The sequence below is a fragment of the Pseudomonas sp. AC242 genome, from assembly GCF_979258655.1.
In genome coordinates this window covers 3096735-3209003 of sequence record NZ_OZ409873.1, presented here as the reverse complement: position 1 = coordinate 3209003, position 112269 = coordinate 3096735, and the positions used below count along the sequence as shown (strand labels likewise).

Annotated in this window: 110 protein-coding genes (2 of these 110 running past the window's edge); 59 read left to right on the top strand and 51 right to left on the bottom strand. The window is 59.6% G+C overall.

Annotated features, from left to right (window positions below; translation table 11 throughout):
- Both ACZZ0A_RS14345 and ACZZ0A_RS14340 read right to left on the bottom strand, forming a co-directional pair.
- Positions 1-492: the 5' portion of a DmpA family aminopeptidase gene (locus ACZZ0A_RS14345; protein ID WP_463543358.1), read on the bottom strand. Its footprint begins 627 nt before the window's first position; 492 of the gene's 1119 nt are visible here — the first part of the coding sequence; it begins with the start codon at positions 490-492; its stop codon lies beyond the left edge, outside the window.
- A gap of 158 nt (positions 493-650) precedes the next feature.
- The gene (locus tag ACZZ0A_RS14340; protein ID WP_463543357.1) at positions 651-1766 is read right to left on the bottom strand and encodes an extracellular solute-binding protein; all 1116 of its coding nucleotides are present in this window, start codon (positions 1764-1766) and stop codon (positions 651-653) included.
- Positions 1767-1876: 110 nt separating this feature from the next.
- On the opposite strand from ACZZ0A_RS14340, the gene ACZZ0A_RS14335 reads away from it, so the two are divergent.
- The gene (locus tag ACZZ0A_RS14335) at positions 1877-2656 is read left to right on the top strand and encodes a helix-turn-helix transcriptional regulator (protein ID WP_463543356.1); all 780 of its coding nucleotides are present in this window, start codon (positions 1877-1879) and stop codon (positions 2654-2656) included.
- A gap of 136 nt (positions 2657-2792) precedes the next feature.
- Here the strand turns inward: ACZZ0A_RS14335 and ACZZ0A_RS14330 are convergent, their stop codons facing one another.
- Positions 2793-3734, bottom strand: coding sequence for a class I SAM-dependent methyltransferase (locus ACZZ0A_RS14330; protein WP_463543355.1), 942 nt, complete (start codon positions 3732-3734; stop codon positions 2793-2795).
- 199 nt (positions 3735-3933) lie between these two features.
- Between ACZZ0A_RS14330 and ACZZ0A_RS14325 the strand changes: the two genes are divergently transcribed.
- Both ACZZ0A_RS14325 and ACZZ0A_RS14320 read left to right on the top strand, forming a co-directional pair.
- The gene (locus tag ACZZ0A_RS14325) at positions 3934-4347 is read left to right on the top strand and encodes a response regulator (protein ID WP_007914984.1); all 414 of its coding nucleotides are present in this window, start codon (positions 3934-3936) and stop codon (positions 4345-4347) included.
- A 69-nt stretch (positions 4348-4416) separates the two neighbouring features.
- Positions 4417-5085 carry an HAD family hydrolase gene (locus tag ACZZ0A_RS14320; RefSeq protein ID WP_007914986.1) on the top strand — a complete coding sequence of 223 codons (669 nt, stop codon included), beginning with the start codon at positions 4417-4419 and terminating at the stop codon, positions 5083-5085.
- Between the two features lie 122 nt (positions 5086-5207).
- Here ACZZ0A_RS14320 and ACZZ0A_RS14315 read toward each other — a convergent pair whose 3' ends face one another.
- On the bottom strand, positions 5208-5867 hold the full coding sequence (locus tag ACZZ0A_RS14315) for a methyltransferase family protein (RefSeq protein WP_123376647.1): 660 nt from the start codon (positions 5865-5867) through the stop codon (positions 5208-5210).
- 68 nt (positions 5868-5935) lie between these two features.
- Complete coding sequence (locus ACZZ0A_RS14310; protein WP_007914988.1) at positions 5936-6832, bottom strand: LysR substrate-binding domain-containing protein; 897 nt, start codon at positions 6830-6832, stop codon at positions 5936-5938.
- A gap of 113 nt (positions 6833-6945) precedes the next feature.
- On the opposite strand from ACZZ0A_RS14310, the gene ACZZ0A_RS14305 reads away from it, so the two are divergent.
- Genes ACZZ0A_RS14305 through ACZZ0A_RS14295 form a run of 3 tightly spaced genes read left to right on the top strand, consistent with a single transcriptional unit; the run spans position 6946 to position 9194 of the window.
- Positions 6946-7968, top strand: a complete 1023-nt coding sequence (locus tag ACZZ0A_RS14305) for an aldo/keto reductase (RefSeq protein ID WP_463543354.1) — start codon at positions 6946-6948, stop codon at positions 7966-7968.
- Positions 7965-8762: an SDR family NAD(P)-dependent oxidoreductase gene (locus ACZZ0A_RS14300; protein ID WP_463543353.1), complete on the top strand. Its 798-nt coding sequence runs from the start codon at positions 7965-7967 to the stop codon at positions 8760-8762. Before ACZZ0A_RS14305 ends, ACZZ0A_RS14300 begins: the two co-directional genes overlap by 4 nt.
- A 21-nt stretch (positions 8763-8783) precedes the next feature.
- Positions 8784-9194 carry an SRPBCC family protein gene (locus tag ACZZ0A_RS14295; protein ID WP_095113643.1) on the top strand — a complete coding sequence of 137 codons (411 nt, stop codon included), beginning with the start codon at positions 8784-8786 and terminating at the stop codon, positions 9192-9194.
- A gap of 47 nt (positions 9195-9241) precedes the next feature.
- On the opposite strand, the gene ACZZ0A_RS14290 is transcribed toward ACZZ0A_RS14295, so the two are convergent.
- The gene (locus ACZZ0A_RS14290) at positions 9242-10636 is read right to left on the bottom strand and encodes a sensor histidine kinase (RefSeq protein WP_007914995.1); all 1395 of its coding nucleotides are present in this window, start codon (positions 10634-10636) and stop codon (positions 9242-9244) included.
- Positions 10614-11297, bottom strand: a complete 684-nt coding sequence (locus tag ACZZ0A_RS14285; RefSeq protein ID WP_007914996.1) for a response regulator transcription factor — start codon at positions 11295-11297, stop codon at positions 10614-10616. The genes ACZZ0A_RS14290 and ACZZ0A_RS14285 overlap by 23 nt, the downstream gene beginning before the upstream one ends.
- Positions 11298-11490: 193 nt before the next feature.
- Between ACZZ0A_RS14285 and ACZZ0A_RS14280 the strand changes: the two genes are divergently transcribed.
- On the top strand, positions 11491-11799 hold the full coding sequence (locus ACZZ0A_RS14280; protein ID WP_042704902.1) for a YdcA family protein: 309 nt from the start codon (positions 11491-11493) through the stop codon (positions 11797-11799).
- A 192-nt stretch (positions 11800-11991) separates the two neighbouring features.
- Positions 11992-12921 (top strand): hypothetical protein, encoded by a 930-nt coding sequence (locus ACZZ0A_RS14275; protein ID WP_463543352.1) that lies wholly within the window; start codon positions 11992-11994, stop codon positions 12919-12921.
- 24 nt (positions 12922-12945) lie between these two features.
- Here ACZZ0A_RS14275 and ACZZ0A_RS14270 read toward each other — a convergent pair whose 3' ends face one another.
- Complete coding sequence (locus ACZZ0A_RS14270) at positions 12946-13155, bottom strand: hypothetical protein (RefSeq protein ID WP_141231768.1); 210 nt, start codon at positions 13153-13155, stop codon at positions 12946-12948.
- On the opposite strand from ACZZ0A_RS14270, the gene ACZZ0A_RS14265 reads away from it, so the two are divergent.
- The 4 genes from ACZZ0A_RS14265 to hcnC all read left to right on the top strand — a co-directional run bounded on the left by ACZZ0A_RS14265 (position 13148) and on the right by hcnC (position 16902).
- Complete coding sequence (locus ACZZ0A_RS14265; protein ID WP_007915001.1) at positions 13148-13687, top strand: hypothetical protein; 540 nt, start codon at positions 13148-13150, stop codon at positions 13685-13687. The genes ACZZ0A_RS14270 and ACZZ0A_RS14265 overlap by 8 nt on opposite strands.
- A 242-nt stretch (positions 13688-13929) precedes the next feature.
- Complete coding sequence (gene hcnA, locus ACZZ0A_RS14260) at positions 13930-14244, top strand: cyanide-forming glycine dehydrogenase subunit HcnA (RefSeq protein ID WP_042704901.1); 315 nt, start codon at positions 13930-13932, stop codon at positions 14242-14244.
- Entirely contained in the window at positions 14241-15650 is a 1410-nt protein-coding gene (hcnB, locus tag ACZZ0A_RS14255; protein WP_463543351.1) for a cyanide-forming glycine dehydrogenase subunit HcnB, read from the top strand. Before hcnA ends, hcnB begins: the two co-directional genes overlap by 4 nt.
- Complete coding sequence (hcnC, locus tag ACZZ0A_RS14250) at positions 15643-16902, top strand: cyanide-forming glycine dehydrogenase subunit HcnC (RefSeq protein ID WP_123376651.1); 1260 nt, start codon at positions 15643-15645, stop codon at positions 16900-16902. The genes hcnB and hcnC overlap by 8 nt, the downstream gene beginning before the upstream one ends.
- A gap of 52 nt (positions 16903-16954) precedes the next feature.
- Here the strand turns inward: hcnC and ACZZ0A_RS14245 are convergent, their stop codons facing one another.
- A complete protein-coding gene (locus tag ACZZ0A_RS14245; protein ID WP_123376652.1) occupies positions 16955-18763 on the bottom strand; it encodes a monovalent cation:proton antiporter-2 (CPA2) family protein in 1809 nt (602 codons plus the stop codon).
- A gap of 1110 nt (positions 18764-19873) precedes the next feature.
- On the opposite strand from ACZZ0A_RS14245, the gene ACZZ0A_RS14240 reads away from it, so the two are divergent.
- From ACZZ0A_RS14240 to ACZZ0A_RS14190, 11 genes are all read left to right on the top strand, one after another.
- Positions 19874-23518, top strand: coding sequence for an indolepyruvate ferredoxin oxidoreductase family protein (locus tag ACZZ0A_RS14240; protein ID WP_463543350.1), 3645 nt, complete (start codon positions 19874-19876; stop codon positions 23516-23518).
- A 63-nt stretch (positions 23519-23581) separates the two neighbouring features.
- A complete protein-coding gene (locus ACZZ0A_RS14235) occupies positions 23582-24655 on the top strand; it encodes an AfsA-related hotdog domain-containing protein (RefSeq protein ID WP_463543349.1) in 1074 nt (357 codons plus the stop codon).
- On the top strand, positions 24652-25833 hold the full coding sequence (locus ACZZ0A_RS14230) for an oxidoreductase (protein WP_463543348.1): 1182 nt from the start codon (positions 24652-24654) through the stop codon (positions 25831-25833). The genes ACZZ0A_RS14235 and ACZZ0A_RS14230 overlap by 4 nt, the downstream gene beginning before the upstream one ends.
- Entirely contained in the window at positions 25830-26603 is a 774-nt protein-coding gene (locus ACZZ0A_RS14225) for an SDR family NAD(P)-dependent oxidoreductase (protein WP_007915024.1), read from the top strand. Before ACZZ0A_RS14230 ends, ACZZ0A_RS14225 begins: the two co-directional genes overlap by 4 nt.
- The gene (locus ACZZ0A_RS14220) at positions 26603-27421 is read left to right on the top strand and encodes an SDR family oxidoreductase (RefSeq protein WP_463543347.1); all 819 of its coding nucleotides are present in this window, start codon (positions 26603-26605) and stop codon (positions 27419-27421) included. Before ACZZ0A_RS14225 ends, ACZZ0A_RS14220 begins: the two co-directional genes overlap by 1 nt.
- 41 nt (positions 27422-27462) lie before the next feature.
- Positions 27463-27777, top strand: a complete 315-nt coding sequence (locus ACZZ0A_RS14215; RefSeq protein ID WP_007915028.1) for a hypothetical protein — start codon at positions 27463-27465, stop codon at positions 27775-27777.
- A 19-nt stretch (positions 27778-27796) separates the two neighbouring features.
- Entirely contained in the window at positions 27797-29152 is a 1356-nt protein-coding gene (locus ACZZ0A_RS14210) for an ANL family adenylate-forming protein (protein ID WP_463543346.1), read from the top strand.
- Between the two features lie 36 nt (positions 29153-29188).
- Positions 29189-29431, top strand: coding sequence for an acyl carrier protein (locus tag ACZZ0A_RS14205; RefSeq protein WP_123376659.1), 243 nt, complete (start codon positions 29189-29191; stop codon positions 29429-29431).
- Positions 29428-30501, top strand: coding sequence for a ketoacyl-ACP synthase III (locus ACZZ0A_RS14200; protein WP_123376660.1), 1074 nt, complete (start codon positions 29428-29430; stop codon positions 30499-30501). The genes ACZZ0A_RS14205 and ACZZ0A_RS14200 overlap by 4 nt, the downstream gene beginning before the upstream one ends.
- 105 nt (positions 30502-30606) lie before the next feature.
- Positions 30607-31230, top strand: a complete 624-nt coding sequence (locus ACZZ0A_RS14195; protein WP_007915036.1) for a hypothetical protein — start codon at positions 30607-30609, stop codon at positions 31228-31230.
- Positions 31231-31289: 59 nt separating this feature from the next.
- A complete protein-coding gene (locus tag ACZZ0A_RS14190) occupies positions 31290-32204 on the top strand; it encodes a LysR family transcriptional regulator (RefSeq protein ID WP_007915038.1) in 915 nt (304 codons plus the stop codon).
- On the opposite strand, the gene ACZZ0A_RS14185 is transcribed toward ACZZ0A_RS14190, so the two are convergent.
- Positions 32194-32964 (bottom strand): substrate-binding domain-containing protein, encoded by a 771-nt coding sequence (locus ACZZ0A_RS14185; protein WP_463543345.1) that lies wholly within the window; start codon positions 32962-32964, stop codon positions 32194-32196. The genes ACZZ0A_RS14190 and ACZZ0A_RS14185 overlap by 11 nt on opposite strands.
- A 12-nt stretch (positions 32965-32976) precedes the next feature.
- Entirely contained in the window at positions 32977-34269 is a 1293-nt protein-coding gene (gene tcuC / locus ACZZ0A_RS14180) for an MFS transporter (protein ID WP_007915042.1), read from the bottom strand.
- 426 nt (positions 34270-34695) lie between these two features.
- On the opposite strand from tcuC, the gene ACZZ0A_RS14175 reads away from it, so the two are divergent.
- Together ACZZ0A_RS14175 and ACZZ0A_RS14170 are read left to right on the top strand one after the other, a co-directional pair.
- Entirely contained in the window at positions 34696-35001 is a 306-nt protein-coding gene (locus ACZZ0A_RS14175; protein WP_122598649.1) for an RcnB family protein, read from the top strand.
- Between the two features lie 233 nt (positions 35002-35234).
- The gene (locus tag ACZZ0A_RS14170; protein ID WP_463543344.1) at positions 35235-36932 is read left to right on the top strand and encodes an ATP-dependent nuclease; all 1698 of its coding nucleotides are present in this window, start codon (positions 35235-35237) and stop codon (positions 36930-36932) included.
- A gap of 117 nt (positions 36933-37049) precedes the next feature.
- Here ACZZ0A_RS14170 and ACZZ0A_RS14165 read toward each other — a convergent pair whose 3' ends face one another.
- Complete coding sequence (locus tag ACZZ0A_RS14165; RefSeq protein WP_463543343.1) at positions 37050-38117, bottom strand: diguanylate cyclase domain-containing protein; 1068 nt, start codon at positions 38115-38117, stop codon at positions 37050-37052.
- Between the two features lie 162 nt (positions 38118-38279).
- Between ACZZ0A_RS14165 and ACZZ0A_RS14160 the strand changes: the two genes are divergently transcribed.
- On the top strand, positions 38280-38618 hold the full coding sequence (locus ACZZ0A_RS14160) for an FKBP-type peptidyl-prolyl cis-trans isomerase (RefSeq protein WP_053121462.1): 339 nt from the start codon (positions 38280-38282) through the stop codon (positions 38616-38618).
- 35 nt (positions 38619-38653) lie between these two features.
- A complete protein-coding gene (locus tag ACZZ0A_RS14155) occupies positions 38654-39064 on the top strand; it encodes a hypothetical protein (protein WP_007915052.1) in 411 nt (136 codons plus the stop codon).
- Positions 39065-39206: 142 nt separating this feature from the next.
- On the opposite strand, the gene ACZZ0A_RS14150 is transcribed toward ACZZ0A_RS14155, so the two are convergent.
- The 3 genes from ACZZ0A_RS14150 to ftrA all read right to left on the bottom strand — a co-directional run bounded on the left by ACZZ0A_RS14150 (position 39207) and on the right by ftrA (position 41274).
- A complete protein-coding gene (locus ACZZ0A_RS14150) occupies positions 39207-39476 on the bottom strand; it encodes a hypothetical protein (RefSeq protein ID WP_463543342.1) in 270 nt (89 codons plus the stop codon).
- 2 nt (positions 39477-39478) lie between these two features.
- Positions 39479-39859 (bottom strand): DUF6124 family protein, encoded by a 381-nt coding sequence (locus ACZZ0A_RS14145; RefSeq protein ID WP_320337627.1) that lies wholly within the window; start codon positions 39857-39859, stop codon positions 39479-39481.
- Between the two features lie 440 nt (positions 39860-40299).
- Entirely contained in the window at positions 40300-41274 is a 975-nt protein-coding gene (ftrA, locus tag ACZZ0A_RS14140; RefSeq protein WP_463543341.1) for a transcriptional regulator FtrA, read from the bottom strand.
- A gap of 101 nt (positions 41275-41375) precedes the next feature.
- Between ftrA and ACZZ0A_RS14135 the strand changes: the two genes are divergently transcribed.
- The 4 genes from ACZZ0A_RS14135 to ACZZ0A_RS14120 all read left to right on the top strand — a co-directional run bounded on the left by ACZZ0A_RS14135 (position 41376) and on the right by ACZZ0A_RS14120 (position 45170).
- The gene (locus ACZZ0A_RS14135) at positions 41376-41804 is read left to right on the top strand and encodes a rhodanese-like domain-containing protein (protein WP_463543340.1); all 429 of its coding nucleotides are present in this window, start codon (positions 41376-41378) and stop codon (positions 41802-41804) included.
- A gap of 247 nt (positions 41805-42051) precedes the next feature.
- Positions 42052-42831 (top strand): ABC transporter substrate-binding protein, encoded by a 780-nt coding sequence (locus tag ACZZ0A_RS14130; protein WP_016984244.1) that lies wholly within the window; start codon positions 42052-42054, stop codon positions 42829-42831.
- 187 nt (positions 42832-43018) lie between these two features.
- Positions 43019-44131 carry a succinylglutamate desuccinylase/aspartoacylase family protein gene (locus ACZZ0A_RS14125; protein WP_463543339.1) on the top strand — a complete coding sequence of 371 codons (1113 nt, stop codon included), beginning with the start codon at positions 43019-43021 and terminating at the stop codon, positions 44129-44131.
- 322 nt (positions 44132-44453) lie between these two features.
- Positions 44454-45170, top strand: a complete 717-nt coding sequence (locus tag ACZZ0A_RS14120) for an alpha/beta hydrolase (protein ID WP_463543338.1) — start codon at positions 44454-44456, stop codon at positions 45168-45170.
- Here the strand turns inward: ACZZ0A_RS14120 and ACZZ0A_RS14115 are convergent.
- Together ACZZ0A_RS14115 and ACZZ0A_RS14110 are read right to left on the bottom strand one after the other, a co-directional pair.
- Positions 45160-45717 (bottom strand): DcrB/PsbP domain-containing protein, encoded by a 558-nt coding sequence (locus tag ACZZ0A_RS14115; RefSeq protein WP_034156140.1) that lies wholly within the window; start codon positions 45715-45717, stop codon positions 45160-45162. The two genes, ACZZ0A_RS14120 and ACZZ0A_RS14115, sit on opposite strands and share 11 nt — an antisense overlap.
- Before the next feature lie 84 nt (positions 45718-45801).
- Positions 45802-46575: a hypothetical protein gene (locus ACZZ0A_RS14110; RefSeq protein WP_463543337.1), complete on the bottom strand. Its 774-nt coding sequence runs from the start codon at positions 46573-46575 to the stop codon at positions 45802-45804.
- 147 nt (positions 46576-46722) lie between these two features.
- Between ACZZ0A_RS14110 and ACZZ0A_RS14105 the strand changes: the two genes are divergently transcribed.
- Together ACZZ0A_RS14105 and ACZZ0A_RS14100 are read left to right on the top strand one after the other, a co-directional pair.
- Entirely contained in the window at positions 46723-47259 is a 537-nt protein-coding gene (locus ACZZ0A_RS14105) for a chalcone isomerase family protein (RefSeq protein ID WP_007915066.1), read from the top strand.
- A 71-nt stretch (positions 47260-47330) separates the two neighbouring features.
- Positions 47331-48650, top strand: a complete 1320-nt coding sequence (locus ACZZ0A_RS14100) for an Nramp family divalent metal transporter (protein WP_095113623.1) — start codon at positions 47331-47333, stop codon at positions 48648-48650.
- 130 nt (positions 48651-48780) lie between these two features.
- Here ACZZ0A_RS14100 and ACZZ0A_RS14095 read toward each other — a convergent pair whose 3' ends face one another.
- A complete protein-coding gene (locus tag ACZZ0A_RS14095) occupies positions 48781-49884 on the bottom strand; it encodes a cytochrome P450 (RefSeq protein ID WP_463543336.1) in 1104 nt (367 codons plus the stop codon).
- Between the two features lie 79 nt (positions 49885-49963).
- Here ACZZ0A_RS14095 and ACZZ0A_RS14090 point away from each other — a divergent pair, with 79 nt between their 5' ends.
- The 3 genes from ACZZ0A_RS14090 to ACZZ0A_RS14080 all read left to right on the top strand — a co-directional run bounded on the left by ACZZ0A_RS14090 (position 49964) and on the right by ACZZ0A_RS14080 (position 52914).
- The gene (locus ACZZ0A_RS14090) at positions 49964-50716 is read left to right on the top strand and encodes an ArsR/SmtB family transcription factor (protein WP_095113621.1); all 753 of its coding nucleotides are present in this window, start codon (positions 49964-49966) and stop codon (positions 50714-50716) included.
- Positions 50717-50872: 156 nt separating this feature from the next.
- Complete coding sequence (locus ACZZ0A_RS14085; RefSeq protein ID WP_463543335.1) at positions 50873-52093, top strand: putative DNA modification/repair radical SAM protein; 1221 nt, start codon at positions 50873-50875, stop codon at positions 52091-52093.
- A complete protein-coding gene (locus ACZZ0A_RS14080) occupies positions 52090-52914 on the top strand; it encodes a TIGR03915 family putative DNA repair protein (RefSeq protein WP_007915072.1) in 825 nt (274 codons plus the stop codon). Before ACZZ0A_RS14085 ends, ACZZ0A_RS14080 begins: the two co-directional genes overlap by 4 nt.
- 298 nt (positions 52915-53212) lie before the next feature.
- Here ACZZ0A_RS14080 and ACZZ0A_RS14075 read toward each other — a convergent pair whose 3' ends face one another.
- The 5 genes from ACZZ0A_RS14075 to ACZZ0A_RS14055 form a co-directional block, all read right to left on the bottom strand.
- Positions 53213-54232: a branched-chain amino acid aminotransferase gene (locus ACZZ0A_RS14075; RefSeq protein WP_007915073.1), complete on the bottom strand. Its 1020-nt coding sequence runs from the start codon at positions 54230-54232 to the stop codon at positions 53213-53215.
- 245 nt (positions 54233-54477) lie between these two features.
- Positions 54478-55851 (bottom strand): dihydrolipoyl dehydrogenase, encoded by a 1374-nt coding sequence (lpdA, locus tag ACZZ0A_RS14070; protein ID WP_463543334.1) that lies wholly within the window; start codon positions 55849-55851, stop codon positions 54478-54480.
- A 7-nt stretch (positions 55852-55858) separates the two neighbouring features.
- Positions 55859-57130 carry a dihydrolipoamide acetyltransferase family protein gene (locus ACZZ0A_RS14065; RefSeq protein WP_007915075.1) on the bottom strand — a complete coding sequence of 424 codons (1272 nt, stop codon included), beginning with the start codon at positions 57128-57130 and terminating at the stop codon, positions 55859-55861.
- The gene (locus ACZZ0A_RS14060) at positions 57131-58189 is read right to left on the bottom strand and encodes an alpha-ketoacid dehydrogenase subunit beta (RefSeq protein WP_003224000.1); all 1059 of its coding nucleotides are present in this window, start codon (positions 58187-58189) and stop codon (positions 57131-57133) included. It lies immediately after the preceding gene.
- Position 58190: 1 nt separating this feature from the next.
- Positions 58191-59426 (bottom strand): 3-methyl-2-oxobutanoate dehydrogenase (2-methylpropanoyl-transferring) subunit alpha, encoded by a 1236-nt coding sequence (locus ACZZ0A_RS14055; protein WP_007915086.1) that lies wholly within the window; start codon positions 59424-59426, stop codon positions 58191-58193.
- A 185-nt stretch (positions 59427-59611) separates the two neighbouring features.
- Here ACZZ0A_RS14055 and bkdR point away from each other — a divergent pair, with 185 nt between their 5' ends.
- Positions 59612-60100, top strand: a complete 489-nt coding sequence (bkdR, locus tag ACZZ0A_RS14050) for a Bkd operon transcriptional regulator BkdR (RefSeq protein WP_007915088.1) — start codon at positions 59612-59614, stop codon at positions 60098-60100.
- A gap of 2 nt (positions 60101-60102) precedes the next feature.
- Here the strand turns inward: bkdR and ACZZ0A_RS14045 are convergent, their stop codons facing one another.
- Positions 60103-60957, bottom strand: a complete 855-nt coding sequence (locus ACZZ0A_RS14045; RefSeq protein WP_007915089.1) for a tyrosinase family protein — start codon at positions 60955-60957, stop codon at positions 60103-60105.
- A 125-nt stretch (positions 60958-61082) separates the two neighbouring features.
- Complete coding sequence (locus ACZZ0A_RS14040) at positions 61083-61946, bottom strand: MBL fold metallo-hydrolase (RefSeq protein WP_095113618.1); 864 nt, start codon at positions 61944-61946, stop codon at positions 61083-61085.
- Positions 61947-62037: 91 nt separating this feature from the next.
- On the opposite strand from ACZZ0A_RS14040, the gene ACZZ0A_RS14035 reads away from it, so the two are divergent.
- The 3 genes from ACZZ0A_RS14035 (at position 62038) to ACZZ0A_RS14025 (ending at position 64513) form a co-directional block, all read left to right on the top strand.
- Positions 62038-62379 carry an ArsR/SmtB family transcription factor gene (locus tag ACZZ0A_RS14035; protein ID WP_007915092.1) on the top strand — a complete coding sequence of 114 codons (342 nt, stop codon included), beginning with the start codon at positions 62038-62040 and terminating at the stop codon, positions 62377-62379.
- Positions 62380-62458: 79 nt separating this feature from the next.
- A complete protein-coding gene (locus ACZZ0A_RS14030) occupies positions 62459-63703 on the top strand; it encodes an NAD(P)/FAD-dependent oxidoreductase (protein ID WP_463543333.1) in 1245 nt (414 codons plus the stop codon).
- A 9-nt stretch (positions 63704-63712) separates the two neighbouring features.
- Positions 63713-64513: a sulfite exporter TauE/SafE family protein gene (locus ACZZ0A_RS14025; RefSeq protein WP_463543332.1), complete on the top strand. Its 801-nt coding sequence runs from the start codon at positions 63713-63715 to the stop codon at positions 64511-64513.
- 116 nt (positions 64514-64629) lie between these two features.
- Here ACZZ0A_RS14025 and ACZZ0A_RS14020 read toward each other — a convergent pair whose 3' ends face one another.
- The 6 genes from ACZZ0A_RS14020 to ACZZ0A_RS13995 form a co-directional block, all read right to left on the bottom strand.
- Positions 64630-65910, bottom strand: coding sequence for a TRAP transporter large permease (locus ACZZ0A_RS14020; RefSeq protein WP_095113615.1), 1281 nt, complete (start codon positions 65908-65910; stop codon positions 64630-64632).
- On the bottom strand, positions 65910-66437 hold the full coding sequence (locus tag ACZZ0A_RS14015; RefSeq protein ID WP_007915101.1) for a TRAP transporter small permease: 528 nt from the start codon (positions 66435-66437) through the stop codon (positions 65910-65912). Before ACZZ0A_RS14015 ends, ACZZ0A_RS14020 begins: the two co-directional genes overlap by 1 nt.
- A gap of 76 nt (positions 66438-66513) precedes the next feature.
- The gene (locus ACZZ0A_RS14010) at positions 66514-67485 is read right to left on the bottom strand and encodes a TRAP transporter substrate-binding protein (RefSeq protein ID WP_007915104.1); all 972 of its coding nucleotides are present in this window, start codon (positions 67483-67485) and stop codon (positions 66514-66516) included.
- 64 nt (positions 67486-67549) lie between these two features.
- The gene (locus ACZZ0A_RS14005) at positions 67550-68443 is read right to left on the bottom strand and encodes an SMP-30/gluconolactonase/LRE family protein (protein WP_463544098.1); all 894 of its coding nucleotides are present in this window, start codon (positions 68441-68443) and stop codon (positions 67550-67552) included.
- 30 nt (positions 68444-68473) lie between these two features.
- Complete coding sequence (locus ACZZ0A_RS14000; RefSeq protein WP_095113613.1) at positions 68474-69298, bottom strand: NAD-dependent epimerase/dehydratase family protein; 825 nt, start codon at positions 69296-69298, stop codon at positions 68474-68476.
- Positions 69299-69711: 413 nt separating this feature from the next.
- Positions 69712-71007, bottom strand: coding sequence for an OprD family porin (locus ACZZ0A_RS13995; protein ID WP_007915112.1), 1296 nt, complete (start codon positions 71005-71007; stop codon positions 69712-69714).
- Between the two features lie 317 nt (positions 71008-71324).
- On the opposite strand from ACZZ0A_RS13995, the gene ACZZ0A_RS13990 reads away from it, so the two are divergent.
- Complete coding sequence (locus ACZZ0A_RS13990) at positions 71325-72980, top strand: MFS transporter (protein ID WP_463543331.1); 1656 nt, start codon at positions 71325-71327, stop codon at positions 72978-72980.
- Positions 72977-74119, top strand: a complete 1143-nt coding sequence (locus tag ACZZ0A_RS13985; protein WP_007915117.1) for an HlyD family secretion protein — start codon at positions 72977-72979, stop codon at positions 74117-74119. Before ACZZ0A_RS13990 ends, ACZZ0A_RS13985 begins: the two co-directional genes overlap by 4 nt.
- 116 nt (positions 74120-74235) lie before the next feature.
- Here the strand turns inward: ACZZ0A_RS13985 and copD are convergent, their stop codons facing one another.
- The gene (gene copD / locus ACZZ0A_RS13980) at positions 74236-75093 is read right to left on the bottom strand and encodes a copper homeostasis membrane protein CopD (RefSeq protein WP_463543330.1); all 858 of its coding nucleotides are present in this window, start codon (positions 75091-75093) and stop codon (positions 74236-74238) included.
- Between the two features lie 3 nt (positions 75094-75096).
- Complete coding sequence (gene copC, locus ACZZ0A_RS13975) at positions 75097-75459, bottom strand: copper homeostasis periplasmic binding protein CopC (RefSeq protein ID WP_463543329.1); 363 nt, start codon at positions 75457-75459, stop codon at positions 75097-75099.
- Positions 75460-75598: 139 nt separating this feature from the next.
- Between copC and ACZZ0A_RS13970 the strand changes: the two genes are divergently transcribed.
- Positions 75599-76219 carry a TetR/AcrR family transcriptional regulator gene (locus ACZZ0A_RS13970; RefSeq protein WP_007919317.1) on the top strand — a complete coding sequence of 207 codons (621 nt, stop codon included), beginning with the start codon at positions 75599-75601 and terminating at the stop codon, positions 76217-76219.
- A gap of 228 nt (positions 76220-76447) precedes the next feature.
- On the opposite strand, the gene preA is transcribed toward ACZZ0A_RS13970, so the two are convergent.
- The 3 genes from preA to hydA form a co-directional block, all read right to left on the bottom strand.
- On the bottom strand, positions 76448-77722 hold the full coding sequence (gene preA, locus ACZZ0A_RS13965) for an NAD-dependent dihydropyrimidine dehydrogenase subunit PreA (RefSeq protein WP_007918798.1): 1275 nt from the start codon (positions 77720-77722) through the stop codon (positions 76448-76450).
- Positions 77723-79090 (bottom strand): NAD(P)-dependent oxidoreductase, encoded by a 1368-nt coding sequence (locus ACZZ0A_RS13960; RefSeq protein WP_463543328.1) that lies wholly within the window; start codon positions 79088-79090, stop codon positions 77723-77725.
- 167 nt (positions 79091-79257) lie between these two features.
- Complete coding sequence (gene hydA, locus ACZZ0A_RS13955) at positions 79258-80697, bottom strand: dihydropyrimidinase (RefSeq protein ID WP_463543327.1); 1440 nt, start codon at positions 80695-80697, stop codon at positions 79258-79260.
- Positions 80698-81323: 626 nt separating this feature from the next.
- Between hydA and ACZZ0A_RS13950 the strand changes: the two genes are divergently transcribed.
- From ACZZ0A_RS13950 to ACZZ0A_RS13940, 3 genes are all read left to right on the top strand, one after another.
- Complete coding sequence (locus ACZZ0A_RS13950; protein WP_007918787.1) at positions 81324-82808, top strand: NCS1 family nucleobase:cation symporter-1; 1485 nt, start codon at positions 81324-81326, stop codon at positions 82806-82808.
- Between the two features lie 158 nt (positions 82809-82966).
- Positions 82967-84250, top strand: a complete 1284-nt coding sequence (locus ACZZ0A_RS13945) for a Zn-dependent hydrolase (protein ID WP_463543326.1) — start codon at positions 82967-82969, stop codon at positions 84248-84250.
- Positions 84251-84377: 127 nt separating this feature from the next.
- A complete protein-coding gene (locus tag ACZZ0A_RS13940) occupies positions 84378-85319 on the top strand; it encodes a DHH family phosphoesterase (RefSeq protein WP_463543325.1) in 942 nt (313 codons plus the stop codon).
- Here ACZZ0A_RS13940 and ACZZ0A_RS13935 read toward each other — a convergent pair.
- Positions 85289-86155, bottom strand: coding sequence for a CAP domain-containing protein (locus tag ACZZ0A_RS13935; protein WP_463543324.1), 867 nt, complete (start codon positions 86153-86155; stop codon positions 85289-85291). The two genes, ACZZ0A_RS13940 and ACZZ0A_RS13935, sit on opposite strands and share 31 nt — an antisense overlap.
- Before the next feature lie 280 nt (positions 86156-86435).
- Entirely contained in the window at positions 86436-87206 is a 771-nt protein-coding gene (locus ACZZ0A_RS13930) for an alpha/beta hydrolase (protein WP_463543323.1), read from the bottom strand.
- Positions 87207-87318: 112 nt separating this feature from the next.
- On the opposite strand from ACZZ0A_RS13930, the gene ACZZ0A_RS13925 reads away from it, so the two are divergent.
- Together ACZZ0A_RS13925 and ACZZ0A_RS13920 are read left to right on the top strand one after the other, a co-directional pair.
- Positions 87319-88263, top strand: coding sequence for an aldo/keto reductase (locus ACZZ0A_RS13925; RefSeq protein WP_463543322.1), 945 nt, complete (start codon positions 87319-87321; stop codon positions 88261-88263).
- Between the two features lie 140 nt (positions 88264-88403).
- Positions 88404-88607, top strand: coding sequence for a hypothetical protein (locus ACZZ0A_RS13920; RefSeq protein ID WP_463543321.1), 204 nt, complete (start codon positions 88404-88406; stop codon positions 88605-88607).
- A gap of 7 nt (positions 88608-88614) precedes the next feature.
- Here the strand turns inward: ACZZ0A_RS13920 and ACZZ0A_RS13915 are convergent, their stop codons facing one another.
- Positions 88615-89508 (bottom strand): LysR family transcriptional regulator, encoded by an 894-nt coding sequence (locus ACZZ0A_RS13915; RefSeq protein ID WP_123376691.1) that lies wholly within the window; start codon positions 89506-89508, stop codon positions 88615-88617.
- Positions 89509-89605: 97 nt separating this feature from the next.
- Here ACZZ0A_RS13915 and ACZZ0A_RS13910 point away from each other — a divergent pair, with 97 nt between their 5' ends.
- A complete protein-coding gene (locus ACZZ0A_RS13910) occupies positions 89606-90082 on the top strand; it encodes a (R)-mandelonitrile lyase (RefSeq protein ID WP_007918765.1) in 477 nt (158 codons plus the stop codon).
- Between the two features lie 198 nt (positions 90083-90280).
- On the opposite strand, the gene paoC is transcribed toward ACZZ0A_RS13910, so the two are convergent.
- From paoC to ACZZ0A_RS13890, 4 genes are all read right to left on the bottom strand, one after another.
- Positions 90281-92479 carry an aldehyde oxidoreductase molybdenum-binding subunit PaoC gene (gene paoC, locus ACZZ0A_RS13905; RefSeq protein WP_123376692.1) on the bottom strand — a complete coding sequence of 733 codons (2199 nt, stop codon included), beginning with the start codon at positions 92477-92479 and terminating at the stop codon, positions 90281-90283.
- Positions 92476-93432 (bottom strand): FAD binding domain-containing protein, encoded by a 957-nt coding sequence (locus tag ACZZ0A_RS13900; protein ID WP_463543320.1) that lies wholly within the window; start codon positions 93430-93432, stop codon positions 92476-92478. Before ACZZ0A_RS13900 ends, paoC begins: the two co-directional genes overlap by 4 nt.
- Positions 93429-94052 carry an aldehyde dehydrogenase iron-sulfur subunit PaoA gene (paoA, locus tag ACZZ0A_RS13895; RefSeq protein WP_007918834.1) on the bottom strand — a complete coding sequence of 208 codons (624 nt, stop codon included), beginning with the start codon at positions 94050-94052 and terminating at the stop codon, positions 93429-93431. Before paoA ends, ACZZ0A_RS13900 begins: the two co-directional genes overlap by 4 nt.
- Positions 94053-94408: 356 nt before the next feature.
- Complete coding sequence (locus ACZZ0A_RS13890; protein WP_463543319.1) at positions 94409-96163, bottom strand: L-lactate permease; 1755 nt, start codon at positions 96161-96163, stop codon at positions 94409-94411.
- Positions 96164-96406: 243 nt separating this feature from the next.
- Between ACZZ0A_RS13890 and ACZZ0A_RS13885 the strand changes: the two genes are divergently transcribed.
- Positions 96407-96610 carry a hypothetical protein gene (locus ACZZ0A_RS13885; RefSeq protein ID WP_064120858.1) on the top strand — a complete coding sequence of 68 codons (204 nt, stop codon included), beginning with the start codon at positions 96407-96409 and terminating at the stop codon, positions 96608-96610.
- Between the two features lie 56 nt (positions 96611-96666).
- On the opposite strand, the gene ACZZ0A_RS13880 is transcribed toward ACZZ0A_RS13885, so the two are convergent.
- Positions 96667-96945 carry a hypothetical protein gene (locus tag ACZZ0A_RS13880; protein WP_007918828.1) on the bottom strand — a complete coding sequence of 93 codons (279 nt, stop codon included), beginning with the start codon at positions 96943-96945 and terminating at the stop codon, positions 96667-96669.
- A gap of 70 nt (positions 96946-97015) precedes the next feature.
- Here ACZZ0A_RS13880 and ACZZ0A_RS13875 point away from each other — a divergent pair, with 70 nt between their 5' ends.
- The 3 genes from ACZZ0A_RS13875 to ACZZ0A_RS13865 are packed head-to-tail and all read left to right on the top strand — an operon-like array spanning position 97016 to position 98690.
- A complete protein-coding gene (locus ACZZ0A_RS13875) occupies positions 97016-97201 on the top strand; it encodes a hypothetical protein (protein ID WP_141232675.1) in 186 nt (61 codons plus the stop codon).
- Between the two features lie 50 nt (positions 97202-97251).
- Positions 97252-98334, top strand: coding sequence for a hypothetical protein (locus ACZZ0A_RS13870; protein WP_463543318.1), 1083 nt, complete (start codon positions 97252-97254; stop codon positions 98332-98334).
- A gap of 2 nt (positions 98335-98336) precedes the next feature.
- Complete coding sequence (locus ACZZ0A_RS13865; RefSeq protein WP_463543317.1) at positions 98337-98690, top strand: DUF1428 domain-containing protein; 354 nt, start codon at positions 98337-98339, stop codon at positions 98688-98690.
- 215 nt (positions 98691-98905) lie between these two features.
- Here ACZZ0A_RS13865 and ACZZ0A_RS13860 read toward each other — a convergent pair whose 3' ends face one another.
- Positions 98906-99100 (bottom strand): hypothetical protein, encoded by a 195-nt coding sequence (locus tag ACZZ0A_RS13860; protein WP_007918825.1) that lies wholly within the window; start codon positions 99098-99100, stop codon positions 98906-98908.
- 106 nt (positions 99101-99206) lie between these two features.
- Here ACZZ0A_RS13860 and thpR point away from each other — a divergent pair, with 106 nt between their 5' ends.
- The gene (thpR, locus tag ACZZ0A_RS13855; protein ID WP_463543316.1) at positions 99207-99728 is read left to right on the top strand and encodes an RNA 2',3'-cyclic phosphodiesterase; all 522 of its coding nucleotides are present in this window, start codon (positions 99207-99209) and stop codon (positions 99726-99728) included.
- Positions 99729-99963: 235 nt separating this feature from the next.
- Here the strand turns inward: thpR and ACZZ0A_RS13850 are convergent, their stop codons facing one another.
- From ACZZ0A_RS13850 to ACZZ0A_RS13830, 5 genes are all read right to left on the bottom strand, one after another.
- The gene (locus ACZZ0A_RS13850; RefSeq protein ID WP_034155530.1) at positions 99964-101061 is read right to left on the bottom strand and encodes a polyamine ABC transporter substrate-binding protein; all 1098 of its coding nucleotides are present in this window, start codon (positions 101059-101061) and stop codon (positions 99964-99966) included.
- A gap of 155 nt (positions 101062-101216) precedes the next feature.
- On the bottom strand, positions 101217-102092 hold the full coding sequence (locus ACZZ0A_RS13845) for an ABC transporter permease subunit (protein ID WP_007919252.1): 876 nt from the start codon (positions 102090-102092) through the stop codon (positions 101217-101219).
- Positions 102089-102970, bottom strand: a complete 882-nt coding sequence (locus ACZZ0A_RS13840; protein WP_371042493.1) for an ABC transporter permease subunit — start codon at positions 102968-102970, stop codon at positions 102089-102091. The genes ACZZ0A_RS13845 and ACZZ0A_RS13840 overlap by 4 nt, the downstream gene beginning before the upstream one ends.
- A gap of 29 nt (positions 102971-102999) precedes the next feature.
- Positions 103000-104142 (bottom strand): ABC transporter ATP-binding protein, encoded by a 1143-nt coding sequence (locus ACZZ0A_RS13835; protein ID WP_007919249.1) that lies wholly within the window; start codon positions 104140-104142, stop codon positions 103000-103002.
- 371 nt (positions 104143-104513) lie between these two features.
- A complete protein-coding gene (locus tag ACZZ0A_RS13830) occupies positions 104514-105275 on the bottom strand; it encodes a gamma-glutamyl-gamma-aminobutyrate hydrolase family protein (RefSeq protein ID WP_463543315.1) in 762 nt (253 codons plus the stop codon).
- Between the two features lie 282 nt (positions 105276-105557).
- Here ACZZ0A_RS13830 and ACZZ0A_RS13825 point away from each other — a divergent pair, with 282 nt between their 5' ends.
- The 4 genes from ACZZ0A_RS13825 to ACZZ0A_RS13810 all read left to right on the top strand — a co-directional run bounded on the left by ACZZ0A_RS13825 (position 105558) and on the right by ACZZ0A_RS13810 (position 111218).
- On the top strand, positions 105558-106934 hold the full coding sequence (locus ACZZ0A_RS13825) for a glutamine synthetase family protein (protein WP_007918694.1): 1377 nt from the start codon (positions 105558-105560) through the stop codon (positions 106932-106934).
- A 267-nt stretch (positions 106935-107201) separates the two neighbouring features.
- Positions 107202-108692 (top strand): aldehyde dehydrogenase, encoded by a 1491-nt coding sequence (locus tag ACZZ0A_RS13820; RefSeq protein ID WP_463543314.1) that lies wholly within the window; start codon positions 107202-107204, stop codon positions 108690-108692.
- A gap of 51 nt (positions 108693-108743) precedes the next feature.
- Positions 108744-110027 (top strand): NAD(P)/FAD-dependent oxidoreductase, encoded by a 1284-nt coding sequence (locus ACZZ0A_RS13815; RefSeq protein ID WP_095113594.1) that lies wholly within the window; start codon positions 108744-108746, stop codon positions 110025-110027.
- A 642-nt stretch (positions 110028-110669) separates the two neighbouring features.
- Entirely contained in the window at positions 110670-111218 is a 549-nt protein-coding gene (locus ACZZ0A_RS13810; protein WP_007950154.1) for a cupin domain-containing protein, read from the top strand.
- 96 nt (positions 111219-111314) lie between these two features.
- On the opposite strand, the gene ACZZ0A_RS13805 is transcribed toward ACZZ0A_RS13810, so the two are convergent.
- A complete protein-coding gene (locus ACZZ0A_RS13805; protein WP_007919293.1) occupies positions 111315-111488 on the bottom strand; it encodes a hypothetical protein in 174 nt (57 codons plus the stop codon).
- Positions 111489-112043: 555 nt separating this feature from the next.
- Here ACZZ0A_RS13805 and ACZZ0A_RS13800 point away from each other — a divergent pair.
- Positions 112044-112269, top strand: partial view of a hypothetical protein gene (locus ACZZ0A_RS13800; RefSeq protein ID WP_007919295.1) — the 5' portion only. Its footprint extends 200 nt past the window's final position; only the first 226 of its 426 coding nucleotides appear in the window; the start codon lies at positions 112044-112046; the stop codon falls past the right edge of the window.

Here is a 112269-nt window from a genome sequence, read left to right as displayed (position 1 = left end):
CGTGACGGGACCATCCACGGCGGCGAAGAGCGCTTCGGCGACGTGTTCAGGCTGGACGTGAAAACCGTTGATGTCATTGAGCAAGCCGTCAAAGGTTTCCAGCACCACCGGCATGTTCCAGTAGAGGCGACCGTCGTCCGGTTGTTGCTGGCGATCCAGTGCAATCAATGCATCGCGCACCACACCGAGGCTGTGGGTGTTGGTGAACGCAATCGGGCTGGTCAGCAGACCCGCCTCGCGAATCCACTCAAGTCCGGTGGCGTCACCATTGCCGTTGAGCACATGCACGCCGGCAAAACACGGTTGCTGATTGGTCGAACCCGGACGCGGTTCGATCAGCGTGACGCCGGTGCAGATGTCGCGTCCGGCACTGCTGCGTCCGCGCACGTTGCTGTGGCCGACGCGCACGCCGGGGACATCGGTGATGGCGTTGAGCGGGCCGGGAGGTAGTTGGCCAATGCGGATGTTGAGGTCACGGGCACGAGGTTTCATTGATTTCTGTCTCTCTAAAAAATGTCTGGTGAATCACAAAACCTGTAGGAGTGAGCCTGCTCGCGATAGCGATTTGTCCGGCAAAACAGTGTTATCAGGCAGACCGCTATCGCGAGCAGGCTCGCTCCCACAGGGTTTTGTGAAATGTTCAAAAGGTCTTACTGGCCGTTCTTGACCTTGCTCCACACCCGCGTGCGCACTCGTTCGCTGGCTTTCGGCAGGGGTTCAAGGGTGTACAGCGTGGCCATCGCCGTGGCGGAGGGATACACCGCCGGATTGTCCCGAGTCGCGGCGGCCACCAGCGCTGTCGCCGCGCGATTGCCATTGGGGTACGACAGATGATCACTGACCGGCGCGATCACTTCGGGGCGCAGCAGATAGTCGATAAAGGCCAGACCCTGAGGACGATTCGGCGCGTCCTTGAGCAGCACCAGCGTGTCGAACCACACTGGAGCGCCTTCCTTGGGCAGGCTGTAGGCGATCTTCACGCCGTTGTTGGCTTGCTCGGCATTGGTCTTGGCTTCCAGCATCGCGCCCGACCAACCGACCGCCACACAAATGTTGCCGTTGGACAGGTCGCTGATGAATTTCGACGAGTTGAAGTAGGCAATGTGCGGGCGCAGTTTCAGCAGCAACGCTTCGGCTTTTTTATAGTCTTCAGGATCGGTGCTGTTCGGTGGCAGACCGAGATAGTGCAGGGCGACCGGCAGCATTTCCGACGGTGAATCGAGCATCGCCACGCCGCATTGGCCGAGTTTGGTGAGGTTGTCTTCGTTGAACACCAGATCCCACGAATCCACCGGCGCTTTGTCGCCGAGCGCCGCGCGCACTTTGTCGACGTTGTAGCCGATGCCGTTGGTGCCCCACAGGTACGGCACGGCGTATTGATTGCCAGGATCGTTGTTGGCCAGTTTCGCCAGCAAGTCGCTGTCGAGATTCTTCCAGCCCGGCAGTTGCTCGCGCGGCAGCGGGGCGAGGGCGCCGGCCTTGATCAGCGTCGGCAGGCTGAAGTTGCTCGCCACCACCACGTCGTAGCCGCTGCGGCTGGTCATCAGTTTGCCTTCAAGGACTTCGGCACTGTCGAAGGTGTCGTAGACCGGCTGGATACCGCTGTCGCGCTGGAAATCGTGCAGGGTGTTCGGGCCGATGTAGTCGTACCAGTTGTAGACATGCACGCTTGGTGCGTCGGCGGCCATGGCAATTGAGCTGGCGCTGAGACCGGCCAGCAGGCCCAGTTTTATGCTGAGGTTGATACAGCCACGGTGACGACGCATGATGCGGCACTCCTGGCCTGTGCAGGCCGGTGATGAACAGGAGTGCTCAGCCTATCGGGCCGGTCACGCCTGACCCATTCCCATCATGGGTTACTCAAAAGGGGTAGTGCGTGGACGCGTTGTTGCAGGAACTGCCGGTGCATCAAAGCCTGGCGCGGGTATTTGCTGGTGTTGGCCAAGAGGTTTTTTGGCGCGCGCTGGTCGATACGTTGCGGCTGCTGGTGCCACTGGACAACGCGCTGGTGGCGCTGATGAAAGCCGGGCAGGCGCCGCAGTTGCTGATCGACTTCGACAGCCAGGGCCGCGCCGACGAGCAGGAAGAACTGGCCAGTTACAGCGCCGGCATGTACCTGCTCGATCCGTTTTACCAGGTCGCATCGACCGGCATTGCCGACGGCTTGCACAGCCTCGCCTCGGTGGCGCCGGACCAGTTTCTGCACAGCGAGTACTACCAGAGCTATTTTCGTTCAGTGGTGGGCGAGGACGAGTTGCAGTTCATGATCAATGTCGAGGGCGGCGTGCTCGGTTTGTCCTTGGGCCGTTCGACGCCGTTCGGCATGGCCGAGCAGGGTCGACTGCTGTGCGTGCGCGATTGGGTGTTGGCGGCGATGCGTCGGCATGTGCAGTTGCTGCTGCCTCAGGGCGCGCTGGCGGAAACGCCGGTCGGTGATCTGGCAACGTTGCTTGATCGTTTCGATGCGCGGCTGACGGTGCGCGAGGTCGATACGGCGCGGCTGATCTTGCAGGGCTTCTCCAGCAAAGCGATGGCCCAGCAGATGGGCATCTCGCCGGAGACGGTGAAGGTGCATCGCCGCAATCTGTATCACAAGCTCAATGTCACCGGGCATGGTGAGTTGTTTGCGCTGGTGTTGCGCCCGCCAACTCCCTGATTCACCGCAAAACCTGTGGGAGCTGGCTTGCCAGCGATGGCGGTATGTCGGGCGATGAAGATGTCGACTGCGCCGTCCTCATCGCTGGCAAGCCAGCTCCCACAGGGGGCCGTGGTGTTTGCGCGATGGCGGGGTGTCAGGGGGTACGCTGGAAGACCAAAGCCTTGAGTCCGCTTTCAGGATCAATGTCCGGAAACTCCGGCGGATTCTGCAGCCGCTCTACAAAACGCAGACTCGGCGCTTCCTGCGTCACGCCATCAATCAGAAAGTCCGAACCGAACGCCGGGTCATTCATGCACGCCAGTACCGTGCCCTGCGCGGTGAGCAATTCCGGCAAACGGCGCAGCACGCGCTGGTAATCCTTGGTCAGCAGGAAACTGCCTTTCTGGAACGACGGCGGATCGATGATCACCAGGTCATAAGGGCCGCTGTTGATCACCTTGCCCCAGGACTTGAACAGGTCGTGGCCGAGGAAACTGACTTTGCTCAGGTCATGGCCGTTCAAGCGATGGTTGTCGCGGCCACGGCTCAGCGCGGCGCGGGACATGTCCAGGTTGACCACATGGCTCGCGCCACCCTCGATGGCGGCCACGGAAAAACCGCAGGTGTAGGCAAACAGGTTGAGCACGCGTTTGCCGCTGGCCTGTTCGCGCACCCAGTTGCGCCCGTAACGCATGTCGAGAAACAGCCCGGTGTTTTGCTTGCGGCCCAGGTCGACGCGGTATTGCAAGCCGCCCTCGACGATGCTCATTTCGTCGATCTCATCACCCAGCAGCCATTCGGCAGTGCTCTGCGGCAAGTAGCGATGCTGGATCAACAGCGTGTGTGCGCCAGACTGTTTCCATTCGGCGGACCCCGTGAGTTCCAGCAGCAACGCCTTGAGATTGTCCAGTTGCTCAGGTGCCGGCTCCTTGAACAGCGACACCAGCACCACGCCTTGCAGCCAGTCCACGGTCAACTGCTCCAGCCCGGCCCAGCAGCGTCCGCGCCCGTGGAACAGGCGACGGGTTTCGCTCGGTGCTGCAGCGAGGGCCGGCAGCAGATGGGCGTGGAGAATGGCGAGGGCTTCAGGGTTCATCAGTCAGGATCGGCAAGCAAAAGGGCCGGCATTTTAACCACAAATACGCCGTCGCGAACGATTGCCTGCGACGGGCAAAAATGGCCTTTCGCAAAAGACCTGTATCAAAAATGAATTTCTGCAGAGCCCGCTGCTCATACCAGTTAAGCAGCGGATTCAAGCCGCTAAATCGTTAATGCAATTCAGGGAGTGCAGTTCCATGTGCCCAACACCGACGGCGAGCGCGCACCTTCCTGACGGATTGATTCTGGTGGTTGAGGACGATCCGTTGATTCTGGAGTTTCTCTGCGAAATTCTTCAGGAGGAAGGTTTCAAGGTCGAGCCGCAGACCAGTGCCGACGCCGCATCACTTTACCTTGAGCAAAACGCCCCGAACGTGGCGTTGCTGCTGACTGACATCACCATGCCCGGCACCCTTAATGGCGCGGATCTGGCCAACCTGGTCGGCGACCGCTGGCCGGACAAACCGGTGATGGTCATGTCCGGTTATGAAACGCCCGAGACCTCCGGGGTCAAGTATCCGGTGGCGTTCATCAAAAAGCCGTGGGCCATTGGGCAGTTGCTCGACTGCGTCGACAGCGCCTTCAAATCCAAGGCACCGCGCCTGCACTGACACGCTGGGTGAATCGGCCGGGCAAGTGCTACATTGCCCGCCCGGTCTTTTGCCAGAGGATGTGAACCTTTGTCTGCTCACGATGCTGTATTCGATCGCGCGTTCGGCGCGTTTCTGTTCGACATGGACGGCACTGTCCTCAACTCCATTGCCGCCGCCGAGCGGATCTGGTCAGCCTGGGCCGTGCGCCATGGCGTCGATGTGGAGACCTTTTTGCCGACCATTCATGGCGTGCGCGCCATCGATACCATCACCCGTCTGAACCTGCCGGGGGTGGATGCTGATGCCCAAGCGGCGTTCATTACCGAGGCGGAAATCGGAGACGTTGAAGGCATTGTCGAGATTCCCGGCGCGGCGAAGTTTCTCAACAGCCTGCCCAAAGATCGCTGGGCGATGGTGACCTCGGCGCCACGGGATCTGGCGTTGCGGCGCATGGCGGCGGCGGGGATTCCAGAGCCTGCGGTGATGATCACCGCTGAAGATGTGAAGGCGGGTAAGCCCGACCCGGCCGGCTATTTACTGGCGGCCAAACGACTGGGCCTGGAGCCGCATGATTGCCTGATCTTTGAAGACGCCACCGTCGGTATTCAGGCTGCCGAAGCGGCCGGTGCACCGCTGATGATCATCACCACGACGCATCAGCATCCGCTGGAAACGGCCCATGCGACGTTGGCCAGTTATGCTGCGGTGCAGGTCAAGGTCGACAACGACGGCAAACTTCACCTGCAAAAAAACTGACACAACACAGTCCCTTGTAGGAGTGAGCCTGCTCGCGATAGCGGTGTGTCAGACACACAGATTTGACTGACACACCGCTATCGCGAGCAGGCTCACTCCTACAGGGGGACTGTGTTCGCAAATCAATAAACGCCGGGCAGCAACCGCCAGCTGCGCGCACAGTAAGCGTCGTACTCCGCCCCAAACTGCGCACGCAGCAGCGCCTCCTCCGAATGAATCCGGGCAATCAGCGGAATCAACGTCAGCGCCGCCAGCATCAAGCCGACCACCGAGCGAAATGCCAGCGCCCAGCCCACGGCATTGATCACCAACCCCAGATAACTCGGATTGCGCAGCCGTTGGTAAATGCCATCGGTGACCAACCGGTGCCCCGGCTGTATCGCCACCAATCCACTAAACCGCCGCCCCAGCACAAACACCGGCCACAATCGCAGCGCGCCGCCGATGATGAACAGCAAAGTGCCGAGCCAGCGCACGCCTTCGCCGCCCACCGTCCAGAAGTTCACCCGGTCGCAGTAGGCCGGCAAGAAACCACTGACCAGTCCGATCACCCCAAACGCCGGAATCACCCAGCGATTGGCGCGATCTTCACGCTCACCGGAGCTGAGGTTGACCTCGCTGAACAGTGAGGCGATCACCATGGCCACCGTCGCCAGTGCGACGATCACCAGCGAGCCATGGGAAAAGAACATCGCCACACCGCCAATGCCCCACACGGCCAGACCCAGATAAGCGAGGGTGGCGAGTACCGCGACGACGGTCATTTGTGCGGACATTTTCATGGTCAACTCACGGCTGGGGCGTATCCGTTGAGTGTAGATCCACCGCAAAACCTGTGGGAGCGAGCCTGTCAGTCAGCGGATATCTTGTCGTCAGTCAGGACTTTCCTGAAAGTCTCGACCAGCGGCCGCAAATTGATCCGGTGCCACGCCGCCCACAATGGCGTGGTCAAGGTCAGCCACGGCAGCTCGCGCAACACCACGCCCGGCGGCGCGTTATGGCTCAAACCCTTCTGAATCATCGCAATCCCCAACCCCGACGCCACCAACCCCAGCGCGGTAAACGGTTCGGTCGCCTGCATGCGCACATCCGGGGTGAAGCCGGCGCGGATGCAGGCGCTGACGAACTCATCATTGGCATCCTGACGCGGCTGCACGCCGATCCATTCCTGATCAGCCAGATCATCGGGACTCAACGCCGCTTGTTGCGCCAATGGATGGTGTTCCGGCAACGCCAGCAGCATCGGATCATCCAGCACCTGAAAGCCCAACAGATCAGGGTCGTCATCGGTCGGCGGCTCACTCACCAAGGCGATATCGAGACTACGCTGTCGCAAGCCTTCCAATTGCTCGGCGGAGCTGAGGTTGTACAGCGCGACATGGACGTTGGGACGATCCGCACGCAACACGCGCAAGGCATTGGGCAGGACGCCGGCGTGCATGGCGTTCTCGATATAGCCGATGCACAAACCGCCTTCTTCACCGCGACCGAGGCGTTTGCCGAGGGACTCGAGGCGATTGGCGTGGGTGAGCAGGGCGCGGGTTTCGGCAAGAAAAGTCTGGCCGTCGCGAGTCAGGCGAATACGTTGCTGGCTGCGCTCGAACAGCGTCAGACCCAGGCGTTCTTCGAGCTGGGCGATCTGCCGGCTCAGTGGCGACTGGGAAATATGCAGCCGTTCGGCGGCGCGACCGACGTGTTCTTCCTCGGCGACGACAACGAAGTAGCGCAATTGGCGGATGTCGATCATGTCAGACCTTTAGGGACTCAAGTGCTGCGCATTATGTCTTGGACGGTCTCGGTGTCGCAATCTAGGATCTGCTCAACGGTCGCACAGACCCAGAACCTATTGAGGAAAAACCCATGAGCTTGAAAGACAAACTGCCCGGCCAACTCGGCTTCGGCACCGCGCCACTGGGCAACATGTTCCGCGCCATCCCCGAAGACGAAGCGCAAGCCACCGTGCATGCCGCGTGGGATGCCGGTGTGCGTTACTTCGACACCGCGCCGTTCTACGGCTCCGGGCTGTCGGAGATCCGCCTCGGCGAAGCGCTGAAGCAATACAAGCGCGACGACTACGTGCTGAGCAGCAAGGTCGGCCGGGTGATTCTCGATGAAGTCGAAGACGCCGCCGCCCGCGATCTCGGCGAAAAAAGCGGGGTTTTCGAACACGGTCGCCCGAACAAGATCGTCAATGACTACAGCGCCGACGCGACTATGCGTTCGATCGAAGACAGCCTCAAGCGTCTGCAAACCGATCGCCTCGACATCGTCTGGGTGCACGACATCGCTCAGGACTTCTATGGCGATCAATGGCTGGAGTACTTCAATCAGGCCCGCACTGGCGCATTCAAAGTGCTGACCCGCTTGCGCGAAGAAGGCGTGATCAAAGGCTGGGGCCTGGGCGTGAACAAAGTCGAGCCGTGTGAACTGACCCTCGACCTCAGCGAAGCGCAGCCGGATGGCTTCCTGTTGGCCGGCCGCTACACGCTGCTGGATCACGAACGCCCGTTGCAACGCTTGATGGATGCAGCGCTGGCACAGAACGTTGAAATCGTCGTCGGTGGCCCTTACAGCTCAGGAATTCTGGCGGGAGGCTCGCACTTCGAATACCAGCAGGCCAGCCCTGAGGTCATCGCCAAAGTTGAGCAGATCAAGCGCATCGCCGCCGCTTACAACGTCGATATCAAAGCGGCTGCGTTGCAGTTCTCGCTGGCCAATCCCGCTGTTGCGGCGGTGATTCCCGGCGCGAGCAAACCCGGTCGAATCGCTGAAGATGTCGCGGCGTTATCGGCGATCATTCCTGCCGGTTTCTGGCAGGCGATGCGCGACGCCAAACTGGTTTCCGAACGTGCACCATTGCCAATCGATGAGGTGAAAGCATGAAGATTGATCTGAATGGAAAACTGGCCATCGTCAGCGGCAGCACCGCCGGCATTGGTCTGGGCATCAGCCAGTCGCTGGCCGAAGCGGGCGCCACAGTGGTGGTGATCGGTCGCGATGCCGCCAAGGTCGAGCAGGCGCTGGCGAGCATTCGCGAGAAGGTGCCGGGCGCGCAATTGCGTGGCTTGACGGCCGATCTGGGCACCGCCGAAGGCGCGCAGAAACTGTTCGCCGCCGAACCGCGCGCGGACATTCTGGTGAACAATCTCGGCATCTTCGACGCCGTGGATTTCTTCGAAGCGCCGGACAGCGAGTGGACGCGCTTCTATGAGGTCAACGTGATTTCCGGCGTGCGCCTGTCTCGGCATTACGTGCCGGCGATGGTCGAGCAGGGCTGGGGCCGGGTGATTTTCCTGTCCTCGGAATCCGGCGTCGCCACACCGGCCGACATGATCAATTACGGCGTGACCAAAAGCGCCAATCTGGCGGTGTCGCACGGTCTGGCCAAACGTCTGGCTGGCACCGGGGTGACGGTCAATGCGATCCTGCCGGGGCCGACCTTCACCGATGGCCTCGAAGACATGCTCAAGGATGCCGCTGCCGAATCCGGGCGTAACGTGCGCGATGAAGCCGACGCCTTTGTACGCAAGGCCCGCCCGACCTCGATCATCCAGCGCGTAGCGGATGTCGAAGAGGTCGCGCATCTGGTGACCTACATTGCTTCGCCGCTGTCGTCGGCCACCACTGGCGCCGCTTTGCGCGTCGATGGCGGCGTGGTCGACAGCCTGACTATCTGAATTCTGGAGAGACGTTTATTTATGCCAACAGCATCTGCAACCATCGATATTCCGGCTTCGGCCGATCAGGTCTGGCAATTGATCGGCGGCTTTAACACGCTGCCCGATTGGCTGCCCTTTATACCCAACAGTGAACTGAGCGACGGCGGCCGCGTGCGCACCTTGCAAACCGCTGACGGCGCTGTGGTGGTCGAGCGTCTGCAAGCGTTCGATAACGCGGCGAAGACTTACAGCTATTCGATTGAACAGGCACCGTTCCCGGCGACTGACTATCTGGCGACGATCAAGGTTGAAGCACAGGGGCAGGGCGCACGGGTGACGTGGTCGGGGCGCTTCAATGCCAAAGGCGTGAGTGATGAGGAGGTGGTGGCGCTGTTCAGCGGTATCTATCAGGGTGGCCTCGAGGCACTCCGAGCCAATTACCCAGCCTGAGTTGATGATCGTTCCCACGCAGAGCGTGGGAACGCTCATGTCAGGGATCAGGAGTTTTCGATCAGGCTCTGCCGGCAATCGAGCAGCAGTTTCGCCCCACCCAGATCACTGCTGCCGACTTCAAGACTGAAGCCATGCAAGCTGACAATCGCCGCCACAATCGACAGCCCCAAGCCAAAGCCACCCTGCGGTTGCCCACCCTCGGCGCGATAGAAACGCTGGAACACCGCTTCACGCTCAGCCTCGGGAATTCCCGGTCCTGAGTCATGCACTTCAATGCGCGTCTGCCCACCTGCGTTCACCCCGCGCAGCATCACCGTACCGCCCGGCGGGGTGAACTTGATCGAGTTGCTCAGCAGATTGGCCAGCGCCTCGAACAGCAACGCCCGATCGCCATTGAGCGGCGGCAACGTCTCCGGCATGTTCAGCTCGAAACGCAGTTCGCCTTCTTCGGCCAGCGGGAGGTAAAACTCATGCAGCTCTTCCAGCAATTGCACCGGGTCGAGTTCGACAAAACCTGAGCGGCGCTGGCGATCTTCCAGTTCGGAAATCCGCAGCAAACCGCGAAACCGCGCCATCAGCGTGTCGGCTTCGGCCAGCACCAGATCCAGTTGCGCTGCTTCCTGCGAGCCTTCGCCGGCCTGCTGCTGCATGCGATACAACTGCGCGCGCAGGCGCGTCAGCGGGGTGCGCAAATCATGGGCGATGTTGTCGCAGACGCCTTTGACTTCATTCATCAAACGCTCGATGCGCTCCAGCATGGCGTTGACGATGGCCGCGAGCATGTCCAGTTCATCGCGGCGATTGGACAGTGGCAGGCGATGGGTCAGGTCGCCGGCCACGATCGCCTGGGCGCTGTCCTGAATGGCTCTGATCCGCCGCAGTGGCCGACGCCGGAGCAAATGCCAACCGGCGATTCCAGGCAGAATCGTCAGCGATACGCCCCAGAACAACGCATGCAAAATGATCCGCGTGACGGCGAACAGCGAGCCGTTGTCGCGCAGCAGCACCAGCCAGCGGCCGTCGCGGGTTTGCGTGGCCACCGCGTCGCAGCTGTCATTGGGCAGGGTCGGGTCGTCGGAGTCGGCGCATTCGGCAAGCATGTGGATCTTGCCGTCCAGCGGCAGGCCTTCGGGGATCTGCTGCAACGCACCGCCGAGGTAAACGCCGTTGGCATCGAACAGGCCATAAGCGTCGATGCCACGAATGTCGAAGGTCATGCTGGCGGCGAGGGCGTCTTCCAGCTGTTCGCCGCGAAAGTGCGAAAACAGGTGCTGGCGTTGCATCAGCGAGTGTTTGGCGAGGTTGTCGAGGTAGCCGGAGACCTCGTAATACATGACCCCCATAAGGATCGCGCTCCAGGCCACGAACAGCGAACTGTACAGCGCCAGCAAACGGCTGCTGGAGGAGCGCCAGCCGTCAGACGGGTTCGGCAATGACATAACCCGAGCCCCGTACGGTGCGGATCAGCGGCACATGGCCGGCGGCGTCGATCTTCTTGCGCAGACGGCCGATGTGCACGTCGATCAGGTTGGTGCCGGGGTCGAAGTGATAGCCCCAGACCTCTTCGAAAATCATCATGCGCGAGAGGATCTGGCCACTGTTGCGCATGAGGAATTCGAGCAATTTGTATTCGGTCGGCAGCAGCGTCAGCACCTGTTCGGCACGTCGCGCTTCGTGGCTGATCAAGTCGAGTTCGAGGTCGGCGACCTGCAGCGTCGTGGCCTGAGTGGCGCCGCTGTTCTGCCGACGCAGCAACACTTCAACCCGCGCGGCCATTTCATCGGTGGCGAACGGTTTGGTCAGGTAGTCATCGCCGCCGGCGCGCAAGCCGCGTACGCGCTCGTCGACATCGGAGAGCGCGCTGATCATCAGAATCGGCGTGGCCACGCCCATGGTGCGCAGGGTAGTGACGATGGCCAGGCCATCGAGTTCGGGCAACATGCGGTCGAGGGTGATCAGGTCGTAGTTGCCGCTCACGGCGCGGTCGAGGCCTTCGCGGCCATTGTCGACCCAGTCGACTTCCAGCCCGTGGCTGCTCAGTTCGGCGACGATTTCCCGGGCGGTCACGGCGTCGTCTTCGATGGTCAAGATACGAGTCATAGGCAGGCCTGCTGATCGGTTCAAACGGAATGGCAGCATTTTGCCAAGAAATTCCGGCGACGCTTTAAATTAACTTTCATGTTGTAGCTGTCATTTGCGCGCTTTGGGGATTAATTTGCCGGAACGTTGATATCATCTGGCCATAATTCTCTACAGGAGTTGTCCCGTGCGTATTTCCATTCGCCGTGGCTGGATGCCAATTACCGGTCTGTTGCTGGTGCTGTTCAGCGCTTCGGCATGGGCGGCCAATACGCCGTGTTCCGGCAAAAAAGGCGGGATCGCTCGCTGCGATGGCGACCTGTTCCTGTGCAATGACGGTTCCATCAGCGGCTCGAAGAAAAGCTGCGCGGCGATGTTTGGCGAGCCCCAGCAGGCCCGTCCACAAAACCTCCTGCAAAGTGATGATGGTTGCGCCTGCGGCACGGGTTCGTTTTGTACTGGCCCACGTGGCGGGGTGTATTGCCTGACGCCTAGCGGCAACAAAAGCTACAAACGTAAATAACTGGCATTTGTGCCAATGCATAAAACCCGCTGTTATTCGGCCCTTGTTGCAATTTGCATGGTCCGAGGAAGTTCATTCTTTCTAACTGATTGAAAATAAAAGATTTATTTATTTCTCGCGACTGGCACGGTCACTGCAATTCATCTGCTGACGAGTTGTAACACCATTTTTCATGCCTGGAGCAGAACAACAATGAATAGATCCCCTGATGGGTTTTATCCCGCCGTTGAAGAGTCGAGCAGCGTTTCGGGCGTGTCCTGGGGCGCGATTTTCGCCGGTGCTGCGGCTGCCGCTGCACTGTCGATGATTTTAGTCCTGCTCGGGTTTGGTTTGGGTTTATCTGCCGTTTCACCGTGGGCCGGAGAGGGCGTGAGCGCCAAGGGCCTGGGCATTTCGACAATCGTCTGGCTGGCGGCGACGCAAATCATCGCTTCCGGCATGGGTGGCTACATCGCCGGTCGTCTGCGGGTGAAGTGGGCGAACATGCACGGTGACGAAGTGTATTTCCGTGACACCGCGCACGGCTTCCTTGCCTGGTGTGTGGCGACGTTGGTCACCGCGGTGCTGGTGGTCGGCTCGGTCAGCAGTGTGATCAGTGGTGGTGTGCAGGCCGGTGCCAGTGTCGCTGGCGGTGCTGCCAGCGCCATGACCCAAGCGGCCGGTTCTGCGGCGGCCAACACCGACAGCAACCAGTACGGTTACTACATCGACAGCCTGTTCCGCGATGACCGTCCAGCCTCGGTCAGCGATGACGCAGCGCATGGCGCCGTGGCGCGGATCTTTGCACAAAGCCTGGCCAACGGTCAGCTGAGTGCCGAAGACCGTACCTACCTGGCGCAACTGGTCGCCCAGCGGACCAACCTGACTCAGGCCGATGCCGAGCGCCGCGTCGATGAAATCTACGCCCGCACTCAGAAAGCCCTGGCCGACGCCAAACTGAAAGCTCAACAAGCCGCCGACACCGCTGCGAAAGTCGCTGCCTGGACCTCGCTGTGGATGTTCATCTCGCTGTTGGCCGGTGCGTTCTTCGCCAGCCTCGCGGCCACCTACGGCGGTCGTCGTCGGGATGCCGTTGAGTACGTAGAAGTCGACACCTACACCACGACCACTCCAGTCCGTTAAACAAGGAGCATGACCATGCGCTCATTACTGCTGTTTTTCCTCGGCGTACCGATCCCGATCATCATCCTGATCGCCCTGTTCGTGCACTGATTGCTCCATTGAGGCCCATGCCTCGGCCGTTTCCACCTTCGGGTGGAAGCGGCTTTTTGCTTTCTGACGGGCAACAAGGGGAAAATCCGCGTCGGCAACGGGGCGGCCGTTGCGCGCACGTTTAAGGATGAATACGTTGAACAAGCAAGCAATCAAACGAAAAGTCGTCGAAATGCTCGATAGCGGGCATTCCAGGGCCGAAACCTTCAAGGCGTTTTCGGGTGGCAAGGTCAAGGATCGAGTGCTGGCGGGCTGGATCGGGGCGCATCCGGATCCCGCCCTGAGAAAACGACACGCCGTTAAAGTCAACATTCTGGTCGCACTGATGGGTATCTGGGGACTTCTCGGGGCGATAGCCGGGCTGCTTCAAATCAATGACGGTGGCATCGCTATGGCATTGACCATGGTCTTGATTATTGGCGTGATTCCGCTCTTGTTTGCGTGGGGCTTTTACAAGGGCATCGCGGTGATTTACACAATCTATGTCACCTTCACGATCAGCCAGATTCCTCGTGAATTCTACGGCTTCAGTGAAGAACCCGTGTCGACTCTGCTCGGCGTGGCGTTCATTCTGGCCATGGTGTTCTACGCCGCCTGGGTCAAATCGCTGCTGTTTCCGGACCTCGCTTTGGTCGGTACAAGGAAGATCAAAGGGCAGTACGTCTTCTCCAATTGATCGTTGGACAATCCAGCCGCTTTCACTGGCCTGGATCAATATTTCGCCGGGCGAGATCGCCTAACGTAAATGATCCAGGCCTTTGCTGAGGTATGAACTACAGTGCTTCACGCGCACCTTGTTGCGCTGACGGAGTACCCGTGTCGACGCCCCAATCACAGCAACAATAAACGCGTCGACCCGGTGTAGTGCAGCAAGGAGCTGACACCACCTCAACCGAACTTTCACGGATGAACATCGCAATGCACTGCCAAGAAAGAACTTTCGATATCCAGCCGTTGGCGCAGGCGGATATGACCGTCCATATCAACGGCCAAGCGGTCACCGCCGCCATTGGTGAAACCGTCCTCAGCGTTATCCAGTCCCTCGGCGTTCGCCAGATTGCCCGTAATGATCACGACCAGATCACCGGCGCCTACTGCGGCATGGGCGTGTGCCAGTGCTGCCTGGTGAAAATCAATGGCCGGCACAAACGCCGTGCCTGTCAGACCGTCGTGCGCGACGGCATGCAGATTGAAACCCAGGTCAACCGCATCACTGCGCAGGAGGTCGTATGAACCTGCAACCGGTAATCGTCGGCGGTGGCCCGGCGGGGATGGCAGCGGCCATCGAACTGGCGCGCCACGGTGTGCGCTGCACCTTGCTTGAAGAAGCATCGCGGCTTGGCGGCGTGGTTTATCGCGGGCCGCTGCGTGATGGCGTGCAACTGGATTATCTCGGCCCGCGTTATTCCGAAGCATTGGGCAAACTGCACGGTGATTTTCAGGAGCAGGCCGGGCTGATCGACGTGCGCCTCAACCATCGCGTGGTCGGCGCCGAAGGCACCCGCGCGCTAGTGGTGCTGGATGGTGACGAGCAATTGCACGAAATCGAGTATCCACAATTGCTCCTGGCCGCCGGTTGCCACGAACGCAGCGTGCCGTTTCCCGGCTGGACATTGCCGGGGGTGATCATGCTTGGCGGCCTGCAACTGCAAATCAAAAGCGGCGTGGTCAAGCCGCAAGGGCCGGTGATCATCGCCGGCACCGGGCCGTTGCTGCCGCTGGTGGCGACGCAGTTGCACGCTTCGGGCGTCAGCGTCGCGGGCGTGTATGAAGCCTGCGCGTTCGGCAAGATTGCCCGTGAAAGTCTGGCGCTGCTGAACAAGCCACAACTGTTCCTCGATGGCTTGAGCATGCTCGCCTACCTGAAACTGCACGGTATCCCGATGAACTACGGCTGGGGCGTGGTCGAAGCCCACGGCGAAGACGAACTGAAAAGCGTCAGCGTCGCGCCGTACTCGGCGACTTGGGAGCCGGACATGAGCCGCGTCGAGCGTTTCGAGGCCAAGACCCTCGCGGTCGGTTACGGCTTTATTCCGCGCACCCAACTGAGTCAGCAGATGGGCCTGGATCACGGCTTCAGTGACGATGGCTATCTGCGCGCCAACGCCAACGTCTGGCAGCAAAGCAACGAACCCCACGTGCATCTGGCCGGCGACATGGGCGGGATTCGCGGTGGTGAAGCGGCGATGCTCGCTGGCAAGATCGCGGCGACCTCGATTCTGCTGCAGCGCGGAGTGCTCGAAGAGGAATTGGCGCGGGTGCGTCGCGACCGCTACTTGAGCAAACTCAAAGCCATCGTGCGCTTCCGCGCCGCTGTGGATCGCTACACCGAACGCGGCGTTGGCCAGACTGCATTGCCTGCTGCCGATACGGTGATTTGCCGTTGCGAACACGCCACCCGCGCCGACATCGACCTGGCGCTGGAGCAGGGCGTGCAAGACATCGCCAGCCTGAAAATGCGTACCCGCGTGAGCATGGGCGATTGCCAGGGACGGATGTGCGTCGGCTACTGCAGCGACCGCCTGCGCCAGGCCACCGGACGCAAGGACGTTGGTTGGCTGCGCCCGCGTTTCCCGATCGATCCGATTCCCTTTTCCGCGTTCCAGTCCATCGGCACGGAGGCCGCTGCCCATGAGTAAGTTCTACGACGTGGTCATCGCCGGTGGTGGCGTGATCGGGGCGTCCTGCGCCTATCAACTGTCCAAGCGCAAAAACCTCAAGGTCGCACTGATCGACGCCAAGCGCCCGGGCAACGCGACCCGTGCCTCGGCCGGCGGTTTGTGGGCGATCGGTGAGTCGGTCGGCCTCGGTTGCGGGGTGATTTTCTTCCGCATGATGTCGGCCAACCGCAAACGCGAAACCCAGGGCGCGGCGGTCGCCGTGGACGCGAGCACGCCGCACATTCTGCCGGAGTCGTTTTTCGATTTTGCCTTGCAGTCCAACGCGTTGTACCCGGCGCTGCACCGTGAGCTGAAAGACAATCACGGGATGGATTTCAAGTTCGAAAAGACCGGGCTGAAATTCGTCATCTACGACGACGAAGACCGGCTCTACGCCGAGCACATCGTCGGCTGCATTCCGCACCTGGCCGACCAGGTGCGCTGGCTTGATCAGGCGGCGCTGCGCGAGGCTGAACCGAGCGTCAGCCATGAAGCACGCGGGGCACTGGAATTTCTCTGCGATCACCAGGTCAGCCCGTTCCGCCTCGCCGATGCCTACATGGAAGGCGCGCGGCAGAACGGCGTCGACATTTTCGTCAACACCAACGTCACCGGCGTGTTGCACCACGGTAGCCGCGTCACCGGTGTGCAGACGGCTGAGGAGGGCGTATTCCACTGCAAGACGCTGATCAACGCCGGCGGTGCCTGGGCGGCGGATCTGAGCGAATGGGCGACGGGGATTCGCATCCCGGTGAAACCGGTGAAAGGCCAGATTCTGCTCACCGAGCGCATGCCGAAAATCCTCAACGGCTGCCTGACCACCAGCGACTGCTACGTGGCGCAAAAGGACAACGGCGAGATCCTGATCGGCAGCACCACTGAAGACAAAGGCTTCGACGTCACCACCACCTACCCGGAAATCGCCGGGCTGGTGCAGGGCGCAGTGCGGTGTCTGCCGGAGCTGAAAGACGTCAACCTCAAGCGTACGTGGGCGGGGTTGCGCCCGGGTTCGCCGGATGAGTTGCCGATTCTCGGGCCGATGCGCGGGGTGGAGGGTTATCTGAATGCCTGCGGGCATTTCCGCACCGGGATTCTGACGTCGGCGATTACCGGCGTGCTGCTGGACAAACTGGTCAACGATGAACCGCTGCCGCTGGATATCACACCGTTTCTGGCGGATCGGTTTGAAGTCGCGCCGGTCAAACAGGAGCTGGAACTGGAACTGGTCTGACCTTGGCAAGATGATCATTCCCACGCTCCGCGTGGGAACAATCGGGTGTGGCTCAGGTTTGGCGTGATTCTTCTTCGAGCTGATCCGATTCGAACAACCGCGCCAGTTCCGCCCGGGCTTCCTGGGCGGTTTGCAGGACTTTGGCGGCATCGTCGTAGATCGCGTGTTGCGCCTCCAGCACCTGTTCGTCGTGATGCTTGAAGCGCTTGATCCGTGCATCGGCCTGGGCCTGGGTCAAACCGAGGCCGACCAAGGTGCGTCGACTCATTTCCAGACTCGAGTAATAGGTTTCACGAATCGCTTCCGCGCCGACATCGACCAAGCGGTGCACATGCTGACGGTTACGTGCCCGAGCGATGATCTTCATGTGCGGATACAGCTTGCGCACCACCTCGGCGGTCTTGATGTTGGTGTCCGGGTCGTCCGTGGCAATCACGAAATATTCCGCCTCGCCGACCTTGGCCGCATTGAGGATTTCCGGGCGCATCGGGTCGCCGTAGAACACCGGCACACCGCCAAAGCTGCGCGACAGTTCAATGGTTTCCACCGAGGTGTCCAGCGCGACGAACTTGATGTTCTGCGCACGCAGAATCCGCGCCACGATCTGACCCATCCGGCCCATGCCGGCGATCACTACACGCGGGGTGTCAGTGTCGATTTCACGGTATTTTTCCGGCACTTCCACCGGCTGCACTTTCGGGCTGACCAGCCGCGCGCAAATCAACAGCAACAACGGTGTTACCGCCATCGACAGGGTGATGGTCAGCACCAGCAAGTCATACAGGCGTGGTTCGAACAGACCCTGATCACGACCGATCTTGAACACCACAAAGGCGAATTCACCACCCGCCGCCAACACGATACCAAGGCGAATCGCACTGACCTTGTTCAAGCCACCGGCCAGGCGCCCGACGACGAACAGCAGCGGTAACTTCAAACCGATCAACAGCAGCGTCAGCCCCAACACGGTGATCGGCGCGCTGAGCAGCAAACTCAAGTTGGCGCCCATGCCGACACTGATGAAAAACAGCCCGAGCAGCAACCCTTTGAACGGCTCGATCTGCGCTTCCAGTTCATGGCGATATTCCGAATCCGCCAACAGCAAACCGGCAAGAAACGCCCCCAGCGCCATCGACACACCGACCAGATCCATCAACCACGCCGTACCGATCACCACCAGCAACGCCGTAGCCGTCGACACTTCCGGCAAACCGGTTTTCGCCACCACGCGGAACACCGGACGCAGCAGATAACGCCCACCGACCACGACCACCGCGATACCGCCGAGCACTTGCAGTGCGTGATTCAGACTCTCGGCGTTGCTGGTGTCGTGGGCACCCCCGGCCAGCATCGGCACCAGCGCAATCAACGGGATCGCGGCGATGTCCTGGAACAGCAGAATCGCAAACGCCAGCCGCCCGTGGGGGCTGGTCAGTTCCTTGCGTTCGGCCAGACTTTGCAGACCGAATGCCGTGGATGAGAGCGCCAGACCGAGGCCAAGCACAATCGCACTGTTCAGCGGTTGGCCAAACACCGACAACGCCAGCACGCCGATCACCGAAGCGGTCAACAGCACTTGCGCCAGGCCGACGCCGAACACTGATTTGCGCATCACCCACAAGCGTCGCGGCGACAGCTCAAGGCCAATGATGAACAGCAGCAACACCACACCGAGTTCGGAAATATGCGCGACGCTTTGCGGATTGCCGATCAGGCCGAGCACCGACGGGCCGATGATCACCCCGGCAAACAGATAACCGAGCACGGCACCCAATTGCAGACGTTTGGCCAAAGGCACGGTGAGCACGGCCGCGAACAGAAAGACGACGGCGGCTTGCAACAGATTGCCTTCATGGGGCATGGGGGGTTACTCCTGACAACGGTACGGCGGGGGTGACAAGGATAAGGGTTGAGTTCCTGTCACACCACTGGCACTTTCGGGGGGGCGATTTGCGGTTAATGTCTTTTGATGGGCGCGCGAGGTCTTGCGTTGAAGAGTGTCAGGCGCCGTGGAATTGTTTTCCGGCCAAAGACGCTTCGCCAATTATCTGGTTATGAAAAGCAATACTTTGGACTTGATGTAATGCGCGTGATATTGCCGAGCAATTGCGCGATAACTCGATAATCGCTGGCGATGGGCGAAGTTTTTAATTGGAAGATCCATTCAGTCTTGATCGGCGAGTGCACGGGGGGTCGATAATGCGAAGCTCGCAATGCCAGTATTACGCCAAGCAGTTACGTGAACTGGATAGTTCGTAATGGTCAGTTTCTGATTAAATGTTTGTTACAGCGATTGACAAGCTGAAGGCTCCGAATCTACTATTTTTCACCCGAGATGCTGGCTGTATATAACGGCTGTAATAAAGCGACCAGGATGGTCGCGAGAAGTTTTCACAAGGAATTGAAACTTTGTATCTGGACTCCATTGGATCGGAATCTCTGCGATTTCACCTCATTCCCCATATCGGTCGCAGCGTGGCGCAAGATCATGCGTCGACTGAAATCCTGGCGTCATTATGGCGTCGCCAAATTCATGGCAGTCACTCGATGGAGCCCCGGGAAGCCGCGGGTTCAGACGAGTTCATCTTCCTGAAAAATCGAAAACCCCTTTGCGGTCTGTTGGCTTCCCAAGCCGCAGGTGACGCGTTTTTGAACGGCTCTTGACGACGACTTCAGTGCAGTCTGAAGTTGTACTCGCTATCGAGATAAATACAACTTTCAAAGTAAAGATTTCATAATGATTTGAAGTTTTGTACTTGGATTTCGTGCCGCGTTTATAACGAAAGTACAAAAAAAATCGATCGGTTCTCTATAAATCGCGGAGCCGTGCGAGTGCGTTTTTTTGCGCGCGCTATTCAAGTGCTTATACCTCGTGAATTCGTCGAGTAGTGATCAAGTGTTTTGATGCAACCTCTGCTGTAGTGCGCAATTAAGCACATTAAATGTGAAGTTTTCATAAGGATTTGAAACTGTGTACTTGGATTCCATTGATTCAGAACGCCAACGGCTGCAACCGGACAAACTCGCGACTGATGAGACTCAGGCGCCATTGTCGCGTATCGAGCGGTATGACAGTCGCTCGATCTACTGCCGGGAACACGCACTGCCCAACGAACGGGTCTTTTTGAGTGGCCAGCAGGCGTTGGTGAGGTTGCTGCTGTCCCAGGCTGAACTGGATCGATCCAACGGCATTCGCACGGCGGGGTTCGTTAGTGGCTACCGGGGGTCACCGCTGGGTGGTGTCGACCGCGAGCTGGTCAAGGCCAAGGCTGTTCTGGAGAGTGCGAACATCCGTTTTCTGCCCGCGATCAATGAAGATCTGGCAGCCACGGCCCTGATCGGCACGCAGCGCGTCGAAACTGATCCGCAGCGTCTGTATGACGGCGTGTTCGGCATGTGGTACGGCAAGGGGCCCGGGGTCGACCGCTCCGGTGACGCGATCAAGCACGGCAGTTCCTATGGCTCGTCGCCCAACGGTGGGGTTCTGGTGGTCACTGGTGACGATCACGGTTGCGTGTCGTCATCGATGTCGCATCAATCCGACCGCACGCTGATCGCCTGGGGTTTGCCGGTGATTCATCCGGCAGGCCTTGATGATTACGAACGCTGCGGTCTGTGGGGGTGGGCGCTGTCACGCACTTCAGGATTGTGGGTGGGCTTCAAGGCCATCACCGAAACCGTCGAGGCAACTGCCTCCGTTGAATCGATCCCGCTACCCGAATTCGTCACCCCCGAGATCAATCCGGGACCAGACGGGCTGCATTGGCGCTGGCCGGACCTGCCGGGCATGCAGATCGAGCGCCGGACCGCGTTCAAGTTCGACGCCGCCCGGGCCTTTGCCTTGGCGAACCCGATCGATACCGCGGTCACCGCGCCCGCCCGGCCGACGCTGGTCATCGGTGCGGTGGGCAAGGCGTATGGCGACGTGCGCCAGGCCTTGCAGCAATGTGGTATCTCCCTTGAGCAACTGGAAAACGCCGGCGTCGCGCTGCTCAAGATCAACCTGGTCTATCCGCTGTCGCCTGTGCTGGACGCCTGGACCCGACGCGCCGGCAATGTGCTGATCATCGAAGAGAAGCAAGCGATTGTCGAAGAGCAGCTCAAACAGAAGTACTACAACGCTGCGCATGACCAGCGTGCGGTGATCATCGGCAAGACCGACGAACACGGCCAACCACTGATCTCGGATCACGAAGAGCTGCGTCCGTCGCGCATCGCCGTACTGCTCAAGCAGCGTCTGCAAGGCATGGGCATTGACCTGAGTCTCCCGGATTTCTGGTGCCTGCCCAGCGTCTCGCGAGTTGAAGAGTGGATCCGGCGCACGCCTTATCTGTGTTCCGGATGCCCGCACAACACCTCCACTCAGGTGCCCAAGGGCAGTGAAGCGCGGCTCGGCATCGGTTGCCATGCCATGGCCGCGCGCATGCCTGAACGCTCGACCACCGGCAGCGTGCAGATGGGTGGAGAAGGGGTCGACTGGCTGGGCCAGGCACCGTTCGTACAGACCCCGCACATCTTCCAGAACATCGGCGACGGGACCTTTTTTCACTCCGGATTCCTCGCGGTGCGACAGGCCATCGCGGCCGGCGCGACCATCACCTACAAGCTGCTCTACAACGACGCGGTGGCCATGACCGGCGGCCAGCCGATCGACGGCAAGCTCACGGTGAAGAAAGCCGTTGAACTGCTCAAGGCCGAAGGCGCGCAGCGAATCGTGGTGGTGGCGGACGACCTGCAGCGATACCTGGCGCATGACAGTCTGCCTCAGGGCATCGAAGTCTTTCACCGTGAAAAGCTCGAAGAAGTGCAGTTGCAACTGCGCGACACCCGTGGCGTCAGCGTGCTGATTTTCGATCAGGTCTGCGCCGTCGAAGGTCGTCGACGCAAGAAGCAATTGCCGGCCTCGCTGGTGAAGACTGAAGTGGTCATCAACGAAGCGGTCTGTGAAGGTTGCGGCGACTGCCAGGTCAAATCCAACTGCCTGTCGGTGATCCCGGTGCAAACCTCGTTCGGTGCCAAGCGCCGCATCGATCCGCACTCGTGCAACACCGATCTGTCGTGCATCAAGGGCTTCTGTCCAAGCTTTGTGACAGTGACCGGCAAGCTGCGGCAACGACCGCGCAAACTCGCCGACAGCGCCCAGGTGCTGGCGCGGGCCGAAGCGCTGGCGCTGCCGCCAGTCGCGCGTGCGCTCGACCTGCCGTATGAAATGCTCCTGGCGGGTGTTGGCGGCACCGGTGTGGTGACCGTGGCGCGGGCGATTGCCATGGCCGCCCACCTCGACGGACGTGCGGTCAGCGTGCTCGACTTTACCGGTTTTGCGCAAAAGGGCGGCGCCGTGTTGAGCCACATACGTCTGGCCGGCGACGCCGATGCGTTGCACCAGCACCGCATCGACATCGGCGGTGCCGACCTGCTGCTTGCGGCCGATCTGGTGGTGGCCAGTGAAGACGATGCGCTGGCAACGCTGCGACCGGACAAAACCGTGGTCATCGCCAACAGTGCCCTGACCCAGACTGGCGCAATGTTGCGCAATACCGGACTGGGTATAGAAACCGACGCGATTCAAACGTTTCTGCAGCAAAAGGTTGGTGCCGAACACTTCCACAGCCTGGATGCCGGTGAGTTGGCGAACAGCTTGGTCAGCCCGATGCAAGCCAACATGCTGTTGCTCGGTTACGCGTGGCAGAAGGGCACGATACCGGTGTCGCTGCCGGCGCTGAAAAAAGCCATTGATCTGGCCGGCAGCGCCGCGACCAACCATTTGGCTTTCGCCTGGGGCCGGTTGTGGGCGCAGGATTCAGCTTTTGTCGCGCCTTACCTGGAGCAACCCATGGATGCCGTGTCGACGATTGCGATCCGCGACATCAGCGACATGCGCGGCCGCCACGAAAGCCTCGAACAACTGATCAACCATCGCAGCGAATTCCTCACCAGCTACCAGAATGCAGCGTATGCGGCGCGTTACCGCAAGGTCATCGAGCAACTGCGAGCGCTACCGGCGGCCGGTAATGACAGCGCGCTGACCCAGGCAGTGGCACGCAACCTCTTCAAGCTGATGGCTTACAAGGACGAGTACGAGGTTGCACGGCTGCTCACCACGCGCAGTTTCACCGACTCGCTGAAGGCCCGCTTCGACGGTGGCGTTCGCCTGAAATTTCACTTTGCCTTGCCGCTGCTGCGCAAGAACCAGGAGAGCACCGGCGAGCCGAAAAAGATCGCGTTTTCCGGCTGGATCCTGCCGTTGCTGAAGGTCCTGGCCAAGGGCCGGGTGTTGCGCAACACCCGGTTCGATCCGCTGGGCTTCTCTGCCGAACGCCGCGAAGAGCGTCGCTTGCTCAATGACTACGAGCAAACCCTGCAACGCCTGTTACCGAAATTGAACTCGGAGAATCTGTCGGCGTTCGTCGCCTGGGCAAATCTGCCGGATTCGATTCGCGGCTACGGCCACGTCAAGCAGCGCTCGATTGCGGCGGCGCGACTGCGCGAGAAAGAACTCATCGAACAGATTCTGGCGGACAAGCCGGTCATTCACGGTGTCGAGTCATGGCAGCCATCCACCGTCATCGCCAGGCAACTGAGCGAAGAAGAGCGCGACGTGATGGAAGCCTCTTGACCGAAGGCTACGCCAGCCCCGCAGAACAACAAATACAACAACTACCGAGATGAGCTGATAACGATGAATAACGACAGCATTGCGCCCGACCTCCTGCACAAAGGTTCGGCTGACGACGTTTTGATTGGCGCCCCCAGAGACGCGCTGCCGCTGTATATGAACGACACACTGGTCGAGGCCAACGGGCATAACCCGTTGGTACGCAATTACGCTGCAGGCGCCAACCTGCCACGCCGCTTCGAGATTGCGCCAGCGCTGCAGAAAAAGAACCGGATGGAAGAAGTTCGTGCCGATGATGAATGGAATCGGCTGAGGGCGCTGCCTTATCAGATCGTCGCCGCACAGCTGGAGGCAGCTGGAATCCGCAGCGACAGCCTGGAAACCAGCGTGGCCGCGCTGTGCGAATCGATCCCGGCGATTCGCCGCGCCAGTTCGTTCCGCTTCATCAATAACGCCGACAATTATTTCTTCTATCGCAAGGCGCACGAACATGTGCCGGGGACGATGTTCATCGAGGCGGCGCGGCAAGCGGTTTATCACCATCTGTATCACCACACCGATCATGCGCGCGGTGCCGTCACCGTCAGCGTCAATGAGCTGAACGCGAGTTTTTTCGCTTACGCAGAGCTGATGTATCCGATCGAACTGGTGGTCGACAACATGACCCCGAGCGATGCCACATCGCCGAAGAAAATCCATCTGCGCGTCGCGTTCTATCAACGTCAGACCCTGTTCGCCACCGTCGACACCAAAGCCACCGTGATCGACATGCCGCTGTTCGAAAAGACCCGCAATATCTTCATCTACTGCAACGACTGGTTTGCACCGCTGCAACCGTTGAAGCTGGCCTGCACGATCAGCGACGCGCAGGGGCGCAAAGTTGAAGTGCAGCTATTGGGCCTGGGCAAGAGCGGTTGCGTGACGACAACGGCAGATATGTCCGAGCCGGTCACTCTGCACATCGTCTATGAAGGCAAATTGAGTTTTACCGCCGGCATCCGCCGCGTCGGGCAGGGCGAGCATTCTTCGTGGGAATTCGCCGAGGTAGATTTCAACGGCTTGCAAGTGATCAGCGACATGATCAAGCGCGGCTTTGTCCACCTCGATGAGCCGGCCCTTGCAGCCTTGCAGCAATGATCGTGGCAACCCCGACTTTCCAGGCGGCCACCCAAACGCTGCATTTCGGCACGCAGGCAGTGGCGAAAAATCGACTGTATTTTTCCTCGCTCGGCATGGATCTGTGTGACGAACACGGCTTCCCGCAACCGGCGTTTTTCTCGGTCTATCAAGCTTTGATGGACGGCGGTGCCGGTTTTGGCTTTCTCGGCAATGCCAGCGTCGACGCCGATGCACGCTACAACAGCCGTGGTCTGCGTCTGACTTCGGCGGCCCACGCGCAGGCCCTGCGGCCGCTGTTTGAAGCGGCGCGGGCGCGTGGTTTCCCGTTGGGCGTGCAACTACAGCATTACGGGCCGCAGTCACTGCCGTCGAAGCAGGGAATCATTCTGACCCCCAGCGCCATCGCGTCGCCGAGCATCCTCAGTGCGTACCCCGAGGCACGGGCGGTGGCGATGACCGAGGCACAGATCCAGCGCTGCATCGAACAGTTCTGCGTCGCCGCCCGCTATGCGCAACAGGCCGGTGCCACGTTGATCCAGCTACAGGCATCCAACGGCTATTTGATCAGCAGCTTCCTTTCGCCAAAGACCAACCGGCGCGTGGATGACTGGGGCGGCACGCCGCTCAAGCGCGCCAGGCTGTTGCTTTCGATTGTCGACGGGATCCGCCAGGCCACCGATCACAAGGTCGCGGTCACTGTGCGCCTGGGCATGGATGACGGCCTCGGTGCAGAAGGGCAGCACGCCGCGCTGTTGGGTGATGTCGTCGCCGCGCTGGAGGCCAGAGGGGTCGCAGCGATTACCTGTTCGCTGGGCATCAGCGAGACCTTCCGTTTCTTTTTCAAAAATACCGGACAGGCCTTGGCCATGTCGCGGGAAGGTTGCCGCTATCTGAAGCGTTTCGTGCGGATTCCGCTGGGCTTTACCGGTTCGGTCGCGGATGTGGCGCAAGCCGATGAAATCATCGCCAGTGGCGATGCCGATTTCGTCGGGTTCGGCCGCTCCATGCTCGCCGACAACGACTTCGTCGCCAAGCAACTGGCGGGGCGAGCCGATCAGCTCAACCGCTGCCGAGGCGATGCGTTTTGTTTCCGCGACAAAAAAGAGCCCATGGCCGAGCGCGTGTATTGCTGCGTCAATCCTGCCTACCGCCGGCCAGAACAACTCCAACAGCACTATGAGGAAAACCTGCAATGAACTTCACCGCCAAGATCGCTCTCGTTGTCGGGGGCACACGTGGGATCGGCTTTGATGTCAGCCAGAAGCTGATCGAAGCCGGCTGCATCTGTTACATCACCGGCCGCAACGAAGACGATGGCCTGACCGCGCAAAGTCGTCTCGGCGAAAACTGCACGTTCATCCGCAGCGACGTCACCGACGAAGCCTCGGTGATCGAGCTGTTCCGCCTCATCAACGACAGGCACGGTCGACTCGATCTGGCCGTCAACAATGCCGGCGTCACTTCAAAACACGCGCCGATCCGCGACATGGATTTCGCTGACTGGAAGCGCGTACTGGAAATCAATCTGCTGGGCCCGCTGCTGTTGCTCAAGCACGAAACCAACCTGATCTCGAAGCATGCGGGTGGCTCGATCGTGAACGTCTCGTCTTGCGCCGGTTTGCTGGGGGTTGCCAAACAAAGCGCCTATTCCACCAGCAAGGCTGCGCTGAACATGCTGACCCAGGTCTGCGCGATTGAATGCGCTGAAGAAGCCCTGCCTGAGCGGCATTCGATTCGCGTCAACGCCGTATGCCCCGGGCCGACATTGGGCGGCATGAACTCGGAAGAGCGACTGAAAGCCAACCCGGAGTCCACCCGGCACAAGCTGCAAGTGACGGCGATGAAGCGCTTCGCCAACCCCGGCGAGATTTCCGCCGCAATCCTCTGGCTGCTGAGTGACGCATCGTCGTTTGTCACCGGTACGGTGATGCCGGTCGATGGCGGTTTTTCGGCCGGTAAATTCTGATGCACACCGTAACGCGTAACCCGACTGCAGAATCTCGCGAGAAGGCCAGCCAGCGGGTGTTTATCACGGGCGTGAGCAGCGGCATCGGCGAGGCGCTGGCGCTGCTTCATTTGCAAAACGGGCATACGGTTTTCGGCACTTCGCGTCGTCAGCCCTATGGCCTGATGGACTATCCGGACTTCCATTTTCGGTCGTTCGATCTGTCCCGGCCGAGCGCGATGGACGAGCTGTTCGAGGACAACTTTGCCAGCGTTCTGGAACAGGGCGTCGACAGGGTTTTCCTGAATGCCGGGGTCAGCGGCAACGTCCCCGGGCGTGGTGCGGAATTCTCGCTGGATGAGCTGCAGCATGTGCTCAACGTCAACGTGCTGGCCAATAAAGCCATGCTTGACCTCGTGCTGTCGTCTTCCCGGCGCCCGACGACATGCGTGCTGTCAGCCTCGATGGCGGGCGTGCGCTTTCGCGCGGGCACGCTGCCATACAGCCTGTCGAAAGCCGCGCTGGCGGCATTGGGCGGTGTTTACGCCGAGGAAAATCCGCAGGTCTTCTTCGCGGTGCTCGGTCTGTGCAACGTTGATACCGGTCTGTCCCGGCAGGTGAGCTTCAGCCAGCGCACCGCCGACTTCGCCGACCTCAAGTCGCTGCAGCAACGAGCCCTGGCGCCCGGTTACATGGTGTCACCTGCGCAACGCGCGAAGGACATGCTGGCGGTGATTGACGCGCCCGATGCCTATGGGATCAAGAGCGGGATATTCGTTGATATGCGCACGGCGTTGGCCGATCACCAGAAAGCGCACTCGCCATTGTCTCAAGCGTAGTGAATGCAGGGACCTGCATCAGCCAATAAAGGAATGTTGGAATGTTCAATCAAGTCAAAGCGCTGACCGAGTCAGCCGTTCGGCAACAGGATCTGTTGCTGGGCACCCCGATCGATTTGTCCCGCGGCGAAGACAGCCGCCTTTACGGCGTGGACGGCAGCATCGATTCCCTGACCCTGGTCTCGATCATTGTCGATGTTGAGGAAAAACTGCGCAGCCAGCTTGGCGTTGAGGTGCGTCTGGCCGATACCACCGACCTGCCCGAAACCGCCACGCCGTTTGCCACACTGGGCACGCTGATCGCCTACATCATGGACCGGTTGTCTGCGGCGCAAGCTTCAGTTCAGGCCGTTTGATCGAGCGGGAGGGTTGGGTATGCAAGTAGCAGCATTTTTGGCTCATCTGAAAAGCGCCGGCAGCCAACCGGCAATCGTCAGCGATGAGGGCCGCTTTACCTATGACCAGTTGCACGCGCAGATAAGCGTGTACAGCGCGGAGCTGGCGGCAAAATCCGTCAGTGATTCCTGCGTACTGCTGGTCGACAACTACAGCTTCAACAGCGTCTGCATGCTGTTCGCGTTGTGGCTGCACAACAACGTGGTGGCGCTGTCTGTGCCCAAGGGCGAGGAACAGCTCGCGCAGTTGGCGGGCGCGGCGGGCGCGAGGTTTTCCGTTATCGGCGGGACGCCGGAGTTGGCGGTTGTCCAGCACGCCAACCCTGTCGTGCCACCGACTGTAGGCGGACTGCTGTCGCGGCGTCAGGCCGGTTTCATTGTGTTTTCTTCAGGCTCGACAGGCCCGGCAAAAGGCGTGGTGCACAGCATCGCGCCGTTCTTCGAGCGCTACCTGAATGCCGAACACTGCGGTGCGATTCTGGCGTTTCTGCTGTTCGATCACATCGGCGGCCTGGTGACCGTGCTGCAGGCGCTGGCGACCCATGGCACGTTGATTCTGCCCAATGAGCGCTCGCCGCAAGAGGTCGGTCACTGCATCGAATCGTTCAACGTGCAAACCCTGCACGTCTCGCCGACGCTGCTGAACCTGGCGACGATCACCGGGGTCTTCCAGAAGTGGGACACGAGCAGTCTGCAGCGCATCTATTTCGGCTCCGAACCGAGTTCACCGGAATCCATCCAGCGCATTGCCAACGTCATGCCGCACGTGCAATTGCAGCAGTTGTACGGGATGTCGGAGATCGGCGTGCTGCCGTGCCGCAGCAAGGCCGGCGACAGCGCGTGGATGAAGATCGAAGACCCGAACTACAGCCTGCGGGTGGTCGACGGCATTCTGCACGTGCGCGGCGCAACCAACATGCTTGGCTACCTTGCCAGCGCCGGTGACCTGTCGAGTGATGGCTACCTGATCACCCATGACCTGGCCGAGGAGCACGAGGGCTATTTCCGGGTCACGGGGCGGGCGGTCGATCTGATCAACGTCGGCGGCAAAAAGGTCTTTCCGTCACACGTGGAAAGTGTGCTGATGGGCCTGGAAAACGTCTCGGATGTGGTCGTTTACGCGCAGCCCAACCCACTGCTCGGGCAGATCGTCGCCGCGCGTTTCACGCTGTTCGAGCCGGAAAGCCTGGAAGCGTTCAAGGTCCGCTTGTATCAACACGTTCGCGGCGTACTGGCGCAGGAACAACTGCCGCGGGTGGTCTCCATCGCCGAGACGCCGCTGTACACCAGCCGCTTCAAGAAAATGCGTCACCCCGGCGTTCTCGCCCAGTCGTGAGACCGGTTTACTCATCACGTTATAAGGAAATGACCCATGGTTGATCTGGTAAAAATGCGCGCAAGCATCGCTGAAATCCTGTTCATCCCGGTGGACGAACTGCACGGTGAGACGCGGCTGGAAAACAGCGACAACTGGGACTCGATGGCGCGAATCGGGATTATCGCGCTGGTGTTCGAACAAGTCGGCGTGAGCGTGTCGGGCGAGGAGATCGAGCGTGTGGTCACGGTGCAGGATCTGTTCGATCTGATCGACCGCAAAATCAAGGACGCCGCATGAGCCTGCTGACCATTGAGGGCGTCGCCATTCGGGCGGTCACGGCGGCGCTGCCCGAGCGTCGTGTGACGGAAGAGGACTTCGCCGAACTGTTCGGCGCCAAGGAAGTTGCGCGCATCGCCAAGAGCACCGGCATCCAGTCGATCCGCGAAACCAAAACCCTGCACACCTCCGATCTGATCATCGCCGCGTGCCGCAACCTGCTCGATCAAGGGCATGCTGCGGCACAGGACATCGACGGTCTGATCGTGGTGACCCAGACGCCTGACTCGTGGGTGCCGGGTGTCGGCTTCATGGTGCAGCAGGCCCTCGGCCTGCCGCAGCATTGCCTGGTACTGAATGTGGCCGCAGGTTGCTCCGGCTATATCAGTGCGCTGGTTCAGGCGGGCGCGCTGATTTCATCCGGTGCCTGCAAGAAAATCCTCCTGTGCACCGGGGACGTGACCACGCGAATCCTCGACGAACGCGACCGCCATGTGAAGATGCTGTTTGGTGACGCTGCGTCGGCAACGTTGCTGGAGCCGGGTGCAGGCAAGTTCGAGTTCCTCTGCGGCGCCGATGGCAGCGGCGGTGCGGCGCTGCAGTCCGACATCGCCTACGCCCGGGAGGCGGGCAGCCACGTTTGCGCGACCATCCAGCGTTTGCAGATGGATGGCACGGCGGTGATGAATTTTGCCCTGAGCCGGGTCCCGCAGACCGTCAAGGCTTTGCTTGAGGCAACGGGGTCAAGTCCTGCTGCGCTGGACTTGCTGGTACTGCATCAGGCGAACGCGTTCATGCTCAATTACCTGCGACGGATGATCGGCGTGGCGGCGGAAAAGATGCCGGTCGACATCGATGGCGTTGGCAATACCAGCTCCACCTCGATTCCGATCGTGTTGTCGCGTCATGCCGCGATCGGCACGCCGCAGGCCGAGCACGTTGTGCTGTGCGGTTTCGGTGCCGGGCTGTCGTGGGGCGCGTTGAAGGTCGATCTGCGTCGCACGACCGCTGTGGCACCTTGCGAAGTGCCGGAGAAAACCGCTCTGGCGGACGAACCGGCTCTGGCTCCGAGTGAGCGTTTGCAGGCCTGACCGCTCCTCAATGGCATGACATGGCACCTTTGGCGGCGATCCTCGGATCGCCTTCAAAGGTGCCACGCCTTGGTTCAAATCCTCTGATCACGGGACAGCTGTTTCATGAAGCGAAAACTCTGCAGCGCACTGGGCATCATCGGCCGCAAAGACAATCTGACGTGGCAATATCCTTCGCCTTTTCTGCCGCTGTTTCAGTTTCACGAGCGGCATGAGTCGGGTGCGATCCGTGCGCAACCCGAGGACATCATCGCCGCCGTTTGCGCGTTGGACATGCGTGAAGACCGCGTCGTCGATGCGCTGTTATCCCTGCGCGAGTTGCCGGGAAAAATACTACGAAGATTGGCGGGCGGAGCTTCGCAGGCGCAAACCGCCCCGTTCGGTTTTGACGCTTTCACGCTACTGGAACGCACCCCGACAGAAGTGTCTCTGGGCCTGGCAGGACGCTTCTGGCGCCCGGATCTGAAGACTGGCCATATCGCTGATGCTCAAGCCTTCAAGGCGCTGGATGATCCACGCGCGGCGAAACTGCTGCTGCGTTTTCAGGTCATCGAACATCCACAAGGCATGCGCACGCTGCGCACCGAAACCTTTGTGTATTGCGCTTCCACGCGCAGCAAAATGCTCTTCACCCCTTACTGGCTGCTGATTCGTCTGGCCAGTGGCTGGATTCGCCAGCGCAATCTTGCTGCCATCCAGCGGCAATTCTCGACAGAACGGGCAGTGTAAAAAATCGCATCAATTGGTTACATTGATAGCCTCAGCGAATCAATCTCCCGAGTCCTGCCATGGCCATCAACTTCGACCTCAACGACCTGCAAGCCTTCCGCGCCGTGGTCGAGCAGGGCAGTTTTCGCAAGGCTGCCGACACCGTGCGCCTGTCGCAACCGGCGTTGAGCCGGCGCATCGAAAAGCTCGAAGACGCTCTCGGCGTGAAACTCTTCGAACGCACCACGCGCAAGGTCAGCCTGACCCAGGCCGGGCGTGGATTCATGCCCAGTGTCGAGCGTTTGCTCGATGATCTCGATGTCGCGTTGCTGGGCATCAGCGAAGTCGCTTCGACCCGTTTAGGCCACGTCACCGTCGCCTGCGTGCCTTCGGCGGCGTACTACTTCATGCCCCGTGTGGTTGCGCGCTATCACCAGCAATTTCCACGGATCAAAGTCAAAGTGCTCGACTCCAGTGCGCACGATGTCTTGAGTGCGGTGGTCAATGGCGAGGCGGATTTCGGCTTGAGTTTTCTCGGTACGCAGGATGCCAAAGTCGAGTTCGAACCGCTTGTGCAGGAGTGCTACGTCGTCGCCTGTCGCCGCGATCACCCGTTGGCCGGGCGCAGCAGCGTGAGCTGGGACGAGTTCTATCAGCAGGATTACATCTCGCTCGACAAGACCTCCGGCAACCGCTTTCTGCTCGATCAGGCGTTGAGCACGGTGGTGCCGCAGCGCTCGAGCATCTGCGAAACCCGCCATGTCACGACGATGATCGGTCTGGTGGAAGCGGGGTTGGGCGTGGCGGCGGTGCCGCTGATGGCGATGCCCGGGCCGGATCATCCGATCCTGACGCGAGTGCCGCTGACCGATCCGCAAGTGATGCGCAGTGTCGGCATCATCAAGCGCCGGGGTCGCACGTTGACCCCGGCGGCACTGGAACTGGAGCGGCTGGTGGTGGAAATGAAGGTCCAGCCGCCGATTGTCAGCGCTTGACCGAGTCCAGTCCGGTGGCCTGCACGTCAGCTTGCGCGGCCGGCGCGGCGAGGTAAGCGAGCAAGGCTTTGGCCTCTTCTGGATGCTGCGCGCCGACTGGAATACCGGCGGCAAACCGCGTCACCGATTGCACCGATTCCGGAATCTTCGCGACGAAACTCACGCCCGGCACTGGCAGCAATTCACTGACCTGCTGGAAGCCCAATTGATAGTCTCCGGTGGCAACCACCGAGCCGACCGGGATTTTCGGGATCATTTTTGCCTTCGGTTTTAGCTGCTCTTCGATGCCCAGTTTCTTGAACAACTGCTGCTCGATGTACACGCCGCTGGCGCTGTCGGAGTAGGCCACGGACTGCGCGTCAAGCAAGGTTTTCTTCAGGCTGTCGACACTGCTGATGTCCGGTTTTGGCGCACCTTCGCGCACCACCAGGCCGATCCGCGAGTCCGCCAGCTCAACGCGCGAGGCCGGGTCGACCTTGCCTTGTTTGATCAAGTCGTCGAGGGCATAGCCGACCATGATCACCACGTCGGCGTGTTCACCGCGGGCGAGGCGATTGGGGATCGCCTCGGGTGCTTTGCCCATCGACGGACCGAGGCTGGTGGTCAATGTGTTGCCGCTGGTGGCAGCGAATTTCGGCCCGAGAATCTTGTAGGCGGCAGTGAAGCCCCCGGAGGTCATCACGCTCAACTCTTCGGCCTGGGCCGCGAGGTTGAACGCGAGACCGGCGAGCAGGGCGGTGACAGTAAACAGTTTTTTCATGGCGAGTTTTCCTCAGGCCGCGACAGGTTGCAGACGACCACCGGCACGGCGGTACAGATAAAGAGTGGCGCACAAGGCACACAGCGCACCGATGCTCATCCAGTAACCCGGCGCGGCTTTGTCGCCGGTGTACTGAATCAGGAAGGTCGACATCGCCGGGGTGAAGCCACCGAAAATCGCTGTGGCCAGGCTGTAGGCGAGGGAAAAACCGGCAACCCGCACTTCAACCGGCATGATCTCGGTGAGCGCCGGAATCATTGCGCCGTTGTACAAGCCGTAGATAAACGACAGCCACAACAGCGACAGCAACATGTGGCTGAAGCTCGGCGCCTGCACCAGATACGACAGCGCCGGATAGGTGGTGGCCAGGGCTAGCAGCGACATGGCGATCAACACCGGACGACGGCCGATACGGTCGGACAACATGCCACCAATCGGCAACCAGAAGAAGTTCGACACGCCGACCAACAAGGTCACCAGCAACGCGTCGGAGGTGCTCAGGTGCAGCACGGTTTTGCCGAAGGTCGGCGCGTACACGGTGATCAGGTAAAACGCGGTGGTGGTCAGCGCGACCATCAACATGCCGCCGAGTACCACGCCCCAATTCTGGCCGAGAGTGCGGAACACTTCGCCCATGCTCGGGCGGTGTTTGCGTGCGGCGAACTCTTCGGTTTCCGCCAGGTTACGGCGCAGAAAAAAGATGAACGGCACGATCATGCAACCGACGAAAAACGGAATCCGCCAGCCCCAATCGGCCACCACATCCGGCGCCATCCACGCGTTCAGGGCGTAGCCCAAAGCAGCGGCGACAATGATCGCCACTTGCTGACTGGCCGACTGCCAAGCGGTGAAGAAACCTTTGCGACCCGGCGTGGCGATCTCGGCGAGATACACCGACACACCGCCCAGTTCCGCCCCGGCCGAGAAGCCTTGCAGCAAGCGCCCGATCAACACCAGTGCGGGGGCAAACAGGCCGATGCTTTCGTAACCGGGCACCAGCACAATCAATATCGTGCCGCTGGCCATGATCGACAGGGTGACGATCAAACCTTTGCGCCGGCCGACATCATCGATGTACGCACCGAGCACGATGGCGCCCAGTGGACGCATCAAGAAGCCTGCACCGAACACCGCAAAGGTCATCATCAGGGAGGCGAACTCACTGCTCGCCGGAAAGAACACTGCCGCGATCTGCGTGGCGTAGAAGCCGAACAGGAAGAAGTCGAACTGTTCGAGGAAGTTGCCCGAGGTCACCCGGAAAATGGCACCGGCCCGCGAGCCGTTGTGTGGGATTGAGGCTGTCATAGAAAAGTACTCCACCGCTTTTATGACGTGCGCGACGGGAGGGCGGCGCACGGTTTTTATTGAGGTGGATGGTGGCGCAGGTGTAACTGGATGTTAATTGCATTGTTGGCATGGATTGATGTGCAAAGTGGATCAATCCTTTCAGGTTATTGATAAACCTGGGGAGCCAGCCTGCTGGCGATAGCGGTTTGTCAGTCAATGAAGATGTTGAATGTGCCGACGCCATCGCTGGCAAGCCAGCTCCCACAGTTTTTGCGGTGTACCTACTGTTTCTGCAACACCAAGAAACCCTGTGGGAGCTGGCTTGCCAGCGATGGCGGCCTCACAGACAACTACAATCCCCAGCCTGCTCACGGAAAAAACAAGGAATGTTTCCCGAACCCGGCAGTCCGAGTTCAGGTAGCACACATCACAGGAGGTTCACCGATGAACAGCAAAACCCTAATCGCCAGCCTGGCCCTCGTCGCCGGCATTGCCGGGATCAGCCCACTTGTTCAAGCGGCGCAAACCTCAAATGAACAGGCCGTGCAATCCCCGGTCAGCGACCGCGAACTGAAGGTCAACGACCGTGCTCCGGATATTTATCAGCGCAGTGAAAAAGCCATCGACTGGAAAGCCAAGGGCCTGAAAAAACCTGTTGATCAGGCGCAATGGGTACAGATCAATGACCAGTACGTCATGGTGATGATCACCAACGGGACGATTGTCGAGATGAAACCGGTCCCGCGTTAAATCTCCGGCAATAATCAGCCATGGACGGTTGATTGCAATCGAGCGCCGTTCGGGTAAAACCCTTGGGGCATTTAGATGAAGGGAGGCCAGGACAGATTGAAAAAGTGACCACCGTATCGCGAAAGCGATCGTCTTCAACGCGAGGCTAATGTTCATCAATCTACTACATTGAATTGACATCGGTGTATGAGGTAGTGGCAAAATGACTATTTGTCGCGATTACATGGACTGTCATGACTATCAATTTCGGTTTTTCCGTCAAAAATTACAAGTGTTTCAAGTCTCGCGGAGTAAGCCTTCATCGTATCGAAAACATTAATTTGTTAATCGGTAGAAATAATGTTGGCAAGTCAAGTTTTATAGATATATTGGACACTTTGTGTGCTTTAGATACTTGGGGTGGAAGTGATTTTCCGGAGCTTGAGCTTTTCCAGACGCTGACTGACGATATAATTGCGAAAATTGATTTTGATGAGACCATCGACCTAGGTGAACCCGAGTCAGAGCTTGTGGGTCATGAACATCTCAAGGGAGCAGTTGTTACTTATAGTGAATCTGAAGATTCGATTGATTTTCTCGGCGTAAGTTGTGAGGTTTCGGAGTTTGAGGAGTATGCGCTGGTTGAGCGCTATTCATCTAGACTTTTTCGCGATGAGACTGATAGTGCTAGGGTCGCGCCTCAGAGTATTCTCAATAAAAAACATGTGAGATTACATGCGGATCGCGATATTGCTCCGGAAGTTGATAAGAAAAATATTGTTTTCACGGGCAATGGTGTAGGTGCGACGCAAATAGTTCATGCACTTTCCCATCATTCAGAACGGGATAGGGAACTAATTACAAAGATATTTTTAAGTGCGTTGAATGAGGTGTTCAGTCCAGACACTCGCTTTATTGAAATGACAACCAAATATCACAAGGCTAGAGACGTCTGGGAAATTTATCTTTCTGAGGAAGGGGCCAAGCTTTACCCGCTGTCTCAGTCTGGAAGCGGGCTGAAAACGATTATTTTGGTGTTGCTGAATCTGTTGGTTCGACCAGTGTTTGAAGATGCCCTGGTTTCCGAGTATATATTTTCTTTTGAAGAACTAGAGAATAATCTGCATCCTAGTCTGCAGCGCAGACTATTTAAGTACCTTGAAAATTTTGCGGTAAGTAATGATTGCCATATATTTATAACGACTCACTCCAGTGTGGCCATTGATGCGTACAGTGAATCGAATAACGCGCAAATAAATCATATTCAAAAAGTAAATGACGAAGTGGTTGGGTTCGTTGTTAGCGATAGTTCTCACGGATATCGTGTGTTGTCTGATCTCGGAAATAAAGCCAGCGATCTATTACAGGCGAATGGTTTGCTCTGGGTGGAAGGGCCATCGGATCGTATTTTTATTAATAAATTTATCGAAATATTTGGTAAGGGAGAGATTCAGGAAGGAGTGCATTTTCAGTTTGCTTACTTTGGCGGAAGTCTCTTGAAACATTTCGATATGTCTGTTCCCGAGCATGAGGGCAGCGAGGCTTTAAATGTCTTGAGGATTAACAAAAATGCGGTGCTCATTTGTGATGGCGATAGGCGCAGCAAAAATGATCCTCTTAAGGCTAGAGTAATAAAGGCTATGGGTGCTCTAGAAGAGTCAGGCGGGTATTCGTGGGTCACAGAGTGCAGAGAAATTGAAAATTGCATTCCTGCGGAGTCGTTTAAGTCAGTGAATGCGCTAGAGGGGGTTGGGGATATCGGAATGTATGAGTCGATACTGGAATTTTTGACACGGCATGAAGCCACACAAGCTACTGAGTACACTAATAAGTTTGAAAAGGCAAAAGAGTATGTGAGGTCATTTAGTCGTAGTAATTTGAAGTTTCGTCCCGAGATTGAGAGCAATATGATTGAAATATGTTCCCGTATTCGAAGCTGGAATTTTATATAGGTGATCGCTACAGGTTTCAAAAAGTATAGATAACCTGCCTTCGGTAGACGGCGCGCGCAACGCTCGAGGCTTTTTCGCGAGTAACACAATGGTGTTTGGTGTGACTGGCATCTGAATTTATACGTGACTGAACACCTGCCCACCCCCCAGCCGATACTGATTATTGCCACTGCGCTTGGCCTCATACATCGCCAGATCTGCGACGTGCAGCAAGCGATCCATGGCTGTCGCATGGTCCGGAAACACCGCCACGCCAAGGCTGGTGCCGATGTGGCGCTGGTCGTTGCCGATGCTGATCGGGGGCGACAGTTCGATGAAGATTTTCTGGCAGATGCTGCGAGCTTCGTCCTGCAAGCTCAGGCTCGGCGCCAGGCCTTGCAGGATCACCACAAACTCATCGCCGCCAATGCGCGCGACGGTGTCGGTGACACGCAGGATGCGTTTCAGCCGCGTGGCCATGGTGATCAGCACCCGGTCGCCGGCGGCATGGCCGTAGCGGTCGTTGATGGTTTTGAAACCGTTGAGGTCGACGAACACCAGTGCGACACGAGTCTCGGTCTCGCGAGCTTGATCCAGCGCTTCGGACAAGCGTTGTTCCAGCACTAGGCGATTGGGCAGGCCGGTCAGCGGATCGAAGTGAGCGAGGTGTTGCAGGTAGCTGGCCGAGGCTTTTTCTTCGGTGATGTCGCGCACCACACCCATCATTTTCACCACCGCGTCGTGGTCGTTGCGCACCACGTTGCCGGTTTCCCGCAGCCAGCGAATCGTGCCGTCGGGCCACACCACGCGGTATTCCTCGTCGTGATTTTCGCCGGTCTCCAGGCAGCGCAGTTCGCCCTCGCGCACCTTGGTGCGATCGTCCGGATGCACGCAGGAACAAAACAGCGCATAGGACGGTGTGATTTCGCCGATCTTGAACCCGAACATGCCGTAAATCGCATCCGACCAGTACAGCCGATCCGTGTCGACTTCCCAGTCCCAAGTGCCGATGCGCGCAAAGTACTGGCTGCGTTTGAAGCGCTCGACGTCGCCGTCCTGCTGAATGTGTTGGCCATCGGCGGCCCGTCTCAGCAGATCCCGATACTGCGCGAGCTGCCTGCGCAAATCGCGTTCGCGCCACAGCAGCAATGCGATGACGGTCAGCATGATCACGCCCACGGCGAGGCTGATCCAGAACAGAGTCATTCGGGTGCTGCCAGCATGGCGAATCGATCCGTAGAGTAGTGGCGGTTGGCTATGTTAATGCTTCAATACTCGGTTCGGATACATGTTGATCTGCGCTGGCAGGTTGCCAATCCCCGGCATTTCTGGGAAAACGGCGGCCGGCTGAACAATAGAGTGAATGTTATGAATGATGAACTGCAGGTAATCGATCTTCAGGTCGGCGAAGGCAAAGCCGCCGTCAAAGGCGCGCTGATCACCACCCAATACACCGGATGGCTGGAAGACGGCAGCGAGTTCGATTCTTCCTACAGCCGTGGCAAACCTTTTCAGTGTGTGATTGGCACCGGGCGGGTGATCAAGGGTTGGGATCAGGGCTTGATGGGCATGCAGGTGGGGGGCAAGCGAAAATTGCTGGTGCCGGCGCATTTGGGCTATGGCGAGCGGACGATGGGCAAGATCCCGCCGAATTCGAATCTGGTGTTTGAGATTGAGTTGTTGGAAGTGTTGACGCGGGAGGATTGAAACCGGGTCGTTTTTTACGCTTGGGAATAAATGCGATGGATGTGTGGCAGTGGGTTTCACAAGTTGCCGATTGGCTGGTGGAGAGGCATGCCTCGCGCAGAGGATCGACTTACAACTACATGTATTTCGTTTCCGCTGCCACTGCAGTTGGCAGTTGGGTAGTCGCGAAAGAACTGCTCGCCAAACGCAAGGCCCTAAAAGCAAGCGTGTCTGAAGCTCTGCAAAATGAAACGTTACGTGCGATGTCCTTTGCTCAGGAGGATGGGCGACCAGTCAAACGCACTGCGACGTTGGTCCGACAGGAAGAAACCTTTTTCGTCACGGTCATTCGTCATGACGATGAAGAACGCGTGGAGTCATCCAGTGAAGCGTTGCACTCGCTGGACGATGTCGACGTTTACTTGCGTGACCACACACCCTTTATCCTCGCGGATTTTCGAGCTTAGTGACTCACGCGCCCGATGCAGAAAGAACGCTTTCGCGAGCAGGCTCGCTCCCACATTGGAACGGCGGTGTACTCGAATGCCGCGAGTAACCGTGAACACCTGTGGGAGCGAGCCTGCTCGCGAAGAACGATCACGCGGTCAATCAGGCTGCGTGTGCCATTTCGGCCAGTGTGTCGGCCACGGTTTTTTGCAGTGAGGGGAACCGGCGTGTCACGCGGCGCAGTGCGGGCAGCACGGCGTCGATTTCCAGTTCATCGAGTTGGGGAAGGGCGGTGACGGCGGAGGCGACGATGGATTCGCGTTCGCTTTCGAACAGCACCAGGCAGGCGTTCTGTGCCCAGCGTCCGTCCCGTTCGTTGAAGCCCATGGCCACCAGTGCCGCGACGACTTGTGCATCTGTTTTGATGGACATGTTTATTGCCTCAGTGCGGGTTCGATTTTGTCGAGGGCGCGGTTGACCGCGAGTTCGCCGAGCATGACCACTTGCTGGATGCCGAGCACGGTGTTGCGGTAGGGCGAGTCGAGCAGGGCGGCGAAGTCGCTGAGCATGATGCTGGCCGAGGCCATGGATTCGCAGGCGTGGGCCATGAGGTCTTCGGCGCCGGTGTTGGGGTCGACGAGGAACATGGTGCTGGGTCTGCGCGGTGGTGACGGCGGTGTGGGTTTCAGATAGTGATCGAGGGCGCGTTCGGCGGCTTCGTGGAGTTTTCTGGAGCCCGGTTCGGAGTAGGGGGACGTTGGATTTGGATCTATTTCCGCTTCTGTTTCGGGCGGATTCGGCGTTATTTTGAACATTTCTTAGAACCTTTTAATGAGGCCGACACGTTCATTGCGACTAAACAAATGGGTGGCAGCTATGCGCAGGTTAGTCGACCGGTGGTTCTAAGCAGTCCCGGCGCACCCGAAGGCGCCCTGCGCACAGCTACCATTAAGCTCAGGCGCGAGAATGCCTGACTGAACGGACTGTATGCTGCCAATAAACCACCGAGCGACTAAACCCGATCACTGAACATTCAGTGACGCGAACCAAGTTACCGGCAGCCCCCAAGCCGCACAAGCCGGCGGATTCTGGCGTAGTTGTAGGCAAAGGCGCAAGGCGCTGTAGCCTCATGGCTGATGTCTAAATGATGCTGCGTTTGACTGGGCGCCTTCGCGAGCAGGCTCGCTCCCACAGGGGGAATGCATTCCCAAACTGTGGGAGCGAGCCTGCTCGCGAAGGCGCCTTTAAAATCACCTCAGGACTCAACCCTCACGCCGCGCCCAAACCGCTCCCGATACACCGACGGCGGCACGCCTACCACGCCGCGAAACGCCACACGAAAACTCTCCACTGACCGATAACCGCAACGCTCGGCAATCTGCTCGGTGTTATGCGGCGTGCTCTCCAGCAACTCCCGCGCCCGCGCCAACCGTTCATGCTGCAACCACGCCTTTGGCGACTGCCCACTGGCCTCGGTAAAACGCCGCAGAAACGTACGCTCACTCATCGCCGCTTCACTGGCCAGATCACGCACTTCCAGCGGTTCATGCAAACGCTCGCGCGCCCATTGCATCACCCGCGACAGATCGTTGCGCGGCGTCGGGCTGACCGGGGTTGGAATGAATTGCGCCTGACCGCCGGTGCGTTGCGGCGACATTACCAGTCGCCGCGCCACCGAGTTGGCGACCTGCGTGCCGAAGTCCCGCGCCACCAGATGCAGGCAGGCATCGATCCCGGCGGCGCTACCGGCCGAGGTGATCAACTGACCGGAATCGACGTAAAGCACATCCGGATCGACGGCAATCGCCGGGAAGCGCTGCGCCAGTTCCGCCGTGTAACGCCAGTGAGTGGTGGCGCCGTGGCCGTCGAGCAGACCGGTGGCCGCCAGCACAAATACACCGGAGCAGATCGACAGCAATCGCGCACCTCGGGCATGGGCCTGGCACAGCGCGTCGATCAATGCTGGAGGCACCGCCGCGTTGCGATCGCGCCAGCCGGGAATGATGATGGTGCGCGCCTCGGCCAACAATTCCAGGCCGCCATCGGCCAGCACCTGAATCCCGCCCAAGGCGCGCATCGGGCCTTGATCGACCGCCGCTATGGCGTGGGAGTACCACGGGAAATCGAACTCCGGCCGGGTCAGGCCAAAGACCTCCACGGCGATGCCAAATTCGAATGTGCAGAGGCCGTCGTAGGCCAGAATCGCAACCAGACCTGGTGATATCGGCATTTGGCGGAAAATTCCCGGTGAGTGTCTTGTGCGCCACTGTAGCCGCAAGCGACCGCTCGATAAAGTCTGTTCACACCCGTTCAGATAAAGGAGCAACACCCATGGTCAGTCTGGTTCGCGACATCCCTGCGGCACCGTCGGCGATCGCCCTGATGCACTTCAGTAATCGTCTGACTTTCGAGACCGATTGTTCCGATGTCTTCAGTAGCCAGGAGGCTGGCGAGATCGATTTTGTCTTGGTCGACGTCCGTGGCCCGCTGGCCTTTGAGCGCGGGCATGTGCCGGGGGCGATCAATATTCCGAACCGGTTGCTGACGGCGGCAGAACTGGCCAGCTACCCGAAAACCACGCTGTTCGTGGTCTATTGCGCCGGCCCTCACTGCAACGGCGCGAACAAGGCAGCGGTGAAACTGGCGGCGCTGGGTTATCCGGTTAAGGAGATGATCGGCGGGGTTACCGGATGGCTCGATGAAGGCTTTCAACTGAGCGTTGAGCACGCCGCCAAAACCGCAATCGGCTGCGAATGCTGACGTTCTTTTAAGAGAATTCCTGAGCAAAAAAAGCGCTTGTCCTACAGCCTTTGCACCACGACGGCGCACCCGTTGACCCCGGTCAATCGGTGCGCCGATCTTTCATAAGTATTTGTCGCTTAAACACAATTTACCCTGTGCGCGCCGCCATAGACTGCCGGCCACTTCGGTTTTTGTAGCCAATTGGCCATGACCGAACGCTGAATCGAAAGCTGCCAATAAAAGCCTCCGCACACAGGAGTTATAAATGAAGAAGCTAGTGATGTTCGGTGCCCTGGCACTGTCGATGTTGTCCCTGACCGCCGTGGCCGAAGACGCCAAGCCGATCCGCATCGGTATCGAAGCCGGTTACCCGCCATTCTCGATGAAAACCCCTGACGGCAAACTCGCCGGTTTCGACGTCGACATCGGCGATGCGCTGTGCGCGCAGATGAAAGTCAAATGCACTTGGGTCGAGCAGGAATTCGATGGCCTGATCCCGGCGCTGAAAGTGAAGAAGATCGACGCGATCCTGTCGTCGATGACCATCACCGATGATCGCAAGAAGAACGTCGATTTCACCATCAAGTACTACCACACCCCGGCGCGCTTCGTGATGAAGGAAGGCTCCGGTGTCAAAGACCCGCTGACCGAGCTCAAAGGCAAGAAAGTCGGCGTGCTGCGTGCCAGTACTCACGACCGTTACGCCACCGAAGTGTTGGTGCCAGCCGGGATCGATCTGGTGCGTTACGGCTCGCAACAGGAAGCCAACCTCGACATGGTTTCCGGCCGTATCGACGCGATGCTGGCCGATTCGGTCAACCTCAGCGATGGTTTCCTGAAAACCGACGCGGGTAAAGGTTTTGAATTCGTTGGCCCGACCTACGAAGACGCCAAGTACTTCGGCGGCGGCGCCGGCATTGCGGTGCGCAAGGGCGATACCGCGCTGGCCGAGCAGTTCAACAAAGCCATCACCGAAATCCGCGCCAATGGCGAGTACAAGAAAGTCCAGGACAAGTACTTCGACTTTGATGTGTACGGCCATTAATACGCCGTAGAAAAAAGTGGCCCCGTTTGCGCGGTGGCCACTTTTTTTGCGCCCATGATTTATTCTGTTTCACACATTTCCCATGTAGGAGCTGCCGAAGGCTGCGATCTTTTGACTTTGCTTGTGAAAAACAAGATCAAAAGATCGCAGCCTTCGGCAGCTCCTACAGAAACATCGGAGTCTTCCCATGCAACGCATCGACCATGTTCTGCCTTGGAGCCACTTGGGCAGCGAGCGCTCGCTCAGCGTGTTCCGCTATGGCGCGGGCGCCCGCAAGGTGTACATCCAGGCCAGCCTGCACGCCGATGAACTGCCGGGCATGCGCACCGCGTGGGAACTCAAGCAACGCCTCAATGAGCTCGAACAGCAAGGCCGTTTGCAGGGCGTGATCGAACTGGTACCGGTGGCCAACCCGATCGGCCTCGATCAACACGTGCAAGGTGCGCACATGGGCCGTTTCGAACTCGGCAGCGGCAAAAACTTCAACCGCGCCTTCGTCGAACTCAGCGCGCCGGTCGGGGCGTTGATCGGTGAACGATTGGGCACTGACGCCGAGGCCAACGTCGCGCTGATCCGCCAAGCCATGGGCCAGGTATTCGATGAGCTGCCGGCGCCGGCCTCGCAACTGGAAGCGTTGCATCGTTTGTTGCTGAGCCATGCCTGCGATGCCGACATCACCCTCGATCTGCATTGTGATTTCGACGCGGCGATTCATTTGTACGCGCTGCCGCAGCACTGGCCACAGTGGCAATCGCTGGCGGCACGTTTGCAGGCCGGCGTGGCGTTGCTATGTGAAGATTCCGGCGGCAGTTCGTTCGATGAATCCTGCTCGACGCCGTGGCTGCGTCTGGCGCGGGCGTTCCCCAACGCCGCGATTCCGGCGGCGAATCTGGCGACCACGCTGGAACTGGGCAGCATGGGCGATACCCGGGTCGATCAGGCGCAGGCCAATTGCGAGGCGATCCTCGGTTTCCTTGCTGAGCAGGGTTTCATCAGCGGCGAGTGGCCGGCGGCGCCGAGCGAGTGCTGTGAAGGCCTACCGTTCGAGGGCACCGAATACCTGTTCGCGCCGCACCATGGCGTGGTGAGTTTTCTGCGCAATGCTGGCGAGTGGGTGGAGAAGGGTGATGCGCTGTTTGAGGTGGTCGATCCGTTGCAGGATCGCGTGACCACCGTGCGCGCGGGCACCAGTGGCGTGCTGTTTGCGCTGGATCGCGGGCGCTACACCGAGCCGGGGATCTGGCAGGCGAAAGTGGCGGGGCGGGTGGCGTTTCGTACAGGGAAATTAACCAACGACTGACGGATCGTCACTGGATTCACCGGCCCTTTCGCGAGCAGGCTCGCTCCCACCCTGGAAATGCATTCCCCCTGTGGGAGCGAGCCTGCTCGCGAAGGGGCCATCAGCAAACCCAATATATAAACCTTCATTGGGGGTACTGGCCTCATCGCTGGCAAGCCAGCTCCCACAGTGATTGAAGGTGTTCACAAACATTGTGTTCACACAAATCCTGTGGGAGCTGGCTTGCCAGCGATGGCGGCATCGACAGCACCACCGAATTTGGATCTTCGCCGCAGGATGTTAGGCTCCCCCCCGAACCCGACACTCCGTGAAGGAAGGCTCTATGTTGAAGATCTTTGCTCTGTTGACCCTGCTGGCGTCCACTGCTGTGCAGGCGCAAACCACGCTGCAATCCGATCTGCCACTCAAGTACCTCGAACTGGTTCACGCCGATGCCGAACCGCGGCCGCTGGTGATTTTCCTGCACGGCTACGGCAGTAACGAAGCCGATCTGATCGGCATGAAATTTCAGCTGCCGGTGCAATACAACTACCTGTCGGTGCAGGCGCCGCTGTCGCTCGGTGAAGGACGTTTCCAGTGGTTTCGCAAGAAGGGTGAAGGCGCCTACAACGGCGAGACCGATGATCTGAAGGTCAGCGGCCAGAAGCTGCGCGACTTTATCGCGCAAGCAGCGAAGAAATATCACACCACACCGGACAAGGTGTACCTGATCGGTTTCAGCCAGGGCGCGATGATGACCTACGAGGTCGGGCTGCGGCCGCCAGTGGCGGTCGGCGGGATCGCGGCGTTGAGCGGGCGTTTATTGCCAGTGTTGAAGGCTGAACTTAAAAGCGAACAGCAGCCGTTGCCGCTGAACATCTTTATCGGCCACGGCACCGCCGATGATCCGGTGCCGTATAAGAACGGCACCGAGGCCAACGCTCAGTTACAGAAACTCGGTTATAAACCGCAGTTCCATGCCTATCCCGGCGTCGGCCACAGCATCAGTGCGGCCGAGCTGCGCGACTTGAACGGCTGGTTGCAGCAGCTCAATCCTTGAGGATGGTTTTCACCAGGGCATCGTGACCCTTCTTGTCGCTGGCGCGGGAGATCACCTGCACCAGCGCCATCTTCGTGCCGGAGCCGGCCATCAGCGTGGTGTTGAGGGTCTGGCCGCCGCCCTGGGTGGCGGTGCTGTCGACCTGACGCAAGCCAAGGCCGGTGCCTTTCTGGGTCAGGCTCTTTTCGCTGAGCTTGTTGAAGTCCGGCAGCGCTTTGCGCTGGTCTTCGATGAAGCTCGACACGCTGCCGTCGAGGAACTGGCCGTCGTTGTCCTTGACGTGCTGGCCTTCGGGGATCTTGTTTTCAGCGGTAATGACCACGGTTTTTGTGGCCTCGTTGGTGTACATGGTGCCCGTGGTCCCGCTCGGGCTGGTCGGCAGCGGGTCAGCGACGAAACCTTTTGGCAGCACAAAGGTGAACTTGCCCTCGAGCATCGAGACTTTCTCGGTGCCGGCATTTTTCTTGGCCGCTTGCGCGTGGAGGGCGCCGAAACCGGCGAGGGCCGCCACCAACAGAACGACGGCTTTTTTGCTCAACAATGACATGTGAATCTCCGGTGGATGGTCGCGCGAGGCGGGCGATCATCCCACGGAGGGGGCCGGGCGTTCCAGCGCGAATCATCCGAGTGGTTATTGCGCCTGCGCTTTCGCCAGCGGAAGGGCCAACAGGCGTTTGGTCACGCCGAGCATGGCCACCGACACTGCGACACCGACGGCGAATCCACTCAGCCCCATGCTTGGCAAGGTCAGCGCCGAGACCAGACAAAACGCCGAAAACGAATACATGCCGGTCGCCGTCGCCCGTAACAATGCAGCGGTAAATGCCGGGCCGCGCGTTTGTTGCGAGAACACCGCCATGACACTGCCGAGCACCGGAAATACCGCGAGCAAACCGCTCCAGCGCTCGCCGACGGTGCTGGCGAGCATCGTCACCACCAGGGTCAACGCGGCGCCGGCGATCATCCGCCAGATCAGTTTGTCCGACTTCGGCGCCGTGCCGCTGAGCACCGGTTGCACTGTGGGAAACAGATAAGGCGATGCCAGCAACGCAATCGCCGCCGCTGCTACGGAAAACGGCAGCGACGCCGGGATCAGCGACAACACCCAAGCGATGACGGCCCACACCGACAGCGACGCCGTCAGCGCCAACGGCCAGTTCGCCCGTTGCGCGACCTGCGCGTAGGTGATGCAGAACGCAATCATCGCGAACATCGCCGATAACGCCGCCACCGCCGACTGCGCGGCAAACCCCGGACCCTGCTCGATGGCGAGGAAAAACAGAATCGGCCCGACCACCACCGGCAACCCCGACAGCCACCCGGCCACGCTCGGCCCCCAGCGTTTGCCCGCCAGGGAAATCAGCAGCAGAAAACCGGGAATCAGCAGCAGTTTGAGGATCAGCACGCAGGAGTCTCCATCCGTTGAAGGTTCGCCACGTTAGCATTGTCGATCGGCGATTGCTGCCTATGTGCGCAGTTTTTGTATACAAAGTGTCGGGAGCAATACCCGACTATGCTCTGATTATCAGGGCTTGCCGGAGTCGATAACGCGATGAACAGAACACCGAAGGTGTTGCGCGGATGTTGCGGCATCGGTTTGTGGGCGCTGTTGCTGACGCCGACCTGGGCCAATTGGCAGGACGCGGTGCCCGGCGCGCAGATCATCGGTACCGGCGATTTCAGTGTGTTCGGTTTCGATGTCTACAACGCGCGCCTGTGGAGTGCCGCGCGGCCCCTGGTCGACGGCCAGCCGTTTGCGTTGGAGTTGATTTACCGCCGTAACATTTCTCGCGACGATCTGGTCAAGGCCAGCGTCGATGAAATCAAACGTCTGGCCGGTGCCCGCGTCAGCCCGGCGCAATTGGCCGGGTGGCAGGTACAGATGCAGCAATCGTTCGTCGATGTGCAGGCTGGCACGCGGATTACCGGCGTGTATTTGCCGGGGCAGGGCGCGCGGTTTTTTGTCGGCCAGCAATTGCAGCACGAGATTGATGATCCGCTGTTTGCCCGGGCGTTTTTCGATATCTGGCTCGATCCGCGCACACGCAATCCTGAGCTGCGCGAGCAGTTGTTGGGGGTGAGTCGATAGATTCTTTTGCGCTTCAAGGCTGTGGCGGAAACCTCTAAGCTGCGTCTTTCGACTTGTTTCTGGATGTGTGCGTGAAATTCAGCTTGCCCAAAATCGCCACCGCGCCGTTTTGCCCGCCGGAAGTGGCCGGCAGTGTCGCGGTTGATCCCAATGCCTCATTCTTCAAACGCGTGCTGCGTTTCGCCGGCCCCGGGTTGCTGGTGTCGATCGGTTACATGGATCCGGGCAACTGGGCCACCGCCATCGAGGCCGGTTCACGCTTCGGTTACAGCCTGTTGTTCGTGGTGTTGCTGGCGAGTCTGGCGGGCATGGTCGTGCAGTGCCTGTGCTCGCGACTGGGCATCGCCACCGGGCGCGACCTGGCGCAGCTGTCGCGCGAGCGCTACAGCACACCGACCGCGCGCCTGCAGTGGGTGTTGGCGGAAATCTCGATCATCGCCACCGATTTGGCCGAAGTGCTCGGCTGCGCATTGGCGTTCCACTTGCTGCTTGGTTGTTCGTTGACCTTCGGCATTGCCCTGACGGCGTTCGACACCTTGCTGGTGCTGGCCCTGCAAAATCGCGGTTTCCGCAGACTGGAAGCGATCATGCTGGTGCTGGTTGCAACCATCGGCGTGTGTTTTTTCGTTGAACTGTTGCTGATCAAACCGTACTGGCCCGACGTCGCCCAGGGTTTCAAACCGTCGCTGGCGGCGATTGGCGAGGCGGCGCCGTTGTACCTGGCGATCGGTATTCTCGGCGCGACGGTGATGCCGCATAACCTTTATCTGCATACCTCGATCGTGCAAACGCGGATGATCGGCAAGGATCTGGCGAGCAAGCAGGACGCGGTGAAACTGGCGCGCATCGACACTATCGGTTCGCTGGCCTTGGCGTTGCTGGTCAATGCGGCGATCCTGATTCTCGCGGCAGCGGCGTTTCACCAGTCCGGGCACACCGACGTGGTGGACATTCAGGACGCCTACCACTTGCTCGATCCGCTGGTGGGCGGGGCGTTGGCCAGTGTGTTGTTCGGCGTGGCGTTGCTCGCGTCGGGGCAGAGTTCGACCTTCACCGGTACCATCGCTGGCCAGGTGATCATGGAGGGTTACCTGAATCTGCGGATTCCGTGCTGGCAGCGACGCTTGATCACTCGCGGGCTGGCGTTGATTCCAGCGTTTATCGGCGTGTGGCTGATGGGCGATAACGCGATTGGCAAGTTGCTGGTGCTGAGTCAGGTGGTGTTGAGTCTGCAGTTGCCGTTTGCCCTGTATCCATTGATTCGCATGACCAATGATAAAAAGCTGATGGGGCCGTTTGTGAATCGCTGGCCGACACGGGTGTTGGCGTGGGGGTTGTTTGTGGTGATCAGCGGCGCTAACAGCTGGTTGATTTTGCAGTGGGCGGTTTGAGCCAGCATTTGCAGTGACTGGGCTGGCCTCTTCGCGAGCAGGCTCGCTCCCACAATTGCTATCGGGTGACCACAATAGTGTGCACATCCGATAACCCTGGGGGAGCGAGCTTGCTCGCGAAGGCGGACTGTCAGGCGCCCACGTCGCTGAACAGCGGAATGCGCCCATTGAGCGAAGGCTTGTAGTGCCAGTTCAGGCGATTCAGATCGGTACCGTTTTCGAGTATTTCCCTCACCGTCGCCCCGGCAATGCTCATCGCCACCGCTTGCCCCGGACACTGATGCCGACCACTGCCAAAACTGAAACTGCGGCGGTTGGCGCGCTGTGGCATAAATTCCTCCGGTCGTTCGTTAAGCGCCGGATCACGATTGGCCGAGGCCAGTAGCACCAGAATCACATCGCCTGCTTCGACCCGCACACCGGCAATCTCACAGGACGCGGCGACAAAGCGCCGGGTGTTCTGTACGGGCGGGTCGAAGCGCTGCACTTCGCTGAGCAGCGCCTCAATGGATTCGCCGCGCAGTGCTGGCTGACGACGTAGCGCCAACAGCGTGTTACCGATCAGGCCGGCGCAGGCTTCGAACGTCTGCGAACAGAGGCCGATCAGGTTGGCGATCAGGGTTTCTTCATCGCCGCTAAAGCGCTGCTGGATCGCGCCGAGAAAATCGCTGGCGGGTTCGGCGAGCAGTTCGATGAAGTAGCCGCGCAGGTGTTCGGCCGCCGCATCTGCTGCGGCCAATTGCAGGTCGTTGCTCAACGGCGACAGGCAGGCGACGAAGTCCGCCGTCAATTCACTGATCGCCCGCGCTTGCGCAGGGCTGAAACCCAGTAGCGCCGCGACCACGCACACCGGGCCTCGAAACATTGCCTTGTACACACCGTCGGCGTCCGCTGTGATCAGCCGCGTGGCAACCAGTCTGTCGACGGCCTCAAGGTCGAGCGCGGCCAACTCAGGCTCAATCGCAGAACGCGGGCAGCGCTGGCGCTCACCGTCATTCATGCGCATCAATTGGCCGAAGACCTTGCCAGCCATGCCTTTTGCAATCGCTTTGGGTACGGGTTCTTGCGCCGGACGCACCCGACAATCGGCGTGGGCCAACACCGCAGACACCGCGCGGGCGCTGCTGGCGACCCACAGTTTCAACTCCGGATGAAACGTCAGCCCACCTGCTGCGCGCAGTTGGGCGTAGTAGGGATAAGGATCGACATGCGTTGCGGCGCTGATCGGGTTCATGGTTTGCATCCTTGTCGGCGGGGAAAGTGTTGCTACTATCTCCACTGCGCAACGACGACGATTCGTCCGGGAGCGAACTATGCACGCAGAACATCAAGACATCGGCGTATCGCAGGTGGCTGCCGCCATCGCCGAGCCGGCGCGGACCAAAATTCTCTGTTCGCTGATGGACGGCCACGCCCGCACCAGCACTGAATTGGCGACGATCGCCGAAGTCAGCGCTTCTACCGCCAGTGTGCACTTGGCGAAACTCAAGGACCTGGCCCTGCTGCGCCTGCATGTGCAGGGCCGCCATCGTTATTACAGCCTTGCCGATCAGCGCGTGGCGCAGGCGCTGGAAGCGTTGATGGTGATTGGCCAGAACGCCGCGCCGACGTTCAAGCCTCACACCCCGGATCGCCTGCAATTCGCGCGCACCTGCTATGACCATATGGCCGGGACGCTGGCGGTGATGCTGCATGACCGCTTGATCGCAGCCGGTTGGCTGGTGGCAACCGACGAGCAGGCGTATCGCTTGAGTGACAGTGGCGAGGCGTTGTTTCTTGGTTTGGGAATAGACGTGCAGGATTTGACGACGCTGCGCCGCAAATTTGCCTGCCCGTGCCTGGACTGGAGCATGCGCCGACCGCATCTCGGTGGCTCGCTAGGCGCGGCGTTGTTGCAGACCGCGTTGAAGCGCAACTGGGTGACCCAGGATCTGGACAGTCGGGCGCTGGCGTTGACGGCGCTGGGGCGCAAGGAGATCAGCGCGCGGTTTGGTGTTGAGCTGCCGATTGAAAACCACAAGATCAAAGGATCGCAGCCTTCGGCAGCTCCTACATGGATTGGGTAGGGCTGAGATTTATTGGGTGTACGCGACTCCTGTAGCAGCTGCCGAAGGCTGCGATCTTTTGATTTTCAGCTTCTGACCGACGAGGGGCGCATCTGCCACCTTGTATCACCGCAGACGACCCTATACTGTATATGCAAACAGTATAGAGCCCGCGCCATGCAAATCATCGACAAGCTGAGCATCCTCGCCGACGCCGCCAAGTACGACGCCTCCTGCGCGAGCAGCGGCGCGGCCAAGCGCAGCTCCGAGGGCAAGAGCGGGCTGGGTTCGACCGATGGCATGGGCATCTGTCACAGCTACACGCCGGACGGGCGCTGCGTGTCGCTGTTGAAGATTCTGCTGACCAATTTCTGCCTTTACGATTGCCAGTACTGCGTCAACCGCCGCTCCAGTGATGTCCCGCGCGCACGCTTCACCCCCGAAGAAGTCGTCGCGCTGACCATGGATTTCTACCGGCGCAACTGCGTCAGCGGACTGTTTCTCAGTTCCGGCATCATTCGCTCGGCGGACTACACCATGGAACAACTGGTGCGGGTGGCGAAGCTGCTGCGCGAAGAGCATGAGTTTCGCGGCTACATCCATCTCAAGACCATTCCCGAAGCCGATCCGGCATTGATCGAAGAAGCAGGGCGCTACGCCGATCGCCTGAGCGTCAACATCGAACTGCCGACCGATGCCAGCCTGCAAGTGCTGGCGCCGGAGAAGGACATCACTTCGATCAAACAGGCGATGAACACCATCTACACCGGCGTGCAGACCGTGTTGAACGAACCGCGCTCGGCGAAGTTCGCTCCAGCCGGGCAGAGCACGCAATTGATTGTCGGCGCCGACGACACTGATGACAGCACCATCCTCCACAGCGCCCAGGCCTTGTACGGCAACTTCCGTCTGCGCCGGGTCTACTATTCGGCCTTCAGCCCGATCCCCGACAGCCCGAAAAGCGTGCCGCTGGCCGCGCCGCCGCTGATGCGCGAGCACCGTTTGTATCAGGCCGATTTTCTCCTGCGCAGCTATGGCTACAGCGCTGATGAATTGCTCAAGGGGCCGGGCAATCTGGCGTTGGACATCGACCCGAAACTGGCTTGGGCGTTGCAGAATCGCGAGGTGTTCCCGCTGGATCTGAACCGCGCTGAAGCGTCGTTGATCGCGCGTATTCCCGGGATTGGTTTGCGCACCACCGAACGTCTGGTCGAGCTACGTCGCCAGCGGCGCATTCGTTACGAAGACGTCGCGCGCATGCGCTGCGTGCTGGCCAAGGCCAAGCCGTTCATCATCACCAGCGACTACCACCCGCAGCAGGCCGAGGTCACCAGCCATTTGCTCTATCAGCAATTGCGCGACCGGCCGATGCCGCAGCAGATGGGGCTGTGGGGATGATCAATCTTGATTGCGACGATTTGTTCGACACCTGGCGCCAGCAGGCGCGCTGGCTGCTGAGCCATGAAGTCGATCCGAGTCTGGTGAGCTGGGCTTCGCAAGGCGTGGCTGATCTGTTTGCCAGTGATGAGCCGGTGCCTGAAGGGCAGGGGCCGTTTATGGCGAGAATCCCACGTGCACTGATCGACACCTTGGAACAAGCCTCACGCTATCGCGGCGATCAACGCTGGAGCCTGTTGTATGAAGTGTTGTGGCGCGTCAGCCACGGCGACCGCACGGCGATGATGGCCGGTGACAAACTCGGCAGTGAGTTGCAGCGACGGATCAAACAAGTGAATCGAGAAGCCCATCATCTGCATGCGTTTGTGCGTTTCATCGAACGCCCGTCATCCAGCGCAGGTCCGCAATACGTGGCGTGGCATGAGCCGGCCCACGACATACTGCACAGCGCCAGTGAGCATTTCATCGGGAGGATGGGCCGGCATCGCTGGTTGATCGCCACGCCGCGCGATGGGGTTTATTACGATGGCGAGCAACTGATCCATCAGCGTCAATGCCCGCTGGAATGGCAGCAGTTGGCGCAGAATGTCGATGATCCTCATGGTGATCTGTGGCTGACCTATTACAGCCACATCTTCAATCCGGCGCGGTTGAACGAGAAGGTCATGCAGGGGCATTTGCCGGCGCGGTTCTGGAAGAATTTGCCGGAGGGGGAGTTGATTCCAGGGTTGATTACGCAGGCGCGGATGGGCAAGCAGCAAAATGGGCAGGCGAGTGGGATTGCCAGTCGCGCAGGTAAACGGATTGCCTTGAAGAGCTAAGAGCTTACCCTCACCCCAGCCCTCCCGAAACGTCGGACCGCCCGTAGGGAGAGGGGGCCGACCGAGGTGTTCTCGCGTACTACATCGACCTGAACGATCAAGTCGAACTCAGGTTTTGAAAAGCACAAAAATCGCCTCCCTTTCCCCCTCGCCCCCCTGGGGGCGGTCCGACGTTTCGGGAGGGCTGGGGTGAGGGGGAAAGAATCTCAAGCACGCCACAAATACTGCGCCAAGCGCCATAAAAAAGCCCCCCACCAATCACTCGGTGGAGGGCTTTTCTACATAAGCAGCCGTCAGATCAAACCTTGACGATCCAACCCGCTGGCGCTTCGATGTCGCCGGTCTGCACGCCAGTCAGCTCTTTGTAAAGCTTCTGGGTCACAGGACCCACTTCGGTCTCGCTATGGAACACATGCAGATGGTCGTTGTAGCTGATGCCGCCGATCGGCGTGATTACCGCAGCAGTACCGCAAGCGCCGGCTTCCTTGAAGTCCGACAGCTTGTCGATCAGCACGTCGCCTTCAACCACTTCCAGGCCCAGACGGGTCTTGGCCAGTTCGATCAACGACAGGCGGGTGATGCCTGGCAGCACCGACGGCGAGTTCGGGGTGATGAACTTGTTGTCGTGGGTGATCCCGAAGAAGTTGGCCGAGCCGACTTCTTCGATTTTGGTGTGGGTCATCGGATCGAGATAGATCGCGTCGGCGAAGTTGGCTTTCTTCGCTTTCGAACCCGGCATCAGGCTGGCGGCGTAGTTGCCGCCGACCTTGGCTGCGCCGGTACCTTGTGGGGCGGCGCGGTCGTAGCTGGAGATCTGGAAGTTGTGTGGAGTCAGGCCGCCCTTGAAGTAAGCACCGACCGGAATGCAGAAGATCGAGAAGATGAACTCGGGTGCGGTGCGCACACCGATGTTGTCACCGACGCCGATCACGAACGGACGCAGGTACAGCGCGCCGCCAGTGCCGTACGGCGGGATAAAGCGCTCGTTGGCGCGAACCACGGCTTTGCACGCTTCGATGAACTGCTCGGTGTCGACCGTCGGCATCAGCAGACGCGCGCAGCTGCGTTGCATGCGCAGGGCGTTCTGATCGGGGCGGAACAGGTTGATCGAGCCGTCCTTGCAACGATAGGCCTTCATGCCTTCGAAGCACTGCTGGCCATAGTGAAGGGCCGTCGAGCCTTCGCTGATGTGCAGCACGTTATCTTCGGTCAGGGTGCCTTTGTCCCACTCGCCATCGCGAAAGTACGACAGATAGCGCTTGTCGGTCTTGATGTAGTCAAAACCCAGCTTGTCCCAATTGATGCTTTCGTTACCCATGACACCCTCTATCACTGAACAACCGCCGAAACGGTTCAAGGCTTCTGACGTTTTTTGGATGGGCACAACAATACTTCATTCTTGAGCGGTTTCGCAGCCGGAATTCGCTCCACTGATCGTTCCCACGCTTGATCGTTCCTACGCTCTGCGTGGGAATGCTTCATCGGACGCTCCGCGTTCGACTTTTGGGACGCAGAGCGTCCCCGGCTGCATTCCCACGCAGAGCGTGGGAACGATCAACGCAGCTACAGGTGCAACGCATGCCCCAAAGCACGCAACGCCGCTTCCTGCACCGCTTCACCCAGTGTCGGATGCGCATGAATGGTGCCGCCGATGTCTTCCAGCCGCGCGCCCATTTCCAGGCTTTGCGCAAACGCTGTCGACAACTCCGACACGCCAACGCCCACAGCCTGCCAGCCAACAATCACATGATTATCCCGACGAGCGACCACGCGCACGAAGCCGCTTTTCGACTCCAGCGTCATCGCCCGACCATTGGCGGCGAACGGGAAGCTGGAAACAATGCAGTCCAGACCCGCAGCTTTAGCCTCGTCCGGCGTCTTGCCGACCACCACCAGTTCCGGGTCGGTGAAGCACACGGCAGCGATGGCGGTCGGGTTGAATTCACGGGTCTTGCCGCTGATCAACTCGGCAACCATTTCGCCTTGGGCCATGGCGCGGTGGGCCAGCATCGGCTCGCCGCTCAGATCGCCGATGGCGTAAACGTTGCGCATACTGGTCTGGCAGCGGCTGTCGATCTTGATCGCCGAACCGTTCATATCCAGATTCAGCGCTTCGAGGTTCCAGCCCTGGGTATTCGGTTTGCGGCCGACGGCGACCAGCACCTGATCGGTTTCCAGGTTGAGGGTTTCGCCCTCAGGGTCGCGCACCTGCAACGTGCCATCGAAACCCAGCACGCTGTGTTTCAAATACAACTTAACGCCCAGTTGCTTCAACGCGTCATGCACCGGTTGCGTCAGCTCCGCATCATAGGCCGGCAAGATACGATCCTGCGCCTCGACCACACTGACCTCGGCGCCAAGCTTGCGATAAGCAATGCCCAGTTCCAGACCGATGTAACCACCGCCAACTACGACGAGGCGTTTCGGCACGGATGTCGGCGCCAGCGCTTCGGTGGAGGAGATGATCGGCCCGCCAATCGGCAGGATCGGCAGATTGACGCTGGTCGAACCGGTGGCCAGCACCAAGTGCTCGCACTGGATGCGCGTGTCGCCGACATCCACGGTTTTACCGTCGATGACTTTGGCCCAGCCATTGATGACCTGAACCTTGTTCTTTTTCAGCAAGGCAGCGACGCCGGTGGTCAGGCGATCAACAATGCCGTCCTTCCACTCGACGCTTTTAGTGATGTCGAGGCTCGGCGCGGCAACGCTGATGCCCAGCGCCGAATGCTGGCTGTGGTGCTGGGTCTGGTGAAACTGCTCAGCCACATGAATCAGCGCTTTCGACGGGATGCAGCCGATGTTCAGGCAGGTGCCGCCCAGCGATCGGCCTTCGACCAGAATCGTTGGAATGCCCAGTTGCCCGGCGCGGATCGCCGTCACATAACCGCCAGGGCCGCCGCCGATGATCAGCAGCGTAGTGTTCAGAGATTGCATGCGCGCCTTACTCCACAAACAAAGTGGCAGGTTGTTCGATCAAGCCACGAATGGCCTGGATGAAGAGTGCCGCGTCCATGCCGTCGACCACGCGGTGATCGAAGGAACTGGAGAGGTTCATCATCTTGCGGATCACTACCTGGCCTTTGACGACCATCGGCCGTTCGACGATTTTGTTGACGCCGACGATCGCCACTTCCGGCAAGTTCAACACTGGCGTGCTGACAATACCGCCCAATGCACCGAGGCTGGTCAGGGTGATGGTCGAGCCGGACAATTCATCGCGGCTGGCCTTGCCATTGCGCGCGGCGTTGGCCAAACGCGAGATTTCCGCGGCGCTGTCCCACAGGCTGCGCGCCTCGGCGTGACGCACCACCGGCACCATCAGGCCGACATCGCTTTGCGTGGCGACGCCGACATGCACCGCGCCGAGGCGGGTGATGACCTGGGCTTCGTCGTCATAACGGGCGTTCATCTGCGGGAAGTCGCGCAGGGCCACAACCAGAGCGCGGACGAGGAACGGCAGCAAGGTCAACTTGCCACGGCTGGCGCCGTGTTTTTCATTGAGATGCGCGCGCAGTTCTTCAATCGCGGTGACGTCGATTTCTTCGACGTAGCTGAAATGCGCGGCACGCTGGGTAGCGTCCTGCATGCGCTGGGCGATCTTGCGGCGCATGCCGATGACTTGAATCTGTTCTTCGTCGTTACGTTGGGCGTAAGCGGCGGCGACTGGTGCTGAAACGTTGGACTGACCTTGTGCCAGATAGGCTTCAAGGTCTTCGTGCAGCACGCGACCGGCCGGGCCAGTGCCGCGTACCAGGCGCAATTGAATCCCCAGATCCAGCGCGTGTTTGCGCACGGCTGGCGAAGCGAGCGGGCGTTCGTCCGCTTCGCGAGCAACCATCGGGCCTTGGCAAACAGCAGCCGGACGCGGGGCGGCTGGAGCAGGTTTACTTTCAACAACTGCTTCAACTTTCGGCGCCGCAGGTGCTTCTTTGACCGGCGCGGGTGCGGCGGACTCTTTCAAGTTACCGGCACCTTCAACCTCAATGCTGATCAGCACACTGCCAACCGCCATCACCTCACCCGGCTGACCGCCGAGCGCAATCACTTTCCCGTGCACTGGCGACGGAATATCGACCATCGCCTTGTCGGTCATCACATCCGCCAGCACCTGATCTTCAACCACCAGATCGCCAACCTTGACGTGCCACTGCGACAGTTCTACTTCTGCGATGCCTTCGCCGATGTCTGGCATCTTGATAACGTGCGTGCCCATTCAGACCTCCATAACCCGTTTCAGCGCTGCGCCCACTCGGGACGGCCCTGGGAAATACGCCCACTCCTGCGCGTGCGGGTAGGGGGTGTCCCAACCGGTGACGCGTTCGATCGGCGCTTCCAGGTGATGGAAGCAATGCTCTTGCACCAGCGACACCAGTTCGGCGCCGAAACCGCAGGTGCGGGTGGCTTCGTGTACCACCACGCAGCGGCCGGTTTTCTTTACCGACTTGACGATGGTTTCCAGGTCCAGCGGCCACAGGCTGCGCAGGTCGATGACTTCTGCATCCACGCCGGATTCTTCGGCAGCGACTTGCGACACGTAAACGGTGGTGCCGTAAGTCAGCACTGTGACGTCCTTGCCCGGACGGGTAATCGCAGCAACGTCCAGCGGCACGGTGTAGTAGCCGTCCGGAACCTGGGCTTGCGGGTGTTTCGACCAAGGCGTTACCGGGCGGTCGTGGTGGCCGTCGAACGGGCCGTTGTACAGGCGTTTCGGCTCGAGGAAGATCACCGGGTCATCGTTTTCGATGGAGGCGATCAGCAGGCCTTTGGCGTCATACGGATTGGACGGCATCACCGTGCGCAAGCCGCACACCTGGGTGAACATCGCCTCGATGCTCTGGCTGTGGGTCTGACCGCCGTAGATGCCGCCGCCGCAAGGCATGCGCAGGGTCATCGGCGCGGTGAACTCGCCAGCCGAGCGATAGCGCAGGCGCGCCGCTTCGGAAATGATCTGGTCGGAAGCGGGGTAGACGTAGTCGGCGAACTGAATCTCGGCGACCGGACGCAAACCGTAAGCACCCATGCCGACGGCAACGCCGACGATGCCGCTTTCCGAGATCGGCGCGTCGAATACGCGGGAGGTGCCGTACTTGGTCTGCAGGCCTTCGGTGCAGCGGAACACGCCGCCGAAGTAACCGACGTCCTGACCGAACACCACCACATTGTCGTCACGCTCAAGCATCACATCCATGGCCGAGCGCAGGGCCTGGATCATGGTCATGGTGGTCGTGGTCATGGCGGTTTCCAACTGAATATTGTTGTTGTGATCGTTCATGTCAGATCCCCAACTGCTGACGCTGGCGCTTCAAGTGCTCCGGCATCTCTTTGTAGACGTCTTCGAACATGGTTGCGGCGCTAGGAATCTGGCCGCCGGCGAGGGTGCCGTACTGTTCGGCCTGTTTCTGCGCGGCAATCACTTCGGCTTCGAGCTCGGCGCTGACGGCAGCGTGCTCTTCGTCAGACCAGTGACCGACCTTGATCAAGTGTTGCTTGAGGCGGGCGATCGGGTCGCCGAGCGGGAAGTGGCTCCAGTCATCGGCCGGACGATATTTTGACGGATCGTCGGAGGTCGAGTGCGGACCAGCGCGGTAGGTGACCCATTCGATCATGGTCGGGCCGAGGTTGCGGCGGGCGCGTTCAGCGGCCCAGGCAGAGGCGGCATAAACTGCGTAGAAGTCGTTGCCATCCACGCGCAGCGAAGCGATGCCGCAACCGACGCCGCGTCCGGCGAAGGTGGTGGCTTCACCACCGGCGATGGCCTGGAAGGTCGAAATCGCCCATTGGTTATTCACGACGTTGAGGATCACCGGCGCGCGATAAACGTGGGCGAAGGTGAGGGCGGTATGGAAGTCCGATTCGGCGGTGGCGCCGTCGCCGATCCATGCCGAGGCGATTTTCGTGTCGCCCTTGATCGCTGAGGCCATGCCCCAGCCGACGGCCTGAATGAACTGGGTCGCGAGGTTGCCGGAGATGGTGAAGAAACCGGCTTCCTTGACCGAGTACATGATCGGCAACTGGCGGCCTTTGAGCGGATCGCGCTCGTTGGACAGCAGTTGGCAGATCAGGTCGACCAAAGGCACTTCGCGGGCCATCAGAATGCTTTGCTGGCGATAGGTCGGAAAGCACATGTCGTCGATGTTCAAGGCCAGGGCCTGAGCGCTGCCGATGGCTTCTTCGCCAAGGCTTTGCATGTAAAACGACATTTTTTTCTGACGCTGGGCGACCACCATGCGGTTGTCGTAGATGCGCGTCTTGAGCATGGCGCGCATGCCTTTACGCAGAATCTCGACCGGCACGTTTTCGGCCCATGGGCCGAGGGCGTTGCCCTGATCGTCGAGCACGCGAATCAGCCCACGCGCCAGGTCGGCGGTGTCGGCAGGTTCGACGTCGATGGAAGGTTTGCGCACCGTACCGGCATCGGTCAGATGCAGGTAGGAAAAATCGGTTTTGCAGCCTGGACGGCCCGAGGGTTCAGGGACGTGCAGACGCAGCGGTTCATACGCTTGGGTCATGGCTTCTACGCTCGATCTTGTGAATTTCTTGTAGTGAGCTGGCAGTCATTCTTCGGTAGAAGAAATCTTGTCCTACAACAATCATAGGCCCGGGCAAGAAGAATATTTATCTCTGTTTCGTTGCGCTGGAGACGATTTGCAGATAGAAATTCTGCATAAACATAAAAAACAGGTGGTTTTGTCTCATGCGCAAACTGGACCGTACCGACATCGGCATTCTCAACAGCCTTCAGGAGAATGCGCGCATCACCAACGCCGACCTCGCACGCTCGGTAAACCTGTCACCAACGCCGTGCTTCAACCGGGTCAAGGCCATGGAAGAATTGGGCCTGATTCGCGAGCAGGTCACGCTGCTGGATGCTGATCTGCTGGGGCTGCATGTGAACGTGTTTATTCACGTCAGCCTGGAAAAGCAGGTTGAGGAAGCGCTGCAGCATTTCGAAGAGGCGATCTCCGATCGCCCGGAAGTGATGGAGTGCTACCTGATGGCCGGAGACCCGGATTACCTCATCCGGGTCCTGGTGCCGACGATTCAGTCGCTCGAACGCTTCATGATGGACTTCCTCACCAAGGTTCCCGGTGTGGCGAATATCCGATCGAGCTTTGCGCTCAAACAGGTGCGCTACAAGACTGCATTGCCCTTGCCAGCGAACGGCCTGACGCTAGGTAACTGAAGTCAGATGTAGTCATATCGGTAATCGAGTTCCGCGGTATAGAGGGTTTGTTGGACGGTAAAGGTTTGCTCCCAGGGCGCCAGTTCATTGGCCGGATGAAATACCAGCACGGTTTCGTTGGTGGCCGAGCCAGCCTCATTGGTAAAGCCTGGGGTTCCAGCATGCTGATGTTTCCAGCGCTCCCACAGCAAGTCGAGGTAGCAGTGGTGCAGGAAGAATATCGGATCGTTGGGTGAGGAGGCTTGTGCCATGCTGCCGCCAATCCAGGCATGTACCGGATTGTGCAAAAGGCTTTCCGAAATGTTTTCCCAGCCGCTTTCATTCATCCAGTAAGGCGTTCTGTTCAGGGCCGAAATAACATCCAGCGGGGTGGGCAGTGCGCCGCTTGCCCCCAGATTTCGACGAATGCCGGTGTTGCCAACGCCCTCGTCCCAGACCCTGACATCGAATTGCGAGTGCTCCCTGGAAAACGCGCCGCTGGTGACACGCTGATCTTGCAGGTTGTCACCGTTTGACCCCATGAAGTCCGAGGTGAAGGGGTTGTCCGCTCCGGTCAGTTGCCAGTTCCAGTAGGGCAGGGTGATGGTCGTGTCACTGGCGGCGGACTGCAGGGCCAGTTCGAACTGGCGAATCAGAACTCGATGCCACGGATAGAACAGCGGACTCAGATGCGGATTGGGTACCAGCGGATTGCCCCGGCCCATCGAATTCTTGTGGATCTGCACAAAGTCATCGTAGCGGCTCTGCTGTCCGGGGCGCAGGACGCTGTCGACGTTGTTTTTCAGCCTCAGGATGGCATCGATGAATGCGGATTTCTGTTGCGCGGTCATGTCACGGTGATTACGACGAATATCCATATTGCGAAAACTCCATTGAATGTTTGCCCAATGGAGTCTGCTCGCTTACAGGATTTTCACCAGTTCATCACTGTCGCCAGTGTTCGTAGGAAAAATAATCCTGCAATGGGGCGGGTGGTTTTTTCCTATAGGGAATTGAGCGGAATCTTCAGGTAAACCACACCGTTTTCCTCCGCCGGTGGCAAATTCCCCGCTCTCACATTGACCTGAATCGCTGGCAGCAGCAGCGTCGGCATGCCCAGCCCGGCATCACGTTTGGTGCGCATCTCGACGAACGCCGCTTCATCGATCCCGTCATGCACATGAATATTGCCTTTGCGCTGCTCACCGACGGTGGTCTGGCATTGTGAGGCGCGTCCCTCGGGCGGGTAATCGTGGCAAACGTAGAGTTTCACGCTGGCGGGGAAGGCCAGCAGTTTGTGAATCGAGTTGAACAGCTGATGGGCGTTGCCGCCGGGAAAGTCGCAACGCGCGGTGCCGACATCCGGCATGAACAGGGTGTCGCCTACCAAAATCTGCTCGCCATCGATCAGATAGGCCATGTCAGCCGGTGTATGCCCCGGCACATGCAGGGCAGTGGCTTTGAGATTGCCGATCCGGAATGACTCGTTCGGCGCAAACAGGTGATCGAACTGTGAGCCATCAACGCAGAACTCCGGCTCCAGATTGAACAGCGCCTTGAACACGTTCTGCACTTTGCTGATCGATTCGCCAATGGCGATTTTCCCGCCCAGCTCTCGGCGCAGATACGGCGCGGCGGACAGGTGATCGGCGTGGGCGTGGGTTTCCAGCAGCCACTGCACTTGCAGGTTGTGGGCGCGAACGAAGGCGATGATTTTGTCGGCCTGGGCGGTGCAGGTGCGCCCGGCGGCGCCGTCGTAATCGAGTACCGGATCGACGATTGCACATTGCCCGCCGTCGGCTTCATAGACCACATAGCTGTAGGTCGAGGAGGCGGGGTCGAGGAAAGCTTCAATCTGCGCGGGCATGGACACCAACCTGAACGAGGAAAATGGGTTGCAACACTTTATCTAAAAACATAATGTTCGCAGCTTAAGTGACCTTGAAGGCATCGTGCAAATGCAATCCAGTCTGACCGAATGTGAAGTCGCCCAACTGCGCGCTTCGGCCTCCAAGGCCTGCGCCTTGCTCAAGGCCATGGCCAATGAGGATCGCCTGCTGATCCTCTGTCAACTGACCCAGGGCGAACGCAATGTCGGCGAACTGGAAAAGATGACCGGTGTGCGCCAGCCGACGCTGTCGCAGCAACTGGGCATCCTGCGCGATGAAGGGCTGGTCGCGACCCGTCGTGAGGGCAAATACATTTTCTACGGCCTCGCCAGTCCGGAAGTCATTCAGGTCATGAAAACTCTCTCCGGACTGTATTGCGGGGCAGTGCTGAAAAGTCTCGGCCATCAATAAATGCCAGCCAACACACAACCCCTACAATGGATTTGTGTGAAGGCTGAGAAATCCTTGCGTGCAGCAAAAGGAACAAGCAATGAACGATCAACACTGGGGCCCATCCATCAGTGCGGACATCGTGGTCATCGGCGGCGGTACGGCCGGTATCGGTTTCGTCGCCAGTCTGCTCAAACGTGATCCGGCTCTGAAAGTTACCGTGATCGAACCCAGCGCCCAGCATTACTATCAACCGGCGTGGACGCTGGTCGGCGGTGGTGCCTACGACGTCAAAGACACCGCACGGCCGATGAACAAGGTCATGCCAAAGCAAGCGAACTGGCTGCAAGCGGCAGTCACCGCGATCGACCCGGACAAACGCCAACTCACCCTCAACGATCAACGTACCGTCAGCTATCAGAACCTGATTGTCTGCCCCGGCCTGCGTCTGGCCTGGGAGAAAATCGAAGGTTTGCAGGAAAGCCTCGGCCAGCACGGCGTCACCTCCAATTACAGCTATCAGCATGCGCAGTACACCTGGGATCAGGTGCAGAAACTGCGCGGCGGCAAAGCGCTGTTCACCCAACCGGCGATGCCGATCAAATGCGCCGGCGCGCCGCAAAAGGCGCTGTACCTGTCCTGCGATCACTGGCGTAAAAACGGTGCGCTGAACAATATCAATGTCGAATTCAACCTGGCCGGCGCCGCGCTGTTCGGTGTGGCGACGTTTGTTCCGCCGTTGATGAAGTACATCGAAAAGTACAACGCACAACTGGCGTTCAACTCGAATCTGGTCAAGGTCGACGGCCCGGCGAAAACCGCGTGGTTCGAGATCAAGGATGCCGATGGCAATGTCATCCGCGAGGCGAAAACCTTCGATCTGCTGCACGTCGTGCCGCCGCAGGTTTCGCCGGATTTCATCGCACAAAGCGCGTTGGCCGACACCGCCGGCTGGTGCGAAGTCAACCCGCACAGCCTGCAGCATCCGCGTTACTCCGAAGTGTTTGCACTCGGTGATATCTGCGGCACGAGCAACGCAAAAACCGCCGCAGCGGTGCGCAAGCAAGTGGTGGTGGTCGCGGAAAACCTGCTCGCCCTGCGCAAGCAACAACCGCTTCCTCTGAAGTACGACGGCTATGGTTCCTGCCCGCTGACGGTGGAGAAGGGCAAGGTGATCCTTGCCGAGTTCGGTTATGCCGGTAAGTTGCTGCCGACCTTCCCGATAGACCCGACAGTGGCGCGGCGTTCGGCGTGGTTTCTCAAGGCAACCTTGCTGCCGTGGTTCTACTGGAACGGCATGCTCAAGGGCCGCGAGTGGCTGACTGGTCTGTCCAAGGTCGACTGAGAAAACCCTATGTTGCTGGCAAGTCTGTTTGGCGTGGTGATGGGGTTGGTCCTTGGCTTGACCGGGGCCGGCGGCGGGATTCTTGCGGTGCCGGCACTGGTGCTCGGGCTTGGCTGGACGATGACCCAGGCAGCGCCAGTGGCGTTGTTTGCGGTGGGCAGTGCGGCGGCGGTCGGTGCCATCGACGGCCTGCGTCATGGCCTGGTGCGCTATCGCGCGGCGTTGTTGATTGCGGCGTTGGGTGCGGTGTTCTCGCCGTTGGGAATCTACTTCGCGCACCAGTTGCCGGAGAAAATCCTGATGATCCTGTTCAGTCTGCTCATGGTCATGGTGGCCTGGCGCATGCTGCGCCGCGAGCGTCAGCAGGAGGGGCCGAGCGATCACGGTCACGCCAGTTGGGGCCAGAAGAACTGCATGCTCAATGAAGAAACCGGGCGCTTCGACTGGACCGCCAAATGCACCGCTACACTGGCGGCACTGGGCGCAATTACCGGCGTGGTGTCCGGATTGCTCGGTGTCGGTGGCGGGTTTCTGATTGTGCCGGCGTTCAAGCAACTGACCGACGTGCAGATGCGCGGGATTGTTGCGACGTCGTTGATGGTGATCAGTCTGATTTCGGCAATCGGGGTGATCGGCTCGTTTCACGCCGGTGTGCGAATTGACGGGCAGGGCGCGGCGTTCATCGTCGCCAGCATTGTCGGCATGATCATCGGCCGTAAGCTCTGCGCGCGCGTGCCGGCGCGGGCGTTGCAGGTGGGTTTTGCCAGTGTCTGTCTGGTGGTGGCGGGGTATATGTTGTTGCGGGCGTGAGTATTGGAAGATCAAAAGATCGTCCGATCGCGGCCCGAGCCTTCGGCAGCTCCTACAGGGATTGCGTTTCCCTGTAGGAGCTGTCGAGTGAAACGAGGCTGCGATCTTTCAGGTTGTTACAACACCAAGTGCGGCAACCACAGCGAAAGTGCCGGCACGTAAGTCACCAGCATCAACACCAGGAACAGCACGGCATAGAACGGCAGCAGCGCCTTCACGGTGCTCTCGATACTGACCTTGCCCACCGCCGAACCGACAAACAGCACCGCACCCACCGGCGGCGTTATCAGTCCGATCCCCAGGTTCACCAGCATGATCATGCCGAACTGCACTGGATCGACGCCGATGCCGAGAATCACCGGCATCAGGATTGGCGTCAGGATCAGGATCAGCGGCGCCATGTCCATCACCGTGCCGAGCAACAGCAGCATGACGTTGATGCACATCAGGATCACGTAGCGGTTGTCCGACAGGGTCAGGAACAGCGTGGTGATCTTCGCCGGGATCTGCATCAGGGTCATGATGTAGCCGAAGCTCGCGGCGAAACCGATCAGGATCATCACGATCGAAATCGTCCGTACTGTGCGGTGCATCAGTTTCGGCAGTTCGCGCCACTTGTAGTCGCGGTAGATGAACATGGTGACGAAGAACGACCACAGCACGGCGATGGCCGCCGATTCGGTAGCGGTGAAGATGCCCGAGAGGATGCCGCCGAGGATGATCACCATCGCCATCAGGCCCCAGAGGGCTTCGCCGACGATTTTCAACGCCTGGCGCATCGGGATCACTTCACCCTTGGGATAGTCGCGTTTTCTCGCGAAAATCAGGCACAGCACCATCAGGCAGGCGCTCATCAGCAAGCCCGGCACGATGCCCGCCATGAACAGCGAGGCAATCGAAACCGTGCCACCGGCGGCCAGGGAGTAGAGCACCGAGTTATGGCTGGGCGGGGTCAGCAGCGCTTGCACCGAACCGCTGACAGTCACGGCGGTGGAGAAATCCCGTGGATAGCCCTTGCGTTCCATTTCCGGAATCAGCACCGAACCCACCGACGCGGTGTCGGCCACCGACGAACCGGAGATCGCGCCGAAAAAGGTCGAGGCGACAATGTTGACCAGTGACAGACCGCCGCGGACAAAACCCACCAGCACCCCGGCACACGCCACCAATCGACGCGACATGCCGCCCTCGGCCATGATCGCCCCGGCCAGGACGAAGAACGGAATGGCCAGCAGCGAGAATTTGTTCACCCCCGAAGCGACCTGGATCATTACCGCCTGGAACGGAATGTCGATCCACCATGCACCGATCAGCGCGGCCGCGCCGAGCGCGTAGGCGACCGGCATGCCGATCAGGATCAATACGATAAAACTGCCCAGCAGAATCAGAGCGTCCATTAAGCGGCACCTTCACTTTCTTCAACCAGATCGAACTGCACGACCCGCCGTTTGCTCTGGTCACCGAGCAAGAGTTTTTCCAGCACGAAAACCAGCGTCAGCAAGCCGCCCACAGGAATTGGCAGATAGGTCACGCCAACACGCAGATCGGGCAGGGCTGCCATGAACTGGTTCCAGGTGGACATGCACAGCTTGGCGCCCCAGATCGTCATGAAGATGCAGATCGCCGCCATGAGCAGCTGTGAAAATATCGCCGCTGCAGATCTCAGTTGTGGAGGCATGCGATCGGTGAGCATGGCCACGGCCATGTGCGCGCCGGCGCGGTAACTGGCGGCGGCACCGATGAAGGTAAACACCATCATCAACAGGATCGCCGTGGGCTCGGGCCAGCTCGAACCGGTGCCCAGCACGTAGCGGGCGAACACGCCCCAGGGAATCATCAGGGAAATCGCCAGGACGGAAAGGCCGGCGACCCAGATGCACGTCATGTAGATCTTGTCGTTGATACGCAGCAGTAGATTCTTCATCGGGTTCCACCGTAACCGGGTGCGCCGCAGTCATCGGGCGCACCGGGCCTTGTTCATGAGGACGGAGCGGGAGGCGTTACTGAACGGCTTCGATTTTCTTGATCAGGTCGGCATACTTCGCGCCGTACTTTTCCCGCACCGGTGCGGTGGCGTCGTAGAAGGGTTTTTTGTCGACCTCGATGAATTCGACGCCGGCGGCCTTGAGTTTTTCTTCACTGGCAGCGGACTTCTTGTCCCACAGCACGCGCTCTTCGGCCTGGGCAGCCTTGGCGGCAGTCTTGACCAGCGCCTGTTGATCCGGAGTCAGTTTTTCCCAAGTGATTTTCGACATCACGATCGGCTCTGGCAGGATCAGGTGGCCCGTGAGGCTGTAGTACTTCGCATTCTGGAAGTGGTTGTGTTCGAGCAGGGTTGGCGGGTTGTTTTCCGCGCCGTCGATCACGCCGGTCTGCAGGGCACTGAAGATCTCGCCGGTATCCATGGCGATGCCGTTACCGCCCATGGCGTTCATCATGTCGATGAACATCGGGTTGCCTTGCACGCGGATTTTCATGCCCTTGAGGTCTTCGAGCTTGCGCACCGGTTTCTTGGTGTAGACGTTGCGCGTGCCGCCGTCCATCCAGGCCAGGGCCACCAGGCCGAATTCGGAGTTGGTGATCTTGTCGAGGATCTCGTCGCCCACTGCGCCGTCGATGACGTTACGCATGTGTTGATGGTCGCGGAAGATGAACGGCATGTTGAACACGTTCACGTCCGGGACCACGGGGCCGACGATACCCAGGCTGACGCGAGACAACTGTACGGCGCCGACTTGCATCTGCTCGATGACTTCTTTTTCGGAGCCCAGCACACCGCCGGGGAAGTATTGGAAGGTCAGTTCGCCGTTGGTCTCCTTGGTCAGCGTCTTGCCCATGTTTTCTTCGGCCACCACGGTTGGATAACCGGCGGGGTGAATGTCAGCGAATTTGAGTTGCAGGGCCTGAGCGGCGCCAGTGAAGGTAACCATCAGCGGGAGTGCAGCGGCCAGCAAGGTGCGTTTGAAGTTCATGGGGGTGAGTCTCCAGTCTTGTTATTTTTGTGTTCAAGGCGCAGCGGTGCAGTACAAGCGGGTATTACAGGGAATCGTTGAACAGCGGCTCCGGCAGGCCTTTGACGTTGGGGTTGAGGGCGAAAACGCCGCCGGCCAGGGATTGCGGATCGTGGTCATCGCCGGGACGAATCGAGGTGACGAAGAGGGTGTCCATGCGGCTGCCGCCGAAGGCACACATCGTCGGTTTCTTCACCGGCACTTCCAGCGAGAAATCAAGACGACCGTCCGGGGCAAAGCGGTGGATGAGGCCGGCATCGTTGGCGCAGATCCAGTAGAAACCTTCGGCGTCCACGGCGGCTCCATCGGGACGGCCGGGAAAGTGGTTCATGTCGACGAAGACGCGGCGGTTCGACGGTGTGCCGGTCTCGGTGTCGTAATCGAACGCCCAGATCAGTTGTACGTCGGGATGCGAATCTGACAGGTACATGGTCTTGCCGTCAGGGCTGAAACCGAGGCCGTTGGGCACGATGAAACCGTCGAGCTGCGCTTCGATGACGCCAGACTGCCCGGCACCGTAGCGGTAGAGCCGGCCTTCGGGCGCGTTCAGGGCCATGTTCAGCACCATGCTGCCGGCCCAGAAGCGGCCCTGACGGTCGCAACGACCATCGTTGAGGCGCATGTCGTCACGGTTGTGCTCGACACTCGCGAGCAGCTCGCTGTCGAGGCTGCCGTCGCTGTGCGGGTGCAGGTGGAAGAAGCCGCTTTCCATGCCGGCGACCCAGCCGCCACGGCTGTGGCGGGCGATGCAGGCGAGCATCTGCGGGGTTTTCCAGGCATGCACATGGCCGGTCTCGGCGCTCCAGCGTTGCAGCCCGCCGTTGGCAATATCCACCCAGTACAGTGCGTTTTCCTCTGCTACCCAGACCGGGCTTTCGCCCACGGCGTTGCGCGCATCGACGATCAAATCGGCTTGCATACTCATTCCCTTGCGTCGTTGTCAGAGTGATCAGTCGCCGAACGGACCTGCGGCGACAAACGCGCCGCCCTGATAGATCCGCGCCGGATCATCGGCGGCCGGCATTGGCTGCGCTTCGACCTTTTCGCGGAACACCTCGGAGCTGTCCTTCGCGGCAAAACCGAGGTGGCTGGCGAATTTGTTGTCCCACCAGACGTCCTTGTTGTCGGACATGCCATAGACCACGGTGTGACCGACGTTTGGCGTGTATAGCGCGCGTTCGAGCAATTGCGTGAGGTCGTCGAAGCTCAGCCAGGTGTGCATCATTCGACGGTTTTGCGGCTCGGGGAACGAGGAGCCGATGCGGATGCTCACGGTCTCGATGCCGTAGCGATCGAAATAGAAACTGGCCATGTCTTCGCCGTAGGACTTGGACAAACCGTAGTAGCCGTCGGGGCGGCGCGCGGAACTGGCGTCGAGTGGTTCATCCTGTTTGTAGAAGCCGATGACGTGGTTGGAACTGGCGAAGATCACCCGCTTGACGCCATGCCGGCGCGCGGCTTCGTAGATGTGAAACACACCGCAGATGTTGGCGCCGAGGATTTCTTCGAAGGGCCGCTCGACGGAGACACCGCCAAAATGCAGGATCGCATCGACGCCTTCGACCAGTTGGTGCACGGCGTGTTTATCGGCCAGATCGCAGACCACGATTTCTTCACGATCATCGATGGCCGGGGTGAGGGCGGCGATGTCCGACAGGCGCAGGACATTGGCATAAGGGCGCATCCGTTCGCGCAGGACTTTGCCCAGGCCACCGGCGGCGCCGGTCAGCAGCAGACGGTTGAACGGGGCGCGGGGAGTAGAAGTAGACGTCATGGCAATCCCTTACACGTTGTTATTAGGTTTGTTGTAGGTTGTCGTATGACTGCGCTGAAGTATCGGTAGGGTTTCCGGAACTTGTCAACGCGACTTTTGGTGTAAATGACGGAAGGCCTTGCCTCTTTTCAATCACCACAGTTCTGTATTTGCAATGCAATCCCATGTGGGAGCGAGCCTGCTCGCGAAAGCGGTGTATCAATCAACATCAATGCTGAATCTGCCGCCGCCATCGCTGGCAAGCCAGCTCTCACAGGTATCAGCGTTGTTTTCAATTACCGCATTCACCACAAAATCCTGTGGGAGCTGGCTTGCCAGCGATGAGGCCGGTCCAGGTAACTCTTGTATCGACTGACACGCCGCCTTCGCGAGCGGGCTCGCTCCCACAGGGAAGCTCGGTGTGGCGACTGGCTTTACAACAACGAAATCGGATAACTGATAAAGATCCGGTTCTCGTCAAACTCGTTGGTGCTGAAGTCCCGGCGAATCGTCGCGTTGCGCCATTTCACGTTGAGATTCTTCAGCGGGCCGCTTTGCACGGTGTAGGCCAGTTCCGACTCGCGGCCCCATTCCTTGCCGTCAGTGATGGTCCCTGTGTGCACGTTATCGCCGCTGATGTAACGGTTCATCAGGGTCAGACCGGGAACGCCAAGGGCGACGAAGTTGTAGTCGTGGCGCAGCTGCCAAGAGCGTTCCTTGGCGTTGTCGTAGCTGGCGTTGTAACTGTCGTTGGCGAGGGTGCCGCCGCTGGTGCCGTTGACCCGCATCCACGCGTCGTCGCCGCTGAGCTTTTGCAGGCCGACATAGAAGGTGTTGCCGCCGTAGCGGGCCGAAAGCAGGGCGAACGCGGTTTTGTTGTCGAGGTCGCCGGCCTGAGCGCTGCCGTCCTCCTTGCCGGTGAAGAAACCGAGGTTGGCGCCCAGCGTCCAGTCGCCCAACGGCTGGCTGTGGCTGAGGTTGAAATACTGCTGCTGGTAGATGTCCGTGAGTTCGGCGTACCAGACACCGACCTGCGTGCGCTTGTCGTTGAAGCTGTACTCGCCGCCGCCGAAGTTGAAGCGGTCGGAAGTGAACGCGCCGCGGCCGTTCATCGACATGTCTTCCATGCTCGCGTCGTTGCGCGGGCTGTTGCCACGGAACTGGCCACCGTAGACAGTCAGGCCATTGATCTCGGTGGAGGTGATCTGGCCGCCGCGAAAGGTCTGCGGCAGCGAGCGGCCATCGTCGGAGCGCAGGATCGGCAGCACCGGCATCCACTCGCCGACCTTCAATTCGGTCTTCGATACCTTGGCTTTCAGCGCTACCCCGAGGCGGCCGAAGTTGTCGGCCGGGCGTCCGTCATCGTGGATCGGCAACAGTTGCGTGCCGCCCGTGCCTTTGCCGCCATCGAGCTTCTGCGAATACATTCCCAGCACATCGAGGCCGAACCCCACAGTGCCTTGGGTGAAGCCGGATTTGGCATCGAGGATGAAGTTTTGCGTCCACTCCTCAGCCTTGCCTTGCGGGTAGGCCGGGTTGACGAAGTTGCGGTTGAAGTAGGCGTTGCGCAGGTTCAGCGTGGCTTTGCTGTCTTCGAGGAAACCTTCGGCATCGGCGCTCATCGGTAAGGCCAAGGCAAGGCTGCTGCAGCCGATCAGGCCGAGGGTGGAACGCGGGCGAAGCGTGGCAAAGCGGGAAGGGCGGACGGAACTGCAGACGAGTGTGCTCACTGTGACGCTCCCTGTTTCGTTTGTTGTTTTTATTATTTGTCATACGTCGTCGTACAACATGGGTGCGGATATTTCCTAGGTTTTACGGGAATGTCAACAGCAAGTTATACGATGACTTGTCGTCGCGACGCAGATCACTTTGTAGGAGCTGCGGAACGCTGCGATCTTTTGATCTGGCTTTTTAAAAAAAAACAGGATCAAAAGATCGCAGCCTCGTTTCACTCGACAGCTCCTACAAGTATCTGTGTTGTCCATGGGATGTGTGTTGCCGGTGAATTTGCGGCAAACTTCACCCACCTTCCGCACAAGGCCTTGCAATGGATCAATACGCCCCGCGCAATTGGCAGCCCCACGAAAAACCCAGTCTGCCCGGTTCCCCCTCGACGCCGTTGCATTCCAATCCCAAGCGCCTGGCCTATGCGCTGGTCGGTGTGCTGGTGGCGGTCACCGGTGGTTTGGGCAACTCGCTGGTGGTGGCCAACCTGCCTTATCTGCAAGGCGCACTCGGTGCGACCACCGCGGAAATGGCCTGGCTGCCGGCAGCGTTCGTGATGACCAACGTGTCGATGAACCTGCTGCTGGTGAAGTTTCGCCAGCAGTTCGGGTTGCGTGCGTTCACCGAAGTGTTCCTGGTGTTGTATGCGCTGGTGACCTTCGGCCATTTGTTCGTCAATGACCTCAATTCGGCGGTGGCGGTGCGCGCGGCCCACGGCATGGTCGGCGCAGCGCTGAGTTCGCTGGGTCTGTATTACATGGTTCAGGCGTTCCCGGCGAAGTGGCGGATGAAGGCGTTGGTGCTCGGCCTCGGCACTTCCCAACTGGCGCTGCCATTGGCGCGATTATTTTCCGAAGACTTGCTGCAGATCGCCGAATGGCGGGGCTTGTATCTGTTCGAACTGGGCATGGCACTGCTGTCGCTGGGCTGTGTATTGATGCTCAAGTTGCCGCCGGGCGACCGCTTCAAAACCTTTGAAAAACTCGACTTTCTCACCTTTGCCATTCTCGCCACTGGCGTGGCGTTGCTGTGTGCGGTGTTGTCGCTCGGGCGGATCGATTGGTGGCTGGAGGCCGACTGGATCGGCTATGCGTTGGCTGCTTCGATTGCCTTGATCATCGCCGGTCTGGCCATCGAACATAACCGCAGCAACCCGCTGCTGATGACCCGCTGGCTGGGCAGCGGGACGATGATCCGCCTGGCGCTGGCGGTGACCCTGATTCGTATGGTCACCTCGGAGCAGTCCACCGGTGCGGTGGGTTTCATGCAGAACCTGAACATGGGCTATGAGCAGTTGCACAGCCTGTACGTGGTGATGCTGATCGGCAGTGTTGCGGGACTGTTGACCAGCGCACTGACGATCGACCCCAAGCACCTGCTGATGCCGTTGATCATCTCGCTGGGTCTGATGGCCACCGGGTCGGTGATGGATAGTTTTTCCAACAACCTGACGCGCCCGCAAAACCTCTATTTCAGTCAATTCCTGCTGGCCTTCGGCAGCACGTTTTTCCTCGGCCCGACCATGGTTTTCGGTACTCGTAACGTGCTGACCAATCCGCGTAATCTGGTGAGCTTTTCGGTGCTGTTCGGGATATGCAATAACCTCGGCGGCCTGCTGGGCGCGGCGCTTCTGGGCACCTTCCAGATCGTCCGGGAAAAATTTCATTCCAGTCACATCGTTGAGCACCTGACGCTGTCTGACCCGTTGGTGGCTGCACGCGTGCAGAGCGGCGGCTCGGCCTACGGTTCGCTGTTGGCCGACCCGAGTCTGCGCAACCTGGCGGGTATTCGCAGCCTGTCCAATGCCGCCACCCGTGAGGCCAACGTGCTGGCCTATAACGATGTGTTCATGCTGATCGCCGTGATTGCGGTGCTGACCATGATCTGGCTGTCCATTCGCGCGCTGTGGCTGATGAGCACCACCAAAGCCGTCGCCCCAGCGCCATCCACACCTTCGAGCGGTGCCACTTCTTCATGACCGAACCGACCACCACGACCACCAATGCCATTGCCGCCACACCTGAAGGTGTAGCGCCGCCGTCATCACCGAACACCGAGCCGCGCTCGCTGCGGGTGCGGATCATCTCTTCAATGGGCTTCGCGGCGATTGCCATCGTGGGTGTGTTGATCGTGCTGTATGCCTGGCAACTGCCGCCATTCAGCAGTGCCGTCGAGACCACCGAAAACGCCCTGATTCGCGGCCAGGTAACGATCATCGGCCCGCAACTCGCCGGTTATGTCTATGAAGTGCCGGTGCAGGATTTCCAGTACGTGAAGGCCGGGGATTTGCTGGTGCGCCTGGACGACCGCATCTATCAGCAGCGCCTCGACCAGTCGCTGGCGCAACTGGCGGTACAGAAAGCCGCATTGGCCAATGTCGTGCAGCAACGCAACAGCGCCGAGGCGACGATCAAATTGCGTCAGGCCGTACAGGCCGACAGCGAAGCGCAGTTGCGCAAGAGCGAGGCCGATCTGCGCCGTAACCAGGAATTGGTGCGCGACGGTTCGGTGTCCAAGCGTGAGATGGATGTAGCACTGGCGGCGAATGCGCAGAGTGTTGCGGGGGTGGCGCAGGCCAAGGCCAATCTGGAAATCGCCCGCCAGGATCTGCAAACGGTGATCGTCAATCGTGGCTCGCTGGAAGCGGCCGTGGCCAGCGCCGAAGCAGCGGTGCAACTGGCGCGGATCGACCTGTCGAACACGCGCATCGTTGCCCCGCGTGACGGTCAGCTCGGGCAGATCGGCGTGCGTCTCGGCGCCTACGTCAACTCCGGGGCGCAGTTGATGGCGTTGGTGCCGAACCAGAAATGGGTGATCGCCAACATGAAGGAAACCCAGATGGACAATGTGCGCGTCGGGCAACCGGTGCGCTTCACCGTCGATGCCTTGAACCACCGTAAATTCACCGGGCATGTGCAGCATATTTCGCCGGGGACTGGTTCTGAATTTGCGTTGTTGCAGGCGGATAACGCGACCGGCAACTTTGTGAAAATTGCCCAGCGGGTGCCGGTGCGGATCACTATCGATCCGGATCAACAGGAAGAGGAACGGTTGCGTCCGGGGATGTCGGTGGTGGTCAGCATCGACACTGCAGCAGGCAACACCCAACCTCACTGATCAACAGATAACCCTGTGGGAGCTGGCTTGCCAGCGATGACGTCGGCATATCCGAAATATCTGTTCCTGACACACCGCCATCGCTGGCAAGCCAGCTCCCACAGGGGGATCGTGTTTCAGGTTGTGATCATTGGCGGTAGAGTGCCGAGCAGGGATACGGCGGCTACGGCACCAATGCCGAGTAACCATTCCAGCATCACAGTGCGCCGGAGCGTGCCCATCCGCTGCTCGCAATCCTCAACCCGCAAGCGATTGAACAGCGCCAACCCTAGCATCCCCAGCACGATCAGCGCCTTGATCAACAGAATCAACGCAAACCCGCTGAACAGCGGCGTCGGCCACCACTGGCCGGTCAGCACGCGGACATTGATCAAACCGGTGATCAGCAGCCCCGCGACCAAGGCATAACCGACTCCGCTGAAACGCCGCAAAACATCACGCATCGGCTCCGTCGGCTGACGCAAAATCATCACCAGCATCAACAGTCCGCCGAGCCACGCGGCCACGCAGGTCAGATGCACGATCTGGTTGAGAATCAGCAATTGCCCGCTCACACCATCGAGCATGGCGCCATGCCCGACCGGTGCGAGGGTCGCCAGAAGCAAGCCGCTCAAGCCCAACCGCAACGGCATGCTCGAGCGCCAAGGTGTGAACAACAAGGCCAGCAGCGCAGCATTGATCAGCAGATGCCAGCGCCACACCTGACCGAAAAACGTATTGCCCAACACCAGTGCAACCGTGTCCGGATCAAACGCCGCCGCTACCGAACCGGCCATACTCGCAGTGATCAACAGCGCCCAGGCAATCCCGCTGACCAGCGCCACAACGGCCAGCCAACGCGTCAGTCGCGCCAGGTGCCGGTCCACTTGCAGCGCCTCATCCCTGAGCAGCAACGGTCTGAACAACCAGGCCCCGAACAGCATCAACACCACGATGAAATGCACAAAGCGGCACAGCACCAGCGCTTCACTCATGAATTACTGACCAACCTTGAACTGATAAGCGCCTTCGCTTTTGTGCGTATCGACCGACACCGCGTGCCATTCGACTTTGTACTCGCCGGCGGTCAGCGGAGCGGCCGGGGTGACGATCAGGGTTTTCTTGTCGCCTTCGGTGGTCAACGGCTTAACGGCGACCGGCGCTCCATCCTTGGTCACGGTGACTTTGGTGAAACTGGCTTCGACGCCTTCAGAAAAGGTCAGGCGCAAATCGGCGGAAGCGGCGACTGTGCTATCGGCGGCCGGGGTCTGGCTTTTCAGGTGGGCGTGGGCAAATACCGAAGATGCGGCAAACAGCGAAGCGAGCAGGGCAGTGGTGGTCAGGACGTTCTTGAACAGCATCGCGAATACCTCTGAGGCAGGATTGAAGAAGCGTCAGTTTAGCCATCCGCTCACGCCAGCACGAAGTTTTGTTTGCAGCGGTCGCCCGCGGACCAGAGCGGATGCTAGTCTTGGGCAACGCTGTTGTCAGGGAGCCCTCATGGGCAATCACAAGATCGAGATTCGTCGCAACAACGTCGAGAAAATTCTCCTCGCGGCGGAAAAAGTCTTCGCCGAAAAAGGCTTTGGCGGCACCGCCATGGCCGACATCGCGGCTGAAGTGCAACTGCCACGTTCCAACCTGCATTACTACTTCAGCACCAAGAGCGAGCTGTACAGCGCGGTGCTGTTCGACCTGCTGGAAGTGTGGAAGCAAGACGCACTGTGCTTCGAGATGTTTGATGATCCGCGCGTGGTGCTGAGCAGCTACATCCGCGCCAAGATGAACCACTCGCGCAGCCGGCCGTACGGTTCGAAAGTCTGGGCCAATGAGATCATCCACGGCGCGCCAACGTTGGGTGAGGCGCTGGATGTCAGCCTGTATGACTGGGCGAAGATGAAGGAAGCGAAGATTCGCCAGTGGGTCGAGGACAAGCGGATTTTGCCGGTGGAGCCGTCGAGTCTGCTGTACATGATCTGGGCGTCGACTCAGCACTATGCTGACTTTGATCATCAGGTGAATATTCTGAATGAGCACCAGCCGTTGTCGGACATGCAGTTCGAGCGGGCGGTGCAGACGGTGACGAGTGTGATCTTGCGCGGGATCGGGTTGGAACCCTGAAGCAAAAGCTGACCCTCACCCCAGCCCTCTCCCAGAGGGAGAGGGGGCCTACCGAGGTGTCTTGCGAGTTACATCGACCTGAAAGCCCGGTTCGATTATGGATTCAAAGCAGTTCGTGCTTATGCATGTATCGATTTTGGATTCAAAGCAAATCGTTCAGGTCGGTGGATTTCTAAAATATCCCCCAATCAGTCCCCTCTCCCTTTGGGAGAGGGTTAGGGTGAGGGGCTAGACCGCAACGTGATACGGATTCCGCGGATCATGATTCCAGTCCAGAAACGGCTTGCCAGTCTCCATCGGCACCATCTCGATGCAATCCGCCACCGGGCAAGTGATCTGGCACAAGTTACAACCCACACACTCCTCATCAATCACTTCATATTTATGCGTGCCGTCCGCTTGCTTCAGACTACCGATCGCCTGGTGTGAAGTGTCCTCGCAAGCAATGTGACAGCGCCCGCAGCCAATGCACGCCTCCTGATCAATCTTGGCGATCACCTGATAGTTGATGTCGAGGTACTTCCAGTCCGTGGTATTGCCCACCGCACGCCCGGAAAACTCGGCAATGTTGGCGTAGCCCTGACTGTCCATCCACCGCGACAGCCCGTCCTTCATCTCCTCGACAATGCGGAAACCATGCAGCATCGCCGCCGTGCACACCTGCACTGCGCCGCTGCCCAGCGCCATGAATTCCGCCGCATCACGCCAACTGCCGATGCCGCCAATGCCGCAGATCGGCAAGCCTTGGGTTTCTGGATCGCGGGCAATCTCGGCGACCATGTTCAGCGCAATCGGCTTCACCGCTGAGCCGCAATAACCGCCATGCGTGCTTTTGCTGCCGACGGTGGGCAGGGCGACCATGTGTTCCAGGTCGACGCTGGTGATCGAGTTGATCGTATTGATCAGCGACACCGCATCGGCGCCACCGCGATGGGCCGCGCGGGCGGCGACGCGGATGTCGGTGATGTTCGGCGTCAGTTTGACGATCACCGGCAGCGAGCAATAGGTCTTGCACCAGCGTGTGACTTGCTCAACGTACTCCGGCACCTGACCTACCGCCGCGCCCATACCACGCTCGGGCATGCCGTGCGGGCAGCCGAAATTCAGCTCGATGCCGTCAGCGCCCGTAGCTTCGACCAGCGGCAGGATGTGTTTCCACGACTCCTCGACGCACGGCACCATCAGCGAAACGATCAGTGCGCGATCCGGCCAGTCCTTCTTCACCTGAGTGATTTCGCGCAGGTTGATTTCCAGCGAACGGTCGGTGATCAGTTCGATATTGTTGATTCCCAACACTTCACGGTTATTGCCGTAGTGCGCCGAATAACGCGACGACACGTTGACCGCCGCCGGATCCTCACCGAGGGTTTTCCAGACCACGCCACCCCAGCCCGCTTCAAACGCGCGGACCACGTTGTAAGCCTTGTCAGTCGGTGGCGCGGAGGCCAGCCAGAACGGATTCGGCGCTTTGATGCCAGCGAAGACAATCGACAGATCGGCCATTTACGCAGCCTCCACGTTAAGCATCAGTTGAGCGTTGATCGCCTCGGCGGCGAGTTTGCCGTGCTGCACGGCTTGCACGGTGAGGTCTTGATCGAGGCTGGTGCAATCGCCGCCGGCATACACGCCGGGGATGCTGGTGCGCAGGTTTTCATCGACCTGAATTCGCTCGCCCTGGCGCTTGAGTTCGCGGGCTAGCGGGTCGGCGAGGGCGCTGCCATCGAACGCTTGGCCGATGGCTTTGAAGATCGCGTCAGCAGCCAACTCGAAAGTTTCGCCGGTGGTTTGCAGGCGTCCTTCGAACAGATCGGTGCGGGCGAAACGCATGCCGCGCACGTGACCCTGAGCGTCGAGCAGTACCTCTTCCGGTTGCGCCCAGGTCAGCAGGCGTACCTGATTGGCTTTGGCGATGTCTTGCTCATGGTCGGTGGCGCCCATATCCGCCGCGCCACGCCGATACACCAGATTCACATCACGAGCACCGAGCCGAGCCATTTGCACGGCCATGTCAATTGCCGTGTTGCCAGCGCCGAGAACGATGCAGCGTTCGGCCAGTGGCAGTTGCGTGAGGTCATCGGCCTGACGCAGTTCGCGAATGTAATCGGTGGCAGCGAGCAGGCCCGGCGCGTCTTCGTGAGGCAGGCCGAGTTGTTTGCTGGCGTTGAGGCCGAGGCCGAGGAACACCGCGTCGAACTGTTGATGCAATTCACTCAGGGTCAGATTCTCGCCGAGCTTGTGCCCGTGACGAATCTCGATACCACCGATCTGCAGGAGGAAATCCAGTTCTTTCTGCGCGTAATCATCGACCAGTTTGTACTTGGCGATCCCGTATTCATTGAGGCCGCCAGCCTTCTCCCGTGCTTCGAAAATCACCACGTCGTGGCCGTGCATGGCACTGCGGTGGGCGCAGGACAAACCGGCCGGTCCGGCACCGACCACGGCGATGCGTTTGCCGGTGGTGGCGGCGCGCTGGAACGGGTGTTCGGTGAAGTGTGCGTTGTCGACGGCATAGCGTTGCAGCAGGCCGATCAACACTGGCGCGCATTCGTGGGCGTTGTTGCGCACGCAGGCTTGTTGGCAAAGGATTTCGGTCGGACAGACTCGTGCGCAACTGCCACCGAGGATGTTAGCCGAGAGGATTTTCTGCGCCGCGCCGGGGACGTTGTCCTGGTGGATATTGCGGATGAACGACGGGATGTCGATCTCGCTCGGGCACGCATTCACGCATGGCGCGTCATAGCAATACAGGCAGCGCGAGGCTTCCAGATGCGCCTGCCGGTCGTTGAGCGGCGGCGCCAGATCGGTGAAATGCCCGGCGAGGGCGGCCGCGCTTTCGTGCGGGTGGGGGAGATGGTTCAGGGTCTCGATCACGGTTTTGTGCCTCACGGTTATTGAGGTTCTCTGCCTCTGATGGGCAGTGGTTTGATCGTTCCCACGCTCTGCGTGGGAATGCCTCTAGGGACGCTCCGCGTCCAGTGACGCGGAGCGTCACGGGCTGCATTCCCACGCAGAGCGTGGGAACGATCATCTTCGGGGGATCAGCGTTTCACAGCAGTCGGCTTATGCAACTCAGCCCGCTTGCTCAGCAAATCAAACACCGCCGGGTACGCCGGCCGTTCGATGTACCGACCGGCGCCGCGCTCGGCGCGCAGGTCGCCATCGGCCCAGACCACCCGGCCCTGGCTGACGGTATGGCTCGGCACGCCGCGCACGGTCTTGCCTTCGAAGATGTTGAAGTCCACCTGCTGATGGTGGGTCTTGGCGGAAATGGTGCGGTTGCCTTGTGGATCCCACAGCACCAGATCGGCATCGGCGCCGACGCGAATCGCGCCTTTGCGCGGATAGAGGTTGAAGATCTTCGCGGTGTTGGTGGAGGTGAGAGCGACGAAATCCTGCATCGATAAACGACCACTGTTGACGCCTTCATCCCACAACACCGCCATGCGATCTTCGATACCCGCCGTACCGTTGGGAATTTTGCTGAAGTCATCGCGCCCGGCGGCTTTCTGCTCGGCGCAGAAGCAGCAGTGGTCAGTCGCGGTGGTGTGCAGATTGCCGTTTTGCAGCCCGTGCCATAGCGCCTCTTGATGACCGCGCGGGCGGAACGGCGGGCTCATCACGTAACCGGCAGCGGTCTGCCAGTCCGGATGTTGATAGACGCTGTCGTCGAGCAGCAAATGCCCGGCAAGCACCTCGCCGTACACCGGCTGACCCTTGCTGCGCGCATAGGTGATTTCGTCGAGGGCTTCCTTGGTCGAAACGTGCACCAGATACAACGGTGTGCCGATGGTTTCAGCGATACGAATCGCCCGACTGGCCGCTTCGCCTTCAACCTGCGACGGCCGCGACAGCGGATGCGCCTCCGGCCCGGTGATGCCTTGGGCCATCAACTTGCGTTGCAAGTGATAAACCAGCTCGCCGTTTTCCGCGTGCACGGTCGGCACCGCGCCGAGTTCCAGGCAGCGCTCGAAACTCGCCACCAGCGTGTCGTCGGCGGCCATGATCGCGTTCTTGTAGGCCATGAAATGCTTGAAACTGTTGATGCCGTGATGGCTGACCAACTCGGCCATTTCCTCACGCACCTGCTCGCTCCACCAGGTAATCGCGACGTGGAAGCCATAGTCGGAGGCGGACTTTTCCGCCCAGCCGCGCCACTGATGAAAGGCTTCCATCAGCGACTGCTGCGGATTGGGAATCACGAAATCAATGATCGATGTGGTGCCGCCGGCCAGACCGGCCGCCGTGCCACTGTAGAAATCCTCACTGGCCACAGTGCCCATGAAGGGTAGTTGCATGTGGGTGTGCGGATCGATGCCGCCGGGCATCAGGTATTGGCCGCTGCCGTCGAGTACTTCGGCGCCGGCGGGAATATCAAGGTTTTCACCGATGGCTTTGATCACGCCGTCGGCGCAATAGACGTCGGCGCGATAACTTTCATCATGGGTAACAACGGTGGCGCCACGGATCAACAGAGACATTCCGAGTTCCTCGCAGGCATTGACCGACTTGTGTCGGTTCTAGATGTTTTATTGATGTACGGCGTTGCAGGGTGTATTCCTGTCAGCGCTGTCAGGAATAGAAACTAGTCGCAGATTTGCAATAGATCAAGATTATTTTTTATAAGCTTATGACTGTTTTAACTGTATGAAAAATAACGATAAAAAACGTAAATCACCAAAATGGTGAGGCCGTTCACCATTTTGACGCACTTGACAGGATGGAAATATGAGCAAGATTTCCTATGTGAAATCAGCCGCTTGAAGTTGAGCTGCGGTTGCTCGCTCACGATGAAAATAATTGCAGTGCACCAGATTGAGTCCTGTCTGTTCGGACAACTTGCCAGGTGTTTAGCCTGAGCACCCAGACAAGTTTCCGCGAACTCACCCGGTGAATAATTAAAACTGATGAATATCAGAAAGTTGCAAAGCGTTTAACGCTCGGCCCGATGCGCAAGCGGGGCACCCGGCACGTTTATTGATGCCGCCGCTGACACAATGGCCGGTGCACGAAAGTTGTCAGTTCCTCCGGCCATCGTCCGGCTCGCACCCTCGTGTGCAAGCCGCCTGATGAGCAAAAAAATAATCAGAAGAACAGTGGAGCGGCCATGCAACAGAACAGATCGCAAGTGACCGAGCGCGACGGCTTGTATGAACTCGAAGCCGGCAGCGACGTCCTCGACAGTCCCCGTTACAACCACGACATGGCACCGACCAAGGTGCGCGAACGAACCTGGAACAAATGGCACATCACCGCGTTGTGGGTCGGCATGTCGATCTGCGTGCCGACCTACACCCTCGGCGGTGTACTCACGGCTTACTTCGGCCTGACCGTCGGTGAGGCGTTGCTGGCGATTCTGTTTGCCAACGTTATCGTGCTGATTCCGCTCACACTGAACGCCTTTCCCGGCACCAAGTACGGCATTCCGTTTCCGGTGTTGCTGCGCTCATCGTTCGGCATTCTCGGTTCCAACGTGCCGTGTTTGATTCGGGCATTGGTGGCGTGTGGCTGGTTCGGTATTCAAACGATGTTCGGCGGGCTGGCGATACACCTGTTTCTCGGCTCGGTGTTCGAGGGCTGGAAATCCCTCGGCGGCACCGGGGAGGTGATTGGCTTCATGATCTTCTGGGCGCTGAACCTGTGGGTGGTGATTCGTGGCGCCGAGTCGATCAAATGGCTGGAAACCTTGTCGGCGCCGTTGCTGGTAGCGGTGGGCATCGGCCTGCTGGTGTGGGCGATGCCCAATGTGTCGATGACCGAGCTGCTGGCGATTCCAGCGAAACGTCCGGAGGGCGCCAGTGTGGTGAGTTACTTCGCCGCTGGGCTGACGGCGATGGTCGGGTTTTGGGCGACGTTGTCGCTGAACATTCCGGACTTCAGCCGTTACGCCAAGAGCCAGAAAGATCAGATCCTCGGGCAGATTTTCGGTCTGCCGCTGACCATGTTTCTGTTCGCTTCCCTTGGCGTAATCATGACCGCTGCGTCGGTGAAACTGGTCGGCGTCACCGTGTCTGATCCAGTCAGTCTGATCGGCCACATCCAGAGCCCGGTGTGGGTGGCGGTGGCGATGGCGTTGATCATCATCGCCACGCTGTCGACCAACACTGCTGCCAATATCGTCTCGCCGACCAACGACTTTCAGAACATCGCGCCCAAGGTGATCAACCGCACCAAAGCGGTGTTGCTGACCGGGTTTGTCGGGCTGGCGCTGATGGGCCATGAGCTGCTGAAAAAACTCGGTTTGATTGTTTCCGATGTCAGCCTGGAAACCGTTTACTCCAACTGGTTGCTGGGCTATTCGAGCCTGCTCGGGCCGATCGCCGGGATCATGGTGGTGGACTATTTCCTGATCAAGAAACAGCAACTGGACCTGGCCGGGTTGTACCGCGACGACGTTTATCCAGCGTGGAACTGGGCCGGTTTTGTTGCGTTTGGCGTGCCGGTGGTGCTGACCTTGTTGTCGCTGGGCAGCGATGCGTTCAGCTGGTTTTACAGCTATGGCTGGTTCACCGGCTCGGCGCTGGGCGGGATTATTTATTACGGGTTGTGCGTGATGCGTGCACAGCCTTCGGTCGTGAAAACAGCGGTGTGAATGAGGGCCCCATCGCTGGCAAGCCAGCTCCCACAGGGATCGAGTCGTACACAAATTGTGTGTTCACTCAAGAACCTGTGGGAGCTGGCTTGCCAGCGATAGCGGTCTACCAGACACCACAGCGACATCCATAAGAAAAGCAGCCTGAGGAGATCCCCATGAACGCAGCCGTAGACGTTCTGCAATCGAGCCATCAGCACATCAACCGCGATCGCCTGTGGGCGTCGCTCATGGAGCTGGCCAAACTCGGCGCCACGGTCAAAGGCGGGGTGTGTCGCCTGGCCCTGACCGATCTCGACCGCCAGGCCCGCGACCTGTTTGTGCAATGGTGCAAGGACGCCGGATGCAGCGTCACGGTCGATGCTGTCGGCAACATCTTCGCCCGTCGCTCCGGGCGCAATCCGAATCTGCCACCGGTGATGACCGGCAGCCACATCGACACCCAACCCACCGGCGGCAAATTCGACGGCTGCTTCGGCGTGCTCGCCGGCGTCGAAGTCCTGCGCACGCTCAACGACCTTGGCGTGGAAACCGAAGCGCCGCTGGAAGTGGTGGTCTGGACCAACGAAGAAGGCTCGCGCTTCGCCCCGTGCATGATGGGCTCCGGGGTGTTTGCGGAGAAATTCACCCTCGAAGAAACCCTCGCCAAAGTCGATGCCGACGGCGTCACCGTTGGCGAAGCGCTCAACGCCATCGGCTACGCCGGCCCGCGCGAAGTCAGCGGGCATAAGGTCGGCGCTTATTTCGAGGCGCACATCGAACAAGGCCCGATCCTCGAAGACGAACAGAAAACCATCGGCGTGGTACTCGGTGCGTTGGGGCAGAAGTGGTTTGATCTCAAGCTGCGCGGAGTCGAAGCGCATGCCGGCCCGACACCGATGCACCTGCGCAAAGATGCACTGGTCGGCGCTTCGGTGATCGTCGGCGCCGTCAACCGCGCCGCCCTCGGCCATCAACCCCACGCCTGCGGCACCGTCGGTTGCCTGCAAGCCTATCCCGGCTCGCGCAACGTCATCCCCGGTGAAGTGCGCATGACCCTCGACTTCCGTCATCTGGAACCGGCGCGTCTCGACTCGATGATTGCCGAGGTTAAACAAGTCATCCAAGCCACCTGTGAGGAACACGGTCTGACGTATGAACTGACGCCGACAGCAGACTTCCCGCCGCTGTACTTTGAAAAAGGCTGTGTGGAAGCGGTGCGCGGCGCGGCGAAAGGGCTTGGCTTGTCGAATATGGACATCGTCAGCGGCGCTGGGCATGACGCGATTTTCCTCGCCGAACTCGGCCCGGCCGGAATGATCTTCGTGCCGTGCGAGGGCGGCATCAGCCACAACGAAATCGAGAACGCCGCGCCGGATGATCTGGCGGCCGGCTGTGCGGTGTTGTTGCGGGCGATGCTGGCGGCTTCGGCGATGGTCGCGGGAGGACAGCGCGCAGCCTGAAGATCAAAAGATCGCAGCCTTCGGCAACTCCTACAGGGAAACCATAGATCCTGTGCAGGAGCTGCCGGAGGCTGCGATCTTTTCGCTGTCACCACAACGTCATGACAATGTGCGATTTTGCCGGCCCATGAAAATCATCACCTCCGGCGCGTCCTATCTGGACATCGACGCCTACGCCTGCTGCATCGCCTACGCAGAATTGCTCAACCTGCAAGGCATTCCCGCCCGCGCCGCCAGTAACGCACAACCCAACGCCAGCGTTTCGCACACTGTGCTCGGCTGGGCTGCTGCTTTTGACGATTACCCGCCGACGCTGGACGATGAGTTTGTCCTGGTCGATGTCTCGGACTATCACCATTTCGACCCGATGGTGGTGCTCGAGCGGGTGGTAGAAATCATCGATCACCATCCAGGGTACGAAACCTATTGGCAGCAGAAGCTTGGGTCTGCCGCCGATATCCGTGCGATCGGCGCTGCGGCAACCCAGGTTTTTCAGCGCTGGCAGACGGCCGGTGTGCTGCCGCAGATCAGCGTGCAAAGTGCCGCTTTGCTGGCCACCGCGATTCTCGACAACACGCTGAACTTCAGCGGGCAGATGACCACCCCAGCGGACATTGAGGCTTACGTCGACCTCGCTTCACGCTCAAAGCTGACGTCAGACTGGCCCCGACAATATTTTCTCGAATGCCAGACTCGCATCGAATCGGACCTGGCCGCTGCATTGGCAGCCGACTCGAAGCGCATGAAACCCGAGAGCAACCTGCCTGGCTTCTTCGCACAAATGACGGTGTGGGATGCCGATGCCTTGCTGCAAAAACACCGGCCGATGATCAAGCGCTGGATGGCAGAGCAGGGCGATGACGGGCTGCTGAATGTGATCAGTATCCGCGACCGCAAAAGCTGCTTTCTGGCGCCAGCCGAGGTCAGCCAGCAAAAGCTCAATCGCTTATTGCCACTCGACTGGCAGGCCGGATTGGCCGTGCGATCGCCGTCAATGCTGCGCAAGGAATTGTTGAAATTGGGGCTGGACGCTGGCAGTCACTGCGCACCAAACACCATCGTCCAGTAAACCCCTTCATCACTGCGCGCCTCACTGGCAAACCCGGCACCAACCTGGGTAAACATCGGGTTCATCAGGTTGGCGCAATGCCCGGGACTGGCCAGCCATCCGGCCATGGCCTTGCCCGGTGAACTCTGCCCGGCAGCGATGTTTTCGCCAATTTGCCGACCACGATAACCCGCCGCACGGGCGCGATCGGCGGGCAGGTCGCCATCCGGGTCGCGGTGGGCAAAATAGTTGCCGTAAGCCATGGCTTTGCTGTGTCCCTGTGCGGCAGCGCCCAGCGCTACGTTCCAGCTCAAAGGCCGGGCGGCGGCGAAGCGCTGGCGTCCACACATCCGTGGCCGGGAGCGCGCGGCGTTGACCTCAGCGAGCAGCGCCTTGCCGACGCTGCGGTTATCGCCAACGCGGCTGTCGAGCACCGGTTGCGCCAACACCACTTGCCACTCATTGCGCGAACGACTGACACCGATGTCGGCGTAGCTCGCATCCAGCAGCGCGGCGCAGTGCTCGTCTTGCAGCAGGTCGAAGGCCTCTTCGGCGTCCTCGGCCCCGACCACGCGAATACTGCGCACCGCGATGGCGGAATAGCCTGACGACTTCAACGCTTCACGCATGCCGCCGGCGTAGCGATAACCAATCGGCAAGGCCAGGTTCGACTTCAGCGCCAACGGTGCCAGCCGTTGCGCCGGGCGTCGATCACAGCGTTGTGGATGGGCGCGATAGTCGTTGATGGCGGCCACCAGTTGTCGCTCCGCACCGGCATGGGCGGTTGCAGCGAACAGCGGCGAAAGGATCAGCAGGCACAGCGAAACCAAGCGAGACGAGCGAACGGCGTGGCGCATGAGACGGGCAGCTCTGAAGAGGGACAGCGCAAAAGTTGAGTGAACCGCAGAAAGCGGCGCGGATAGGACTGGGCTTTTTGGACTTGGTTCAAGGGGCGGGGAGGGGTTTTGTTGTGGGGCGACGAGGCGCTGGTTGTTTCAGGAAGATCAAGCGTGGTTGGACTGGCCTCATCGCTGGCAAGCCAGCTCCCACAGGGTGCGGCGTCGTACACAAAATTGTGCTCGCCACAAAAACTGTGGGAGCTGGCTTGCCAGCGATGGCGCCCGCCCAGCCAACACATCAGCGATTCAACACATCCCCCATCCACTGCAAATACTGCGCACGATCCGAAATCGAGTTATGCCCCGAGTCCGGCACCACCCTGAGCACCGCCACGCCTTGCGGGAAACTCTCCTGCAAACGCTGGGTGCTGGCGCGCGGAATCACCTCGTCGTCACTGGCCGCCAGCAACAGCGTCGGCACGCGAATATGCGCGGCGTACTTGCCTGACTCGAAACGATCCTTGAGCAACCACTTCACCGGCACCCAGGGGTATTGCCGCGCCGCGATTTCTTCGAGGCTGTTGTAAGGCGTCACCAGAACCAACTGTTGTACTGGGCGCTGACTGGCCAGACGCACTGCCACTCCTGAACCGAGGCTGCGTCCGACCACGGCAACCTGCGGGTGACTGGCGTAGACCTGATCGAACAGCGTCAACGCATCCTCGGCAATCGCCGCTTCGGACGGGGAACCGCCGCTGCCACCAAAGCCGCGATAGTTGAGCAGATACACCGCGTATTCGGGAAACGCCTCGGCAAACTCCGGCAGATTGCGCGACACATCCTCGGCATTGCCGCCGAAATAGATCAGCGCCCGTGGCCCGACACGTTCGCGGGTGAGCACCGAAACCTGCGCGTCCGGCATCGACAAGGTCAGTTGTGAGTCGGTGTTTGTGAAGGCATTGGGCTGCGGAAAATAGATCAGCGAGCGCTGAAAAAAGAACAGCGCCGCGCACAGCACCAGGTACACGGCAACGATCAATGCGACGAGTGACATCAGGGTTCGGGACATTCGGCTACTTTTAACGGTGTGTGAAGGATTGCTGTCGCAGTGTAGTCCAGCCCTGCAACCGGGCCGCTCGCACACACAACATGCAACAGATCCACGCAGCAGGGGAACCAGCATGAGCCACACTGAGGGTTACTCCCGTCGCCGATTGCTCACGCTGGCTGCCGGGGTTTCGGCGGTCTTCACCTTTGATCGGGCGTTGGCCACAACCACTACGCCCGCGACTTCCGGAGGCCTCGCCATGCAGACCCGCGCCATCCCATCCAGCGCCGAGTCGCTGCCCATCATCGGCCTGGGTACTTATCGCGGTTTCGACGTCGCCCCCGGTGATCCGGCCTACCGGCAATTGCCTGCAGTGCTGGATGAGCTGTTCAGCAAGGGCGGCACGCTGATCGACAGTTCACCGATGTATGGCCGGGCAGAGGAAACCACCGGTGAGCTGCTGTCGATCCACGAACCGCGTTCGCCGGCGTTTCTGGCGACCAAGGTGTGGACGCGCGGGCGCAAGGAAGGCATCGCGCAGATGGAGCAGTCGTTCAGCCTGCTGCGCACCGAACACATCGACCTGATGCAGATTCACAACCTGCTCGACTGGCAAACCCACCTGCCAACCCTGCGTGAATGGAAAGCGCAGGGGCGCATCCGTTACATCGGCATCACCCATTACACGCCCTCGGCTTACGACGAAGTTGAGGCGGTGCTGAAGGCCGAACCACTGGATTTTCTGCAAATCAACTACGCCCTCGATGACCGTGGCGTGGAGAAACGCATCCTGCCGCTGTGCCGTGAGCGCGGTGTTGCGGTGATCTGCAACCGGCCGTTTGGTGGTGGTGATCTGCTCGCGCGGTTGAAGGGCAAACCGTTACCAGGCTGGGTTTCCGATGTGCAGGTCAACAGTTGGCCGCAATTGGCTTTGAAGTTTCTGCTCTCGCATTCAGCGGTGACCTGTGTGATCCCGGGCACGGGTAATCCGCGTTACATGGCCGACAACGCCAGGGCCGGGTTCGGGCCGATGCTCACCGACGCGCAGCGGCATCAGTTGATTGCGTTGGCAGGTTGAGCGAGCCGGGATCTTCCGTTTGCTTCGATGGCTGAGGTATTTAATTTCCAAATGGTCTTGGAAACTGTCAGATCTGACAGTTGGAGGGGCTTTGTTAGCACGTAATCATGATGACACTACTTCGCTCAGGAAGAATCATCATGGATGCGCAAAGCCGTCGATTCGCCTGTTTTACCGGAGTTTGCCTCGTGTTCATTCTGTTTGCTGCTTACGCGCTTGATGAAAAATATATGTGTATGGGAGCGCAGCGTAGACAGTTTGCAACCGTGACTGCGAATTCTGTGAAAGAGGCGGCGACGTTAGCCAAGGCGTTTTGGGGCGCTGCGGGTTGTTATAAAAAATGACAAGCCATCAACCGCGATAGCGCAACGCCTCCAGCAACAACGCAAACGCCGGCGCAGCCTGACGTCGGCTCGGGTAATACAGGTGATACCCGGCAAACGTCGGGCACCAATCCTCAAGCACCTGCAGCAAACGGCCGTCGGCCAGATACGGCGCGACGACGTTCTCCGGGATGTAGCTCAATCCGAAACCGTCCAGCGCAGCGTCGAGCAACGGGTAGACACCGTTCAGGGTGATTTGCCCGGACACCCGCACTTTCAGGCTTTCACCATCCTTCTCGAATTCCCAGCTGTACAACCCGCCGTTGGTGGGCAGGCGCAGGTTGTTGCAGGCGTGGTCGGTCAGATCGCGTGGCGTTTGCGGTGGGGTGCGTTTGGCGAAATAGGCGGGTGAGCCCACCACCGCCATGCGCATGTCGGGGCCGATGCGGGTGGCGATCATGCCTTGTGCGACGTCTTCGCCCAGGCGTACACCGGCGTCGAAACCCTGGCCGGCGATGTCGACGAAACCATAATCGCAGCAGACCTCGATGGATATGTCCGGGTACTGCGGCAGAAAATCCTTGAGCACCGGGCGCAGCAACCAGTTCAGCGAGTGATCGGTGGCGCTGATGCGGATCTTGCCCGCCGGGGTGTCGCGCAGGTTGCTCAGCGCCGCCAGTTCCAGTTCGATTTCTTCGAAGCGCGGGCCGATGGTTTGCAGCAGGTGTTCGCCGGCTTCGGTGGGCGAGACGCTGCGAGTCGTGCGGGTCAGCAGGCGCAAGCCCAAACGCGCTTCAAGCGCGCGAATCGTGTGACTGAGCGCCGATTGCGAAACGCCGAGTTTGGCCGCCGCTTTGGTGAAACTGCGCTCGCGGGCCACGGCGAGGAAGGCGAGGAGGTCGGTGGCGTTTTCCCGAAGCATTGATGAGTGTCCTGCATAAGTTTTTTTGAATTCTAGTCGATTATCGGAAGAGTTCGGCTGGGTAAAGTAGTGGCATTGATTATCTGGAGGAATTGCCATGAACCCGATTGCCGCTTCTGCGTTGACCCTTTCCCTGTTGGCGGGTGAGGTGCAGGCCAATGACAATCCGCGCGTGACCGTGACACCCAATGGCTCACAAGCTTCGGCCAGAGGCCCGGCCGATTGGTTCACTGGCACTGTGCGTGTCGATGCGCCGTTCAAAGGCTCCGACGCGGCACGGGTCAGTGGCGCAACGGTGACGTTTGAGCCGGGCGCGCGCACGGCGTGGCATACGCATCCGTTGGGACAGACCTTGATCGTTACGGCGGGGTTTGGGTTTGTACAGGAATGGGGGCAGCCGGTGCGTGAGATTCGTCCTGGCGATACCGTGTGGATTGCGCCGGGGGCCAAGCATTGGCACGGCGCGGCGCCGACCACGGCGATGAGTCATATCGCTATCGCTGAAGTACTGGATGGCAAAGTAGTGGATTGGATGGAGCAGGTGAGTGATGAGCAGTATTCGCGTTCCGAGTGAAGCGCTTCCCTCACCCCAGCCCTCTCCCGGAGGGAGAGGGGGCCGACCGAGGTGTCTGGCGTTATCCATCGACCTGAGAGACCGGGTCGATTATGGATTCACAGCAAGACGTTCACGTCGGTGCAGCCCTCAAATATCCCCGGATCAGTCCCCTCTCCCTTTGGGAGAGGGCTAGGGTGAGGGGCTCTTTTCAGGCGTTTAGATCATCTCCGGCAGTGAAGAGAGGATTTTATCGAGGGTGATCGGATACTCCCGCACCCTAGCCCCCGTGGCGTTGTAAATCGCATTCGCCACCGCCGCACTGACCCCGCAAATCCCCAACTCACCAACCCCCTTGGCCTTCATCGGCGAAGACACCGGATCAGTCTCATCAAGGAAAATCACCTCCTGATGCGGAATATCGGCATGCACCGGCACTTCATACCCGGCCAGATCATGGTTGACGAAAAAACCCAGCTTCTTGTCCACCGCCAACTCTTCCATCAACGCCGCACCAACGCCCATGGTCATCGCGCCAATCACCTGACTGCGCGCCGCTTTCGGGTTGAGAATGCGCCCGGCCGCACACACTGCCAACATGCGGCGGACACGCACTTCACCGGTCGCGGCATCCACCGCAACCTCAACGAAGTGCGCACCAAACGTCGATTGCTGATACTGCTTGGCAAGGTCGCCGAATTCGATGCTGTCCTCGGCCACGATAACGCCATTTTGCGCAGCATTGCGCAGCGGCACGTGTTTGTCGCCAACCCGCACCTGACCGTCGACAAACTCCGCCTGATCCACCGCCATGCCCAACGTGCCCGCCACCGCTTCACGCAGCTTCATGCACGCGGCGTATACCCCGGCGGTCGAGCAGTTGGCGCCGAACTGTCCGCCGGAACCTGCCGACACTGGAAAGCTCGAATCGCCCAGATGCACGCTCACATCCTTCAAACCAACACCCATCATCTCAGCGGCTGTTTGCGCGATGATCGTGTAACTGCCAGTGCCGATATCCGTCATGTCAGTTTCAACGGTGATTTTGCCGTCACGCTCCAGCCGTACCCGCGCGCCCGACTTGACCAGCAGGTTGTTGCGGATCGCCGCTGCCACGCCCATTCCGATCAACCAGCGACCTTCACGCCGTGTTCCCGGTTGCGCATTACGCTTGTCCCAACCGAACTTCTCCGCGCCGGTTTGCAGGCATTCGATCAGGCGCCGCTGCGAGAATGGCCGCTCGGTTTTCACCGGGTCGACCTGGGTGTCGTTGAGAATGCGGAACTGGACCGGATCAAGCTTGAGCTGCTCGGCCATCTCGTCCATGGCGATTTCCAGCACCATCAGCCCCGGCGTTTCACCAGGTGCACGCATGGCGTTGCCTTCGGGCAGATCCAGCGGCGCGAGGCGCATGCTCACTAGTCGATTTTCAGCGGCGTATAACAACTGACTCGGTTGCGCCGCGACCTCGACCTTGCCTTCAGCCAAGTTGCCCGACCAGCCTTCATGGGCGATCGCGGTGAGTTTGCCGTCCGCCGTCGCACCCATGCGAATGCGCTGAATCGTCGCCGGGCGGTGGGTGGTGTTGTTGGCGATCTGCGGGCGGGCGAGGGCGACTTTCACCGGTCTGCCAGCCATGCGCGCACCCAGGGCGGCAAGAATCGCATCGGCGCGAATGAACAACTTGCCGCCGAAACCGCCACCAATGTACGGCGAAATCAACCGGACTTTTTCTTTAGGCAAACCAAGCGTAGTGGCGATGTCGTCGACGCTCCAGGCGATCATCTGGTTCGATGTCCACAAGGTCAGTTGATCGCCTTTCCAAGCCGCCAGTGTGGCGTGCGGCTCCATCATCGCGTGGGACTGATCCGGCGTGGTGTACGTCTGATCGAACTGCACCGGCGCGGCGGCGAATGCCTTGGCGAAATCACCATGGCTGACGTCGGGCAATTCGTCTTTCGGCTCGACACCTTGGTCGCGCACGCTGGCCAGATCGAATTCGCCTTTGGCCGCGACGTAGTCGACCTTGACCATTTGCGCAGCGGCGCGCGCCTGTTCAAAGGTCTCGGCAACCACCAGCGCAACCGCCTGGTGGTAGTGCTGAATCTCCGGCCCGGCCAACAAATGCGCGGCGTTGTATTGGCCTTTGCCGAGTTTGCCAGCGTTGGCTGCGGTGACGATGGCCAACACACCCGGCGCGGCTTTCGCCTGTTCAAGATCGATATTGTTGATGCGCCCCTTGGCGATGGCCGAGCCGACCATAAAGCCGTAAGCCTGATTGGCCACCGCTTCATGCTGCTCATAGGCGTAAGGCGCCTGACCGCAGGTTTTCAACGGCCCTTCGATGCGGTCGGTGGGCTGGCCGACGACCTTCAACTGGTCGATCGGGTTGGTGGTGGCGGGCGTGTCGAATTTCATGCTTCATCCCTCGCTTGCGCCAACACCGAACCGAGCGTGCGCTCGACCAGGGTCAGTTTGAATTGGTTGTCGTGGGTCGGCGTGGCGCCGTCCAGCAGGCGTGCGCTGACGGCTTTGGCGCCTTGGGGCAGCAACGCTTCGGCGGCTTCAACCCGCCATGGTTTCGGCGCGATACCGCCGACGGCGATGCGGCCGCTGCCGTCCTTTTGCAGGATCAGGCCGACCGAGACCAGCGCGAACGCATAGGACGAGCGATCTCGCACCTTGTGATAAACGTGGGTGCCGCCGACGGGCGCGGGCAATGTCACCGAGGTGATGAATTCGCCGGGCGTGAGGCTGGTTTCGATGTTCGGCGTGGTGCCGGGCAATTGATGGAAATCGGCCATGGCGATGCTGCGGGTCGTGCCATCGGGTTTCACCGTTTCAATCTGCGCATCGAGCGCGCGCATGGCAATTGCCATGTCACTCGGGTGTGTGGCGATGCACGCGTCGCTGACGCCGATGATCCCCAGTTGCCGACTGACCCCGCCGATCGCTGCGCAACCACTGCCGGGTTGGCGTTTGTTGCAGGCCTGATTCGTATCGTAAAAGTACGGACAGCGCGTGCGTTGCAGCAGGTTGCCGGCAGTGGTCGCCATGTTGCGCAACTGCCCGGAAGCCCCGGCGAGCAACGCGCGGGAGAGCAGGGCGTAGTCTTTGCGGATGCGCGCATCGGCAGCCAGATCGGTGTTGCGCACCAGTGCGCCGATGCGCAATCCGCCTTCGGGCGTGGCTTCGATCTGATCCAGGCCGAGGTGATTGACGTCGATCAGATGCAGCGGGGTTTCGATGTCGAGCTTCATCAAATCCAGCAGGTTGGTGCCGCCAGCGATGAAGCGTGCGCCTTCGACCTGTGCCGCTTGCGCAGCGGCAGCGGCAGGGGAGTCGGCGCGGCTGTAATCGAACGGTCTCATGCCGGCACCTCCGCGACTTCAGTGATCGCTTCAATGATGTTCGAGTAAGCCCCGCAGCGGCAGATATTGCCGCTCATGCGCTCCTGAAACTCACTGGCGATCAGTTGCGGTTGCTCGGTCAGGCTGGGGCTGACGTGGCTGGGAATGCCGTCGCGGATCTCTTTGATCACCGCCACCGCCGAACAGATCTGGCCTGGCGTGCAATAACCGCACTGATAGCCGTCATGCTTGATGAACGCGGCCTGCATCGGGTGCAGATTGTCGGGCATGCCGAGGCCTTCGATGGTGGTGATCTCACTGCCTTCATGCATCACCGCCAGGGTCAGGCAAGAATTGATGCGTCGACCATCGGCGATCACCGTGCAGGCGCCGCACTGGCCGTGGTCGCAACCTTTTTTACTGCCGGTCAAGTGCAGATGCTCGCGCAGGGCATCGAGCAGGGTGGTGCGGGTGTCGACGTCAAGCGCACGCGGCTTGCCGTTGACGTTGATCGTCACTTTGCTCATGGCCGGTTGCTCCAGATTGGCCGCGTAGGCCTTGAGGCTGATAAACGGCGGCATCGCGAAGGCGGTGGCGGTCACGGCGCCGAGGATCAGAAATCCGCGTCGGGAAATCGTCATGGTTCGATTCCTTTTCTCTCTTCATCAGGGCAGCAGGGTCGTGGATGGCCCAAGCGGGCAGCCAGCGTCATCGCCGGTCTCGTTAAGGAGTGACTGTCGGGAAGAGGAAAAGGTTTTGTCGGATTTTCGCTATAGAGTTATGCGTGTGGCTCATTAATCGACGGTACGACACAATCCACTGTAGGCCTTCGCCTGCTCGCGATGGCGTCTTGTCCGTCAACATGAGTGTTGAATGTCAGTGCCTCATCGCTGGCAAGCCAGCTCCCACAGGTTTCGATGTTGTGAACGAAATTTTGTTTACAGCATGAGTTCCTGTGGGAGCTGGCTTGCCAGCGATGGGGCCAGATCATCCAGTCTCAATGCCCGCCGACCACCATCGAGGTAAACGGCGCCACATACGCCTGCAATGTCACCAGCCCGCCGACCAGAATCGCCAGCACGATCGAGTGGAAGAACACGTAGCGCAGAATCTCGCCCTCATGCCCATACCAGCGGGTCGCGGTGGAGGCGACCACGATCGATTGCGCATCGACCATTTTGCCCATCACCCCGCCAGAGCTGTTGGCCGCCGCCATCAACACCGGACTGATCCCGAGCTGTTCCGAAGTCACCCGCTGCAAGCCGCCAAACAATACGTTTGACGCTGTATCGGAGCCGGTCAACGCCACACCCAGCCAACCGAGCAGCGTGCCGAACATCGGATAGAAAATCCCCGTCGCGGCAAACGCCAGACCCATGGTCGCGTCGAGTCCGGAGTAGCGCGTGAGAAACCCCAGCGCCAGCATCGCCGCAATGGTGATCAGCGAAAACCGCACCACCCACAATGTGCGCAGGTATTGCTTGATCAGTTGCGGAATCGAATAGCCCATCAGCAAACCGCCGACAATCGCCGCCAGCAAGATCCCGCTGCCGGTAGCGGTGAGCCAGGTGAATTTGTACACCGCTTCTTCGGCCTTCGGTGCCGCGACCACCGGCGGGACTTTTTCGATTTGCAGGTGCAGGCTGGTGAACGTCACGGCCGGGGCGAAAATCGGGTTGGCCTCGCGCAGCGGTTTGCCGGCGGGATCAAGCTTGGCCGATTGGGTGACCGGATCAATCGCCGGACGGGTGTCGAACATGTTCTTGAAGCCCTGCGTGCCCCAGGCAAACACGAACACAGTGAGGATGATCCACGGCATCCATGCGCGCATCACCGCCGGGCGCGCCTGATCGCTGAACGCGGCGCTGGCGGTGACTTTTTCCTCCTCGACTTTGGAGTTGTCGACGCGCCCTGACAGCGCTGCCGAGGTGTGAATGGTCGCCGGTTTCCATACCTTCAAAAACAGCGTCAGACAGGCCATGGAAATCAGCGCGGCAATGACGTCCACCAGCATCGGCCCGTGGTAGTTCGACACCAGAAATTGCGGCACGGCGAAGCTCACCCCGGCCACCAGTATCGCCGGCCAGATCTCCAGCATCTTGCGCCACCCGGCGAATGCCCAGATCAACCAGAACGGCACCAGCACCGAGAAAAACGGCAACTGCCGACCGACCATCATCGACAATTCCATTTCATCCAGCCCGGTGACTTTGGCCAGGGTGATGATCGGCGTACCTAGTGCGCCAAAAGCCACGGGCGCGGTGTTGGCGATCAGTGCCAAGCCGGATGCGGCCAGCGGCGAAAAGCCGAGGCCGATCAGAATCGCCCCGGTCACCGCCACTGGCGTGCCGAATCCCGCCGCACCTTCGAAAAATGCACCGAAGCAGAACGCAATCAGCAGCAACTGCAAACGTCGATCATCAGTGATGCGCGCAAGTGAGTCCTGCAGCACTTTGAACGAGCCGTTCTCGGTGGTCAGGCGATGCAGAAAGATGATGTTGAGGACGATCCAGCCGATCGGCAATAAGCCATTGGCCGCGCCAAACAACGCCGCAGAGCCAGCCATGCTCGCCGGCATGCCGAAGGCGAAAATCGATATGAGCAGGGCGGAAGCCAGCGCCAATAACGCTGCCAGATGCGCCTTGACGTGGAAAAACGCCAGTGCCGCTAGCATCACCACCACCGGTACGGCGGCCATGAGCGTGGAGATCACCGGGTTGCCGAACGGGTCGTAAATTTGCTGCCAGACCATGGTCCACCTCTGCTTGTTGTTATTGAGGGCGCAGATCCATTGCGTGGGGCTTGGTTGCAAGCAGTATAGGTGGCATTTCGCCGCCGCTCGGGCAGCGCGAGCGGGGCGACAAACGGTCGATAGTGGCCATTGAATCAACGGCGTTTTGCCCGGTCGTATCTGCAGCTGCGCGCACTGCGTCCTGAAGGCGCGGGCAGTGTGGCCGATTCCGTCGTCAAGACCTTGGTTTTAGGGAAGTGTTGAATGAAGCGCGCAACAACGATGCTGCTGACCGTGACCGCCGCCGTAATGCTCGGTGGCTGTGTCGCGGATTTTGATGATGACCACCGCCATGGCCGGCATTACGACCGCGATCATGGCCGCAATTACGACCATGACCGGCGCTGGGATGACCGCGATGATCGCCGCGACGGGCGTCGTTACTATCGTGATCGGGATGATGACTGATTGAACGCAAGAGGGCGTCCCGCGATGGGACGCCCTCTTTGTTTAGCCCTCGATACTCAAGAAAAGTGAGCGCTCGCCCGGACGCTGGATCGCGCAGGCACGGAGGCCTCGATGTCCAGCAAATGGGTGGCGAGAATGTCGCTCAGAAAACGGAATTGATCGTTGATGCCGACCACTTCATTGCTGAAGTGATTGGTCGCAGCGGGCATCAACAGATCTTCGAAATCTTCGTTGAACACCAGTGCCTGCGCTTTGTGCGACACGGCGTGCTGGTCGTAATAGTTGCTGCCGAACACCGGGAAACTCACGGAGAGTGTGACGTGGGTGTGAATCATGTTGTGAACTCCTCGCTGTGTTTCGGATGGCTCAATCGTGCCTTTGATGGGCGGTGGGCGGAAGGCAATCGTGGCGATGGTGAATATCGATGGCAGTGATGGTTGGGGTTTTTTGGGTGTTGCTGATGGCCTCATCGCTGGCAAGCCAGCTCCCACAGGTTCTGAGGTGATCACAAAATCTGCGGCCGCTGGAAATCCTTGTGGGAGCTGGCTTGCCAGCGATGAGGCCGGTACTTCCAACATCAGGCTCAATTGACCCACCTATAATCAAATCTGCCTCTCACACATTTGAAGGAAACCGCCACCGTGAACCCGCGTGCGCTGCTCGTCGCCGCACTGTTGTTGCTGGCCGGCTGCGCCACCTCGGCGCGGGTGCCGGTGGCAGCGCCGCAGGCCGTGTTCGTCTCGCCGCAGACCTGGCAGCAGATCGACCGGGAAATCGTCAGTGCTTCGCAGCAGTCCACCGAGCAAGTCAAAGTCTTCGCCCGTGGTTCGATGGAACATTGGCGCACTCGGGTCTATCAGCAAACTGAAGAAAATTTCATCCCGTGGTTCAGCAGCTACTGGACCCAGGAATGGCTGTCGATGAAGGTCAGTTGGTACACGATCAATGCCGGTGGCGAGCAGGACGCCTCGGCCAAGCGTCTCGCGGCGTATCTGCTTGAGCAGTATCAGGAAAGGGTGCTGGCGCCGGTGGCGGTGGAGATCGATCCGGATGCGATTCTTGGTCAGGCCACGGCGTTCTATGCGCAGTTGATGGCGCAGCAGATGCCGCTCATCGCCCAACGTCATGGTGTGCCCGTTGGTCAGCTCAATGGACGTTTGCAGAAAGTCCCGGCCATTGCGCTTGGCCCGCCACCGGCGCGGGATGCCTCGCTGTTTCAGGTCATCAGTACCGAGCCGCTGAATACGCTGCCGGCCTACTCAGCGCTGATCGACAAGATCCACACTGAGGGCGGCGCAAAGGGGATTGCCTCGACCGATGCCGGCATGGCCCCGGTGGCCAAGCGCGCCAGTCAGCGGATGGAAGCGGAAATGGCCCCGCGTGGGGCTGCCAGCGCAGTCGCAGCAGCGGCCGGAAAACTGGCTGGCGGACTGATTTCGGTCGGTGTGGCCGGCATTCGCGCGATCATTCAGGCCAATGACCGGCCGGACAGCGAAGCGCTGATCCGCAGCAGTCTGGGCAGCACCTTCGACAAGGCCTGGATGAAACTGGTGCAGAACCCGATCACCGGCGTCATGGCCGGCACGCTGCACATGGCCGGGCAGGTCGAGCGCAATCTGGGTGGGGGCGATGAACCGTCGGTCGGTTTGGGGGTGAATCCTGTCGAATGGCAGCCACCGCAATCTACTAACCAGCAGATCGAAACCAACATGCAAGGAGAGTGATCATGGCTTACATCGATATTTTTGTCGCACCGGTGCCGAATGCAAATCGTGAGCAGTACAAAAAACACTGTGAAATCGCGGCGAAACTGTTCAAGGAATACGGCGCACAGGACGTGGTTCAATGCTGGGGCGATGACGTGCCGGAGGGCAAGGTCACGTCATTCCCGATGGCGGTCAAACTCAAGGAAGGCGAAACGGTGTCGTCCGGCTGGCTGATCTGGCCAGACAAAGCTACGCGCGACGCCGGCATGGCAAAAATGATGGACGACCCGCGCATGCAACCGGACGTCAACCCAATGGGATTTGATGGCCAGCGCATGATCTTTGGTGGTTTCAAGAACATTCTTGAATCCTGAGGCCTGCGCAAAATCTCTTGTAGGCTTTCGTCTACTCGCGATGGCGCCCGTACATTCAAAATCATCATTGCCTGACCTACCGCTATCGCTGGCAAGCCAGCTCCCACAGGTTTTGTGTGAAACCAGCAATGGTGGGCGCACCGCACGACCCTGTGGGAGCTGGCTTGGCAGACCTGCCGCTATCGCGAGCAGGCGAAGGCCTACAGGTACTGTGTTCACTCGGGTGAGGGGGTGATGCGGCAGCTTTTGCGCTCGCGAATCTGTTCGTCAGTGGGCCGCTCGCGGACGAACTCGAAACGCGGCTCACCCTCGCTGTAATGCACCAGCCAGCCCCATTCCAGCTCCTTTTCATCCTGCCCGGGATGCGGTGGTCGCGCCCACCACGGTTCTTTGCTGAGGATCTCGCGCATGGCGGCCTCCGGTTGATGGCAATCCTTGAACTATAGCTTCCCGTCACGAGTCGTCAGATCAGGCTGTGTAGAATCCGGCGGAACACTTTGAACAGGGAGCAGGGCCATGACCGATGAAGCGAAGCGACTGTTTTTCGCCCTCGATTGCCCGCCGGCGCAACGCAAGGCGATCGCTCAGTGGCGCGGGGAGTTGGGGTTGCGCACCGGTAAGCCGGTGCCGGCGGACAATTTTCACCTGACGCTGCTGTTTCTCGGCGCGGTGCCATTGGCGCAGATCAACGACGTCTGCGAGGCGGCCGGACAAGTGCGCACGCCGGGAGAGGCGTTGAAGATTTCGTTGAACCACTTGCAGGTCTGGCATCGCGCCGGGGTGTTGTCGCTGGCGCCGGAGCAGGCGCCACAAGCGCTGCTGCGGCTGGTCTACGCACTAGAGCAGGCGATGTTGCCCTTTGGCTTTGAAGAAACAACCCGCGAGTTTCGCCCGCATCTGACGCTGGCCCGTGACTACCGTGCGCCGGAGCCTGAGTCGGCCACGCCGCCGGAGTTTTTCCTGCGCTCCGAACGCTTTGCCCTGTTCGAATCACACAAGGGTCGCTATCGGATCCTGCAAGATTGGTCGCTGATGTGAGCGCACAAAAAAGGCGCCCGAAGACGCCTGAGAATTCACCTGAGCCGAGGGAGCCAGGTGAGGCCGTTCATAGCAGGGTGCAGCGGTGGTAAGGCGCTGCGTGAACGGGAAATTTTTACACTGATCGTTCCCACGCTCTGCGTGGGAATGCCTCTTGTGACGCTTCGCGTCACGCTTTGGGACGCAGAGCGTCCCGGACTGCATTCCCACGCGGAGCGTGGGAACGATCATCGGCTCACTTACCGAGTTTCACCCGGGTCCAGCCACGGGTCATGATCCGCTGCGTGGCAATCGGCTGATCCGGCACCGCATACAACGTCGCCATTACCGCTTGCGACGGGTACGAGCCCGGGTCGTTGCGGATCGCTTCGTCCACCAGTGGCGTGGCCGCCGCGTTGGCGTTGCTGTAGCCGTTGCTGTTGGTGATCTCGGCGATGATGTCCGGACGCATCAGGAAGTCCATGAACAGGTAGGCGTTCTCGACGTTCGCCGCATCACGCGGAATGGCGACCATGTCGTAGAAACTGCCGGCGCCTTCCTTGGGAATGCTGTAGTCGATCACCACGTTGTTGCCCGATTCCACGGCGCGGGCCTTGGCCTGCAGCACGTCGCCGGAGTAACCAACTGCCACGCAGATGTTGCCGTTGGCCAGATCGGAGATGTATTTCGAGGAATGGAAGTACGCCACGTTCGGGCGAATCTTCATGAACAGCGCCTCGGCTTCCTTGATGTGCGCGGTGTCCTTGTCGTTCACCGGATAGCCCAGGTAGTGCAGGGCGGCCGGGATCATTTCGGTCGGCGAGTCGAGGAAACTGATGCCGCAGGCTTTCAGCTTTTCAGCGTTTTCCGGCTTGAACAGCAAGTCCCAGGAATTGGTCGGGGCGTTGGCGCCGAGCACTTCCTTGACCTTGGCCGGATTGAAACCGATGCCGATCGAGCCCCACATGTACGGGAACGCGTGGGCGTTGTCCGGATCACTGGCGGCGGCGTTTTTCAGCAGCACCGGGTTGAGATTCTTCCAGTTCGGCAGCTTCGATTTGTCCAGGGTCTGATAGACGCCAGCCTTGATCTGCTTGGCCAGGAAACTGTTCGACGGCACGACCAGGTCGTAGCCGGACTTGCCCGCCAGCAAACGCGCCTCAAGGGTCTCGTTGCTGTCGAAGACGTCGTAGGTCACGCGGATGCCGGTCTCATCTTCGAACTTCTTGACGGTGTCCGGCGCGATGTAATCGGACCAGTTGTAAACACGCAGCACCTTGTCGTTGGCCTGGGCGCCCATGACCATTGCGCCCATTAAGGACAGTGTCAGCAGAGTCCTGCCAAACATTTTCATTGGTACAACTCCATTCTTTTTATTCAAAAACACAAAGCCAAAACTCGGTTAACAGCGCCAGCATGTGTAGGAGCTGTCGAGTGAAACGAGGCTGCGATCTTTTGATCTTTCACATCAAGATCAGAAGATCGCAGCGTGCCGCAGCTCCTACAGGGTTATGCGGTGGCGGCTTGTTGCTGTGGTCGCCACGACTCGTTTGCGGTCTGATCCATCGCTTCCTGAATCGCCCGCTTGCGGTTGGCTTCTGCCTTGCGGCCGAAGTACCAGACCAGGAAAGTCACCAGCGACACCGCCAGCAGAATCAGGCTGGCCACGGCGTTGATCTCAGGTTTCACGCCCAGACGCACCGCCGAGAACACTTCCATCGGCAACGTCGTCGAACCTGGTCCGGAAACGAAGCTGGCCAACACCAGGTCATCCAGCGACAAGGCGAACGACATCATCCCGCCCGCCGCCAGCGACGGCGCGATCATTGGAATGGTGATCAGGAAAAACACCTTGAACGGTTTCGCACCGAGGTCCATCGCCGCTTCTTCGATCGACAGATCCAGCTCGCGGAGGCGGGCGGAGACTACCACCGCGACATAAGCGGCACAAAACGTGGTGTGGGCGATCCAGATCGTGACGATGCCACGCTCCTGCGGCCAGCCGATCAACTGCGCCATCGCCACGAACAGCAGCAACAGCGACAGGCCGGTGATCACCTCAGGCATTACCAATGGCGCGGTGACCAGACCGCCAAACAGCGTGCGGCCCTTGAAACGCGTGACGCGAGTCAGCACGAAAGCGGCGAGGGTGCCCAACGCGACTGCGGCAATCGCGGTGTAGCAGGCGATTTCCAGCGAGCGCACTACCGAGCCCATCAGTTGCGTGTTGTCGAGCAAACCGACGTACCACTTCACCGACCAGCCGCCCCACACCGTCACCAGTTTCGAGGCGTTGAACGAGTAGATCACCAGAATCAGCATCGGCAGATAAATGAACATCAGGCCGAAGATCAACATGAACTTGGAAAAACCGAAGCGTTTCATCCCCGTGCCTCCATCTCTTTGGCCTGGCTGCGGTTGAACAGCAGAATCGGCACAATCAGGATCAACAGCATCACCACCGCCAAGGCAGACGCCACCGGCCAGTCGCGGTTATTGAAGAACTCTTGCCACAGCACGCGACCGATCATCAGCGTCTCCGGGCCACCGAGCAGTTCCGGAATCACGAACTCACCGACCACCGGAATGAACACCAGCATGCAGCCGGCAATAATCCCGTTCTTGGCCAGCGGCACGGTGATTTTCCAGAAGTTGTTGAAGTTGCTCGAACCGAGATCCTGCGCGGCTTCCAGCAAGCTACCGTCGTGCTTGACGAGGTTGGCGTACAGCGGCAACACCATGAACGGCAGGTAGGCGTAGACCACGCCGATATACACGGCCGTGTTGGTGTTGAGGATCTCGATCGGGTGATCGGTGAGCCCCGTCCACATCAGAAATGCGTTAAGCAAACCGTTGTTGCTGAGGATGCCCATCCACGCGTAAACGCGGATCAGGATCGCGGTCCAGGTCGGCATCATGATCAACAGCAGCAAGACGTTTTGCGTTTCCTTGCCGGTCTTGGTGATCGCGTAGGCCATCGGGAAACCGATCAGCAGGCACATCATCGTGCTCAGCGCCGCGACCTTCAGCGAACCGAGGTAGGCCGACAGGTACAGCTCGTCTTCGCCGAGCATGGTGTAGTTGCCGATGTTCAGCAGCAGCTGGAATTTCTGTTCGGCGTAGGTGTAGATCTCCGAGTACGGCGGGATCGACAGCGCGGCTTCCGAGAAACTGATCTTCATCACCAGAAAGAACGGCAGCATGAAGAACAGGAACAGCCAGATGAACGGGATGCCAATGACCAGTTTTCGCCCGCTGGGCACCAGGCGCAGGAATTGCTGATTGAAGGTTCTCATGAGCGCAGTACCACGCCGCTGTCGTCTTCCCACCACACGTAGACCTTGTCGTCCCAGGTCGGGCGCGCGCCACGGCGCTCGGCGTTGGCCATGAACGACTGGACGATTTTGCCGCCGGGCAATTCGACGTAGAACACCGAGTGACCGCCGAGGTAGGCGATGTCATGCACCTTGCCTTCGGACCAGTTGTAGCGGAACTCGGGTTGGGTGGTGCTGACGAGCATTTTTTCCGGACGGATCGCGTAGGTGACCGACTTGTCCTGCACCGAGGTGCTGACGCCGTGACCGACGTAGATCTTCTGCTGCAAGTCCGGGCTGTGAATGATCGCGTGACCTTCAAGGTCTTCCACCACAGTGCCGTCGAAGGCGTTCACGTTGCCGATGAATTCGCAGACCATGCGGCTGACCGGTGCTTCATAGATGTCGACCGGGCTGCCGATCTGAGCGATCCAGCCGAGGTGCATGATCGCGATACGCTCGGCCATGGTCATGGCCTCTTCCTGATCGTGAGTCACCATCACGCAGGTCACGCCAACGCGTTCGATGATCTGTACCAGCTCCAGTTGCATCTGCGAGCGCAGCTTTTTATCCAGCGCACCCATTGGCTCGTCGAGCAGCAACAGCTTCGGACGCTTGGCCAGCGAGCGGGCGAGGGCGACGCGCTGGCGCTGGCCGCCGGACAACTGGTGCGGGCGGCGTTTGGCGTATTGGGTCATGTGCACCAGACGCAGCATTTCATCGACACGGGCGTCGATTTCACTGGCGGGCAAACGGTCTTGCTTGAGGCCGAAGGCGATGTTCTGCGCGACGGTCATGTGTGGGAACAGCGCGTAGGACTGGAACATCATGTTGATCGGCCGCTCGTACGGCGGCATGTCGGTGATGTCCACGCCGTCGAGCAGAATCCGCCCTTCAGTCGGGCGCTCGAAACCGGCGAGCATGCGCAGCAGGGTCGATTTGCCCGAACCGGAGCCACCGAGCAGAGCGAAGATTTCGCCCTGATGGATCTCCAGGGACACATCGTCCACGGCCACGGTTTCGTCGAACTTCTTGGTGACACGATCGACTTTCACCAGCACCTTTTTCGGTTGCTGATGACCTTCAAGTGCCTTCCTGTAAGTGCTGGAGGCGTTTGCCATGTGAAACTCCCAACAGGTTTCGTTCGCCTGGCCAATGTGGCCGGGCTTAAGTGGATTGCAAGCCTGTAAGCGCTGCTCCGGTCGAAGCGCCGCAATACCCTGTGGGAGCTGGCTTGCCAGCGATGGCGGTGGGTCAGTCACCATTAATGTTGAAGGTGACGGCCTCATCGCTGGCAAGCCAGCTCCCACAGGGTTTTGCATTGTTCTGACAGGTATTGCACTTACCGATCCGGCTTGGTCGGCGCCGCCGTCCTGGCTGCCTGGGTCGTACTTGTTGTTATTACGGGTGTTGCTGTTCACGAATGACGGATGCGCGCAGGCACACCCGACTTCCGAGGGGGCAGTAAATCGGTGTGATCTTTTGGGTTGTGTCAGCGTTTGTTGCGCCGCGCCGCCCGTTGCCGGCAAGCCGCGCCGAATGCCTGGAAAATCTTCAGGTAGTTCGGGTTGTCCAGCACTTGCCATTCCGGGTGCCATTGCACGCCGAGGGCGAAAGTCGGGCTGTGCTCGACCGAGATCGCCTCGATCAAACCGTCCGGCGCCACCGCTTCGGCGCGCAGGCCGGGCGCGAGGCGGTCGATGCCCTGGCTGTGAATCGAGTTGACCTGGAACTCGCCCGGCAGCTCCAGTGCTTCGAACACACCGCCAGCGAGTACGGTCACGGCGTGGGCCGGTGCGTATTGCACCGCCACGTCCGGGCTATCGGCTTCGCGGTGATCGAGCATGCCCGGCAGCTCATGCACCTTCTGATGCAGGCTACCGCCGAACGCCACGTTCATTTCCTGGAAGCCTCGGCAGATACCGAGCACCGGAACGCCCGCCGCAATGGCTGCACGCAATAAAGGAAGGGTGGTGGCATCCCGCGCCGGATCGTGATCCGTGCCGGGGGCGCTGGCCGGGCCTTGATAGTGGAAGGGTTCCACGTTCGAGGGCGAGCCGGTCAGCAACAGGCCGTCGAGTTGACCGAGCAGGTCTTCGATTTCAGTCAGGTTGCCAAGAGAAGGAATGACCACTGGCAGCCCTTCAGCGCCAACGCTGACAGCACGTACGTACTTGTCGCCGCTGATGTGATAGCGGTGCAGGCCAATCTGTTTGACGCACGCAGTAACGCCGATCAATGGCTTGAATGCCATTTTTATTCACCTCGAAGTTTGACACTTGAACGAGCTTTTCCGGAGCTTAGCCTCGTTGATTTTAATTAACAACTGTCATGTAAAAAATTCTAAACGCCGTTCATCATATCTTCATGATTTCAGGGTCTGTGGCGCCTGTATTGGCACGCGAGTGTTAAAAAAAGCCCGAAAAATAAACCCTGCGCGGCCATCTGTTCGCTATTGACTTCACTTTGCCGTTCGGGTTGACTGGCTCGGCGAAACAGCAGTGAACATAATAATTAACAGCTAAATAGGTGCATCATGTCGGTCCCTCTGCGTACCGTTCAACTCAACGAAGCAAACGCATTCCTTAAGAAATATCCTGAGGTTTTGTACGTCGACCTTCTGATTGCGGATATGAACGGTGTGGTGCGCGGCAAGCGCATCGAACGCACCAGTCTTCATAAGGTTTATGAGAAAGGCATCAACCTGCCGGCCTCGCTTTTCGCGCTCGATATCAATGGCTCCACGGTGGAAAGCACCGGCCTGGGTCTGGACATCGGCGACGCTGACCGCATTTGCTATCCGATCCCCGGCACCCTGAGCATCGAGCCGTGGCAGAAGCGCCCAACCGCACAACTTCTAATGACCATGCACGAGATCGAAGGCCAGCCGTTCTTCGCTGACCCGCGTGAAGTGCTGGCCAACGTCGTACGCAAATTCGACGACCTCGGTCTGACCATCTGCGCCGCGTTCGAACTCGAGTTCTATCTGATCGACCAAGACAACGTGAACGGTCGTCCGCAGTCGCCACGTTCGCCGGTGTCCGGCAAGCGTCCGGTATCGACTCAGGTTTACCTGATCGACGATCTCGACGAATACGTCGATTGCCTGCAAGACATCCTCGAAGGCGCGAAAGAGCAGGGCATTCCGGCTGACGCGATCGTCAAGGAAAGCGCCCCGGCGCAGTTCGAAGTCAACCTGCACCATGTCTCCGACCCGATCAAGGCGTGCGACTACGCCGTCCTGCTCAAGCGTCTGGTGAAGAACATCGCCTACGACCACGAGATGGACACCACCTTCATGGCCAAGCCGTATCCGGGCCAGGCGGGCAACGGTCTGCACGTGCACATTTCGATCCTGGACAAAGAAGGCAACAACATCTTCGCCAGCGAGGATCCCGAGCAGAACGCCGCACTGCGTCACGCGATCGGCGGTGTGCTGGAGACCCTGCCTGCGCAAATGGCCTTCCTCTGCCCGAACGTCAACTCGTACCGCCGCTTTGGCGCGCAGTTCTACGTACCGAACTCGCCGAGCTGGGGCATCGACAACCGCACCGTTGCGGTCCGTGTGCCAACCGGTTCGGCCGACGCGGTGCGTATCGAGCATCGCGTCGCCGGTGCTGATGCCAACCCGTACTTGCTGATGGCGTCGGTGCTGGCCGGTATTCACCACGGTCTGACCAATCAGATCGAACCGGGCGCCCCGGTTGAAGGCAACAGCTACGAGCAGAACGAGCAGAGCCTGCCGAACAACCTGCGTGATGCACTGCGCGAGCTGGACGACAGCGAAGTCATGGCCCGCTACATCGACCCGATGTACATCGACGTGTTTGTCGCGTGCAAGGAAAGCGAGCTGGCCGAGTTCGAGAACTCGATTTCAGACCTTGAGTACAACTGGTATCTGCATACGGTGTGATTGGCTGAGGCCCTCAAAAGCTGAAGAGCCCCTCACCCTAACCCTCTCCCCGAGGGAGAGGGGACTGACCGGGTTGTCTTGAGATATCCGGCGACCTGAACGATCCAGTCGATTATAGATTCGGCAAAGATTTTTCAGGTCGGCGGAGATTCTGAGCATCCCCCAATCGGTCCCCTCTACCCCTGGGAGAGGGCTAGGGTGAGGGCAGCCATCTCAAACCAGACACAACACCCCGACACCCCAATCCCCCCTTGTCGAGCCACAACAATGACAACGACCCGCAACGACTGGGAACAACGCTTCCAGTCCCTGACCATCGAAGCCCGCGCATTCATCAACGGTGAATACCGCCCGGCCATCAGTGGCGACACCTTCGAATGCCTGAGCCCCGTCGACGGCCGTTTCCTCGCCTCCGTGGCCAGCACCGATGAAGCCGACGCCAACCTCGCTGTTGAAGTCGCGCGCCAGTCTTTCGAGTCCGGCATCTGGGCGAAAAAAGCCCCGGCCGAGCGCAAGCGCATCCTGATTCGCTTCGCCGATCTGATCCTGCAGAACCAGGAAGAACTGGCGCTGCTGGAAACCCTCGACATGGGTAAACCGATCAGCGATTCGATGAGCATCGACATCCCGGCGACCGCCAATGCGATTCGCTGGAGCGCCGAAGCCATCGACAAGATCTACGACGAAGTCGCCGCGACGCCGCACGACCAACTAGGCCTCGTCACTCGCGAGCCGTCCGGTGTAGTTGCGGCCATCGTGCCGTGGAATTTCCCGCTGATCATGGCCAGCTGGAAATTCGCTCCAGCACTGGCGGCAGGCAATTCGTTCATTCTGAAACCTTCGGAAAAATCGCCGCTGACCGCAATCCGCATCGCCCAGCTCGCATTGGATGCCGGCATTCCGAAAGGCGTGTTCAACGTCCTGCCAGGCTTTGGCCACACCGTCGGCAAGGCGTTGGCGTTGCACATGGACGTCGACGTGCTGGCCTTCACTGGCTCCACGGCGATCGCCAAGCAACTGATGATTTATGCCGGCCAAAGCAACATGAAACGCGTCTGGCTCGAAGCAGGGGGCAAGAGCCCGAACGTGGTGTTTGCCGACGCTCCGGATTTGCGCGCGGCAGCACAAGCGGCGGCCGGCGCCATTGCTTTTAACCAGGGCGAAGTCTGCACTGCCGGTTCGCGCTTGCTGGTCGAGCGCTCGATTCGCGAGCAATTCATTCCGCTGTTGGTGGAAGCGCTGCAAGCGTGGAAACCCGGTCATTCACTCGATCCGGCTACCACCGTCGGTGCCGTGGTCGATCAGCGTCAACTCGACAATGTGCTGCGCTACATCAGCATCGGTCGCGAGCAGGGCGCCGAACTGATCGCCGGCGGCCAACGCATCCTCGAAGAAACCGGCGGCCTCTATGTGCAACCGGCGCTGTTCGACGGCGTGACCAACGCGATGACCATCGCTCAGGAAGAAATCTTTGGCCCGGTGTTGTCGCTGATCACCTTCGACACTGCGGAAGAAGCGCTGCAGATCGCCAACGACAGCATCTTCGGCCTCGCCGCCGGCGTCTGGACCAGCAATCTCAGCAAGGCGCACACCTTCGCCCGTGGCCTGCGTGCCGGCAGCGTCTGGGTCAACCAGTACGACGGCGGCGACATGACCGCACCGTTCGGTGGTTTCAAACAATCGGGCAACGGCCGCGATAAATCGCTGCACGCGTTCGACAAGTACACCGAGCTGAAAGCGACCTGGATCAAGCTCTGATTTTCGACAGCGGTGGTCGCTCTTGATGAGCGACCTTCGGAGAACAATAAAATGAAGCAACAACACGTAAACAGCTACTACGCCGCCACCCGCAATGAAGTCATCGACTTTCCGGTTCTGGAAGAGTCAGTCGAGTGCGACGTCTGCATCATCGGCGCCGGCTACACCGGTCTGTCCTCGGCACTGTTCCTCACCGAAGCCGGCTACAAAGTGACGGTGCTGGAAGCGGCGAAAGTCGGCTACGGCGCCAGCGGGCGCAACGGCGGTCAACTGGTCAACTCCTACAGCCGTGACGTCGATGTGATCGAAGAGCGCTACGGCGACAAGACCGCAGAAATTCTCGGCAGCATGATCTTTGAAGGCGCCGACATCATTCGTTCGCGCATCAAGGAATACGACATCAAATGCGACTACCGCCCGGGCGGCATCTTCGCAGCGATGAACAAAAAACAACTCAACGGTCTGGCTGAGCAAAAGCGCAGCTGGGAGCGTTACGGCAACCGCAATCTGAAGATGCTCGACGCGGCTGACATTCGTCGCGAAGTCGGCTCCGATGCTTACGTCGGTGGCCTGCTGGACATGCAGGGCGGCCACGTTCACCCACTGAACCTGGCGCTCGGTGAAGCGGCTGCGATCACCCGTTTGGGCGGCAAGATCTACGAGCAATCGGCGGCCGTGGAAATCAAATACGGCGAGCCGAACGTTGTGCGCACCGCCAAAGGCCAGGTCCGCGCCAAGTACCTGTTGATCGCCGGCAACGCTTATCTGCCACAAGGTCTCGACAACCGCGTGACCGCGAAAAGCATGCCGTGCGGTTCGCAGATCGTCGTCACCGAACCGTTGACCGAAAAACAGGCGCGCAGCCTGATCACCAACAACTACTGCGTCGAAGACTGCAATTACCTGCTGGATTACTACCGCCTGACGGCCGACAACCGTCTGCTCTACGGCGGCGGCGTGGTCTACGGCGCGCGTGAACCGGACGACATCGAACAACTGATCCGCCCGAAGATCCTCAAGACCTTCCCGCAGCTCAAAGACGTCAAGATCGACTACCGCTGGACCGGCAACTTCCTGCTGACCATGTCACGCATGCCGCAATTCGGCCGCATCGAAAAGAACGCCTACTACATGCAAGGCTACAGCGGCCACGGCGTCACCTGCTCGCACCTCGCCGGCAAACTGATCTCGGAAATGATCCGCGGCGACGCCGAACGCTTCGACGCCTTCGCATCGCTGCCGCACATGCCAATGCTCGGTGGTCGCACCTTCTCCGCGCCACTGACTGCCCTCGGCGCCGTCTACTACTCGCTGCGCGACCGCTTTGGCATCTAAGTTACCTCCCCGGCGGCGGCCCCAAGACCCCGCCGGTTTTTCTTATCGCAACACTCCCTGATAACCAAATGTGGGAGCTGGCTTGCCAGCGATGAGGCCAGCAAACACAACATCAATCCGACTGAAACACTAAAGATCAAATTGTAGGAGTGAGCCTGCTCGCGATGAGGTTAGAAAAGACACCATCACTCCCGCTGACACACCACAAAACCTGTGGGAGCTGGCTTGCCAGCGATGGCGGTCTTTCAGCAAAAGGGATGTTGAATGTGCCACCCGATCGCTGGCAAGCCAGCTCCCACAGGTTTTGTATTCAGCCCAGAATTACCACCGGCAGGTTCATTTCACCCACCGTCCATCGAACCTGCTGAGCAACACCGGCAAACGTGATTTAATAGCCGCCTTTCACGGTTCCGGGACACGGGAGCAACGTGATCCGCGCCCCACGCGCGGCACCCGCCACCCACCCCCATTACCCGTGGGTCTGCGCGAGAACCGCCGAGCGGCGATCAGGCAAGGCAAAAACAGGCGAGGAAGCGGAGTGTAGGGCCCTACATGAGCATTCCGAGCCTGTTTTTAACGCAGCATGATCGTCGCGCAGGCAGTTTTCGCGCAGAGCCTAAGTACTTCTCACATAAGGCAGTCATGGATACGGGTTCTCGACTCAAACTAGTACGCGAAAGCTACAAACTCTCCCAGCGCGAGCTGGCCCGGCGTAGCGGCGTGACCAATGCCACCATCTCCCTGATCGAACAAAATCGCGTCAGCCCCTCCGTCAGCTCACTGAAAAAGCTGCTCGAAGGCATACCCATGTCCCTAGCCGACTTCTTCACCTTCGACCAACCCCCGCGCGAACACCAATACGTCTTCCGCGCCAACGAACAACCCGACCTCGGCCGCCACGGCCTGCGCCTGCTGCTGATTGGCGCCTCTGTACCAAGCCGGCAGATGCGCTTGCTGCGCGAGCAATACGCACCGGGCGCTAGTTCGGGGGAAGAGCCGATTGTGCATGCTGAGGGTGAGGAGTGTGGACTGGTGACTCGGGGTACGGTTGAGTTGACCGTGGATGGGTCGGTGAGTGTATTGAATGCAGGGGATGGGTATTACTTCCCGACCACGCTGCCGCATAAGTTCCGGAATATCGGGGCGGATGAGGCTGAGATTATTAGTGCGAATACGCCGGCGAATTTCTGACGCGCTAGTGTGTGGTTTAATTGCAGTTATCAGAAGACGGTAGTTAGAAAGAAACCGCGTTATTGCGGTTTCTTTTCGTCTGCTGTTCTGCTAGCGTCATTTGTCTTGGCATTGACCATTGCGTTTTTCGGCTTCCGTACAGGTTACATATACAGCCTTATCGCCACGTACTGATTGTTCGGTATCTGCAATTCCAGCCATCGAAAGGCTGGCACAGCCAATCGCGCTGGCTACCAAGAGACCTCGAATAGAGTCGCGATAGATATTCATGTTTTATTCCTTCCGGTGATTTCAGTGAGTGAGATATTGCCTAACTAAATTTATATATATCTGCGAAAAATACACCTGTTAAAGTTGACAGGTTGTTAAAACGATATGCGATAAGGCATATCACCAAAAAGTCAGGATTTTTCTCATGGTCTAATGCCTATCCTTTCTTCGGTTGTTTTTCATTCGCTCTTTACAAAGCCCCTAGGCAGCAATCTCATCAGCCCCAACCGACTTGTAGGACGCAAAACCGGTCGGCGAGGGAGCCGGTTGGAATGCCGTAAAACCGCGTTTCAAGGTGCAATCGACGTAATCCGATGCGTTCGAAGTCTCAGGGCAAAAAAGCTCGCCATGTCTGTGCCACTTCATCGCCCTCGACGGACGAATCCCCTCACCACACGACGCGTTTTCCTACGCCTTTTTCAGAACTCAAATCCGCACACACCTCGATTTGGAACTTTCCTAAAAAGCGATGTCAATTTGATGGCGTGTCGCGACGCTCATTGAACAGGATCAACCAGTGCCAGGCTGTTTCCTGGCAACCCAAGGAAGTGTGTGATGAGACTATTACTCGCCATGTTGTTGATGTTCAGCAGTTACACGTTCGCCAGTTGCGGGAACATCGACGACCACGATCAGCGGGCCTATTGCAATGCGAGGGAGAGCGGCAGCAGTTGCGGCAATATCGATAATCACGATTTGCGCGCCTCGTGCAACGCCGAGTTGGGTGGCAGCTCCTGCGGCAACATCGATGACCATGATCAGCGCGCCTACTGCAACGCGA

Coding starts and splice junctions, on each gene's coding strand:
- ACZZ0A_RS14340 (WP_463543357.1), bottom strand. CDS start 1,766: ATGCGTCGTCACCGTGGCTGTATCAACCTCAGCATAAAACTGGGCCTG.
- ACZZ0A_RS14330 (WP_463543355.1), bottom strand. CDS start 3,734: ATGAACCCTGAAGCCCTCGCCATTCTCCACGCCCATCTGCTGCCGGCC.
- ACZZ0A_RS14325 (WP_007914984.1), top strand. CDS start 3,934: ATGTGCCCAACACCGACGGCGAGCGCGCACCTTCCTGACGGATTGATT.
- ACZZ0A_RS14315 (WP_123376647.1), bottom strand. CDS start 5,867: ATGAAAATGTCCGCACAAATGACCGTCGTCGCGGTACTCGCCACCCTC.
- ACZZ0A_RS14310 (WP_007914988.1), bottom strand. CDS start 6,832: ATGATCGACATCCGCCAATTGCGCTACTTCGTTGTCGTCGCCGAGGAA.
- ACZZ0A_RS14305 (WP_463543354.1), top strand. CDS start 6,946: ATGAGCTTGAAAGACAAACTGCCCGGCCAACTCGGCTTCGGCACCGCG.
- ACZZ0A_RS14300 (WP_463543353.1), top strand. CDS start 7,965: ATGAAGATTGATCTGAATGGAAAACTGGCCATCGTCAGCGGCAGCACC.
- ACZZ0A_RS14295 (WP_095113643.1), top strand. CDS start 8,784: ATGCCAACAGCATCTGCAACCATCGATATTCCGGCTTCGGCCGATCAG.
- ACZZ0A_RS14290 (WP_007914995.1), bottom strand. CDS start 10,636: ATGTCATTGCCGAACCCGTCTGACGGCTGGCGCTCCTCCAGCAGCCGT.
- ACZZ0A_RS14285 (WP_007914996.1), bottom strand. CDS start 11,297: ATGACTCGTATCTTGACCATCGAAGACGACGCCGTGACCGCCCGGGAA.
- ACZZ0A_RS14280 (WP_042704902.1), top strand. CDS start 11,491: ATGCCAATTACCGGTCTGTTGCTGGTGCTGTTCAGCGCTTCGGCATGG.
- ACZZ0A_RS14275 (WP_463543352.1), top strand. CDS start 11,992: ATGAATAGATCCCCTGATGGGTTTTATCCCGCCGTTGAAGAGTCGAGC.
- hcnA (WP_042704901.1), top strand. CDS start 13,930: ATGCACTGCCAAGAAAGAACTTTCGATATCCAGCCGTTGGCGCAGGCG.
- hcnB (WP_463543351.1), top strand. CDS start 14,241: ATGAACCTGCAACCGGTAATCGTCGGCGGTGGCCCGGCGGGGATGGCA.
- hcnC (WP_123376651.1), top strand. CDS start 15,643: ATGAGTAAGTTCTACGACGTGGTCATCGCCGGTGGTGGCGTGATCGGG.
- ACZZ0A_RS14245 (WP_123376652.1), bottom strand. CDS start 18,763: ATGCCCCATGAAGGCAATCTGTTGCAAGCCGCCGTCGTCTTTCTGTTC.
- ACZZ0A_RS14235 (WP_463543349.1), top strand. CDS start 23,582: ATGAATAACGACAGCATTGCGCCCGACCTCCTGCACAAAGGTTCGGCT.
- ACZZ0A_RS14230 (WP_463543348.1), top strand. CDS start 24,652: ATGATCGTGGCAACCCCGACTTTCCAGGCGGCCACCCAAACGCTGCAT.
- ACZZ0A_RS14225 (WP_007915024.1), top strand. CDS start 25,830: ATGAACTTCACCGCCAAGATCGCTCTCGTTGTCGGGGGCACACGTGGG.
- ACZZ0A_RS14220 (WP_463543347.1), top strand. CDS start 26,603: ATGCACACCGTAACGCGTAACCCGACTGCAGAATCTCGCGAGAAGGCC.
- ACZZ0A_RS14215 (WP_007915028.1), top strand. CDS start 27,463: ATGTTCAATCAAGTCAAAGCGCTGACCGAGTCAGCCGTTCGGCAACAG.
- ACZZ0A_RS14210 (WP_463543346.1), top strand. CDS start 27,797: ATGCAAGTAGCAGCATTTTTGGCTCATCTGAAAAGCGCCGGCAGCCAA.
- ACZZ0A_RS14205 (WP_123376659.1), top strand. CDS start 29,189: ATGGTTGATCTGGTAAAAATGCGCGCAAGCATCGCTGAAATCCTGTTC.
- ACZZ0A_RS14200 (WP_123376660.1), top strand. CDS start 29,428: ATGAGCCTGCTGACCATTGAGGGCGTCGCCATTCGGGCGGTCACGGCG.
- ACZZ0A_RS14195 (WP_007915036.1), top strand. CDS start 30,607: ATGAAGCGAAAACTCTGCAGCGCACTGGGCATCATCGGCCGCAAAGAC.
- ACZZ0A_RS14190 (WP_007915038.1), top strand. CDS start 31,290: ATGGCCATCAACTTCGACCTCAACGACCTGCAAGCCTTCCGCGCCGTG.
- ACZZ0A_RS14185 (WP_463543345.1), bottom strand. CDS start 32,964: ATGAAAAAACTGTTTACTGTCACCGCCCTGCTCGCCGGTCTCGCGTTC.
- tcuC (WP_007915042.1), bottom strand. CDS start 34,269: ATGACAGCCTCAATCCCACACAACGGCTCGCGGGCCGGTGCCATTTTC.
- ACZZ0A_RS14175 (WP_122598649.1), top strand. CDS start 34,696: ATGAACAGCAAAACCCTAATCGCCAGCCTGGCCCTCGTCGCCGGCATT.
- ACZZ0A_RS14170 (WP_463543344.1), top strand. CDS start 35,235: ATGACTATCAATTTCGGTTTTTCCGTCAAAAATTACAAGTGTTTCAAG.
- ACZZ0A_RS14165 (WP_463543343.1), bottom strand. CDS start 38,117: ATGACTCTGTTCTGGATCAGCCTCGCCGTGGGCGTGATCATGCTGACC.
- ACZZ0A_RS14160 (WP_053121462.1), top strand. CDS start 38,280: ATGAATGATGAACTGCAGGTAATCGATCTTCAGGTCGGCGAAGGCAAA.
- ACZZ0A_RS14155 (WP_007915052.1), top strand. CDS start 38,654: ATGGATGTGTGGCAGTGGGTTTCACAAGTTGCCGATTGGCTGGTGGAG.
- ACZZ0A_RS14150 (WP_463543342.1), bottom strand. CDS start 39,476: ATGTCCATCAAAACAGATGCACAAGTCGTCGCGGCACTGGTGGCCATG.
- ACZZ0A_RS14145 (WP_320337627.1), bottom strand. CDS start 39,859: ATGTTCAAAATAACGCCGAATCCGCCCGAAACAGAAGCGGAAATAGAT.
- ftrA (WP_463543341.1), bottom strand. CDS start 41,274: ATGCCGATATCACCAGGTCTGGTTGCGATTCTGGCCTACGACGGCCTC.
- ACZZ0A_RS14135 (WP_463543340.1), top strand. CDS start 41,376: ATGGTCAGTCTGGTTCGCGACATCCCTGCGGCACCGTCGGCGATCGCC.
- ACZZ0A_RS14130 (WP_016984244.1), top strand. CDS start 42,052: ATGAAGAAGCTAGTGATGTTCGGTGCCCTGGCACTGTCGATGTTGTCC.
- ACZZ0A_RS14125 (WP_463543339.1), top strand. CDS start 43,019: ATGCAACGCATCGACCATGTTCTGCCTTGGAGCCACTTGGGCAGCGAG.
- ACZZ0A_RS14120 (WP_463543338.1), top strand. CDS start 44,454: ATGTTGAAGATCTTTGCTCTGTTGACCCTGCTGGCGTCCACTGCTGTG.
- ACZZ0A_RS14115 (WP_034156140.1), bottom strand. CDS start 45,717: ATGTCATTGTTGAGCAAAAAAGCCGTCGTTCTGTTGGTGGCGGCCCTC.
- ACZZ0A_RS14105 (WP_007915066.1), top strand. CDS start 46,723: ATGAACAGAACACCGAAGGTGTTGCGCGGATGTTGCGGCATCGGTTTG.
- ACZZ0A_RS14095 (WP_463543336.1), bottom strand. CDS start 49,884: ATGAACCCGATCAGCGCCGCAACGCATGTCGATCCTTATCCCTACTAC.
- ACZZ0A_RS14090 (WP_095113621.1), top strand. CDS start 49,964: ATGCACGCAGAACATCAAGACATCGGCGTATCGCAGGTGGCTGCCGCC.
- ACZZ0A_RS14085 (WP_463543335.1), top strand. CDS start 50,873: ATGCAAATCATCGACAAGCTGAGCATCCTCGCCGACGCCGCCAAGTAC.
- ACZZ0A_RS14080 (WP_007915072.1), top strand. CDS start 52,090: ATGATCAATCTTGATTGCGACGATTTGTTCGACACCTGGCGCCAGCAG.
- ACZZ0A_RS14075 (WP_007915073.1), bottom strand. CDS start 54,232: ATGGGTAACGAAAGCATCAATTGGGACAAGCTGGGTTTTGACTACATC.
- lpdA (WP_463543334.1), bottom strand. CDS start 55,851: ATGCAATCTCTGAACACTACGCTGCTGATCATCGGCGGCGGCCCTGGC.
- ACZZ0A_RS14065 (WP_007915075.1), bottom strand. CDS start 57,130: ATGGGCACGCACGTTATCAAGATGCCAGACATCGGCGAAGGCATCGCA.
- ACZZ0A_RS14060 (WP_003224000.1), bottom strand. CDS start 58,189: ATGAACGATCACAACAACAATATTCAGTTGGAAACCGCCATGACCACG.
- ACZZ0A_RS14055 (WP_007915086.1), bottom strand. CDS start 59,426: ATGACCCAAGCGTATGAACCGCTGCGTCTGCACGTCCCTGAACCCTCG.
- bkdR (WP_007915088.1), top strand. CDS start 59,612: ATGCGCAAACTGGACCGTACCGACATCGGCATTCTCAACAGCCTTCAG.
- ACZZ0A_RS14045 (WP_007915089.1), bottom strand. CDS start 60,957: ATGGATATTCGTCGTAATCACCGTGACATGACCGCGCAACAGAAATCC.
- ACZZ0A_RS14040 (WP_095113618.1), bottom strand. CDS start 61,946: ATGCCCGCGCAGATTGAAGCTTTCCTCGACCCCGCCTCCTCGACCTAC.
- ACZZ0A_RS14035 (WP_007915092.1), top strand. CDS start 62,038: ATGCAATCCAGTCTGACCGAATGTGAAGTCGCCCAACTGCGCGCTTCG.
- ACZZ0A_RS14030 (WP_463543333.1), top strand. CDS start 62,459: ATGAACGATCAACACTGGGGCCCATCCATCAGTGCGGACATCGTGGTC.
- ACZZ0A_RS14025 (WP_463543332.1), top strand. CDS start 63,713: ATGTTGCTGGCAAGTCTGTTTGGCGTGGTGATGGGGTTGGTCCTTGGC.
- ACZZ0A_RS14020 (WP_095113615.1), bottom strand. CDS start 65,910: ATGGACGCTCTGATTCTGCTGGGCAGTTTTATCGTATTGATCCTGATC.
- ACZZ0A_RS14015 (WP_007915101.1), bottom strand. CDS start 66,437: ATGAAGAATCTACTGCTGCGTATCAACGACAAGATCTACATGACGTGC.
- ACZZ0A_RS14010 (WP_007915104.1), bottom strand. CDS start 67,485: ATGAACTTCAAACGCACCTTGCTGGCCGCTGCACTCCCGCTGATGGTT.
- ACZZ0A_RS14005 (WP_463544098.1), bottom strand. CDS start 68,443: ATGCAAGCCGATTTGATCGTCGATGCGCGCAACGCCGTGGGCGAAAGC.
- ACZZ0A_RS14000 (WP_095113613.1), bottom strand. CDS start 69,298: ATGACGTCTACTTCTACTCCCCGCGCCCCGTTCAACCGTCTGCTGCTG.
- ACZZ0A_RS13990 (WP_463543331.1), top strand. CDS start 71,325: ATGGATCAATACGCCCCGCGCAATTGGCAGCCCCACGAAAAACCCAGT.
- ACZZ0A_RS13985 (WP_007915117.1), top strand. CDS start 72,977: ATGACCGAACCGACCACCACGACCACCAATGCCATTGCCGCCACACCT.
- copD (WP_463543330.1), bottom strand. CDS start 75,093: ATGAGTGAAGCGCTGGTGCTGTGCCGCTTTGTGCATTTCATCGTGGTG.
- copC (WP_463543329.1), bottom strand. CDS start 75,459: ATGCTGTTCAAGAACGTCCTGACCACCACTGCCCTGCTCGCTTCGCTG.
- ACZZ0A_RS13970 (WP_007919317.1), top strand. CDS start 75,599: ATGGGCAATCACAAGATCGAGATTCGTCGCAACAACGTCGAGAAAATT.
- preA (WP_007918798.1), bottom strand. CDS start 77,722: ATGGCCGATCTGTCGATTGTCTTCGCTGGCATCAAAGCGCCGAATCCG.
- hydA (WP_463543327.1), bottom strand. CDS start 80,697: ATGTCTCTGTTGATCCGTGGCGCCACCGTTGTTACCCATGATGAAAGT.
- ACZZ0A_RS13950 (WP_007918787.1), top strand. CDS start 81,324: ATGCAACAGAACAGATCGCAAGTGACCGAGCGCGACGGCTTGTATGAA.
- ACZZ0A_RS13945 (WP_463543326.1), top strand. CDS start 82,967: ATGAACGCAGCCGTAGACGTTCTGCAATCGAGCCATCAGCACATCAAC.
- ACZZ0A_RS13940 (WP_463543325.1), top strand. CDS start 84,378: ATGAAAATCATCACCTCCGGCGCGTCCTATCTGGACATCGACGCCTAC.
- ACZZ0A_RS13935 (WP_463543324.1), bottom strand. CDS start 86,155: ATGCGCCACGCCGTTCGCTCGTCTCGCTTGGTTTCGCTGTGCCTGCTG.
- ACZZ0A_RS13930 (WP_463543323.1), bottom strand. CDS start 87,206: ATGTCCCGAACCCTGATGTCACTCGTCGCATTGATCGTTGCCGTGTAC.
- ACZZ0A_RS13925 (WP_463543322.1), top strand. CDS start 87,319: ATGAGCCACACTGAGGGTTACTCCCGTCGCCGATTGCTCACGCTGGCT.
- ACZZ0A_RS13920 (WP_463543321.1), top strand. CDS start 88,404: ATGGATGCGCAAAGCCGTCGATTCGCCTGTTTTACCGGAGTTTGCCTC.
- ACZZ0A_RS13915 (WP_123376691.1), bottom strand. CDS start 89,508: ATGCTTCGGGAAAACGCCACCGACCTCCTCGCCTTCCTCGCCGTGGCC.
- ACZZ0A_RS13910 (WP_007918765.1), top strand. CDS start 89,606: ATGAACCCGATTGCCGCTTCTGCGTTGACCCTTTCCCTGTTGGCGGGT.
- paoC (WP_123376692.1), bottom strand. CDS start 92,479: ATGAAATTCGACACGCCCGCCACCACCAACCCGATCGACCAGTTGAAG.
- ACZZ0A_RS13900 (WP_463543320.1), bottom strand. CDS start 93,432: ATGAGACCGTTCGATTACAGCCGCGCCGACTCCCCTGCCGCTGCCGCT.
- paoA (WP_007918834.1), bottom strand. CDS start 94,052: ATGACGATTTCCCGACGCGGATTTCTGATCCTCGGCGCCGTGACCGCC.
- ACZZ0A_RS13890 (WP_463543319.1), bottom strand. CDS start 96,163: ATGGTCTGGCAGCAAATTTACGACCCGTTCGGCAACCCGGTGATCTCC.
- ACZZ0A_RS13885 (WP_064120858.1), top strand. CDS start 96,407: ATGAAGCGCGCAACAACGATGCTGCTGACCGTGACCGCCGCCGTAATG.
- ACZZ0A_RS13880 (WP_007918828.1), bottom strand. CDS start 96,945: ATGATTCACACCCACGTCACACTCTCCGTGAGTTTCCCGGTGTTCGGC.
- ACZZ0A_RS13865 (WP_463543317.1), top strand. CDS start 98,337: ATGGCTTACATCGATATTTTTGTCGCACCGGTGCCGAATGCAAATCGT.
- ACZZ0A_RS13860 (WP_007918825.1), bottom strand. CDS start 99,100: ATGCGCGAGATCCTCAGCAAAGAACCGTGGTGGGCGCGACCACCGCAT.
- thpR (WP_463543316.1), top strand. CDS start 99,207: ATGACCGATGAAGCGAAGCGACTGTTTTTCGCCCTCGATTGCCCGCCG.
- ACZZ0A_RS13850 (WP_034155530.1), bottom strand. CDS start 101,061: ATGAAAATGTTTGGCAGGACTCTGCTGACACTGTCCTTAATGGGCGCA.
- ACZZ0A_RS13845 (WP_007919252.1), bottom strand. CDS start 102,092: ATGAAACGCTTCGGTTTTTCCAAGTTCATGTTGATCTTCGGCCTGATG.
- ACZZ0A_RS13835 (WP_007919249.1), bottom strand. CDS start 104,142: ATGGCAAACGCCTCCAGCACTTACAGGAAGGCACTTGAAGGTCATCAG.
- ACZZ0A_RS13830 (WP_463543315.1), bottom strand. CDS start 105,275: ATGGCATTCAAGCCATTGATCGGCGTTACTGCGTGCGTCAAACAGATT.
- ACZZ0A_RS13825 (WP_007918694.1), top strand. CDS start 105,558: ATGTCGGTCCCTCTGCGTACCGTTCAACTCAACGAAGCAAACGCATTC.
- ACZZ0A_RS13820 (WP_463543314.1), top strand. CDS start 107,202: ATGACAACGACCCGCAACGACTGGGAACAACGCTTCCAGTCCCTGACC.
- ACZZ0A_RS13815 (WP_095113594.1), top strand. CDS start 108,744: ATGAAGCAACAACACGTAAACAGCTACTACGCCGCCACCCGCAATGAA.
- ACZZ0A_RS13810 (WP_007950154.1), top strand. CDS start 110,670: ATGGATACGGGTTCTCGACTCAAACTAGTACGCGAAAGCTACAAACTC.
- ACZZ0A_RS13805 (WP_007919293.1), bottom strand. CDS start 111,488: ATGAATATCTATCGCGACTCTATTCGAGGTCTCTTGGTAGCCAGCGCG.